Origin of the sequence: Variovorax sp. J2L1-78, assembly GCF_030317205.1 — a bacterium.
GTDB classification, from domain to species: domain Bacteria; phylum Pseudomonadota; class Gammaproteobacteria; order Burkholderiales; family Burkholderiaceae_C; genus Variovorax; species Variovorax arabinosiphilus.
Genome location: NZ_JASZYB010000001.1, coordinates 1,173,538 through 1,286,056, shown reverse-complemented (window position 1 = coordinate 1,286,056; position 112,519 = coordinate 1,173,538). Strand labels below are relative to the sequence as shown.

Here is a 112,519-nt window from a genome sequence, read left to right as displayed (position 1 = left end):
CGACGCCGGGTGCGAAGGCCCAGAAGCCGCCCACGCACAGGCCGAGCAGCAGCCGCGCGGCCAGCATCGTGCCGAAGTTCGGGGCGAAGGTGGCCAGCAGGTTCGACAGCAGCAGCAAGGTGCTGAGCGCGATCATCACGGTGCGCCGGTCGAGCCGGCCGGCGGCCACCGTGAGCGCCGGTGCGGCGATGGCGGCGAGCACGCCGGGCATGGTCATCATCAGGCCGGCCGTGCCGTCGGACACGTTCAGCCCGCGCGCGATGTCGGTGAGCAGGCCCACCGGCAGGAACTCGGTGGTCACCATCACGAAGGTGCCGACGGCGATCGAGCCGACCGCGAGCCAGGCGGCGCGCGAGGCGTCGGCCGGGGTGGTTGCGGCCCGGGCGGGCGGCGCGTCGAGCAGGTCGTCGCAGGTGGTGCAGGAAGAGGAAGAAGGCGTCATCGGGAAGGCAGGCCGCAGCGTGGCGAAAGGGCCTCGCAGTGTGGTCGCCCTGCGCGATGAGACCAAGGGGCCGTGGGCCAGCAGTGTGTTTCCCTGCGGCCAACAATGCGCTGTGCTTCAGCCGACCTCGGTCGGGTGGCCCGAGGCGAGCCAGGCGTCCAGGCCGCCGGCCAGCGGCCGTGCCTGCTTCACGCCCTGTGCCGCGAGCAGCCGCGCCCCCATGGCGGCGGTCACTTCGTTGGGGCAGTTGCAGTAGAGGATGACATGGCGGTCATGGGGCAGCTCAGGGATGCCGCGGTTCTTCTTCATGTCCTGCAGATGCAGCACCAGGGCGCCGGGAATGCGGCGTGGTTCGAGTTCGGCGCCCGCCGGCGAGCGCACGTCGATCACCACCGGTGGCGCCTCCGAGGCCATCAGCTCGTGCAGTTCGTCGACCGTGACGCGCGGGATGTCGATGGCCAGCAGCATCGCGCGCCGCCGCCAGTAGCGCAGGCCGATCCCCGCGGCCACGGCCACCAGCAGCACCAGCAGCGCCGCCGCGCCGGCATCGGCCATGGCATCGAGCACCGCCTGGATCTGCGTGCTGAAGAGCCAGCCGGGAATCAGGAAGGCGGCCGACCAGATGGCCGCGGCGAGGGTGTCGAAGCCGACGAAGCGCGCCGTCGACATGTGCAGCGCGCCGGCCATCGGCGGTGCCACCACCGACACGCCCGGCACGAACTTGGCGGCGATCAGCGAGGCTCCGCCCCAGCGCGTGATGAGCGATTCGCTCTGCCGCACGCAGGTGTCCGGCGACAGCGACACCTTGCACAGCAGCCGCATCATGCGGTGGCCGAAGCGGCGCCCGGCATAGAACCAGGCGGCATCGCCCAGTAGGTTGCCCAGCAGCGCGCCCAGCACCGTGGACCAGAGGGGGATCTGCCCCATGGCGACCAGCCCGCCCGCCACCACCAGCACCGCCGACGCGGGGATCGGCGCACCCAGCCGCGCCGCGAGCGTGGCGAGGAAGACCACCGCGACGCCGCGCTCGGTGGCCAGGGACAACAGTTCTTGCATGCGGGCAATCTAACCGTTTCGTCCCCGCGTTGCCGGCGCCCATGCGCCGACCGAAAGAAACATCAGGCGGCTTGCGCGGCCGAGTAGCGGGGAACATGCGGCGTGGGCCGCATGAAGTGCGAGGGCACGGGCAGGGTCGGGCGCCGCACCTCGCGCTCGATGGCGATCAGCCCGCGCCGCGACGCCACGGCGGCTGCTTCGGTGCGGCTGCGCGCGTCGAGCTTGCCGAGGATGGCCTTGACGTGGGTCTTCACGGTGCCCACGGCGATGTCGAGCCCGCTGGCGATGGCCTTGTTGCCGCGGCCTTCGGCGATGAGCTGCAGCACGTCGAGTTCGCGTGGCGTGAGCGCCTCGTGGATCAGGCTGTCGGCCAGGCGATGGCTGACCGCCGCGCAAAGCGCCCGCGCCCCGCGCGCCACCGACCGGATGCCGTCGGCCAGCTCCTGCAACTGGCAGCTCAGCAGCAGGTAGCCGTGCACGCCGGCCTCGAGGGCGGCGCGCACCTCGCGTTCGCGGTCGATGGTGGTGACGACCATCACCCGGCACAGCGGATGCGCGTGCTTGCGCGCCTGCAGGGCCCAGGCCACGCCGCCGTTGTAGTCGGCGATGACGATGTCGGCAGAGGCCGGGTCGGCGTCGACGCCGTGCACCGAGACATCGAAGTCGGGTTGCTGGCGCAGCGCGGTGGCAAGACCGATGGCCACCAGCGGCTCGTCGTGCATCACGAGCACCTGAAGTCGGTCGGCGAGATGTTGCATGGGCGTTCTCCGGAGCGTTGGGGGGACCGCCAGTGTCGTGACGCCATGCTGGCGTCCCGTGTCGAAGCACCCCCGGCCATATGTCAGGTGAAACAAAGTGGCAATCAATGCGTGACGCCGGCCCTCCGCACGGCGGGCCGGAGCGCTTTGTTTCGGTGGTAGCGTCAGGGGCATGTTGCCGACCGATGCGTCCGATCTTCCCTGCTGGGTCGTGCATTGCGACGGCAGTGCCCAGCCCAATCCGGGACGCATGGGGCTGGGTGCGGTGCTGGTCGCGCCGGACGGCAGCCGCCAGGCGCTGTCGGAGGCGGCCCCCGAGCGCGGCTGCAACAACGAGGCCGAGCTGCGGGCCTTGATGGCCGCGCTGCAGCGGCTGATCGCACAGGGCGCGACGGCGGCCCGCCTCTACAGCGACAACAGCATCCTGGTGGAGCAGCTTCGGGGCGAGGGCGACGGGCCGCCGGTGGCACGCCTCGCGCCGCTGTTCGACCAGGCCCGGGCCTTGCTCGCGGGCTTGGCGCGCAGCAGCGTGCACTGGGTGCCGCGACACCGCAATGCCGAGGCCGACGCGCTGGCCCGAGCGGCGCTGGGGCTGGCGCCCAAGCCGGTCCGCAAGCCGGGGGCGGGCGGGCGCAGGCGCTGAATGCCGCTGCGGCGGGACGGCCCGGCCGCATGCGCCGTCCCGTCTATCCTCGGGGCCGTGTCCCGATGCCACCGATGTCCACCGAGGTTCTGCCCGCGCGATGAAAGCCATTCCAAGAAAAAAGGGGCCCGGTGTCCTGCGCTTCAACCTGTTCGCCTGGCTGCTGCTCGTGAGCCTGCTCGCCACGCTGCCCATGCTCATCTATTCGGTCTTCACCTTCCGCAACCGGGTGGCGGAGCGGCAGGTACAGGGTCAGGAGGCGCTCGGGCGCCGGGCGGCTGCGTCCGCCATCGCCGTCCAGCAGGAACTCAAGAGCGTCGAGCTGGAGCTTCGCACGCTCGCGCAGTCGGACATCATGATCAACGGCGACCTCTCCACGCTCCACGAATTCGCCCGGCGCGTCGTGGTGGCCGACCCCCGCATCGCGGCGTTCCGTCTGGCCGACAGGAACGGCCGGCAGTTGTTGCGCACCGACGAAGCCTTCGGCCAGGACCTGCCGCCGGTGCCCGCCAGCCAGGCGACGCTGCGTGTCTTCGCGGGCGGCGAGCCCGAGGTCTCGCCGGGCTTTGTCGACGAACGCAGCCGGGAAGGGCTCGTGGCGTTGACGGTGCCGATGAAGGTAGGTGGCGACAACCTCTACGCGATCACCGCCTTCCTGAAAAGCGATGCGATCACGGGCCGGTTGAACGAGGCCGAATGGCCGCCCGGGTGGGTTGCCGTCGTCCTCGACCGGCAGCACCGGATCGTGGCCCGCTCCCAGGATTCGCAGCGTTTCGTCGGTGAGCCGAGCACGACGTCGCTGAACGACGCGCTCGATCGCGGGCTGACGTCGTTCAGGTCGCAGACCAAGGACGGCGTCGAGGTCATCACCCGCATCGCGGACGTGCCGGCCTTCGGCTGGAAGGTGGTGGTGGGCCGATCGTCGGCGGCGATCGACCGGGAGGTCCGGTCCGCGCTGGCCAGCGTGCTGCTGGGCGGGCTCGTCTGTGCGGCGCTGGGCATCGTGTGCGCGCTCTTCGTCGCGCATGTGCTGCGCAAGCGCATCCGCGCCGTCATCGGGGCGGTGCGCGAGGGGGGCGACACGGTCCACACCTCCAGCGCCGTGACGGAGATCGACCAGCTGGCGATGGCGCTGACCTCCGCCCGCAAAAGCGTGGGCCGCACGATCGCCGAGCTCGACGCGGCCCGGCGCGATGCGCTGACCGGCCTGCGCGGCCGCGCGCTCTTCATGCAGGACGCGGCGGCCGTCATCGATGCCGCGCGGATCGGCGGCCACGACGACCGCGTCGCGCTGCTCTACATCGACCTGGACGGCTTCAAGGACGTCAACGACCGGTACGGCCACGAGGCCGGCGACCGGGTGCTCAAGGGCGTGGCCGAGGTGCTGCTCACGAGTCTTCGCGGCAGCGATGTGGTCGGGCGCATCGGCGGTGATGAGTTCGCGGCCTGCCTGTGTGCGCCGGCGGACAAGATCGCCAGCGTGAGTTCCCACGCCGCCGAGCGCATCGTCACGGCGGTCGCGGCCCTGGGGAACGGGGTCGGCTGCAGCGTCGGCGTGGCGATCGGTGGCGACTCCGAGTTGGAAGTGCTGCTCGACCGTGCCGACAAGCGGATGCTGGCCGAGAAGAAGCAGCGCCGCAGTCGCAGCGTCTGAGCCGCCCGTCCGCGCTGCGCTAGGACGGCCGGTACTGGCAGAGCCAGGTCTCCGACAGCGCCTGGGTGCCGTGGCGCAGGAAGAGCCGCAGGTCCACCGGCTCGTTCTCCTCGGCCGCATGGTCGAACTGCGCGCGCCAGTGTCCCGGCACGCCGTTGGGCACCGGTTCGGCGAAGGTGTACGAGAAGCTGCCGCGTGTGGCGGTCAGCACGAGTTCGGGCCGCGTGCCGAAGGGCAACGCGGCGAGCGGCGCGCCGACAAACTCGACCATGAACTTGTGCACGCCGGCCGGCCGCGGCTTGCCCGGCTGCCCGCCGCGGCCGGTGCGGGTGGCCACGCAGCGTGCCAGCGGCGCGGGGTAGGGCTCGGCGTCGGTCCAGTGCAAACGGTAGCGCAGCCGGTAGTGCATACCGGCGGTCGCCGGCGCCTGGGGCACCCAGAAGGCGACGACGTTGTCGTGGATCTCGTCGTCCGTCGGGATTTCGATAAGCTGCACTGCGCCTTCGCCCCAGTCGCCGATCGGCTCGACCCACAGGCTGGGTCGCCGCTCGTAATGCACGCCATCCAGGTAGTGGTCGAAGGCGCGGTCGCGCTGCAGCAGGCCGAAGCCGCGCGGCTGCGCATCGGCGAAGGCGGATGCCGTGGTCTGCGCCGGGTTGTTGAGCGGACGCCAGACGCGTTCGCCGTTGCCGCGCCACAGCGCCAGGCCATCGGAATCGTGCACCTCCGGGCGCCAGTCGGCGGCGGTCGGGCGCGTTTCCGAATACCAGTACATCGAGGTCAGCGGCGCGATGCCCAGGCGCGCCACGTCGCGACGCAGGAACAGCCGGCAGTCCACCTCCATCACGACGGCTTGCCCGCGCTGCATCACGAAGCGGTAGGCGCCCGCGAGGCTGGGGCCGTCGAGCAAGGCAAAGACCGTGACGCTGTCGCCGCCGTCCGTCGGCGGTTCGAAGTAGACGTGGGTGAAGGCCGGAAACTCCTCGGCCTGGCCCGGCACCGCCACGTTCAGCGCGATGCCGCGAGCCGACAGGCCGTACTGGTAGAGCGCACCGATGGCGCGGAAGTAGGAGGCGCCGAGGAAGGCGACCCAGTCGTTCTTGCGCCAGTCCGGGGCCTTGGCGTCGCCCCGCCGGCTCTCCTGGAAGCGGAAACCGGCGAAGCCGGCCCCCGGGGGCAATTGCCGCGCGGGGCTGTCGGCCGGCATGTCGAAGTAGCCGGGGTCATAGAGGATCTCGCGCTCGAAGCCGTCGCCGGCCGCGGTCTCGATCAGGTGCATGCGGACCGGTGCCGGGAAGAAGCGCCCGAGGTGGAAGAAGGTGACCGGGAAGGTGCCGGGGCCGTCGCGAAAGAGGGCGCTGCCGGTGTCGAAGCGGATCTTCCCGTGCGCCTCGTAGTCGATGCGATCGAGCACGGCGGCTGGTGGCGTCGGCACGGCGACGAAGGGACGTCCCGCCAGCGCTTCGGCCTGCGCGGCGAGGCGGTCGAAGGAAAAGGGGCCGGGGCGGCCCAGCTTCAGGCCGGTGGCGGCGAAGGCTGTATCGGGGGTCCCCAGGGCGGTGGACGCCGCGGCGGCGCCGCCGGCCGCGAGAAAGGTGCGTCGGTCGAGCATGGCCTTCCATGCTGCCGAAGATGCCGTGCGGGCGCTGTAGGCGCAGGGCCGGCCTTGCTACGAGTCCGTCAGGATCAGGCGAATTCCGCCGAGGCCTTGCCCCACGACCGTGTCGACATGCGGCGCAGCAGGTCGAGCTGCCGGACTTCCTCGGCGTCGCGCAGGCTCTTGGCCGCCCGGGCGGCGACATAGTCGACGAACAGGGCGTCGACCCGGCTCGTCCATTCGCGCGCCGCCTCGGGGCAGGCAGGAATGTCGAGGCCACTCTTGCGGAGGATGTCGGCTTTCTGAACGGTGGTGAGCATGGCGTGGCCTGAAGGAAACGGGACGATGCCAATCTATCGGCAGCGCAAGCCCTGGGCCATTGGCTACATGGCGTATGCAGGTGTCGGACGATGCCAACTACTACCGGAATCGGCATCTGCGTGCGTCCGGGCGGCCGGCGCCGGCCGCCGATCAGCCCGCCATCAGCTTCTGAACCAGCTCGGCCGTGGTCGCCGCGGCGTACTTGCGCATCAGCCGGGCGCGGTGCAGTTCGACCGTCCGGTGGCTGATGCCCAGCACCTTGCCGATCTCCTTGGAGGTCCGCCCCTGCATCACCTGCGCGGCCACCTCGCGCTCGCGCGGCGTGAGCTGGGCCTGCCCCGAGCCTGTCGACGGGGCCTTGGCCGTCCGGCGCGACCCGAGGTCCTCGAAGGTCCAGATGCCAGCCTCGTGCGGCGCGTCGCGGTTGAGCGCATGGCCGGTCACGTGGCACCAGAAGGTCTCGCCGGCGAAGGCGCCGTGCAGGTCGCCCAGGCGCCGCATCATGCGGTTGTCGGCATAGCGGCCGCTGGCGTTGAGAATCGGCACCATGCGCTTGCCGATGCGCTCGAATTCGGCGACGCTCGGGTACAGCACGCGGAAGGACTGGCCCACCAGCATCTCGCGGGCGGCGCCGAACATCTCGCAGAGCCGTTCGTTGCAGTCGACCATCGTGCGGTTGCGCGAGAGCACCATGCCCACCGGGGCATGCTCGAAGGCCAGCCGGTAGTCGATGGCGGTGGTCGCTGGCGAGGCGCTCTCGGGTGTCTCCATTACGAAATACTACGTATGCGGGTACGTAGTATCGTCGCAGGCAGTTTCCCTCTCATTCACACGCACCTCGCGAGGATCACGACCCATGGTGAACAAGATCTATGCCTCCGCCAAGGAGGCGCTGGCCGGCGTCGTCGCCGACGACCAGATGCTCGCCGTCGGCGGCTTCGGCCTGTGCGGCATTCCCGAAGCGCTCATCGAGGCGCTCAAGGAAAGCCAGGTACAGAACCTGACGGTCGTCTCGAACAACGCAGGCGTCGATGGCTTCGGCCTCGGCAAGCTGCTCGAGACGCGGCAGATCAAGAAGATGATCGCCAGCTACGTCGGCGAGAACAAGGAGTTCGAGCGCCAGTACCTGGCCGGCGAACTTCAGCTCGAATTCACGCCGCAGGGCACGCTGGCCGAGAAGCTGCGCGCCGGCGGCGCCGGCATCCCGGCCTTCTTCACCAAGACCGGGGTCGGCACACAGGTGGCCGAGGGCAAGGAGCTGCGCGAGTTCCACGGCGAGACCTACGTCATGGAACGCTCGCTGGTGCCCGACGTGGCGCTGGTCAAGGCCGACGTGGCCGACACCTCCGGCAACCTGCGCTTCCGCCTGACGGCGCGCAACTTCAACCCGGCCGCGGCGATGGCCGGCAAGGTCTGCATCGTCGAGGTCGAGAAGATCGTCGAACTGGGTGAACTGGCGCCCGACGACATCCACCTGCCGGGCATCTACGTGCACCGCATCGTGCTCAACGCCAACCCCGAGAAGCGCATCGAGAAGCGCACGGTGAGCGCTGCCGCGCCGGTGGATGTCGAGGCCGCCAAGGTCGAGGCGCAGGCCGTGATCGCGCAGGCCGCGGTGATCGACGACGTGCCCGTCCCCCAAGTCCCCGCCAACAAGAAAGAGGGAGCCTGACATGCCTTGGACCCAAGACCAGATGGCGGCCCGTGCCGCCCAAGAACTCGAAGACGGCTTCTACGTGAACCTGGGCATCGGCATTCCGACGCTGGTGGCCAACCACACCGGCGACAAGGAAGTCTGGCTGCAGAGCGAGAACGGCATGCTGGGCATCGGCCCGTTCCCGACCGAGGACGCGGTCGACGCCGACCTGATCAACGCCGGCAAGCAGACGGTGACGACGCTGCCGGGCAGCGCCATCTTCGGCAGCCACGACAGCTTCGCGATGATCCGCGGCGGCAAGATCAACCTGTCGATCCTGGGTGCCATGCAGGTCAGCGCCAAGGGCGACCTGGCCAACTGGATGATCCCCGGCAAGATGGTCAAGGGCATGGGCGGCGCCATGGACCTGGTGGCCGGCGTCAAGCGCGTGATCGTGCTGATGGAACACGTGGCCAAGAAGAAGGACGGCACCGAGGACCTGAAGATCCTCGAGCAGTGCACCCTGCCGCTGACCGGCGTGGGCGTGGTCGACCGCATCATCACCGACCTGGCAGTGCTCGACGTGACGCCCGAGGGCCTGAAGGTGATCGAGCTGGCCGACGGCGTCAGCTTCGATGCGCTGCAGGCCAAGACCGGCGTGCCGCTGATCCGCTGATCCACGGACCTGAAAAGCCGGAGGCGCTGAACCGCCGGACCTGCACTCAGTGCAGGTTCTGCGGCAGCGCCTCTTTCGTTGGCGACTCGGCCGTGCGCATGCCCAGGCCCTGCCGCGGCAGCACCAGCGCGAGCACGACGATGCCCAGCGTCACGACCAGCATCATCAGGAAGGTGAACTGCAGCGAGCCGGCCAGCGCCGCGCGGATGGCGGTATCGCTGACGGTGGGGGCGGTGCCGCCATGCGCGCCCTGCAGCAGCTGGCGCAACTGCTCTTCCGAGATCAACGCGCCGCCGTTCGCACGGCTCAGGCCCACGTTGAAGATGGCACCGAAGAAGGTGGCGCCCAGCGCGCTGCCGAGGTTGCGCGAGAAGATGTTCGATGCGGTCGCGATGCCCCGCTGCGAGAGTTCGACCGATTCCTGGATGAGGATCAGCGAGCCCAGGCTCAGCAGGCCGAAGCCCAGGCCGATGACGAAGGAGCCCGCGCCGGCCAGCATCGGCGAGCTGCCGGGCCGCAGCAGCACGAAGGCCAGCGCGCCCAGCGGGATCAGGGCCGACCCCGCGAAGACCACGCGCCACAGACCGAAGCGATGGAAGGTGCGGGAGGCGAGGGTGGCACCCAGCGGCCAGCCGAGCATCACCATCGTGAGGGCCAGCCCGGCCACCACCGACGAACGCTCGAGCACCACCAGCACATACATCGGCAGGAAGGTCGTGATGCCGATGAGCGACATGCCCACCAGCATCGACGCGCCGTTGACGGTCGCGATCACCCGCGCCCCCCACAGGCGGAACGAGACCATCGGGTCGGGCGCGCGGCGCTCCTGCACGACGAAGAGGCCGGCCGCCACGACGAAGCAGAGCGCCCAGGCGCCTGCCGTGCCGTTGTTGCCGATGCCGAATTCGGTGAGCGCGATCATCAGGGCGGCGATGCCGACCGTGAAGAGCAGGGCGCCGATCAGATCGATGCTGCTGCGACGCACCGACGGCGCTTCACGCAGGAAGAACCAGAAGCCCGCCGCCGCCAGCAGCCCGATCGGGATGTTGATCCAGAAGATCCAGGCCCAGGACAGCTTCTGGACGATGAGCGCGCCGAGCATCGGCCCGAGCACGGCCGACACCGCCCACACGCTGGCCAGGTAGCCCTGCACCTTGCCGCGCTCGCGCACCGGGTACAGGTCGCCGACGATGGTGAGTGCCACCGGCTGGATGGCGCCCGCGCCGACGCCCTGGATCAGGCGGAAGGCGATCATCGCGGGCATCGACCAGGCGAAGCCCGCGAGCACCGAGCCCACCAGGAAGATCGCGATGCCCGCGAACATCACCGGTTTGCGCCCATACAGGTCGGAAAGCTTGCCGAAGACCACGGTCATGGCCGTCTGCGCCAGCAGGAAGGACGCGAAGACCCAGCTGTAGAGGTGCAGCCCGCCCAGCGACGAGGCGATCTGCGGCATCACGGTGGAGACGATGGTGGCCTCGATCGCCACCATTGCCATCGAGGCCATGATCGACGCGATGACCAGCGGCCGGTTCGTTGTAAGGGGGGATGAGCGCATGCGATGCCGCGAGGGCCGGTCTCTGTAAAGGCGAAATGCTACAGAGAAGCGCTCGTCCCCGTGCGGCGCTCGGCCTCTGCCGGCGCGGCGCGAGGTCCGGTACGGATCAGCGCGCCGGCGGGGCGGCCGGTGCGGTGGTCGATGGGGCCGCCGGGGTGTTGGCCGGTGTGGCGAGCGGGGGCGTCGCCGCAGGCGCGACGGCCGGTGGCGGGTTCGGCGGCAGCTGGTAGCTCCAGGTTTCGCTCAGCGCCTTGTCGCCCTGCATCAGGGCCGCGCGCATCTCCACCGGCAGGGCCGGGTTCTTCACCTTGACCCGCAGCTGCACGCGCGCGCCCTTGATGGCCGGGTTGCGCTGCACCGAGTTCTCCAGCAGCTCGGCGTTGTCGCCCACGCTCACCAACGCGCTCAGCGGCGCACCGGGCGGCAGCTTGGCCAGCACCGGCCCTTCGAAGTCGATCAGGAAGGCGCTGCTGCCGTCGAGCGCGCGGATCAGGTTGGCCTGCAACTGTTCGCCGTCGGTGTGGAAGGTCTGGCGCACCCAGGCGTTGTCCTGGCCGTGCAGCGCCGGCTCGTCGGTGGTCCAGTGCATCCGGTAGGCGAACTGCAGCATCTGGCCGCGCTGCGTCGGCGCGTCGGGCGTCCAGTAGGCGACGATGTTGTCGTTGGTCTCGTCGGGCGTCGGGATCTCCATCAGCGTGACCTTGCCCTTGCCCCAGTTGCCCTGCGGCTCGATCCAGGCGCTGGGCCGCAGGTCGTAGCGGTCGCGCAGGTCTTCGAAGCGCGAGAACTCGCGGCCGCGCTGCAGCAGGCCGAAGCCCTTCGGGTTGTCGACGCTGAAGGTGCTGATCGCCAGGTTCTTCGGGTTGTTCAGCGGGCGCCACAGCCATTCGTTGGCGCCGGTGTGGATCGCCAGGCCGTTCGAGTCGTGGATGGCCGGGCGGAAGCTGCGCTTGAGCTCCGACTGCTGGTTCGGACCGTAGAGGAACATGCTGGTCAGCGGCGCGACGCCCAACGACTTGATGTCGCCGCGCACGAACACGTTGGCCTGCACGTCGACCACCGCGTCCTTGCCGCCGGGCTGCAAGATGAACTGGTAGGCCCCCGTGGCGCGTGGCGAGTCGAGCAGCGCGTAGATGACCAACTGCTTGTCGGTGCCCGAGGGGCGCTGCACCCAGAACTCGCGGAAGTTCGGGAACTCTTCGCCGCCGGGCGGCGCGGTGTCGATCGCCAGCCCGCGGCTCGACAGCCCGTAGACCTGGCCCTTGCCGATGACGCGGAAGTAGCTCGCGCCCAGGAAGCTCATGATCTCGTCGTCCTTGCCCGGCTGGTTGATCGGGTACATCACCCGGAAGCCGGCGTAGCCGAGCGTGCTCGTGGCGCCTTTGTCGAAGCTGAGGTTGCCGAAGTCGAAACGGTCCGGGTCGTACTTGATCTCCTGCACCGCGTCGCCGTTGATTTCGTTGATGCGCACCGGGGCGTTGAACTGCATGCCCTGGTGATAGAAGTTCAGGCGGAAGGGCGTGGGCTGGTCGCGCCACTCGAAGCGGTCGGTGCGCGGCTGCATCTTCTGGTAGTCGGCGAACTGCATGCTGCTGAAGACCGGCGGCAAGTTGCTCACCGGCGCTACGTACGGCTTTTCCATGAGCGCCCGGGCCCGCGCCGTCACGTCGTCGAGCGAGAAGGCATGCGCCTGCGCGGCGCACAACAGCGACGCAAGCGCACCGGTGCAGAGCAGGGCGATCGATGGTTTCTTCTTGTGGCGTGCGGTGGGGGTCATGCGGTGGATTCCATAAGCAGAAGGCACAGGGGACGAGGGGAGATGGATCGGCGCTGCATCGCCGCGGCGTCGTGCATATCGAAACGACTGCGCGGCCATGCGGCGAATACCGACAGGGTCGGGCGCTGGGGGCCGCGACACTCTCGGCTCGCGCACCGGCGAGTCAGAAGCAATATTCCTGCCGCGCTTTGGGAGGTCTCGCAGGTCTGGCAGGGTGTGTGGAACGTCGGCTTGCCAACATGGTCTTAGCTTAGCATCGCCGAATGTGAGGCCTTGTCGGCAAAGACCGGCTTCGCACCATCCTCCGAGAAAGAGACTGAATGAAGATGTCGCATCTGCTGGCCCTCGCGGCCGGCCTGGCCAGCCCGCTGGCCTTCGCCCAGCATGATCCCTCCGCGCTGGCCAACAAGGGCACGTTCATCGCCGACATGGTCGGGAAGATGACCCTCGACGAGAAGATCGGCCAGCTGCGTCTCATCAGCATCGGCCCCGAGATGCCCATCGCGCAACTGGCCGACGAGATCACCGCGGGCCGCGTGGGCGGCACCTTCAATTCGGTGAACCGGCCGCACAACCGCCTGCTGCAGGACGCTGCCATGAAGGGCCGGCTGAAGATCCCGATGTTCTTCGCCTACGACGTGATCCACGGCCACCGCACCACCTTCCCGATCGGCCTGGGCCTGGCATCGAGCTGGGACATGGAGGCGGTCAAGCTGATGGCCAGCACGGCCGCGAAGGAAGCTGCGGGCGACTCGGTCGACATGACCTTCGCGCCGATGGTCGACATCGCGCGCGACCCGCGCTGGGGCCGCACCTCCGAAGGCTTCGGCGAAGACCCATACCTGGTCTCCGAGATCGCGAAGGCGACGGTCACGGGCTTCCAGGGCACGCGGCCGGTGCCGGCCGATCGCATCATGGCCAGCGTCAAGCACTTCGCGCTGTACGGCGCGGTCGAAGGCGGCCGCGACTACAACACCGTCGACATGAGCCCGATGCGCATGTACAACGAGTACCTGCCGCCCTACCGCGCCGCTATCGACGCCGGCGCCGGTGGCGTGATGGTCGCGCTCAACTCGATCAATGGCGTGCCGGCCACATCGAACACCTGGCTCATGCAGGACCTGCTGCGCAAGGACTGGGGCTTCAAGGGCGTGAGCGTGAGCGACCACGGGGCCATCGTCGAACTCATGCGCCACGGCGTGGCCAAGGACGAGCGCGAAGCCGCCAAGCTGGCGATCAAGAACGGCATCGACCTGAGCATGGCCGACTCGGTCTACTTGAAGGAGCTGCCGGCGCTGGTGCAGTCGGGCGACGTGGCCATGCGCGAGATCGACAACGCGGTGCGCGAGGTGCTGGGCGCCAAGTACGACATGGGCCTGTTCCACAACCCCTACCTGCGCATCGGCGTGGCCAAGGACGACCCGGCCGATCTCGATGCCGAGAGCCGCTTGCACCGGGCCGCGGCGCGCGAGGTCGCCCGCAAGTCGATGGTGCTGCTCGAGAACCGCAACCGCACGCTGCCGCTTGCGAAGTCCAAGACCATCGCATTGGTCGGCCCTCTGGCCGACGCGCCCATCGACATGCTGGGCAGCTGGTCGGCGGCCGGCAATTCGAAGAACGCCGTCACGCTGCGCACCGGCCTGAACACGGCCGTCGGCACGCAGGGCCGCGTGCTCTATGCGCGCGGTGCCAACATCACCAACGACGAAGGCATCGTCAAGTACCTCAACTTCCTGAACTGGGACACGCCCGAGGTCACGCAGGACAAGCGCACGCCCGCCGCGATGATCGACGAGGCCGTGGCCGCGGCGCGCCAGTCCGACGTGATCGTCGCCGCCGTCGGCGAGGCGCGCGGCATGTCGCACGAGTCGTCCAGCCGCACCAACCTCGACCTGCCGCAAAGCCAGCGCGACCTCATCACCGCGCTCAAGGCCACCGGCAAACCGCTGGTGCTGGTGCTCATGAACGGCCGCCCGCTCGCCTTGCAGCGCGAGCAGCAGGAAGCCGACGCGATCCTCGAGACCTGGTACACCGGCATGGAAGGCGGCCACGCCATCGCCGACGTGCTCTTCGGCGACTACAACCCGTCCGGCAAACTGCCCATCTCGTTCCCGCGCTCGGTCGGCCAGATCCCGACCTACTACAACCACGCGCGCCTGGGCCGCCCCTTCACCGAAGGCAAGCCGGGCAACTACACCTCCCAGTATTTCGAGGAAGTCACCGGGCCGCTGTACCCCTTCGGCTACGGCCTGAGCTACACCGACTTCGCGCTGTCCGACGTGGTGCTCTCGGGCGCGACGATGGGTCGCGGCGGCAAGGTCGAGGCGGCGGTCACCGTGAAGAACATGGGCCAGCGCGCCGGCGAGACGGTGGTGCAGCTCTACATCCAGGACGTGGCTGCCTCGGTGGTGCGGCCGGTGAAGGAACTCAAGGACTTCCGCAAGGTGGCGCTGCAGCCGGGCGAGGAGAAGGTGGTGCGCTTCACCATCGACGAATCGAAGCTGAAGTTCTTCAACGCGCAGCTGCAGCACGTGGCCGAGCCGGGCGCCTTCAACGTGCAAATCGGCCTCGATTCGCAGGCCGTGAAGCAGACGAGCTTCGAACTGCGCTAGGGAACAACAGGGAGTTGCGAGCGATGTCCGATACCGATGCGATGTCCTTTCTTCGGCCACTCTGGCAAGAGGCCGGCCTGCCGGCGGAAGCGCTCGCCTTCGCGCACCTGACGGGGGCCGACCCGGTGCTGCCGTCGTCCTTCGCCGTCGGCGCGGCGGCGCAGACCAGCATCGCGGCCGCGGCGCTGGCCGCCTGCGAGCTGGGCCATGCGCGCGGCACGCCGCGGCAGGCGGTGGCGGTCGACATGCGGCATGCCGCGCTGGAATGCACCGGTTGGTTCAGCCTCGACGGCCGGGTGCCCGATCTGTGGGATGCCTTCTCCGGCCTGTACCGCTGCGCCGACGGCCACGTGCGCATCCACGCCAACTTCCGCCATCACCGGGAGGGCGCCTTGCGTCTGCTCGGCCTCGACCCCGAGGGGGCGCAGCGCAGCGATGCCGAACAGGCCCTGCTGGGCTGGCGCGCGCTCGATTTCGAGCAGGCCGCGGCCGAGCGTGGGCTGGTCGTCACCGCGCTGCGCCGCTTCGACGATTGGGACGCGACGCCGCAGGGCCGCGCGGTCGCCGTGCAGCCGCTCTTCACCCTGGAGCGCATCGGTGATGCCGCGCCGCGCGCGCTGCCGCCGCTGGACGACGACGAGCCACCGCTCGCCGGCCTGCGGGTGCTCGACCTCACGCGCATCCTGGCCGGCCCCGTCGGCGGCCGTGCGCTCGCGGCCTACGGTGCCGAGGTGCTGCTGGTCAATTCGCCGGGGCTGCCCAACATCGAGGCCATCGCCGACACCAGCCGCGGGAAGCTGTCGGCCCATGTCGACCTGCGCAGCGACGAGGGGCAGGCCACGCTGCAGCGCCTGGTCGCGGATGCGCATGTCTTCGTGCAGGGCTACCGGCCCGGCGGCATCGCAGAACTGGGCTTCGGCCCCCAGGCGCTGGCGCGCCTGCGGCCGGGCATCGTCTGCGTGTCGCTGAGCGCCTACGGCACGCAGGGCCCATGGGCCGCGCGGCGCGGTTTCGATTCGCTGGTGCAGACGGCCATGGGCTTCAACCACGCCGAGGGCGAAGCCAAGGGCGACGGCCAGCCGCGTCCGATGCCGATGCAGATCCTCGACGAGGCGACGGGCTACCTGATCGCCTTCGGGGCTGCCGCCGCGCTGTGGCGCCAGCAGCGCGAGGGTGGCAGCTGGCACGTGCAGGTGTCGCTGGCGCAGACCGGCCAGTGGCTGCGCAGCCTGGGCCGCGTGCCGGGTGGGCTCGACGTGCCCAGGCCCGGTATCGCCGATCTCGCGCCCTACATCGAGAGCAGCGCGTCCGGCTTCGGCGAACTGCAGGCGCTGCGCCACAGCGCACAGCTCGCCCGCACGCCGGCGTTCTGGCGCCGGCCGTCGATGCCGCCTGGCACGCATCCTGCGCAATGGCCATGAGGGGACAGCGGACGTGTGGGGTGGCACGCTCGGGTCACCTGCTGACAGAGGAACAGATGTGAAGACGTGGTGGATCGGGGCCGTGGTGTTGGCCGGCGCGACCTGGGCTCAGGCGCAGAGCACCTGGTTCACCGTGGCCGGCAATCCCAATGACCCGACGGTCGACACCGTCGAGGTCGATCCCGTGTCCGTCTTGCGGGAACGCGAGGCGCGGGTCATGCACGTGCGCGTGAGCCGCTCGACGCAGCGCCACAACTGGGAGGGCGTGGCCTACCGTTCCTACGCATCGGAAGTGGTGTTCGACTGCCACGCACGCCGTGCCCACTACCGGCGGGCCAGCTTCTATGGCGAGCCGCTGTGGCGGGGCGACGCCCACACACGGACCGACTACACGAACGATCCCAAGCCGATGCTGTTCAAGGACATGGCGCCCAACCCGACGCAGCGCATCGTCCGGGCGGCGTGCGGTTAGACCTGCTAACGCCCGGGCACCGCGCGCGTGAGCGCATCGCGCAGCGCCGCGGCCGTGTTCGCGCCCCGCGCCAGACTCAGGGCGTTCGTGGTGGCATCGATCACGGTGCGGGTCTGGATCGCCTGGTTGTTCAGCGTGTTCTGGACGACGGTTGCTGGTGAGCTGAACGTGGTGGTCGCGCTGCCTGCGTTGGCTGAGTTCCCCGATGCCCCCGCATTGCCTGATGCGGCCGTGCTGCCCGAACTGCCCGAACTGCTGGCGACGCTCGCGCCGCCGTCTGCCGTCGGCGTCACCGTCGGCGCCGTGTTGCCGCTGCCGACCTGCACGACGCTGGTGCTGCCCAGGTAGCGCTCGAAGGCGGCGACCTGCGCCGCCGTGATGCGGCCCAGATCAGGCAACTGGAAAGAGGTGCTGCTCAGCACCACGCCGTTCACCGTGACGACGCGGCTGATGCCGAAGGACGCCATCACGCCGCCGCCCAGGTCGAAGCCGCCGCGCATCGCCGCCAGCGTGTCGTCGCCGACGGTCATCCAGGTGGTGTCGCGCGCGCCGGTGCCGGCCCCGGCGCTGGCAGCAGCGCCGAGCGAGAGGCCGATGAAGAGGCCGAAGGTGGCGAGCCGATGGCGGGCCATCAGAATTGCCCCGGGCCGTTGCGCGGCACACCATTCGCGAAGACGTCGCGGATCACACCGCTGGCCAGCGGTGCCGAAGGCGCAGCGCGCCAGTCGGCCGCCTGGTTGAAGCGCGCCAGGTCCATGCGGTTATGCACGACGAAGAGCAGCTTCTGCTGCCACTGCGCCTCGAAGGTAGCGCGCGGCACGGCCCGCGTGCCGCTGGCCGGGTCGCCGATCAGCACCCGGTCGCGGTCGAGGCCCTTCACCACGACGAAGTGGTGGTAGCCGTTCTCGGTGATCAGCGCGATGGCGGGCAGGCCTTCCTCGCGGAGTTTGTCCAGCGGCTGGCGAAAACCATCGGCTTCGAAGCCGCGCGTCTGCAAAAAGCGCTTCATGTCGAGCAGCGAGAAGCCCTCGCGGCGGATCTTGGCCTGGTCGCCATGGGCGTACATGTGCTCGAACACCTCGCGCTCGGTGGTCGGGCGGCCGTACTGGTGGGTCAGCAGCGTGGCGACGGCGGCCGAGCCGCAGCTGAAGTCGTACTGCTGGATCAGGGTGCCGGCTTGCTTGATCTGCTGCAGGGTGCGCACCGGCACGGCGTAGCTGCCGCCGGCGATTTCGGTCATCTGCGGCACGCGCCCCTGCGCCTGCGCGAGGCTGGCGCAGAGCAGGGCGGCGGGCCAGAGGAGGAGATGGCGTGGCATGGCGTGCCTCCCTCATTGCATCTTCACGTTCACGATGACGGCGTTCTGGATCAGCACGTTGGCGCCCGAATTCTGGACCACCAGCGGCAGGCCGCTCATGCCGGAGAAGGCGCCGCCGGCGATCGTGTTGGTGCCGGTCGAGACATGGTCGGCCACGTTGCCGGCGGTGATGCCGTCGAGCCGCATGTCGTTCTGTGTGACCTCGCGGCCCCCTCGCAGGGTCGAGAGCGTGTCGGGATCCACCGGCTGGGCGAAGGCGCTGCGCGTCGGCGCGCTGGGCGCGGCGTCGATCGGGCCGGTCTGGGCCAGCAAGTGCAGGGGCAGCAGCAGGGGAACCGCCGCCATCGCCAGGCGGCGTCGCAAAGGCAGATTTCGCATGATCGCTCCTCGAAAAAGGAAAGACGCCACCGCGCCGCGACGCATGCGCGAGGCACGCGTCGCGGACGGCGGGTTGCCGTTGCCGTACCTCAGCGCACGCTGAGGTTGGCCTGCACGTTCACGCTCTGCTGAACCAGGCTGCTGATGCCGCTCTGCTGGTTGGCGATCATGATGCCGGCCGCCGACTGGCCGACCGAGGTCATCGTGTTCGACATGTTGAAGGTGCCGGCGCTCACGCTGTTGACCCCGCCCGCACCGCCACTGCCGCCTTCACCCACGCCACCGGTGCCGCCCGCTGCGGTGTTGGTGCCACCGCTGCCTGCGCCACCCGCACCGCCGGTGCCGCTGCCGCCCGCACCGCCGCTGCCGGCGCTGTTGTTGCCGTTGCTGGCGCTGCCGTTGGTCGCGCTGCCATTGCTGGCCGCGCCGCCGTTGCCGCCCAGGCCGCTGCCGGCCGTGCGTGCGCCGGTGTTGCTGCTGGTGGCCGTACCGCCCATGCCGCCGGCGCCGCCTGCCGCGCCGCTGCCCGTTCCGGTGCCGGAACCGCCAGCGCCGGCCGTGCCGGTGTTGCCGCTGGTGCCGCCGTCGGAACCGCCGAGCAGGCCGCCGCCGCCGTTGGCACTGCCGCTGCCGCCGCTCACGCCGCCATTGCCGCCGCTGCCGCTGCCGCTGCCATAGCCGCCGGAGCCGCCGTTGTCACCATTGGCACGCGCCTGTCCACCGGAATTGGTGCCCGAGGCACCGCCGCCGGAGCCGTAGGCGCCGTTGCCTGCGCTGGCACTGCCGTTGGTCGCGCTGCCGTGGCTGATCGCGCCGTTCGAGGCGCTGCCGCCGGTGGCGCCTACCGCGCCGGTTCCCACGGCGCCGTTGCCGCCCTGGCCGCTGCCCGAGGCAGAGCCGCCCGCACCGCGGCCGCCATAGCCACCGTTGCCGGTACCGCCAGCCGCCGAGCCGGTGTTGTAGGCGTAGTTGCCGATCCCGCTCACGTTGTTGCCGGTGACCACCCCGCTCAAGCTGCTGCTGGCGGTGGCCGTCGTCTGGTTGAAGGCGTTGGAGAAGGTGCCGGTCGAGCCGTTGTTGATGGCCACCGAACGCGCTGCGCTGGCCCGGGCTGCGCCCGAGTCGCGGAACATGCTCTGGTCGCGGCTGTCGCTGGAGTTGGTGCTCGAGTCGGTGTTGGTGGTGGTCGTCGTACGGGTTCGGGTGCTGTTGTCGCTCAGGCTCAGTTGCAGCGCGAGCGCGTCATCCGAGGCATTCGCGCCGCCGCCCGACTGGGTGGTGGTCTGGGCCACTGCGGAGCCGGCCATGCCCAGCGCGAGCGCGATCGACGAAGCGAGAAGTGTCTTTTTCATGAGGTCTCCTGATGGTTGAGTTGAATTTCTCTGCCAATGGTTGTGCTTGCGCCCAACAAATGCCGAACTGCAAATTCAGTGCCAGCCGGCGCGCGCATTGAATTGGCCCTGTGAACGCCAACATATCGGCGCCATTGAAACCTTTGCGTTCATCTTTTTTCGGCGCCGAGTGTCACATCGGTGTGACATCAAAAACCAGAAGATCAAGAAAAAATCGTTTGCCGACAAGGCCCTGGACGGTGGGGCGGCGAGAAGCGGTGTCGCAGGCGCGTGGCGGCCAATCGACCTAGGCGCATTGGCGGAGCGAAATATATAAGCCTGTGTTCTGAAGGTGTAGGTGATTTTTCTATCAAGGAATAATGAACATGCGCTTACGAATATTTCCAATTGCAAACCATCGAATCAAATACGAAAAAGTTAGTATCCGCCGCGGACCAAAAAAGTACGAGAGACAAGAGGGTTGTATGAATAACTCGAAGGCTTTTTTGCGCGCGGCGGTTTGCGCCGGCGCGGCGAGCATCGGCGGCCTGGCCGATGCGCAGACCACCACGACGCCGCGCCCCCCGGCTCGACGGCCGCCGCCATCGCCCGTGACCGAGCTCCAGCGGCAGGTGGCGGAGCAGGGGCGCGAGATCGAGGCGCTGCGCAAGTCGATCGCCGAGCAGGCCGCGCGCCAGCAGGAGCTCCAGCAGGCCCTGGCCGAGCGCCAGAACCAGGCCCGCGAGTCGGAGCGCGCGGCGGTCGCGCCGCCGCCTGCCGAGCCGCCACCGGTGGCCATGGCACCGCGTGCGGTGCAGGTCGGGCAGGCGCCGAGCCAGGACGCACGGACCCTCAACGTGGCGCCGTTGTTCGAGCAGCCGGGCATCCTCACGCCCAAGGGCACGACCATCCTCGAGCCCTCCTTCCAGTACGCCTATTCGTCGAGCAACCAGGTGGCGCTGGTCGGCTACACCATCATCCCGTCGCTGCTGATCGGGCTGGTCGACGTGCGGCAGGTCAAGCAGAACACCTTCACCACCGCGCTGACCGGGCGCTTCGGCATCAGCAACCGGTTCGAGATCGAGGCCAAGGTGCCGTATGTGTACCGCTCCAACTCCACGGTCAGCCGCGAGATCTTCACCGGCTCGGCCATCGACAACGTGTTCAACACCAGCGGGCGCGACCTGGGCGACGTCGAGGTCACGGGGCGCTACCAGCTGAACGAGGGCAGCGCCTCCACGCCCTACATGATCGGTACCCTGCGCTTCAAGTCGCGCACGGGCAAGGACCCGTTCGAGGTCGTGACCGACTGCGTGACACGCTGCATCGGCAACACCACCGGCACCGGGCTGCCGCTGGACCTGCCCACCGGCTCGGGCTTCTACACCTTGCAGCCCGGGCTGACCTGGCTGTTCCCCTCGGACCCGGTCGTGTTCTTCGGCAGTTTCAGCTACGCCTACAACTTCAAGCGCAACAACGTGAGCCGGACGGTGCGCGACGGCGGCAGCGAATTCCTCGGCGACTTCCGCGCCGGCGACGTGCTGGGCATGAACTTCGGCATGGGCCTGGCGCTGAACGACAAGTCGGCCTTCAGCATCGGGGTCGACCTGAACTCGGTGGGCCGCGTCAAGCTGAACGGCACCCCGGTCCCGGGGTCGGTCCGCACCCAGCTCGCGACGCTGATGCTCGGCTACTCGTACCGCTACAGCCCCAAGACGAGCGTGAACATCTCCGTGGGCGCAGGCCTGACACGGGACACCCCGGACCTCACCCTCACGGCGCGCATTCCCTTCACGTTCTAGGCAGCGACATGCTGGCGCGACGACTCCTCTGCGTGGTGCCGCATACGCGGCCGGCCGGGCTCGAGCGCCATCTGCGCGCCGAAGGGTGGGAGCTGTTCTGGGTCACGGACCTGTCGGCGGTGCAGCGGCTGCGGCAACGCATGGGGATCTCCTGCTGCCTGGTGTTGCTCGACCAGGTCGACCTGGCGATCACCGCGGCACTCGACGCCGTCGTGCGGCCGACGGATGGGGCCGAGTGGGTGGTCCTGTGCCCGGGGCGCGCGATGGAGTTGCCCGCCTTCCGCGAACTGGTGGCCGACGCCTTCTTCGATTACCACACCGAGCCGGTCGACCCCAGCTGCCTGCTGCAGATCCTGGCGCATGCGCACCGCCGCGCCAGCCTGCGGGCCACCTGCCGCGAAGCCGCACCGGCCCATGGGGCCGACAGCCTCGGCATGGTCGGTCAGAGCGCCGCCATGGCGCGCTTGCGCACGCAGATCCGCAAGGTCGCCGTCACGGAGGCGCCCGTGCTGATCGGTGGCGAAAGCGGCAGCGGGAAGGAACTGGCGGCCCAGGCGATCCACCACGGCTCGGCGCGCGCCGACGGCCCCTTCGTGGCGGTGAACTGCGGCGCCATCGTGCCGGCGCTGGCGCAATCCGAACTGTTCGGCCACGAGCGCGGTTCCTTCACCGGCGCACTGACCGACCGCCGCGGGCTGATCGCCTCGGCCCAGGGCGGGACGCTGTTCCTCGACGAGATCGGCGACCTGCCGCTGGACCTGCAGACCAACCTCTTGCGCTTCTTGCAGGAGAAGACGATCCAGCGCGTCGGCGGCGCGCGCAGCCTGCCGGTGGATGTGCGCGTGGTGGCCGCGTCGCACATCGACCTGGCCGAGGCGGTGGCCTGCGGCAAGTTCCGCGAAGACCTCTACTACCGGCTGCACGTGCTGTCGATCACGGTGCCGCCGCTGCGCGAGCGCAAGGAAGACGTGCCGATGCTGGCCCAGCACTTCTACCGCCGCTGCAGTGCCGACCTTCGCACCACCAAGGTCGAAGGCTTCAGCCGCCAGGCGGTGGCCGCCATGATGGCGCACGACTGGCCGGGTAACGTGCGCGAGCTCTTCAACCGCGTGCAGCGTGCCGTGGTCATGACCGACAGCCGGCTCATCGCGCCCGACGATCTGGAACTGAGCTGCGACGAGCATGAGCACGGCGTCTGCCTCGACGCGGCGCGTACCCTGGCCGAACGGGATGCCATCCGCTTCACGCTCGACCGGACCGGTCGCAACGTCACGCACGCGGCACGTGAGCTGGGTGTCTCACGGATGACGCTGTACCGCCTGATGGAGAAGCACCGGATCGCCTCCCCGGGCTGATCGCCGGTGGACCGTGGCGCGTCAGGCCGGCCCTTGCAGCACGCTGCGCTGGGCCTCGACGGTCTCCCGCACGAAGCTCCACACCGCCTGCATGCGGCCCAGGTGCTTGGTCTCGGCCGGCATCGACATCCAGAAGGTGCGCGTGAAATGCGCCTGCTGGGGCAGCACCGCCTTCAGCGACGTGTCGCGCTCGGCGATGAAGGCCGGCAGCACCGCGATGCCGGCGCCCGCCACCACCGCCGCATGCTGCGCCAGGATACTGGTGCTGCGCAGCGCGAAGCTGTCGGGCTTGTGCAGTTCGTCCAGGTACTGCAGCTCCTTGCTGAAGAGCAGGTCGTCGACGTAGCTGATGAAGGTGTGGCCGCGCAGGTCGTCGCGCGTCTTGATGGCGGTGTGCTTGGCAAGGTAGGCCGTCGACGCGTACAGCCGAAGGGTGTAGTCGGTGAGCTTGGTCACCACCACCGGGCCGCGCGCGGGCCGCTCCAGCGAGATCACGATGTCGGCTTCGCGCCGCGACAGGTGCACCAGGCGCGGCATGGCGAGCAGGTCGATCACCAGCTTCGGGTGCCGGCCAGCGAACAGTGCGAGCTGCGGCGCCAGCACCACGGTGCCGAAGCCTTCGGTCGCGCCGATGCGCACCACGCCCGACAGGCCTTCGTGCGAGGCGGGTGCCGCGCTCTCGACGCTGCGGAACGCGTTCTCCATCGCCTCGACCTGCGGCTGCAGGCGGCGGCCGGCCTCGGTCAGCCGATGGCCACCGGCCTCGCGCGAGAACAGGGGGGAGCCGACCTGCTTTTCGAGGGCCTGGATGCGACGCGCCACCGTGGTGTGGTCGACCGCCAATCGGCGTGCCGCGCTCTGCAGCGTGCCCGATCGTGCGAGTTCGAGGAAGAAGCGCAGGTTGTCCCAGTCCATGCGTTGCGATTATGCAGATCGTGGGTGCGTATTTGTCTATTGCTATGGCAAAACTGCAAAGCTAGCATCGTCCGTTCGCCGCCATCCGGCCCCAGATCGACAAGGAGACAAATCCATGGATGCCAAAGTCAAGCCGACCACGCAGGTCGCCACCGTCAAGCTGCTCATCGGCGGCGAGTTCGTCGAGTCGAAGACGACCGAATGGCGCGATGTCGTCAACCCGGCCACGCAGGAAGTGCTGGCCCGCGTGCCGTTCGCGACGCCTGCGGAAGTCGATGCCGCGGTCGCTTCCGCCAAGGATTCCTTCAAGACGTGGAAGAAGACGCCGATCGGCGCCCGCGCCCGCATCTTCCTGAAGTACCAGCAACTCATCCGCGAGAACATGGGCGAACTCGCCGCCATCCTCACGGCCGAGCAGGGTAAGACGCTGCCGGACGCCGAGGGCGATGTGTTCCGCGGCCTCGAGGTGGTCGAGCATGCCGCGAGCATCGGCAACCTGCAGCTCGGCGAGCTGGCCAACAACGTGGCCAACGGCGTCGACACGTACACGCTGCTGCAGCCGCTGGGCGTGTGCGCCGGCATCACGCCCTTCAACTTCCCCGCGATGATCCCGCTGTGGATGTTCCCGATGGCGATCGTCACTGGCAACACCTTCGTGCTGAAGCCGTCGGAGCAGGACCCGATGGTCACCATGCGCCTGTGCGAACTGGCGCTGCAGGCGGGCATCCCGGCGGGCGTGTTGAACGTCGTCCATGGCGGCGAAGCGGTGGTCAACGCCATCTGCGATCACAAGGACATCAAGGCGATCAGCTTCGTCGGCTCGACCAAGGTCGGCACGCATGTCTACAACCGCGCCATCCCGACCGGCAAGCGCGTGCAATGCATGATGGGTGCGAAGAACCACGCCATCGTCATGCCCGATGCGAACAAGGAGCAGACGCTCAACGCGCTGGCCGGTGCCGGCTTCGGCGCGGCGGGCCAGCGCTGCATGGCGGTGTCCGTCGCGGTGCTGGTGGGCGACGCGCAGAAATGGGTGCCCGACCTGGTCGCCAAGGCCAAGACGCTGAAGATCGGTGCGGGCACGGAGAAGGGCGTCGATGTCGGGCCACTGGTGTCCTGCGCGGCCTACGAGCGGGTCAACGGCCTCATCGAACGCGGCGTGGCCGACGGTGCCACGCTGGCGCTCGACGGCCGCAAGCCCACCGTGCCCGGCTACGAGAAAGGCAACTTCGTCGGCCCGACGGTCTTCGCCGACGTGAAGCCCGGCATGGTGATCTACGAACAGGAGATCTTCGGCCCGGTGCTGTGCCTGGCCAATGCCGCGACCATCGACGAGGCGATCGAGCTGATCAACGCCAACCCGAACGGCAACGGCACCGCCATCTTCACGCAGTCGGGTGCGGCGGCGCGCAAGTTCCAGGAAGAGATCGACGTGGGGCAGGTCGGCATCAACGTGCCGATCCCGGTGCCGGTGCCGATGTTCTCCTTCACCGGCTCGCGCGCGTCGAAGCTGGGCGACCTCGGGCCGTACGGCAAGCAGGTCATCATGTTCTACACGCAGACCAAGACGGTGACCGCGCGCTGGTTCGACGACAGCACGGTGAGCCAGGGCGTCAACACCACCATCAGCCTCAAGTAACCTCGGCTGCATGGACTTCGAACTTTCCGAAGAGCAGCGCGCCTTTGCCGAGACCGCCCGCGAATTCGCCGCCGCCGAATTCGCGCCGCATGCCGCGCGCTGGGACGCCGAGGCGTTCTTCCCCAAGGACGCCATCGCGAAGGCGGGCGAGCTGGGCTTCTGCGGCCTCTACGCGCCCGAACGCATCGGCGGCCTCGCACTGCCGCGGCTCGACGCCACGCTGGTGTTCGAGGAGATGGCGGCTGTCGACCCGTCGACCACCGCCTTCATCACCATCCACAACATGGCGACCTGGATGCTCGGCACCTGGGGCACCGAGGCCGTGTGCAAGGCCTGGGGCGAGGACCTCACGAGCGGGCGCAAGCTGGCGTCGTACTGCCTGACCGAACCCGGCGCCGGGTCCGACGCCGGCTCGCTCAAGACGCGCGCCGAGTTGCAAGGCGGCGAGTACGTCATCAACGGTGGCAAGGCCTTCATCAGCGGCGCCGGTGCGACCGACGTGCTGGTGCTGATGGCGCGCACCGGCGGTGGCGGTGCGGGCGGCATCTCGGCCTTCGCCGTGCCGGCCGATGCGCCCGGCATCAGCTACGGCAAGAAGGAACACAAGATGGGCTGGAACAGCCAGCCCACGCGCACCATCGCCTTCGACAACGTGCGCGTGCCGGCCGACCACCTGCTGGGCAGCGAAGGCGAGGGCTTCCGCATCGCGATGAAGGGGCTCGATGGCGGGCGCATCAACATCGCGACCTGCTCGGTCGGCGCGGCCCAGGGTGCATTGAACGCGGCGCGTGGCTACCTGCACGACCGCCAGCAGTTCGGCAAGCCGCTCGCGAGCTTCCAGGCGCTGCAGTTCAAGCTGGCCGACATGGCGACCGAATTGGTCGCGGCGCGGCAGATGGTGCGCATGGCCGCGAGCAAGCTCGATGCGGCGCACCCCGATGCGTCCACCTACTGCGCGATGGCCAAGCGCTTCGCGACCGATGCGGGCTTCACCATCTGCAACGACGCGCTGCAGCTGCACGGCGGCTATGGCTACCTGGCCGAGTTCCCGCTGGAGCGGCTGGTGCGCGACACGCGGGTGCACCAGATCCTCGAAGGCACCAACGAAATCATGCGGGTCATCGTCGCGCGAAAATTGCTCGAAGGCGACAGCGACATCCGCTGACCTCCACCACCCCGATCACCCCGTTGCCCATGACCGAACCCGTCGTTCTCTTCCAGGAAATTCCCACCGCCAACGGCCAGCGCTTCGGCGTGGCCACGCTCAACGCGCCGGCCTCGCTCAACGCGCTGTCGGTCGACATGGTGCGCCTGCTCACGCCGCAACTGCGCGAATGGGCGGCTGACGCCGGCATCGTCGGCGTGCTGATGGACGCCGCTGGCGAGAAGGCCTTCTGTGCCGGCGGCGACCTGCGCCAGCTTTACCAGACGCTGCTGGACTGCAAGGCCGAGCGCAACGAATACGCCGAGCGTTTTTTCGGCGAGGAATACGAGCTCGATTACCTGATCCACACCTTCCCCAAGCCCTTCGTCTGCTGGGGCCACGGCATCGTGATGGGCGGCGGCGTCGGCCTGATGGCCGGCTGCTCGCACCGCGTGGTGACCGAGGGCAGCCGCGTCGCGATGCCCGAGGTCAACATCGGCCTGTACCCCGACGTCGGCGGCAGCTGGTTCCTGCGCCGCACGCCGGGCTGCACCGGCCTGTTCCTGGCCTTCACGGCGGCGCAGGTGAATGCGGCCGATGCCATCTTCATCGGCCTGGCCGACGTGCTGGTGCCGCATGCCGCCAAGGCGCAGGTGCTGGAGGCGATCACGACCGCCGGTTGGAAGGGCACGCCCGACGCCGACCGCGCGCTGATGTCCAGGCTGCTGGCGCAGGCGGGCGAGGGCGCGGCCATGCCCGCGTCGAAGCTGCGCGAGCACTTCGACCTCATCAACGCCACGCTGGCGGGCGAGGACCTGCTGGTCATCGACCAGCGCCTGCGCGCGCTGCAGAGCGACGACCCGTGGCTGCAGACGGCGGTCAAGACCTACGCCAAGGGCGCGCCGAGCTCGGTCGCGCTGTCGTGGGCGCTGTGGCAGCGCGTGCCGCGCATGTCGCTGGCCGAGGTGTTCCGGCTCGAGTACTGGGCGTCGCTGGGCTTCTGCGCCCATGCCGACTTCGCCGAAGGCATCCGTGCGGTGCTGGTCGATAAGGACCGCAACCCGAAGTGGAACCCGGCGACGCTCGCCGAGATCACGCCGGCCTTCGTCGAGGACCACCTGCGTGCGCGCGGCGAGATGGCGCCGGAACTTGTGTCGCTGGCCTGAGCCGCTACCTTTCAAAAACAACGGAGACAAGACAATGAAGATCGCATTCATCGGCCTCGGCAACATGGGCGGCCCCATGGCCATGAACCTGCACAAGGCCGGCCACACGCTCAGCGCCTTCGACCTGTCGAAGGAGGCCTGCGCGAAGTTCGCGGCCGAGGGCCTGCCGATCGCCGCGTCGGCGGCGGCCACGCTCGACGGCGCCGAGATCGTCATCAGCATGCTGCCGGCCAGCGCGCATGTCGAAGGGCTCTATCTGGGCAGCGACGGGCAGCCCGGCATCCTGGAGAAGATCGCGCCCGGCACGCTGGTGATCGACAGCAGCACCATCGCCGCCGCCACCTCGCGCAAGGTCGCCGAAGCGGCCGCCAAGAAGGGCGTGGCCGTCATCGATGCGCCAGTCTCGGGCGGCACCGGCGGCGCCATCGCCGGCACGCTGACCTTCATGGTCGGCGGCAGCGAGGCCGACCTCGAACGCGCGCGGCCCGTGCTCGAGAAGATGGGCGCCAACATCTTCCACGCCGGTGCGGCCGGCGCGGGCCAGACCGCCAAGATCTGCAACAACATGCTTCTGGGCATCCTGATGATCGGCACCTCCGAAGCCATCGCGCTGGGCGTGGCCAACGGGCTCGACCCGAAGGTGCTGTCGGAGATCATGCGGCGCAGCTCGGGCGGCAACTGGGCGCTGGAAAAGTACAACCCGCTGCCGGGCGTGATGGAGACGGCGCCCGCGTCCAAGAACTATGCGGGCGGCTTCGGCACCGACCTGATGCTCAAGGACCTGGGTCTGGCCCAGGAGAACGCCGCCGCGGTGCGCGCGTCGACCCCGCTGGGCGGCCTGGCGCGCAACCTGTATGCCGCGCACAGCCTGGCCGGCCACGGCGCGCTGGATTTCTCCAGCGTGATCAAGATGGTGCAGAAGAAAATCTGACCGGCTCGGGGCACCGCGCTACTCGGTGTCCTTCGATTCCTGGTTCGGCGGCAGGCGCCAGCCGGGAACCGAGGGCATCGCCTCGGCCACGATCTGCTCGTCGCTGGCGCCTTCCCAGGCGAAGTGCACCGTCGAATCGCCGACCGTCAAGACGTCGCCATCCGTCAGCGGCTCCTGCACCAGTTTGCGGCCATTGAGCCAGACGCCATTGGTGCTGCCCAGGTCCTCGATGGTCACGAAGGCATGCTCCACCGTGATGGCCGCATGCACGCGACTGACGCGGCGGTCGTGCACCACCACCCTGTTCGTTGGTGCGCGGCCGAGGGTCGAGCGGCCCGCGGGCAGCACATGCACCTCGAACAGGCCCGACGGCAGAAGGATGGCAAGTGTGGGTAGCTTGGCGCCGCTCATGCCTCGATGATCGCAGCAAAGTGTGTCGATTGCTGTCAGTCAGGTGCGATGTGTGGTGGCGGCACATTCAATGTCGTCGGATCCATGTTTGGCGCGCCGCCGCGCCCATTCCTCCCAGGGATTGTTCTTCGCGAGCGAATGGAACCAATCACAACCGCGCACGGCAATGGTTTCACCCAGATGAAGGAAGTGAGCGAGGAAGGGAAACAGCACGTACTCCAGCATCGAGAGTGGGCCCTGGTCGAGCCACCGGTAGCCTAGACAGAAGATCAGGGCGACGAGGGCGATGTTCACGCTAAAGAAGCCTAGTTTTCCCAGTAGGCGTTCCCGTCGGTAGCTGTTTGCACCGCTTCGTGGCGCGCCCAGCACGATCAGCGGTATCGCGAGCAGAAAGAGGGTGGCCTTGCCCATGCGGCTCTGCCACTTTCCCAACGTGATGGACTGCGGCAGCTCCGCTTCCGTGAAGTAGTGCTTCCACACTGTCAGGATGACCACGATGGCGATCACGCTGATGATGACGAACAGGCTGCCAGGGCTTAGCGGATCGTCGGCCTTGAACTCGCCCGACTGCTTGTAGCGCCCGTCGAAGGTGATGAGGTTGTCGAGCGCCATGGCGTGCGCATGAACGCCGGGCAGCACACCGTTGACCGGTGAAACGATCTTGTCGGCGGCGCCGACGATATCGGCGCCGAGGAACACGATCTTGTTGGCGATGGCATCCGTCACCTCCGCGTCGGAAAAGCCGCGTCGATTGAAAGAGCGCAGGGGAAAGACGCGCAGGAACGGGCAAGGTGCCAGTCGCGCCTCGTCCTTCTTGCCATCAAGAAGGCTTTTCATCAATCCGCTACCCGGCAAGGCCTCCCACAAGGGTATGCCGTTGCGGCAAGCTGGCTCGTACGTCGGATCAGCATTTCCTTCCGTGCCCCGCCGGATCCGGATCATCGATTCGAGATTCGTGGGAAAGGAGCGTGTCGGCCAGATCAGGGCCATCGGTTCGCTGGCGTCCGCCGGGCACCGGTGCTTCCATTCGTCGCAGAAGATGTCGAAGGCAGCAGAGCGGAGCCCGGCCGGCCGCGTCCCCTCGCTCTTGATGGCGGTCGGGTATTCCCATTGCGACTGGTCATACTTGTCCCAGCTGATCTGTGCGTTGACTTTCTTGGCACAGGGTTCGAAGGGCGGGCGCTCGGACCGGCGGAAGAGCTGCAACTCGATGGCCGAGTCCAGTGACCCATCGTTGACGGACGCGATGTAGATCGTCGTGTCTCCGCGTCGCTTACAGATCACCTCCTGCAAGGCCTGGATCTCTGAAGGCGCGGCGTCACGTCTAAGAAGCAGGTCGATGAAGATCGCCTTCGGCTTTTTCTGCAATACCGCATCCAGCCGTCGAGCCAGAAAGTCGTACTTCAGCGGCCATTTTTCCCCGAAGGTCTTCAGGTCCAGATCGTCGATGGTCAGGATCGTGATCATCCCCTTGGCCCCATCGCTGTAGGCCGGTGTGAGCGCCGGCGCCACGGAACGCATCACGGCGCGCTTGAGGATCTCTTCCTCGGGCATCTGTTGCGTCAACCATGCCAGGAACAGGCCTGTGATCACCGTGACGATGGCCACCCAGGCATCCCATTGCCAGCTTCGCCGTTTCCAGAGAGTGCCGGTGGGCGCCGTCATTTCTTCAGGGCCTTTTCGCAGGCAAGACGCATCTGCGCCTGTTTTCGGCGGCATTCGACAAAGACAGTGGCGGCTTCGTCCTTCATTCCATACCGCATGTACAGGCTCACCAGACGTGGATAGGCCGAGGGCGCGTTGCTGAACCTGCTCAGTGCATTGCGGCCGATCTCGGCAACAGCGGCCTTCTGGTTGCGGCCACCATAGTAGGCGGCTGCAGAGTCGAAGGGTTCCCAGGTCGGCTCGGGCGCCGCGAGGCTGCGCCGCAGTACCTGCTCGTTGCCCACGCCGCTGCCACCGCCGCGCTGCGCCTCGAACAACAGGTAGTTGGGCAGGGCGTGCGACGAGATCACGCCGCCGCCCGTCAAGCGGCGCAGCGTGGGCAGTGCCTGCGCGAATTTTCGATCGACGATCTGGTTGCGTGCCACGAAGGCTTCGCGGTAGCCATCGACCGTGGCCTTGACGTCGCGCTGCTGCATGAACTGCGTATAGGGCGTTACCGTGGCTCGACGCGCAACCGTTGAATCGGCGTGGACCTTGTCCAGGTAGACATTGATCTCCTCCAGCCGCTTGCTGCCGTCATCGTGCGAACGCGCCAATTCCTCGAGCACGTCCTTCATCGCACCGTCAAGTGCCATCTTGGCCGAACTGTCGATACGACCTTGGCTCGCCAGTGCTTCCATACTGGCCTGCCGCTGGGCGGCCAGTTCGGCGCGCAGCTTGGCTTGCTGTGCATCCCATTCCGCTACTTTGTCCAGCCAGGGCAAGGTGCCATCGGCCACGCTATAGCCCACCTTGATCATCAGATCAACGCCCAACCGGTCCGCCTCGGCTTCCTGCCGCCGCCCCCACGCCGGTTGCAGCGCCCGGTCGTTGAGCTTGACCAGCAGCAGCATGCGATCGAGCGTTTCCTGCTGGCCCGACGTGTAGGGTTTGGTGGGCGCGTTGTTGCCGGAGACCACGTTCTCCAAGGTGTTCTTGAGCAGCGCGCTGTCCTCGAAGAAGGACATCATTTCCTTCTGCTTTCGACCGATCCAACTGCTGTCGTGGTGGTGTAGCAGAACATGGCTGAGCTCATGCGCCAGCAGGGCGGCGAGTTGGTCCTCGTTCTGCAGATTTCGCAGGTAACCCAAGGACACGAAGATGTTGCCGTCGGGCGTGGCGCCGGCGTCGAGCTGGTCGTTGGCAACGACGAACACCTTGCCGGGCACGTTCGTCACGCCGCTGGCCGCCTTGAGCTTGTCGAGCACCTGGTTGGCGTAGGCCGTGGCGGCGGGCAGCGGCACCAGGCCGTGGCTCACGCGCTTGTCATTGATGTCGATCTCGTCGCCGATGGCTTCGTTGGACGGCTCGTAGGCGCCCGGCTTCAGGCGCGAGAGCATCGGCTTGCTGTCGAGGCCGCCCAGCACGTTCGACAGCGCTTCCCTGCCGCGGTCCAGCAGACTCGGCTCGTTTGCAGGACCAGTCCCAGAGCCGGAGGGCGCAGCGCAGCCCGCTAGGACAGCCGCAAGGGCCGCCGACACCATGAACGCAAGACGCATCTCGGGAACTCCTCGACTTCGTTGTTCTTGGCGTGGCACAGCATCCGCCCAAGGGATTCAAAAAAAAGAGATGGGACGACTCCCGCCGCGAGCGAGCGTTTGTGCGTTTTCAGCGCTTCTTGACGCAACCCTCGTTTGCGTTCAGCGTGGCGCCGGCGTGCATCGTCGGCCCCACGGTCGAGCACATCTCCTGCACGTTCAGATTCCCTTTCTGCTGCACGTCGCGCTTCGACACCCATGCGTCGGCGTTGCCGACCTTGATGCGAAACCGCTGACCATCGGGAGACTCTTCGAATACGCGGAGGGGAAAGTTCCCAGCAGGAATCTCAAGGCCCCGTTCGCTGCCCTGAGCCTGCTTGAAGGTCTGGACGGGCTTGCCGACGCTTCTCGGGACGATTTCAGTCGGAACGAACGTGGGGTCCAGCGCCGCCGCAGACCCACCCGCCATCGCGAGCACCAGGAGAAAAGTCCGCGGTCTCATGCGTGCACCCCATTTCTGGAAGAGGTCTGAAGTTGAAAACTATTGTTTCCAAGGGATGCCGGGCTGCAATCACCACTTTTGATGAAGGCGGCAGGGTGGCTCGGACCGGGCCAACCCAGTGCGAAATATTTCTTTCGGCCCCTGCATCCAAAAGCCGCTCCCGCGGGTAGTACCTGCAGCAGCAAGACGCTGCGCACCCGCAACTGCAACCACTTCGAAGGAGCTCCCATGCAAGCACTGATCTCATCCCGTACCCTGGCCGTGTCCGCCATCGCCGCCTCGGCTGCCGTCCTGGCCGCCTGCGGCTCGATGGGCCCGAGCATGCCGATGTCGACGTTCTCGCAGGCCAGCCTGCCGCCGAGCATCCAGGTGCCGACGGGCAACAAGGTCGCGCTGGAAACCGTGGGCGTGGGCGACATCACCTACGAATGCCGCGACAAGGCCAACATGCCCGGCCAGACCGAGTGGGTCTTCGTCGGCCCCAACGCCGTGCTGAACGACCGCATGGGCAAGCAGGTCGGCAAGTACTACGGCCCGCCGGCCACCTGGGAGGCGATGGACGGCTCCAAGCTGACCGCCACGCAGCTCGCCGTCGCACCCTCGGGTCCGACCAGCCTGCCGTACCAGCTGGTGAAGGCCAACCCGGCGATGGGCATGGGCGCCATGACCGGCGTGACCTACATCCAGCGCGTGGCCCTCACCGGCGGTGTCGCCCCCGCGTCGATGCCTTGCACGCCGATGACCAAGGGCCAGAAGGCGACCGTGAAGTACCAGGCCGACTACATCTTCTGGAAGGCGGCGTAAAGCGCGCCAGCGCGGGGCAGGGGCCTTGCGGGGAAACGGGGAGGGCTCGACTACCATCCGGGCTCCCACCGTTCCACCCCGGGCCTCCTGTTGCCAGCTCCCGACGATTTCGATTACGACGCTGCACTCGCCGCCTGCGCCCAGGGGCAGTCCCAGGCGCTGGCGCAGATCTACGCGCGTGAAAGCCGCTACCTGCTCGGCGTGGCGCTGCGCATCGTGCGCCAGCGCCAGCACGCCGAAGATGTGCTGCACGACGCCTTCGTCGCCATCTGGCAGCGCGCCACCACCTTCGACGCCGCGCGCGGTGCGGGCCGAGGCTGGATCTACAGCGTGGTGCGCAACACGGCGCTGAACTGGGTTCGCAACCACGCGCGCGACGTGCCGGTCGACGAAGAGTCCGGCGCGGCGCTCGAAGACGAGATGGCGGTGCAACACCATGCAAGCACACGCGATGCTGGCGAAACCCGTGTCGACCTCGGTCGGCTCGACGGCTGCCTCGAGCAGCTGGAGCCGGGGCGGCGGGAATGCATCGTGCTCGCCTACGTCGATGGCTGCTCGCACGGCGAGATTGCCGAACGCACCCACACGCCGCTGGGCACGGTCAAGGCCTGGATCCAGCGCGGCATGCGCGCCTTGCGCGATTGCATGACATGAACCCGAACACACCCACTTCATTGCCGGACGACGACGACCTGCAGTCGCTGGCGGGCGAGTACGTGCTCGGCACCCTGTCGGCCGCGAAGCGGCGCGAGGTCGAGGCGCGCATGGCCGGCGAGCCGGCGCTTCGCGACGCGGTCGATGGCTGGGAGCAGCGCCTGCACCCGCTGACCGCCTTGGCCGAGCCGGTCGAACCGTCGCCCACGCTGTGGGCACGCATCGAGCGCAGCGTGGCGCCGCAGACCTCGGCCGCGGCCGACAGCGTCAAGCGTGCGGCGACCGGCGTGCAGACCTGGTGGAACAACCTGAACCTCTGGCGCGGCCTGGCCGGCACCGGCTTCGCGGCCGCGGCGGTCCTCGCGGCCGTGCTGGTGGTGCGCATCCAGACGCCGGCCACGCCGCAGTACCTGGTCGTGCTGGTCGCGCCGCAGGACAAGGCACCCGGCTGGGTGGTGCAGACCGGCGGTCGCCAGCAGGAACAGCTGAGCCTCATCCCGCTGGGCACGGTCGCCGTGCCGGCCGACAAGTCACTGCAGTTCTGGACCAAGGCCGACGGCTGGCGCGGGCCGGTGTCGCTCGGTCTGGTGCAGCCGGGCCGCGCGCTGCGCGTGCCGATCGAGAAGCTGCCACCCTTGGAGCCCAACCAGCTCTTCGAGCTGACGCTGGAGCCGGCCAACGGCTCGCCGCTGGACCGGCCGACCGGGCCGATCCAGTTCATCGGGCGCGCCGTCAAGGTGATGTAGCCCCGTTCCACGCTGCGCCCCATGACACGCTCCAACACCCCCACACGCGTCGGCCTGATCGGCTTCGGCGCCATCGGCCGCTCGGTGGTCGACGCCTGGTCCACGACGCCCGTGCGCGGCCACACGCTCGCTGCGCTGCTCGTGCGCGACCACCAACGCGACGAGGCGCTGCGTGCAGTGCCACCCGGCGTGGCCGTGTGCACCGACATCGCCTCATTCCTGGCGGCCGACCTGCAGCTTGCGGTCGAAGTGGCCGGGCACGGCGCGGTGATCTCGCACGGCGAACGCCTCCTCGCCGCCAGCGTCGATCTCGCGCTGATTTCCGTCGGCAGCCTGGCCGACGACGGCTTCCGCGAGCGCCTCGCACAGGCGGCCACGCAGGGCGGCAGCCGGCTGCTGCTGCCCATCGGCGCGATCGCCGGGCTCGACGGCCTGCTGGCATTGCGGCGCGCCGGGCTGTCGTCGGTGAAATACACGTCGACCAAGCCGCCCGCGTCGTGGAAGGACACGCCTGCCGATGGCCCCTTCGACCTCGACGCGCTCACCGAGCGCACCGTGATCTTCTCCGGCACGGCGGCCGACGCCGCGCGGCTCTACCCGAAGAACGCCAATCTGGCCGCCGTCGTCGCGCTGGCCGGCCTGGGCTTGCAGAAGACGGTGGTCGAACTCGTCGCCGACCCGGCGGCGACTGGCAACTCGGGCCTCATCGAGGCCGCCGGGCCGTCGTCGACGCTGACGGTGAAGGTCGCCGGCGCCAGCGCCGCGTCGAACCCCAAGACCTCGCAGATCACCGGCATGAGCGTGCTGGCGGCGCTGGACAACCGCGGCAGCGCCATCGCGTTCATCTGAGGCGCTCCGGCAGTCGAAAGCGCGCGCCGCCTACAGGCCGGAAGGGCACGCCTGCGCGGATACTGGCGTGATGCGACTGCCCATCACCTGTGCTGCCACCCTGGCCAAGTTCGGCTGCGCCGTTGCGCTGGGCGCATTGCTGCTCGGTTGCAGCGCCGTCAAGCTGGCCTACAACAACCTGCCGGAATTCGGCTACTGGTGGCTCGACAGCTACGTCGATTTCAACGGCGCGCAATCGCCGCGGGTCAAGGAGCAGCTCGCGCAACTGCTCGAGCGCCACCGCCGCACCGAGCTGCCCAAGCTGCTGGCGCTGGTCGAGAGGGCCGAGCGCCTGGCGGTGGCCGACGTGACGGCGGCCCAGGTCTGCGCGGCCAGCGACGAACTGCGCGACAGCCTGCTCGCCACCGCCGTCGACGTGGCCGGCCCGGGCGCCGAACTGGCCCTGGGCCTGGGCGATGCGCAGTTGCAGCACATCGAGGTCAAGTACGCGAAGAACAACGCCGAGTACGCGAGCGACTGGCTCGAGCGCAGCGTCGAGGGGCAGCATCGCAAGCGCTACGACACCTTCCTCGAACGCAGCGAAGACTTCTACGGCACGCTGGACGACGCCCAGCGCGCGCTGCTGCGCCAGATGGCCGACCGGTCGATCTTCGATCCGCGGCGGGTCGACGCCGAGCGGCGCCAGCGCCAGCGCGAATCGCTGGCGCTGCTGCGCCGCTTCGCCAACAGCGCCGCCCGGCCGCCCGAGGTTCAGGCTGCGCTTGTGGCCTACGCCCGGCGCATCGCCGACCCGCCGCCCGGCCCCTGGCGCGACCACCAGCAGGCCTTGCTGCAGGAAAGCTGCAACAACATTGCCCGGCTGCACAACGCCACGCGCCCCGCGCAGCGGGAGCAGGCGGTGCGGCGGCTGCAGGCCTATGCGCAGGACATCCGGGATCTGATCGCGGCGCATTGAGCATGCCGTGGTGCAGGTCGTTGCGGTCGGCCAACACGCGGGTTGGTGTCATATGGGCTGGTCACAATGCCGGCCATGGCACGCCGACTTCTCTCCCTCGCCCTCACGGTGGATCAGCACGACAGCGGCGACTATGCGTGGCGGATTCTCGAATCGCCGGACCATCTCGCGGAATTCGAACCGCTGGTCGAAGGCGCACTGCCCCATGCCACCTACATCGATGCGCTGAAGGCGGGGTGCGACGCCCTTCTAGCCCTGTGCGAAGACCCGCTGGTGGGGCCGATGGAGGACGCGATGCCCGATGAGTTCCAGGGGGACGACGATCTCTGACGGGTTTGGCGAGGGGCCTGGTGCCCCTCAATCGGCGACACGCCGTACCCACAGGCCGTTCGGCGCCTGCTTGGCGGCATGCTTGGCCTGCGCCGCTTCGCTGGCGATGCCTTCGGCGTCCTGGGCGGTGCCGTGCACCACGCACACGGCACCGATGGACAGCGAGGTGAGCGGCGTGAAACGCAGCACCCCGTAGCGATCCTCCGCCTCGATGCCGCCGGCCTGTTGCGCCGAATCGTCGTAGAGGGCACGCGCGCCGAGGTTGAAGGCTTCGATCAGCCGTTCGCAACGCGCCTGCCAGTCCGAACTCTGAAAGAGGATCAGAAAATCGTCGCCCCCGATGTGCCCGACGAAATCCACATGCGGATCGGCGTGCGAGACGGCCAGCCGGGCGAGCAGACGGATCATCTCGTCGCCGCGCCAGTAGCCGAAGCGGTCGTTGAAGACCTTGAAGTTGTTGAGATCGGCGTAGCAGGCCACGAAGCCGACGCCGCCCTCCAGCAGCCGCTCGATGTGGAGGCTGATGGGAATGTTGCCCGGCAGAAAGGTCAGCGGATTCGCATGCCGCGCGGCTTCCACGCGTGCTTCCGTCACGGCGCGCACCAGCTGGTCGCCGGTGCCGAGCCCGACGTACCGGGTTCTCTCCGTGACGATGAAGCCTTCGCGAAGGTAGGCCTGGTCGTCCGACGTCAGGATGCCGACGAGACGCTCGACGCTGTCGTCGAGCTCGACGATGCGCGGCTTCGAGTTGCCGTACGACAGGCAGGGCCGCCGCCCATGCACCTCGCGAAAGTAGAGGCGGGCATAGTCGTTCATGAACGACTGCCGATTGATCAACGCGACCGGCCGCCCGTCGTCGACGACCGCGAGCGCATGCAGGTCGGGGCGGGCTTGAAAGATCACGGAGACCTCGTCGATCGGCGTTCGCGGCCCGAGCGCCGGTGCGTCGATGACGGCGAGGCCGCGCAGCACGTCGGGTTGCGCCTGGCGCCCGGCATGCGGCACCACGGCGATCCGCGGGTCGCGGATCGCCGTGCCGACCACCGCCGGAATCGCCTGCCGCAACGCCCGCTGCGGGCGGCCGAAGAGGTAGCCCTGGCCGAGCTCCACGCCGAGTTCGCGCAGGATGCCCATGTCGCGGGCGTCCTCCACACCTTCAGCCACCAGCATCGTGCCGAAGGTCTGGGCAAGACGCGCGAAGGTGCGCACCAGGTCGACGCGTTGCGGCTGGCTGGCGATCCCTTGCACGAAGAACTTGTCGATCTTCACGAATTCCGGCTGCAGGTCGGTCCATCGACGCAGGTTCGAATGCCCCTCGCCGAAGTCGTCCAGCGCGACGCGCGCACCCGCCGCGCGCAGCCTGTTGACGGCCTGCCGCACCCCCTCGGCGGGGGCATGCGCCGGGCTCTCGGTGAGTTCCACGATGATCGACCGGGCGTCGAGGGCGTGGTGCGCCATCGCGTCGTCGAACCAGGAGCGACCCGCCTCGTCGGCGGCCATCGCTTCGACCAGCGCGTCGGCGCTCATGTTGATGAAGAGCTGTCCCGGCGACGCGATGCGCTGCCACTGCGCCAGGATCGTCTGCACGCAGTGCATCTCGAACCCGGTCAGGAACGACGCGGCCGACGCCCACGCCAGGAGCGCGAGCGGTTCGTGCAGCGGCGTGTCGGCGGGGCCGCGTATCAACGCTTCATGGCCGAGGACCGTGCCTTCGCGCAGATGCACGATGGGCTGGAACACGGCATGGAGCGCCGGGACGCCCGCCTCGTGCACGGGGGCGCTTTGGGAGTTATTCATTCATCGTTGCGGCGAGCGTGCTGATCGACGCAGCTTGAACGATGTGTGTGACAGCGGACTGCATGCCTGCGCGCACAGGCCCGCTGCCACAGCAGGGCGGTAAGTAGGGCCGTCAGGCCCGGCTACAGCGCCGTGATGCGGTTCGTGGCCGGTGGCACCAGCGGGTCGTTGGCCTTGATGTAGGCCTCCAGCGCGTCGATGTCCTGGTCGCCGCCCAGCGTGTTCGTGCCCTGATTGAACACGGTGAAGTTGTCGCCGCCGGTTGCCAGGAAGCTGTTCATCGTCACGCGGTAGGCGGTGGCGTCGGCCATTGGCACGCCGCCCAGTGCCATCGCCGTGATCCGGGAGCCGGCGGCCGCCGCCAGGTTGTACGTGTACGTGAAGCCGGCCGAGGGCAGCAGCACCCGCGGCGCGGCGACGGTGTTGCTGCCGCTGTTGAACTGCTGCTCCAGCAGCGCGCGAATCTGCGCGCCGGTCATCGTCTTCACCACCAGGCTGTTGCCGAAGGGCTGCACGCTGAAGAGCTGGCCGTAGGTCACGCTGCCGTCGGCCGCGGGCACCAGGTCGGCACGCACGCCGCCCGGGTTCATGAAGGCGATCTGCGCGCCGCCCTTGCCGGCGGGCGCGGTGGCGGCCAGTTGCGCATCGGCGATCAGGTTGCCCATCACGTTCTCGCGCGAGGGTGCGTTGGTGCGCGTGGCGGGGCCGGTCAGCTTGCCCACCACGCGCTGCACCAGCGGTGCGGCGACCGCCTGGTATTGGGTGACGAGCGCGGCGATCTCGGTGTTCTTGTCGAATTTCGGGTACTGGTCGGTCAGCGCCACCGTGGTCGCGCCGCTGGTGTACGCCTCGCCCTGCACGATCACGTTGTCGGCCGTCTTGGCCGTGACCTTGCGCGTGGCGGTGTCGACGGTCAGGTCGATGTCCGTCACCAGCGTGCCGTACTGGCCGGCGCTCGTCAGCAGGAAGGGCTTGGCGGCGTTGGTCTTGGCGTAGTCGCAGACGTAGGCGCGGTGCGTGTGGCCCGAGACGACCACGTCGACGCTGGCGTCCAGCCGGTTCAGGATGGGCAGCAGGTCGCCGCTCAGCCCGGTGCAGCTCTTGTCGTTGTAGCCCACGGTCGTGGTGGCGCCTTCGTGCACCACCACCACGATCACGTCGGCGCCCTGCGCGCGCAGGCCGGGGATCAGCGCGTTGGCCGTGTCGGCCTCGTCCTTGAACGTCAGGCCCGCCACGCCCGACGGCGTGACGATGCTCGGCGTGCCCTTGAGCGTCATGCCGATGAAGCCGACCTTCACCGTCGCGCCGCCCTGCGTGAAGGTCTTCATGCCCGTGGCCGGGAACAGCGTGGCGCCGTCGGCCTTCACCGTGTTCGCCGCGAGGAAGCCGAAGTTGGCGCCGGGGAAGGCCTTGTTGACCTGGCACGGCTCCAGCGCCGTGTTCTTGGCGCAGCCGCCGTTCTTCATGCGCAGCAGCTCGGTCTGGCCCTTGTCGAACTCGTGGTTGCCGACGGCGTTGAAGTCGATCTTCATCAGGTTGACCGCCTCGATGGTCGGCTCGTCGAGGAAGAGGGCCGACACCAGCGGCGACGCGCCGATCATGTCGCCCGCCGACACCACCGCGTGGTTCGGGTTCTTCGCCCGCAACGACGCGATGGCCGACGCCAGGTAGGCCGCGCCGCCGGCCGGCACCGCCACCGTGCCGCCGGCGGAAGAGGGCGCGGTGATCGAGGTCTTCGGCGGCTCGAGGTTGCCGTGCAGGTCGTTGAAGGCGATGAGCTTGATGGCTATCGTGGCCGGCACCGTGGGTGCCGGCGTGGTGGGCGGCGGTGCCGTGGCCACGTCGTCGTCGCCCCCGCCGCAGGCGGCCACCGACAGGGTCAAAAGGATGCTGGCCAGCAGCAGTCGATTTCGGTGCATGTCCATCGCAGCCTCCTCGGGTGTTGGATGGGGCGGATGCTAGGCAGGGGGCATGACGCAACCGTGACGGATTTCACGGCCGCGTCATGCGCGCTGGCTTCAATCGTCGTTCCCCACCGGAGCCTCTGAATGACAACACGCTACATCCCGCCCGCACCGCAGCCCGATACCGCCACCGATCCGCGCGAGGTCGCCAACCGCCGCCGGCGCGACTTCCTCGACTTCCTGGTCAAGTCCTCGTCCAGCGCGGTCGCGCTCGCGGCGGTCGGCTCGCTCGCGGCCTGCGGCGGTGGCGGGAGCGACTCCACGCCCGCCCCGGCACCTGCACCGGCCCCGCCGGCTGCCACGCCCGCGGCCTTCGCCTTCGGTGTGGCCAGCGGCGACCCGCTGACCGACCGGGTGATCCTCTGGGCGCATGCCAAGGTGCCCGACAGCACGGCCGATGTCGCACTGACCTGGGACGTGGCGAACGATGCGGCCTTCAAGTCGATCGTGCGCAGCGGCACCGTCACCGCGACGGCCGACGCGTCTTTCACGGCGAAGGTCGACGTCACCGGGCTCACGGCCGGCGCCAGCTACTTCTACCGCTTCCGCGATGCGACCGGCGCCACCTCGACCGTCGGCACCACGCGCACGCTGCCGGCGGCCGATGTCGCATCGGTCAAGTTCGCCGTCTTCTCGTGCACGCTGTACTCGGAAGGCTACTTCCACGCCTACGACGCGGCCGCCCAGTCCGACGCGCAGTACGCGCTGCACCTGGGCGACTACATCTACGAGTACGGCTCCGACCCCAAGAAGTACGGCAACAGCAGCATCCCGGGCAACCGCGTCGCGAGCCCTGCCAACGACATCGTGACGATGAACGACTACCGCACGCGCCATGCGCTGTACAAGTCGGACCTGAAGCTGCAGGCCGCGCATGCCCGCATGCCGTGGATCACCGTGTGGGACGACCACGAGACCGCCAACAACGGCTACGTCAACGGCGCCGAGAACCACGACCCGGCGACGCAGGGCGACTGGGTCACACGCAAGAACATCGCGGCCAAGGTCTATCACGAATGGATGCCGATCCGCACGCCCGACCCGGCCAACCTGCTGAAGATCTACCGCCGCTTCGACTTCGGCAGCCTCTTCACGCTGCACATGATCGACACCCGCCTGGAGGGCCGCGACCGGCAGTACGACAACTTCGGCGACGCCGACGGCGGCATCGCGCGCTACCTAGCGGGCATCACGCCCAACGCCAGCGGCATCCGCCCCGACGCCTCGCGCCAGATGATGAGCGCCGAGCAGCAGAACTGGCTCACCGCCGGCATGCAGGCGTCGAGCGCGACCTGGCAACTGCTGGGCAATCAGACCATCATGGCCCGCATGTGGCTACCGGGCTCGGTGCTGTCGACCGTGCTGGCCAGCCCCGCCACCGCGCCCGCGGCCATCAGCGCTTTCCTGACTGCCAAGGCCACCCGCGCGGCCGCCGGACCGGGTGCGCTCACGCCCACGCAGACCGCGCTGCTCGACCCCGCGACCAACCCGCGCCTGCCCTACAACCTCGATTCGTGGGATGGCTACCCGGCCCAGCGCGAAGCGATCCTGCAGACCGTCAAGACGCAGGGCAAGCGCCTGGTGACGCTCTCGGGCGACTCGCACAACGCGTGGTTCACCCAGCTCACCACGCTGGCCGGCGACAAGGTCGGCGTCGAGTTCGCGGGCACCTCGGTGACCTCGACCGGCTTCGAGAGCGCCGGCCTCGGCACGCTGGCCAGTTCCATCGACGGCAGCGCGCTGGTGCCCCAACTCGGCAATGCGGCCATCGGCGCCGGGCTTGGTCTGATCGACGACGTGAGCTACTGCGACACCACGCGCCGCGGCTACCTGGTGATGACCGTCACGGCGGCGCAGGTGAAGGGCGAGTACGTGTACGTGAGCAGCGTGAAGGAGACGACGTACACCGTGACGGTGGGGCGCACCATCACCGTCGCGGCCACTGCCGGCGGCACGGCGGTGCCGGTGATTGCCTGAGCCGGCACGCTGCGGCTTCAGGCCAGCAGCTTGCCGTTGAAAGCGATGCGCAGCGTCCGCACGGTGAGGACCGCCATGGCCAGGCTCAACAGGCCCAGCAGCGCGATGGCGATCACCCACAGCGGCAGGCTGCCACGCAGCTCCGCGTACCGCAGCGCGGCGTTGGCCAGTGCGGCGATCGGGAAGCCGATCGCCCACCACGCCGGTGAAAACGCGATGCCGCGCCGGAACACCTTCGGGGCCACCACGGCGAACATGAAGAGCGCGAAATAGAACAGCAGGGCCGCGAAGCGGTCGATGCCGCCGACCACGTTGGTGTAGGCGAGGAAGCCCACGGCGAAGGGCGCCACCAGGATCATCAGCGAGGGCGTCATGGCGGCCGGCAGGCGGTCGCGATGCACCAGCCGGCTGACGATCATCGCGAACAGCACGAGCGCCAGCATCGCGCCGACGGCGCTGGCCAGCAGGTTCATTTCAGCTGCCCAGGCCATCGGCATGTGCCCGCCGGTCACGGCGATGTCGAGCGTCGCCACACCGGGAATGAGCCAGGCCGGCACCGCATGCGACGCATCGACCTCGCCCTTGAGCAGGCGCGAGACGACGATGAAGCTGAGGATGACGGTGGCCGCCGCGCCCACGGTCCAGAGGATGCGCGCAGCGGCTTCGCTGTACGGCGCGACGACCGACGACAGCAGCAGGACCGCGATCACGATGGTGCCGAAGAAGCTGCCGGCCACCGGGTGATGGAACTCGGCATGCACGACCTCGGGGTGCCGCACCAGCTTCGTCAGGTACGCCGCGGCGAGCAGCAGGAAAACGCCCAGTGCGAGCGCGCCGACGGCCTCGCCGACGACCGCGGGCAGGCCCAGGCTCGTGTGCGCAACGCGCCAGGCGAGCGTGAGCCCCGACAGGCCCATGACCGACGCAAACAGGTTGACGGGCAGGTGGCGCAGGGACGCCTCGCCGCGCGGCGGCACGGCCGAGGGGGAGGCGGAAGACGACGAGGGCAGGGTCCGGGTTTGCACAGCGGTGCCTTTGGCTGGATTTGCAGAAGCGGCTAGTTTCTGCCAAGCTCGCGAGACCGTCTTGGGCATACGGCGGCATTTGCTGCCAATCACCGGGCCTTCTCCGCCATGCGCGTCGCCATCCTCGCGTTTCCCCGTTTCCAGCTGCTCGACGTTGCCGGGCCGGCGGATGTCTTCGTCGAGGCATCGCGCCAGCTCGGCCGGCCCTCGGCCTACCAGGTGCAGCTGATCGGCACCCGGCCGGGCTTGCTCCAGAGCAGCAGCGGGTTGCGGCTGGCGGCCGACGCCACCGTGGCCACGCACCGCGGGCGCATCGACACCTTGCTGGTCGCGGGCAGCCCGAAGCTCGACGACATGGCGAGCGATGCGCCGCTGCAGGACTGGCTGCGCCGCCAGGCGCGCAGCGTGCGGCGCTACGGCTCGGTCTGCACCGGCGCCTTCGTGCTGGCGGCCACCGGGCTGCTGGAAGGCAAGCGCGTCGCGACCCACTGGAATTCCGCGGCACGGCTCGCGGCCGCTTACCCGGGCACCTGCGTGGAAGCGGACGCGATCTATGTGCAGGACGGCAAGCTCTTCACCTCCGCCGGCGTGACGGCCGGCATGGACCTGGCGCTCGCGATGGTCGAAGCCGACCATGGCCGCGACCTCGCGCTGCGCGTGGCGCGCGAGCTGGTGATGTTCCTCAAGCGGCCCGGCGGACAGAGCCAGTTCAGTGCCCACCTGGCCGCACAGACCTCGGAACGCTCCGGCGTGCGCGACGTGCAGGACTACGTGCTGGCGCACCTCAGGGACGACCTGTCGGTGCCCGCGCTGGCGGCACGCGCCGGCATGAGCGAACGCAGCTTCGCGCGCATCTTCCGCAGCGAAGCCGGCACCACGCCGGCGGAGTTCGTCGAGAAGGCGCGCATCGATGCCGCGCGCCGCATGGCCGAGGAGTCCGACCTGCCCGCGAAGCGCCTGGCCGACGCGGTGGGCTATGCGAACGTCGATGCCTTTCGTCGCGCCTTCGGCCGGCGCCTGGGCGTGAGCCTGACGCAGTACCGAAAGCGTTTCGCGGGCTGAGCCCGCCTCGATCGAAGCTGCGTCGGTGCCCCATCAAATCTCAAGCGGCTCGCACACGACGCCGGTCAGGGCCGTTTTGAATCCCTGGGCGTCACGCTTCATCTGGGTCATCGAAGCTCCCTGCAGATGCGCCTGAAACGCCTCGTCGCTCGCATATACCTCGTAGAGCATCACGGTTTTCAAGTCGTCCTTGGGAACCAGAATCCGGAATTCCAGTGTTCCAGGTTCGGTCACCTTGCAACGCAGCGCATGGGCTTGAAGTGCCTGCAGATAGTCGCCGCGGTCGCCCTCGAGGACTTGAATGGTCGCAGCAACGGCAATGGTTTTCATGGTGTGTGCGTGCAGCGGCTCTGGGACATGTCGAATGGAGGTTAAAGACGCGTCGTCAGGTGCAGCATCGGATGGTGCTCGTAGTGGCCGATGCCGTTCTGGACGATGGGGTCCGCCGACGTGAGGGCATGGATGTCCTGGTCGTCAGCGAGCTGAAACAGCGACACGCCATAGCTGCCGGCCGGGTCCATCACCGGCCCGTGGGCGACGACCAGACCCTGCCCGAGGAGTTCGTTCAAGTAGTGGCCGTGCTGCTTCATCCATGATTGCTCGTCGGCCGACAGGGTCGCCAGAAAATCTGCGCGCGGCGGAATGAATTTGCAGAGGTAGTATTTCATCTCGATCCTCGATGGGTTCAGGCGGCTGATCTGACGCTTTTCATGATGGATTTTTCAAACATCTTCGGCATGTAGCTCTGCAGGAAGAGGATCACACCGGTCAACTTTCCCACCGGATTGCTGAACCGTGGTGCCGGGTCTTCGATCAACCTGGTGATCGTCTTGACGACAGTCTCGGGCGACTGCGCCTCGTCCAGCCCTTTTTGCGTCACCGCATCGGCTTGCCTGCGGTAGGTGTCGTAATCGGCGATACGGCTAATCTTGGAGGCAACCGCGTGGTTTCCGAGATTGGTCTTGAACCAGACCGGCTCGACCATGCTGACGTCGATGTTGAACGGCTCCAGTTCGAACCGCAAGGATTTGAAGTAGCCCTGGACCGCGTGCTTCGAGGCGGTGTAATACGACAGATTGGGCGGGCCGATCAAACCGACGATCGAACTGACCGTGATGATCTTCCCTTTCTTTTGCTTCCTGAAGATGGGCAGCATGGCGTTCGTGACCTTTACCGTGCCCCAGAAGTTGGTTTCGAATTGCTGGCGCCCCAGGTCCAGGGGCGTTTCTTCCGCAAGTCCTGTCACCATGTAGCCTGCGTTGTTGACCAGCACGTCCAGCTGGGGCGCATGCCGGGTCAGCGCATCGGCGAATGACTTGACGGAGCTGTCGTCATCAATGTCGAGCTGAAGCAATGTGAAGGGGACTTTGCTCGCGTGTTTTTCCGGCTCACGGCTGGTGCCGATGACATGGAAGCCTTGGTGGTGCAGATGGCTGGCCAGCAGCAGGCCGAAGCCCGACGATGCGCCGGTGATCAGAACTGTCTTTTTCATGGGTCTTTGCTCGTTGATGGCAGGGGTTGGTCGAAACCAGGCGCCCTTTGTTTGAACAATGGCAACTTTGCCCGGATTGAGCGCTCGCCACATCAGCCAACCGCGCCAATTCAATGGCAGAACGCGCCATTTCCGAGATGGCGGTGTGGCGGCATTTGCGATTGATGTGGCGTGATCGGCTCCCTAGACTGAGGGCATGGAATTAAAAAAAAACAGCGCGTACCAGCCGGCACGCCGGCGTGGCGCATCGGAGTACGCGGTCTGGCCCGGATGGCGGGTGTTGATGCAGGATGCCGGGCTCGCGACTTCACCCGTCTTGCGCCGGGCGCAGTTGCCGGGCGACCTGTTCACGCGCCAAAGCGTTCGTCTGGACACAGCGGCCTTTTTCCGGCTCTGGCGCGCCATCGACGCCGAGGCGGCCGCTGTCGATCCGACGCTGCCGGCGCCTCTGCAGATCGCGCGGGTGATGTCGTCCGATTGGTTCGACCCGGAGTTGTTCGCTGCGCTTTGCAGCGCAAACATGCGCGGCGCTGTGGATCGAATCTCCACCTATGTGAGGTTGATCGCGCCCATGGTCATCCGCATGACGGGCGCTGCAGACGAGACCACCGTTTCCATGGACTTCGTCGATCGCACCGAACCGCCGCCGACCGTCTTCCTGGCGTTCAAGCTGGTGTTCTTCGTCCAGCTGGCCCGATTGGCAACACGCAGCGCGATTCAGCCCTTGCGCGTGAGTTGGCCATCGCCGCCCAGTTCGGGCCGGGAGGCCTCGAACTACCAGGCCTTTTTCGGCGTTCCAGTGACCGACGCGCCCGTGGCGTGTGTGGTGTTTACGTCGGCAGACATCGAACGCCCGTTCCTGACCGAGAACCACAGGATGTGGTCGTTTTTCGAGCCCTCGTTGCGTCAGCGCCTGGCCGACCTCGATCGCAGCGCTCACATGGTCGACCGCGTTCGGAGCACGCTTATGGAGGCGCTTCCGGCCGGCGAAGTCTCCATGCGGGAGATCAGCCGAAAGTTGGCGATCAGCACCCGCACGCTGCAGCGTCGGCTGCAAGAGGAGGGGACATCGTTCCAGCAGACGCTGGACACGCTGCGCAGTTCGCTGGCACACCACTACCTGCGCCACACTGAAATGTCCAGCGCCGAAATATCGTTTCTTCTGGGATTCGAAGACGCGAATTCCTTTGCCCGGGCCTTTCATGCGTGGACCGGCAGGACGCCACAGGCGGTGCGTACCGACACAGCACCGGTGTGAGGTCGGTCGGCGCCAAGGCGATGCCGGTGATCGACTGAGCCCAGGCAGGCTCAGCCGGCCTTCAGCGCTGCGGCATGTCCTTCACCGAATAGCCCAGGCTGATCGTCGCGTCGGCCGGGATCGGCGGCATCGTGGCGTTCCACGCCTCCCAGTCGGCGCGCATGCGGGCCAGGCGTTCGGGCTCTTTCTTGCCGAGGTTGGCGCGCTCGCGCTCGTCGGCGGAGAGGTCGAAGAGGTAGTCGTTGCCGTCCACGCGCAGGTACTTCCAGTCGCCGTCGCGCATCGCCTGCTGGCCGCGGTGGTTCATGCGCCAGTGCAGCGGCCGGTCGAAGCGGTGGCCGGCATCGCGCAGCACCGGCATCAGCGACACACCGTCGAGCGGGTAGGCCGCATCGGCCGACACGCCCGCCGCGTCGAGCATCGTGGCCGACCAGTCCATCGTCATGCACAGCTGCGGGCTCTCGCCGCCGGGCGCGATCACGGCGGGCCAGTGCGCGATCCACGGCACGCGGATGCCGCCTTCGGTCAGGTCCATCTTGCCGCCCACCAGCGGCCAGTTGTCGGAGAAGCGTTCGCCGCCGTTGTCGCTGGTGAAGACGACCAGCGTGTTGTCGGCCAATCCATGCGCCTCGAGCGCCGCCATCAGGCGCCCGATGCCTTCGTCCATGTGATGGATCATGCGGCGGTACACATGGATGTTGCCGCCGGCCAGGTCGAACAGGTTGTCCTTCACGGCCGGCGCCTTGGCCGCATCGTCGCGCGTCTCCCACGGCCAGTGCGGCGCGGTGTAGTGCAGGCTCAGGAAGAAAGGCTTCGCATCGTCGGCCGGCTGCTGCGCCATGCGGTCGACGTAGTCGACGGCGCGCTGCGAGAGCAGGTCGGTGAGGTAGCCCTCGGCCTGCGTTTCCTCGTCGCCGAGCCACAGGTCGTGCGTGCCGCGCGAATCGCAATGGGTGAAGTAGTCGACGCCGCCCGACAGCGGCCCGAAGAACTCTTCGTAGCCCGAACGCAGCGGCCCGAAGTGCGGCGGGTAGCCCAGGTGCCACTTGCCGATCAGCGCCGTGCGGTAGCCGCTGTCGCGCAGCAGCGAAGGCAGCGTGGGGTGCGCCGGCGGCAGGCCCAGCGCGGTGCTGCCGCGGCTGTCGCTGCGGATGGGTTCCTCGGCGGCGCCACGCAGCCGGTACTGGTAGCGGCCGGTGATCATCGCGAAGCGCGTCGGCGAGCACACGGGCGAGTTCGCATAGCCCTGCGTCAGCTTTAGCCCCTTGGCGGCCAGACCGTCGAGCACCGGCGAGACCGGCCCGAAGACCGCGTCACGCCCGCCGTAGCAGCCGAGGTCGGCAAAGCCGAGGTCGTCGGCGACGATGAAGACGATGTTGGGGCGTTTCGATGGCGTTGTCATTCGGTGTCCGTCCTCGATCAAGGCTGGTAGCCGGACTTCTGCACCACCGGCGCCCACTGCGCGCGGTAGGCCTTCAGCATCGCCACGGTCTGCGCCTGTGTGCTGACCACCGGCGTCATGAGCGAATCCTTGAAGCGGCGCGTCGTGTCCGGGTCCTGCATCACCGCGTGGATCGCGCTGGCCAGCCGCTCGACCTTGTCCTTGGGCATGCTGGCCGGCGCGAAGAAGGTGTTCCAGCCGGTGGCCGACAGGTCGAGGCCGGCTTCCTTGAAGGTCGGGATCTTCGGCGCGAAGGCCGAGCGCTGCGCGCCCGACAGCGCGAGGATGCGCAGCTTGCCGGCATCGTGCTGCGGCAGCACCACGTCGGCCGTGTCGACCGCCACCGGCACCTGCCCGCCGAGCAGGTCGTTCAGCAGCGGCGCCGAGCCGCGGTAGCCCACCACCTGCGTCGGCACCTTCGCCTTCTCGCCGACCATCAGCGCGAAGAAGTGCGGCAGGCTGCCGGTGGCCGGCACGCCGACGTTGGCCTGCGTCGGGTTGGCGCGCATCCAGGCCAGCAGGTGGCTCAGCTCGCGCACCGGCAGCGTGGGCGACACGGCCAGCGCGAAGTCGTAGTCGTTGACGTGCGACACCGGCACGAAGTCGCGCTCGGGGTCGTAGTTGTTGTCCTTGAAGACCAGCGGCGCGACGACCATCACCGCCGGGTTGGCCAGCATCAGCACGTTCTGGTTGGCGGGCGTGGCCTTGACCTGCTGGGCCGCGAGCCGGCCACCGGCACCGGGCTTGTTGTCGACCACCACCGGCACGCCTAGGCGCGTGGCGAGCTTGTCGCCCACGATGCGCGCGACCCGGTCGGTGGCGCCGCCGGGTGCGTAGCCGACCACGATGCGCAGCGGGCTGTCGAGCTGCGGCTGGGCCTGTGCGTGCGCGCCCGGCAGGGCGGCGGCGAGGACACCGGCCACCGCGGCGAGGGTGGCGATGCGGCGGGTGAGCGGCCGGCACGGTTGTGAAGGGAAGGGCGTCATGGGGTCTCCAGGGGTGATGCGATGCGGCGTGGCGGGTGCGCGGCGGCTGCCGGCGATTCTGGTGAGGCTACAGTCGATTGATCAAATCAACCATTGTCCGGACTAACCCGGAGAGCCCCGCCCCCATGACCTTGCCACCCCGCGAACCGCTGGAGGCGTTGCTGCTGTACCGGCTCTCGCGCCTGGTCGTCGTCGCCGGCCGCATGGTCACGCGGCTGTGCGAAGGCCGCTTCGGCATCACGCGGCGCGAGTGGCGGCTGCTGGTCACGCTGGCGAGCCTGGGGGAACTGAGCTCGTCGCAGCTGGCCGAGCATGCGCAGCTCGACCGCGCCCGCACCTCGAAGGCCGTGGGCTCGCTGGTCGCCAAGGCCCTGATCTCGCGCCAGACCCGCGCCGGCGACCGCCGCCAGGTGGCGCTCGCGCTGACCGAGCGGGGCCGCGCACTGTACGACGAGCTGTTTCCGCTGGTGCGCGCGATCAACGCCGAACTGGGCACGGCGCTCGATGCGGAGGAGGCCACCCGCTTCGACGCGGCCCTGCGGCGCCTGCAGGCCCAGGCCGATCGCATGCTCGACACCGCGGTGCTGCCCAAGGCCGACCGCGGCCGGCGCGGTGCGGCGCCGCCCGTTGTATCGTCGTTGTCCAACTCGTCGACGGAGCCCCGCAGCCATGTTCTCGATCCGCAAAGCCACGCCAGCCGATGAAGAGGCCCTGTGGGGCATCCTCGAGCCCGTCATCCGCGCCGGCGAGACCTACGACTTTCCACGCGACACCGACCGCGCTTCCGCGCTGCACGCCTGGCTGGCCCCCGTCAACGAGTGCTTCGTTGCGCACGAGGGCGAGCGCGTGCTGGGCACCTACGTGCTCCACGCCAACCGCAACGGCGGCGGCGCGCATGTCGCGAACTGCGGCTACATGACGGCCGCCGATGCGCAGGGCCGCGGCGTCGCGCGCGCGTTGTGCGCGCATTCGCTCGACGCGGCGCGCGCGGCCGGCTTTCGCGCCATGCAGTTCAATTTCGTGGTCGCCAGCAACCATCGCGCGGTCGCGCTCTGGCACAGCATGGGCTTCGACACCGTGGGCCGCGTCCCCGAGGCCTTTCATCACCCGGTGCTCGGGTACACCGACGCGCTGGTGATGTACCGGCGGCTGTGAGGCCGTGAAGCGGTGAATGGGCAGGGCGCCCGGCCGCCTCGCCTGGGCTCAGGCCGCGCCCTGTGCGAGGGGCAGGCTCGCAAAGCTCGCGTCGATGGTCCGGTGGGAGTCGGTGTCACTCCTGATCTGCACCCGCCCGCCATGCGCCTGCGCGATGGCCTGCAGCATCAGCGTGCGGCGGCGGGCCTCGTCTTGCGCCTGACGCGCGACATGCGCGGTGGCCGGTGGCAGCGCCGCGCTTCGCGTGCCGTCGCCGTGCACGGCGATGCGGAAGCGGTCGCTCGCCACTTCGCTGATCACGATGACCAGGGCCGACGGCGCGCTGGCCGTGATCTCGTCGATCGCCAGGGCGATGAACCGCGCAATGCGCGACGGGTCGGCGGTGCAGTCGCCTTCGCCGAGCCGGTCGTGCTCGATCGCCGCCGCCGAACCCGGCAGGGCGTCGAGCGCCTGCCGCACTGCCGCGTGCAGGCCGAAGCGACGCGGGTGCAGCACCAGGTCGAGCCCCGACGCGAGGCGGCATGCGTCGGCCAGTTCGTCCGACAGGGCGTTGGCGCGCTGCGCCGCGCTGTCGATGTGCGCCAGCACCGCCGCGGCAGGGGCCGGCACCGTGCCGTCGGTGCGGTTCATCAACTCGACACCGATGCGGATGGCCGACAGCGAATTGCGCAGGTCGTGCACGGCGCGGTCGACCAGCCATCCGAAGGCGTCGGGCGCCGCGCCGGCACGCGCGCGGCGTGCCGCCTGTCGCACCCGGATGAAGGGCATGCCCGCAGGAAACCGAGCGTCGATGGGCGATGGCTTGGGGGCGGGCATCGCGATATGCTGACTGACGACCGGCCGTTTTAGCCGTCGCCTAAAGCCACAGCCTGTGTAGGCCGGCACCCTATCGGCCAGATTGAGAGTCCCTATTCGCCGGACCGCTCTTTCGAGACAACAATCGACACGTCTCTCGCCATAGCCAAAACCTAGAAGGAGTATCCCCATGAGCACGCAGACCAACGAAGCCAAATGCCCGTTCCACCAGGCCGCCGGCGCCGGCACCACCAACCGTGACTGGTGGCCCCAGCAACTGCGCGTGGACCTGCTGCACCAGCACTCGTCGAAGTCCGACCCCATGGGCGAAGCCTTCGACTACGCCGCCGAGTTCAAGAGCCTCGACCTGGCCGCGGTCAAGAAGGACCTCGCCGCGCTCATGACCGATTCGCAGGACTGGTGGCCGGCCGACTTCGGCCACTACGGCGGCCTCTTCGTGCGCATGGCCTGGCACAGCGCCGGCACCTACCGCATCGGCGACGGCCGGGGCGGGGCAGGGCGCGGCCAACAGCGCTTCGCGCCGCTCAACAGCTGGCCCGACAACGTGAGCCTCGACAAGGCGCGCCGCCTGCTGTGGCCGATCAAGCAGAAGTACGGCCGCAAGATCTCGTGGGCCGACCTGATCATCCTCACCGGCAACGTCGCCCTCGAAACCATGGGCTTCAAGACCTTCGGCTTCGCCGGCGGCCGTGCCGACGTGTGGGAACCCGACCAGGACGTGTACTGGGGCCGCGAGACCAAGTGGCTCGGCGGTGACGAGCGCTATTCGCAAGGCTCGCCCGGCGTCGACAAGGCCGGCGGCGTGCTCGTGAAGGACGACGACAGCAAGGCGCCCCACACCCGCGACCTCGAGAACCCGCTGGCTGCCGTGCAGATGGGCCTGATCTACGTCAACCCCGAAGGCCCGGACGGCAAGCCCGACCCCATCGCCTCGGCCCGCGACATCCGCGACACCTTCGCCCGCATGGCGATGGACGACGAGGAAACCGTGGCGCTCATCGCCGGCGGCCACACCTTCGGCAAGACCCACGGTGCCGGCCCTGCCGACAACGTGGCGGAAGAACCCGAAGCGGCCGGCCTGGAAGCGCAGGGCTTCGGCTGGAAGAACAAGTTCGGCACCGGCAAGGGCGCCGACACCATCACCAGCGGCCTCGAAGTGACCTGGACCACCACGCCCACGCAGTGGAGCAACGACTACTTCAAGCACCTGTTCGGCTTCGAGTGGGAACTGACCAAGAGCCCCGCCGGCGCGCACCAGTGGGTCGCCAAGGGCGCCGAAGCGACCATCCCGCATGCGCACGATCCGTCGAAGAAGCTGGTGCCGACCATGCTCACGTCCGACCTGGCGCTGCGCATGGACCCGGCCTACGAGAAGATCTCGCGCCGCTTCTTCGAGAACCCCGACCAGTTCGCCGACGCTTTCGCCCGCGCCTGGTTCAAGCTGACCCACCGCGACATGGGCCCGCGCGTGCGCTACCTCGGCCCTGAAGTGCCGGCCGAAGAACTCATCTGGCAAGACCCGCTGCCCGCCGTCGACCATGCACTGGTCGACGCCCAGGACATCGAGTCGCTCAAGAAGAAGGTGCTGGCGTCGGGCCTGACGACCGCGCAGCTGGTGTCGACCGCCTGGGCCTCGGCATCGACCTTCCGCGGCTCCGACAAGCGCGGCGGCGCCAACGGCGCGCGCATCCGCCTCGCGCCGCAGAAGGACTGGGCCGTCAACGAGCCCGCGCAGCTGGGCAAGGTGCTGTCGGTGCTCGAAGGCATACAGGCCGAGTTCAACGCGGCGCAGACCGGTGGCAAGAAGATCTCGCTCGCCGATCTCATCGTGCTGGCCGGCGGTGCCGCCGTCGAACAGGCCGCCCGCGACGGCGGCCGCGACGTCAAGGTGCCCTTCACCCCGGGCCGCGCCGACGCATCGCAGGAACAGACCGACGTGCATTCCTTCGCGCCGCTGGAGCCGGTCGCCGATGGCTTCCGTAACTACACCAAGGCGCAGTTCGCCGTGCCCGCCGAAGCGCTGCTCATCGACAAGGCGCAACTGCTGACGCTCACCGCGCCCGAGATGACCGTGCTGGTCGGCGGCCTGCGCGTGCTGGGCGCGAACACCGCGCAGCGCCAACACGGCGTCTTCACGCAGACGCCGGGCACGCTGAGCAACGACTTCTTCGTCAACCTGCTCGACATGGGCACGGCATGGACCTCGGTCAACGGCGCCGGCGAGCAGTTCGAAGGCCGCGACCGCAAGAGCGGCGAACTGAAGTGGACCGGCACGCGCGCCGACCTCGTGTTCGGATCGAACGCGCAACTGCGTGCGATCGCCGAGGTCTACGGCAGTGCGGACAGCCAGGCGAAGTTCGTGGATGACTTCGTGGCGGCTTGGGTCAAGGTGATGGAACTGGATCGGTTCGACATCGCCTGATCGTCGATGCCTGGAGCGCGCACCGGCTGGTTGCGCGCTCCACGGGCTTATTCTTCGCGACCATGTCTCCAGCCAACCTGATCACAGCGGTCGTTCGAACCCACCGGAAGCTTGTATTGACAGCTCGAGGATTCAGGCCCTAGGCCTCGGCCTTCTCGCCGAGTGTCACCAACTCAGGAAACATGGCCTTGAGCTTGGCGATCTCGTCGTCGATAAGGTCTGCGCTTTATGCTTTTGGCGAATGTGCTTCGATTTCTGGATGATCATGCGTGCGTCTTTGGATACTTGGTTCTGTGAGGACTCAGGCGTCTTGAGGGCCGCCCATCTGGCGGTCGAATGACTGGCGTATCAAGCCCATCACGTAGGGCAGTTCATCAGCAGTGCTTAGGCCGATCTCCACATCCCCATTGCCCCATCGGCCGATGTTGGAAACGTCGCGGCACAGGCCCTTTGGGTCTTCAATGTCGTCAACGCTCAGATTGAGCACTAGGAGTAGGCGCTTGGCTTGCGGCACCACATCCACAAAATTTGTTTCGGCTTTGTAGGCGACGTACAACTTCAAGAACTCTTCGCTGACGCACGGATCAAGTGCCAGGATCGACTTGCGCAAGGCTTCGAACAGCTCGCGCATCGGCCCGGCCACCAGATGCGCATGGTCTGCTATGCAGTATTGCTGGCCGAGTTTGGCTGCGGCGGGACTGTAGGCATCCAGCACGTCGTCTGTCAGTTGAGGGGCTCCCCATACCTTGGCTGCGTCTGCGGCCAGTCGGGCGGCACGATCTTTGATGGCCTCTTCGTTCCACTGGCTGACTTTGCCAAGCCCCAGGTTCAGCTTGAGTGGGCTGTGGGCGAAGCCAACGGGGTTGCCGTCTGCGTCGGTGACTTGGTCGCGCTTGTAGGCAAAAGGGCGATCGCTGTATTCGCTGTTGTAGCCGGTCAGCGTCAGGTTGCCCAATGTGTGCAGCCAGTCTTGCTGGATGCGCTGCCAGTCGGTGCCCAGCTCGGTTTGCCATTCCTTTGACAGGGCTTCGTTTTGCGGCAGGATGTGTTCAATGGTGTAGTCCTCCACCATCACCCGCTCTTTGCGCCTATGGTTTTCAAGGCGGCGCAGCCAGTAGCTGCGGCTGCGGAAGTTATAGAGGTCGCGCATCTTCACGTCGCGCTGAAACTCATCATCGCTGGGGAAGCGTCGGTATGAGGGCAGCATAAGGAATGCTGCCTGCACGCTCTCAAGGTATCGGTCCTTCTTGAGCGTGCGGCTGATGCCAGCGAACGTTTTGTTCAGCGAGTTGGTTGGAATGGCACAGATAGCGCGGCGGAACACATAGCTCTCCACCAATCGCACGATGCGCAGCACCTCTGCACTGGTCAGGCGCCCTTGTTTATAGTCGTGATAGACGTCGAGCAAGAAAGGGTAGGCAACATCCACTTTCAGCTCGCGCAAATCATGGAAGGCCTGTTTGAGCGCGGCATCGCTTTCTGTGCCCAATGCCATGGCGCAGTAGTAAGACGCATAGGCGTGAATGTCGGCCACCAAGTCGCTCGTGTCGCCTTTGAGCCCACGTGCAAAACTTTTGAACGCAACGTAGACCTCGCGCACGTTCGGAATCTCGCCAGTCTTGGCCGTCAAGTAATGGCGCATGAAGGCATCGAAGTGCACCACATAAGCCGCTTGGCCAAATGCCCGTTCCATGGGGCGCCAGTAGGTCTTGTACAGCTCGGTCTGTAGCTTGGGCTCAAGGCCCATCAAGATGAAGTTGCGTATGAGGTCCGCCTGGCTGAGTTCCAGCCCGGTGGAGTTCATGCTTTCAAAGATCAGCTGCGGGTTGTCTTGGGCACGGTCGAGCGACACATCCACGATCACCAGCTTGGCAAGGCCTTGGCAGATCGCTTCTAGCTCAGCTTGGTTGGCGCTGATCAGCTCTTGGAATAAGGCATAGTTTTCCGTGATGCGGCTGCTAGCCTCTGCGGGCATGGGTGTGTTTTGCAGGATCGCCAGCATCGTGTCCTTGTCGGTCTCAGACAGGATCAGCTTGAAGTGGCGTTCGCCATCTTCGTCCGGGTTCAGCAGGTAGTAATTTCGGAGCTTCTTGTTCGAGAAGGCTTCCAACAGCTCGCCCAGCCCTTGTTCCTCGAAGTGCTTTGCCAGCGCCGCAATTAGCAAGGTGCTGGTGGTCAAGCGCTGCTGGCCATCAATGACCAACAGAGCTTCTTGGCTTGTGACCGACGACAGGCCACGCTCAACGTAGACGATGGAGCCGATGAAGTGCGCTTGAACCTTCTGATCGCGGCCCGCACGCATCAGGTCGGCCCACAGCTGGCGGCACTGTCCCGCAGTCCACGAGTAGTTGCGCTGGTAGATTGGAATGACGAACTGAGGAGACTTCCTGAGGAATTTGAGCAGGTTCGCTTCTGTTGCTTTCACTTTTATCCTTAAAGACTGTTTGCTGCATGCTGGCGTTCGGCCATCAGTGCCGTGATTTCGAGATTGATTGCCACTCGGCGAGCCATCTGCGTTTCTTTGCTGGGGCTACACACAAGCGGTTGCTCTGAGCCTCCAGCTCATGGCGGCGTCGCAAGTCCGCGCGGGGTATTGGGGCCTCGCGCTCGAAGCAGTCGGCCGCCCAGTAATTCATAAGTGTTAAAAAATGTAGCGCATTTTTCCGTGATGGTCTACCGAGGGACATGTTGACGAGTTCACCGCCGACATCTCGACGCCTTGACGTCACCCACCACGCGCTGATGTGATGACCCCGTGCTGTCCGACCCCTTCCACCCCGCCGTCACTACCTGGTTCTCCCGAACCTTCCCCGCCCCCACACCTGCCCAATCCGCCGCGTGGCCGACCATCCGCGCCTGCCGTGACACCCTTGTCGCCGCGCCCACCGGCTCGGGCAAGACCCTCACCGCCTTCCTCGCCGCGCTCGACGATCTGGTCGTGCGGGGCCTCGCGCCGGGTGGTCTGCCGGATGAAACGGCGGTCGTCTATGTCTCGCCGCTCAAGGCGCTCTCCAACGACATCCGCCTGAACCTCGACGCGCCGCTGGCCGGCATTCGGGCGGAGCTGGCGGCGCTGGGGCTGCCCGATGTCGACATCCGCACGGCAGTGCGCACGGGCGACACGCCGCAGCGGGAGCGGCAGCAGAGCCTGCGCCGGCCGCCGCACATCCTGGTGACGACGCCGGAATCGCTCTACGTGCTGCTGGGCTCGGCGTCGGGCCGCAAGATGCTCGCGCCGGTGCGCAGCGTGATCGTTGACGAGATCCACGCCATCGCCGCGAGCAAGCGCGGCAGCCATCTGGCGCTGTCGCTGGAGCGGCTGCAGGCGCTGTGCATGGACGCGGGCGGCGCGCGGCCGGTGCGCATCGGTCTGTCGGCCACGCAGAAGCCGATCGACGAGGTGGCGCGCTTCCTGGTCGGTACGGGCGGGGTAAAGGCCGATGGCACGGCCGATTGCGCGATCGTCGACATCGGCTACGCCAAGCAGCGCGACCTGGCGCTGGAACTGCCGCCGACGCCGCTGGCGGCGGTGATGTCCAACGAGCAGTGGACGCAGGTGTATGCGCGGGTGGCCGAACTCGTTTGGCTGCACAAGACCACGCTGGTGTTCGTCAACACGCGCCGCATGGCCGAGCGCGCGGCGCGGCACCTGGGTGACATCCTCGGCAAGGAGGCGGTGGCGGCGCACCACGGCAGCCTCTCGAAAGAGACGCGGCTCGACGCCGAGCAGCGGCTCAAGCGCGGCGAGCTCAAGGTGCTGGTCGCGACCGCCTCGCTGGAGCTGGGGCTGGACATCGGCGACGTCGACCTGGTCTGCCAGCTCGGCTCGCCGCGTTCCATCGCGACCTTCCTGCAGCGGGCCGGGCGCTCGGGCCACGCGGTGGGCGGCGTGCCCAAGGCGCGGCTCTTTCCGCAGTCGCGCGACGAGCTGGTCGAATGCGCCGCGCTGCTCGACTGCATCCGCCGCGGCGAGCTCGACGCGCTGCGCGTGCTGCCCGCGCCGCTCGACGTGCTGGCCCAGCAGATCGTGGCCGAGACGGCGTGCCGCGAATGGCACGAAGACGATCTCTTCGCGCTGGTGCGCCGCGCCTGGCCCTATGCGCAACTGACGCATGCGCGCTTCATGGAAGTGGTGCGGATGGTGTCGGAAGGCTTCACCACGCGGCAGGGCCAGCGTGCGGGCTATGTGCATCGCGACGCCGTCAACCACCTGCTGCGCGAGCGCAAGGGCGCGCGCATGACGGCGCTGACCTCCGGCGGCACCATCCCCGAGACGGGCGACTACACGGTCATGCTGGAGCCGCAGGCCGACAAGATCGGCACGGTCAACGAAGACTTCGCAGTCGAGAGCCTGGCGGGCGACGTGTTCCAGCTGGGCAACACCAGCTACCGCATCCTGAAGATCGAGCCGGGCCGCGTGCGGGTGGAAGACGCGCAGGGGGCAGCGCCCAACATTCCCTTCTGGCTCGGCGAGGCGCCGGGACGGACGGACGAACTCTCCTTCGGCGTGTCGCGCCTGCGCGAGGAGGTGGGGGCGGTGCTGGCGCTGAGCGGCCGCGATGGCGCGATGGCCTTGCTGACGACGACGATGGGCCTGGCGGAAGAAGCCGCGCGCCAGATCGTCGAGCACCTCGCGCATGCGGCGGCCGTGCTCGGCACGCTGCCGACGCAGCACACCCTCGTGCTGGAGCGCTTCTTCGACGCCTCGGGCGGCATGCAGCTCGTCATCCATTCGCCCTTTGGCAGCCGGCTGAACCGCGCCTGGGGCCTGGCGCTGCGCAAGCGCTTCTGCCGCACTTTCAACTTCGAGCTGCAGGCCGCGGCGACCGAAGACGCGATCGTGCTGTCGCTGTCGACCAGCCACAGCTTTCCGCTCGACGAGGTGGCGCGCTACCTGCACTCCAACTCGGCCCTCGACGTGCTGGTGCAGGCGCTGCTCGACGCGCCGCTCTTTGGCGTGCGCTGGCGTTGGAACGCGACCACGGCGCTGGCGCTGCCGCGCTTCACCGGCGGGCGCAAGGTGGCGCCGCAGCTGCAGCGCATGCGCGCCGAAGACCTGCTGGCCGCGGTGTTCCCCGACCAGGTGGCTTGCCTGGAGAACATCGTCGGCGAGCGCGAGGTGCCCGAGCATCCGCTGGTCGCGCAGACGATGGACGATTGCCTGCACGACGCGATGGACGCCGACGGCTGGCTCGCGCTGCTGCGCCGCATGGAGTCCGGCGAGGTGCGCGTGCTGGCGCGCGACCTGCCCGGCCCGTCGCCGCTGGCGATGGAAGCGCTCAACGCGCGGCCCTACGCCTTTCTCGACGACGCGCCGCTGGAAGAGCGCCGCACGCAGGCCGTGCAGAACCGCCGCTACACCGACCCCGAGAGCGCCGACGACGTCGGCCAGCTCGACGCCGACGCCATCGCGAGCGTGCGCGACGAAGCCTGGCCGCAGCCGCGCAGCACGGATGAGATGCATGAGGCGCTGGGGATGCTCGGCGCGGTGAGCGATGACGAGGTGGCGGCGCAGGCGGATTGGAAGAAGTGGCTGACCGCGCTGGCCAAGGCCGGGCGCGCGACGCGCCTGCTGCTCGACGGCAAGGGCCGCAGCGCGCGCGGCGTGTGGGTGGCGGCCGAGCGCCTGCCGCTGCTGCAGGCCATCGCGCCCGATGCGCCGATGCAGCCCGCCATCACCGCCCCCGCCGATGCCGAGCGACCCGACGACCGCGACGCCGCGCTGCGCGAACTGCTGCGCTCGCGCCTCGGCGGGCTCGGCCCGGTCACGGTCAAGCAACTGGCTGCGCCGTTGTTCCTACCGGTCGCCGATGTCGAAGCCGCCTTGCTCGCGCTGCAGGCCGAAGGCAGCGTGCTGCAAGGCCGGTTCACGCCGGGCACCGAACACGTCGAATGGTGCGAGCGCCATCTGCTTGCGCGCATCCACCGCTACACGCTCAAGCGCCTGCGCCGCGAGATCGAGCCGGTGGAGCCGCGCGACTTCGTGCGCTTCCTGTTCGAGTGGCAGCACGTCGGCGCCGCATCGCGCGTGAGCGGGCCGGAGGCGCTGTCGGGCGTGCTCTCGCAGCTCGAAGGCTACGAGGCGCCCGCGCCGCTGTGGGAGGCGGAGGTGCTGCCCGCGCGCGTGACCGACTACGCGGGTGCGTGGCTCGACGACCTGTGCACGGCCGGCCGCGTGCTGTGGACGCGGCTGCGGCCGAACGCCGCATCGGTGGAAGGGCGCAAGGGCGCTGGCAGCCTGTCGCTGCATGCCACGCCGGTCGTGCTGTTGCCGCGCCGCAGCGCCGCGCTGTGGACGGCGCTGGCGCCCGCGCCCGCCGATGACGACAACCTCGGCTCGCGCGCATCCCGCGTGGCCGACCACCTGAAGCAGCACGGCGCCTGCTTCTTCGACGAGATCGCGGACGGCACGCGGCTGTTGCCGGTCGAGATCGAAGAGGCGCTGACCGAGCTGGTCGCGAAAGGCCGCGTGCGCTGCGACAGTTACGCCGGCCTGCGCGCCTTGCTGGTGCCGGCGTCGAAGCGCGCGTCGGCCGACACGCGCCGCCGCCGTCGCGTGCCGCTGTTCGGCATCGAGGATGCGGGGCGCTGGACGCTGGTGCGCCCGCCGTCGGCGAGTGAATCGGCCAACCCGGGCTCGGCCGAGGCCATCGAGCAGGTCGTGCATGTGCTGCTGCGCCGCTACGGCGTGATCTGCTGGCGCCTGCTGGAGCGCGAGCCCGCCTGGCTGCCACCGTGGCGCGACCTGGTGCGCGTGTGCCGTCGGCTGGAGGCGCGCGGCGAGATCCGTGGCGGGCGCTTCATCGCCGGCGTGTCGGGTGAGCAGTTCGCGCTGCCCGAGGCGGTGGCGTCGATGCGCCGCGTCCGGCGCGAGCCGCACGACGGCGCCTTCATCGCACTGGCCGCCAGCGACCCGGCGAATTTGCTGGGCACCATCGTCAACGGGCCGAAGGTGCCGCGCGTCGCCGGTTCGCGCGTGCTGTGGCGCGATGGCGTGCCGGTCGCGACCAGCATCGCGGGAGAGGTCGCGCTGCTCGAAACGCTCGATGGGGTAGAGACGCAGGCGGCGCGGCGCGCACTGGCGCTCGACCCGTCGTCGCGCGTCTTCGACAGCGCCGTGGCGCAGGCGCTCGGGGGCTAGCTGTCGCGCCGATCACTCTTCAATGGTCGAACTTGACGAGGTCCTTGAAGATCAGCGGTCCCCAGCTTTTTCCGCGCGCCTGCACCAGCAGTCCGCCTTCCGAGAGCCCGCCGAGCTGGATCGGCGAGAAGCCGAGCTTTTCCGCGAGCGTGGCGATCTCCGCTGCTGCGCCGTCATCGTCGCTGGCCAGGAACACGGCTCTCTTGCCGCCCTGTACGGCCGGATCCCGGTCGAGGACGGCAGCGACCAGATGGTTGAAGCCCTTGACCAGTTTTCCACCCGTGAAGGCCTGCGCGACGACCTTGGACGAAGGCTGTCCTCCCAGTGCCTCGGGGGACACGCCGTAGGCATTGGTTACGTCGACGATGGTCTTTCCCTCCCAGGTCGGCAGTGCCTTCGCGACCTCTGGGTGCGACTCGAAACGGACAGCCAAGAAGACGATGTCCGCCTTCACGGCTTTCGCTAGCGTGGTGGGCGTGATCTGGGGCCCGATCGCGGCCGCAGCGGACGCGAAGCTTTCCGGGTCGCGTGTGGTTGCAACGGACACGTCGATGCCGCTTCGGGCAAACGCCTTGGCGAGTGCCTGGCCGAGTTTGCCGAAGCCGATGATGGCGTAGTTCATGGTTTTCTTTCAGATCCGCGTGCTGCACGCAGGAGTTCGATGAGGTTCACAGGAGGCGCGTGTCGGCCGGCGCATGCTTGAGGTCGTCATGACGGCCGTCGTTGAATTTCAAAGTCTTGGCGAGCTGGTCGGCGTCTTGCTCGACACCATCCAGCGCGGCAATGGACACGGCGTAGAACGTCGCTCCGTTTCCCTCGCCGACGATGCGGACGCCGCAGGTCTTGCAGAAGCGGTAGCGAAGGTGGGACTCGGATTTGCCAGGCGGAATCCAGGCGTAGTCGGACAGCTGGTCTTCGCCTCTTTCGAGCTTGAAATCCTCAGGTTGCACGATGGCAAACCAGAAGCGCGACTTGGTGCAAATCGAGCAATTGCAGCGCGTCGTTCCTTTGTCGAAGTCGATCTTCGATTCGAAGGCGACCGCACCGCAGTGACACGAGCCTTGATAGGTCTTCTTCGCCATCGTGTTTTCCTTTGTCCGCGTTGAGTAGAAGGTGGCGCGTCAGATTTGCGCCAGGCCGCCGTCGACGGCGACTTCGCTGGCCGTCATGAAGCTGCTGTCCGACGACGCGAGAAAGGCAGCCACCGCGCCGATTTCCGCCGGATCGCCCATGCGCTGGAGCGGCGTCATCGCGCCGAAGGCCTTGACGCCATCCTCGCCCAGCGCTGCCTTCGCGAGGTCGGTCGCGGTCGGTCCGGGCGACAGCACGTTGACCCGGATGCCGGTGCCCTTGAGGTCCTCCGCCCAGGTCCGCGCGAGGTTGCGCACGGCCGCCTTGCTCGCGCTGTAGACGCTGAATGCCGGAGCGCCCGTGGTGCCGGCGCTCGATCCGGTCAGGATGATCGATCCGCCCTGGCCCATCAGCGGCAGCGCCTTCTGGACCGTGAAGATCGTGCCCTTCACGTTGGTGTCGAAGGTTTCGTCGATGTGCTCGGCGGTGAGCTTGCCGAGCGGCAGCGGGCCTCCCGCACCGGCGTTGGCGAAGACGATGTCGAGGGTCCCGCGCTCGGCCTTCACCGCTGCGTAGAGCCGGTCGAGGTCGGCCTGGTCGGAGACCGAGCCCCGGACAGCACGGGCATGGGGCCCGAGCTCGGCAACGGCCGCGTCGAGCGCTTCCTGCCGACGGCCGAAGATGAAGACGAAGGCTCCCTCTTCGATGAAGCGCTTTGCAGCGGCGAGGCCGATGCCGGTCGCGCCGCCGGTGATCACGGCGGTCTTGCCATTCAGTCTGGTCATGTCATGCATCCTTGATTCAAGTGGACGGAGGCAGGGAACTGCTTCCTTGAACACGAATATGCGTTTCTGATAACCTAAAGACAAGTATGCACTTTTAGGTAAGTACCAAAGAAATGATGAAGCCCCCTGAAATCTGCGATACCGGCTGCGGGCTCAACGCCACGCTGCGCATCATCTCGGGCAAGTGGAAACCGCTGATCCTGTTCTTTCTGCGCGCCGGTCCGAAGCGCTACGGCGAGCTCAAGCGCCTGATTCCAGGCGTGAGCGACAAAGTGCTGATCCAGTCCTTGAAGGATCTGGAGGCCGATCGCGTGCTGGCGCGAAATGACTACAAGGAGGTGCCGCCCCGCGTGGATTACGCGCTGACGCCGCTCGGCCGTAGCCTGGCCGACGCGATCGTCCCGTTGTGCACATGGGGAACCGAGAACGCGGCAGAAATGGCCAGCATCTTCGCCAGGCGCGACACGTTGCCCTAGCAGGATGCCGGGCGCTCAGCGCTTCGGAATGATCCGCTCGGCCTCGAGCCGCTGGAACAGGTCGAAGAACGCGTCCGGCGTGCTCTGGAAGTCGAGGAAGCCGGCCTTGCGGCTCTTGGTCATGTCGGCCAGCACTTCCATCGGCCGGCCGAGGTCGGCGTCGGTGTGCCACCAGGAGGCGAGCCTGTCGATGTCCGGCTCGCGCAGTTGGTGCTTCGCGGCGATGGCGGCCCACTGCGCGGGCGCATCGGCCATGCGGTCGGCCAGCGGTCGCGTCGTGCCGTCGAAGGGCGCGGCCTCGATGCCGAAGTAGTCGGCCAGCCGCGGCCACAGCCACTTCCAGCGGAAGACGTCGCCGTTGACGACGTTGAAGTCCTCGTTCCTGCCGCCGTCGTTCGTCGACGCCCATTCGAGATGCCGCGCCAGCAGCCGCGCGTCGGTCATGTCGGTGAGGCTGTTCCATTGCGCGGCCGAGCCGGGGAACACGAAGGGCTGGCCGGTGGCCTTGCACAGCGTGGCGTACACGGCGAGCGTCACGCCCATGTTCATCGCGTTGCCCACCGCGAAGCCGATGATGGTGTGCGGCCGGTGCACGCTCCAGCTGAAGCCGTGGCGCTCTGCGGCCTCGAACAGGCGGTCTTCCTGCTCGTAGTAGAAGTTGTCGACCGCCTGGCGGCCCTGTTCCTCGCGGAAGGGGGTCATGGGCACCGCGCCGGTGGCGTAGGCCTCGAACGGGCCGAGGTAGTGCTTCAGGCCGGTGACCAACGCCGCATGGCCGCCCTTCAACGAAGGCCCGACGGCATCGAGCACATTGCGCACGATCGCGCCGTTGACGCGGATGTTCTCCTTCTCGTTGGCCTGGCGCGACCAGGCGGCGAAGAACACATGGCTCACGTCGAGCCCTTGCAGCACGTCGCGCAGCTGCGCCGGGTTCGTGAGGTCGGCGATGAGGGGGATGCAGCCCGAAGCGACGGCAGTACGCCCGCGCGACAAGCCATGGACGGACCAGCCCTGGCCGAGCAGCTGCTCCGACAGGGCGTTGCCGATGACGCCGCTGACGCCGACGATGAGGGCCTTGTGTGCCATCAGGTCATCACGGCGACGGGTGTCGCGGCTTTCGGAGTCTTGGGCGTCGGGTCGCAGGCGGCAAGCGCGAATGCGGCGAGGCCGATGGCGGCAGCGAGGAGAAGATGTTTCATGGGGCCTCCGTGCTCAGTGGGTAGACCGCCATGGTCGGCAGCGCGGCCGGGCGGTAGCGCACGCCCTTGTCGCGTACCGGCGTAGGAAAGCAAGCGAGTCGGTGGCTCAGTGCGCCGGCCGCGGGCTGAACCAGTACACCGCCGTGCCCAGCACCACCAGCGCCGACGCGCACAGGAAGATGCCGGTGTATGCGGCCGGGGCGCCCGCGCCGCTGCGCTGGCCGGCGTCGGCGATCAGCCCGAAGGCCGAGGACGTGAGCCCCGAGCCCAGGAAGACGAAGGTGTTGAGCACGCCCAGGCCACGCCCGCGCAGGGCCTGCGGCACCAGGCCGCGGCCGTGCGCCATGACCAGCGGGTGGCACATGCCGAAGGTGGCGAGCAGCGTCAGCAGCAGCACGCCGGGCAGCAGGCCGACGTCGGGGGCGACGCTCAACACCAGGCCGCCGACCAGCGACATCAGGCCCCAGCCGATCACCGTGGTCTTGAGCGTGTGGCGGCGCACCAGCACCGGCAGCAGCAGGGCGGTGGCAAAGCCGCCCAGGCTGACGAAGGCCAGCGCCAGGCCCCGCGCGTCGGCGCCTAGGCCGTACACCTGGGCCAGGTAGGGGCCGCCCCAGGCGTTGCGGAAGGTGGTGCCGGCCGCCAGCGCGACGCACAGGGGGATGAGCGTCCACATCGCGGGCACCGTCAGCAGCCGCGCGCTGCCGGCGAACAGGTCGCCCAGCCGCTCCTGCTGCGCGTCGGCGTGGCCTTCGTCGTGCACGTGGCGCCACACGCCGATGCAGGCCAGCAGCATGCAGACGGCCGCCACGGCCATGGCGGTGCGCCAGCCGAAGCGGTGTGCGGCCCAGCCCAGCGGGGCGGTGGCGCACAGCGCGCCGACCATCGAGATCGCATTGGCTCGGCCCACCACCGTGGCGTAGCGGTGCACCGGCAGGTGCTCCGACGCGTAGTGCATCAGGCCCATGAAGACCGGCGCACAGGCCAGGCCGAGACCGGCCTGCGCCACCATCGCCGTGGCCCCGTTGGGCGCCACCACGAAGAGCAGGGCGGCCAGCACGCCCACGCCGGTCAGCAGGCGGGTCGGGCGGCCGACGCCGTAGCGGTCGAAGGCGATGCCGATCGGGATCTGCGCGACGGCGAAGGCCAGGAAGAAGCACGATGACAGCGTGCCGAAACCGGCGGGCGAGAGCGACAGGTCGTGCTGGAGCTCTGGCGCGATGACCGCGAGGCAGGTGCGGAAGAACTGGCTGAGCGTGAAGGCGAAGATCAGCGCGCGAAGGCCGCGCGCGGTGTCGTTGGAGGGCATGGAGGGAGCGTGCGCGGCCAGTGGCCGAAGAGATGGTCGAGCATAAGCGGTGCGGTGGGAGGGGTTCGCTGGGGTGCCCGGCGTCGTGGTGCCGACCGTAAATGTATCGAATACGATAAGTAAATATAAATCGTATCGAATTCGCAACTTGTATTTGTAGCAAATACGATAAGCTACCCATCGAATACTCGGATACGCAACACCATGAGCACCTTGTTGGAACTGGCCGAACGCGTGGAAGCCGCCCGGCGGGCGAGCGGCCTGACGCGACAGGCGCTGACCGAGAAGGCCGGCGTCAGCCGCCAGGCCGTCTACCGGCTGCTCAAGGGCAACGACGTGCAGGTGTCGACCCTGCTGGCCGTGATGGACGTGCTGCAGCTGGATCTGGTCACCGTGCCCCGCGCGCTGGAGCGCGGTCTGCCCGAGCTGCGGACGCCCGCCGAGGGCAGCCCGACGCATGCGCTGTCGGCCGTCCAGCAGCGGCTGGCGCGCCTCAGGGAAGGCCGCCAATGAACGTTCCGGTGCTGGTGATCAAGCTGCATGGCCAGCGCATCGGCTGCCTGTTCAAGTACGCGCAGCCGGGCCTGCCGCCGATCCTGCGCTTCGTCGCCGACGAGGCCTATGCCCGCCTCCCCTGGGCCGAGGCCGACGTGCTGTCGGAGTCGATGCGCGCGGAAGACCCGGCGCAGCAGCAGTCCTTCTGGCTCGACGTGACCCGGCCCGAATTCAACAGCACGACCGGCAGCAAGGGCGACGCCCAGTTGCCGCCGTTCTTCCAGAACCTGCTGCCCGAAGGCATCTTCCGTCGCTTCGTGGCCGAAGAGGCGGCCATCGATCCGTTGGACCACATGGCCATGATCGCGGCCTGCGGCAAGAACATGCCGGGGGCGGTCACGGCGGAGTGGGAAGACATCTCCCGCGACACGCTGCAGCGCCTGGTCACGCAGAACCAGGACGCGCTCGAGGCCTCGGTCTGGTCGGAGCCCTTCCAGGACGCGCTGTCGATCTCCGGCGTGCAGCCCAAGATCGGCGTCAACCGCACTGCCGAAGGCCGCTTCGTCGGCCGCACCTCGCAGGGCGACGCCGCCATCATCGCCAAGCTGCCCTCGGCCGAATACCCGCGCATGCCGCAGCTCGAGCACCTGGGCATGACGCTGGCCGGCCTGGCCGGCGTCGACGTGTGCCGCTTCGAGCTGGTGCCGATGACGGCGCTGACGGCGCCGCATCGCTACGACCTAGGCGACGAGGTCGACGGCCAGTTCCTGGCGGTCACGCGCTTCGACCGCGACCACGGCGCCAAGGTCCACTTCGAGGACTTCGCGCAGGTCTTCGGCAAGCCGCCGGAGCACAAGTACACCGAGTCCTACCTCGCGATCGCGGCCGTGCTGCTGGGTCTGCCGCAGTGCGGCGAACCGGCGGTGCACGAGCTGCTGCGCCGCATCGAGGTCAACGAGCTGCTCGGCAACGCCGACATGCACCTGAAGAACCTGGGCCTGATCTACCGCGACCGGCATCACGCCGCACTGGCACCGGCCTACGACATCACGGCGACCTTCCTCTATGCCGGCGCACGCGGCCATGCGCTGCGGCTGATGCCGGATGCCGAGAAGCAGCACGTGGAGCCGATCTTCAACCCGGCCCGGCTGCAGGCCTTCTGCAATGCACTGGGCCTGCAGGTGGCCGGCGCGTCGAAGGTGGTGCGCGACGTGGCGGCCGAGGCCGGCCGGCAGTGGCTGGCGCCGATCCTGGCCAGCGGCCTCACGCCGCGGCAGAAGCAGCAGTTGCTCGCCCGCGTGGCGAACCATCCGCACCTGCGTCAGGCGCTGCAGCGGCTGCGCCGGCCGGACCTGCTCGCAGCCTGGGACGAGGCCGCGCGCGCCTAGGGCTCAAAGTAGCGCGATGCCCGGCAGGCTCACGAAGCAGCTCTCGCGCGTGATCTGCACGAAGTCCGCGAGCCATGGCCGGGCCGATGTGGCCGCCGTACAGGCCATGTGCAGCTCGCCGGTCAGCCCCTTGGCACCGACCCGCCTGGCCGTGACGTAACCGCGGTCGAGGTAGCCCTGCACCGCCCACAGCGGCAGCGTGGCGACGCCACGGCCGCTGGCCACCAGTTGCAGCATCGCGACCGTCAGCTCGGTGGTGCGCCGCTGCGCGGGCTGCACGCCGGCGGGGGCCAGCACCTGCCGCACGATGTCGAGCATGTCGTCGGGCACCGGGTAGGTGATGAGCGTCTGGTCGGCGAAGTGGCGCGCCGTGAGGTGCGTCTTCGACACCAGCGCATGGTCGTTGGCGAGCAGCGCGACGATCTCGAACTGGAACAACGGGTGGTAGTCGACCGCCTCGGCCGGGTCCTGCTCGGAGACGATGGCGACTTCGGCGCGGTTCTGCAGCAGCAGCGCGATCGGGTCGGGGTGGAAGCCCGAGACGATGTCCAGCTCGATCTCGGGCCAGCGGCTGCGAAAGGCGTCCATCGCCGGCATCAGCCAGTCGAAGCAGGTGTGGCACTCGACCACGATGCGCAGCTGCCCCGCGCCGCCGGCCGCCAGGCGCGCCACGTCGCGCTCGGCTTCTTCCACCATCGGCAGCGCCGCGTCGGCCAGCTGCAGCAGTCGCAGGCCGGTGCCGCTGAACTGCGGCGGCACCGACTTGCGCTCGAACAGCGGCGTGCCGTAGCGGTCTTCCAGCAGCTTGATCTGGTGCGACAGCGCCGACTGCGTGAGGTTGAGCAGCTGCGCAGCGCGCACCAGGCTGCCGGTGTCGCGCAGCGCGGCCAGGGTGCGCAGGTGGCGGATTTCGAGGATCGATTGCGACATGAATGAAATTCAAGTTGATGGGCAAAAGGTTTCGTTTGAATCATAGTGCCGCAAGCCCGACCATCGCGGCATGACACGCATCCCTACCCTCGTCCACACCCTCGGTTTTCCGCGCATGGGCGCACAACGTGAACTCAAGTTCGCCCTCGAACAACACTGGCGCGGCGAGATCGACCGCGCCGCCCTCGAAGCCGTCGGCGCCGACCTGCGCGCCCGCCACTGGCTGGCCCAGCGCGATGCCGGGCTCGACCTCGTGACCGTCGGCGACTTCGCCTTCTACGACCATGTCGCCAACCACATCCAGCTGCTGGGCTGCGAGCCGGAACGCTTCGGCTTCGGCGGCGACGAGCCCGCGCTGTCGCGCTACTTCACCATGGCGCGCGGCGTCGCGGCCGATGAAGCGGCACCCGGCGGGCACGAAGGCTGCGCGCATGCGCACACCGGCACCTTCGCGCTGGAGATGACCAAGTGGTTCGACACCAACTACCACTACCTGGTGCCGGAATTCACGCCGGCCACGCGCTTCGCGCTGGGCTCGGAGCGCCTGTTCGAGGAGGTGGCCGAGGCGCAGTCGCTCGGCCACCCGGTCAAGGCCGTGCTGCTCGGGCCGCTGTCCTTCCTGTGGCTGGGCAAGGAGAAGTCGGAAGGCTTCGACCGCTTCTCGCTGCTCGACGCGCTGCTACCGGTGTACGAACAGGTGCTGGCGCGGCTGAAGGCGCAGGGCGTGGAATGGGTGCAGGTGGACGAGCCGATCCTCGGGCTCGACCTGCCCGACGTCTGGCGCCATGCCTTCGAGCGCAGCTATTGGCAGCTGGCCCGCAGCGCGCCCAGGCTGATGCTCGCGACCTACTTCTCGCCGCTGGCCGAGAACCTGCGGCTGGCCTGCCAGTTGCCGGTGGCCGGCCTGCACGTCGACGCGGTGCGTGCAGCGGACGAACTGACCGGCGTGGCCGACTGGCTGCCGGCGCACAAGGTGCTGTCGGTCGGCATCGTCGATGGGCGCAACATCTGGCGCACCGACCTCGACGCGGCACTGGCGCGACTGCGGCCGGTGGCGGACAAGCACCGGGGCGCGCTGTGGCTCGCGCCGTCGTGCGCGCTGCTGCACGTGCCCTTCGGCCTCGCGGCGGAACACAAGCTCGACCCCGAGGTGAAGCCGTGGCTGGCCTTCGCCGTGGAGAAGCTCGACGAGCTGCGCGTACTGCGCGCCGCGCTCGACGGGGAGGAGGGCACGGTCGCGTCCGCGCTGCAGGCTGCGCGCACGGCCGTCGCGGCGCGGCGCAGCAGCCCACGCGTGCACCGTGCCGACGTCGCGCTACGCCTGGCACGCAGCGTCGACGGTGACGACCGCCGGGCTGCGCCCTTCGCCGAGCGCCAGGCGGTGCAGCGCGCCCGTTTCGCGCTGCCACCGCTGCCGACCACCACCATCGGCTCGTTCCCGCAGACCGCGGCCATCCGCGCCGCACGCGCCGCCTTCAAGCGCGGCGAGCTCGATGCCGCCGGCTACGCCGAGCAGATGCGCGCGGAGATCACGCTGGCCGTGCGCAAGCAGGAAGCGCTGGACATCGACGTGCTGGTGCACGGCGAGGCCGAGCGCAACGACATGGTCGAGTACTTCGGCGAGCAGCTCGACGGCTTCGCCTTCACGGCGAACGGCTGGGTGCAGTCGTACGGCTCGCGCTGCGTGAAGCCGCCGATCATCTACGGCGACGTGGCCCGGCCGGCGCCGATGACGGTCGAGTGGACCGCCTTCGCGCAGCGCCTGACGACGCGGCCGATGAAGGGCATGCTGACCGGGCCGGTCACGATCCTGCAGTGGTCCTTCGTGCGCGACGACCAGCCGCGCAGCGTGACCACCGAGCAGATCGCCTGGGCCATCCGCGACGAGGTGGTCGACCTCGAGCAGGCCGGCATCGGCATCGTGCAGATCGACGAGCCCGCTATCCGCGAGGGCCTGCCGCTGCGCCGCGCCGGCTGGAAGCCCTACCTGCAGGGCGCGACGCGCGCCTTCCGCATCAGCGCCTCGGGCGTGGCGGACCGCACGCAGATCCACACGCACATGTGCTATTCGGAATTCAACGACATCCTGCCGGAGATCGCTGCGATGGACGCCGACGTGATCACCATCGAGACCAGCCGCTCCGACATGGAACTGCTGCGCGGCTTCGGCGCGTTCGCGTACCCCAACGAGATCGGCCCCGGCGTGTACGACATCCATTCGCCGCGCGTGCCCACCACCGACGAGATGGTGCGCCTCATGCGCAAGGCCGCTGCCGTGGTGCCGCCCGCCCACCTGTGGATCAACCCCGACTGCGGCCTGAAGACGCGAGGCTGGCCGGAGACCGAGGCGGCGCTTGCCAACATGGTGGCGGCAGCAAAGCAGTTGCGGGCGGAGCTGGCTGGCTGAGTCGCAGTGCGGTGGGTGTCCCGGGATAACCCTCGTCCCGGTGCCGGCTGTTTGACAGCTTGCCTGCCTACGATGGCCGGACGCAATCAACGACCTGGAGACACCATGGCACCCACTGCTTCGATCACGCGCCCGATCACTCGTCGCTTCGCCCTCCTGGCCGGTGCCCTCGCGCTGGCCGGCTGCACCGGCCTCGGCGGCAAGCCGGTCGGCACCGACATCCACGTGATGACCTCGGGTGGTTTCACCGCCGCCTACAACGAGCTGCGACCGGACTTCGAGCAGCGATCGGGCCACACGGTGAAGACCGCCTATGGCGCGTCCATGGGCGACGCCGCCGACTCGATTCCCAGCCGCCTCGGCCGCGGCGAGCCGGCGGACGTCGTGATCCTCGCGCGCTCGGCGCTCGACGCGCTGGTGAAGGACGGCAAGGTCGTCGCCGGCAGCCAGGTCGACCTGGTGCGCTCGTCGATCGGCTTCGCCGTGAAACGCGGCGCACCCCGGCCCGACATCTCGACGGTGGAGGCACTCAAGCGCACGCTGCTGGCGGCGCCGTCCATCGCCTATTCGGCCAGCGCGAGCGGCACCTACTACGAGACCGAGCTGTTGAAGAACCTCGGCATCGAGGCGCAGGTCAAGCCCAAGAGCCGGCGCATCCTGAGCGAGCGCGTGGGCACCGTGGTAGCGCGAGGTGACGCGGCGCTGGGCCTGCAGCAGGTGAGCGAGCTGCTGCCGATCGAGGGCATCGACTACATCGGCCCGCTGCCGGCCGAGGTGCAGCGCGTGACCGTGTTCTCGGCCGGCGTGGCGACCGGGTCGAAGCAACCCGCGGCGGCCGCCGAACTCATCCGCTACCTGGCATCGCCGGCCGCCGCGCCCACCATCGCCAAGACCGGCCTGGAGCCCGTCACGGCCAAGTGAACCGTCCGCCGACGACGGATCAGACCGCCGGCTCCGGCCGCCGCCACAGCCACGCCAGCACGACCGCCATGCAGCCGATGCCGACGGCGGCGATCCAGGGGCGGTAGGCGGCCCACACCAGCACGACGGCGCCGACGGCCATGGTGGCGGTGGCGCTCCATTTGGCGCGTCGGCTCACGCAGTGGCCGTTTTCCCAGTCGCGCAGCATCGGGCCGAACAAGCGGTGCTCCAGCAGCCAGGCATGCAGACGGGGCGAGCTGCGCGCTGCGGCCCAGGCCGCCATCAGCAGGAACACGGTGGCCGGCATACCGGGCAGGATCACGCCGATGACGGCGAGCACCAGGCACAGGCCGGCGAAGGCGAGCAGCAGCCAGCGCGCCGCGCGCGGCAGCGGCCGGATGGCGGGGCGTGGGGGCGGGGGATCTCCTTGGCGGGGCATGCCGGTCCATTGTCGTGCCATCGCCGCTTGCAGAATCGTTGCGGATGTTTGCACGATGGTCCACCGAACGCGCCGGGGTAGAGACAGCCGGTGCCGCGCGGCCTAAGCTTGGGTCCATGCTGACATCCACCCCTCCATCGCTGCGCGCCGAGCGTCCCATCGACCAGATGCAGGTCACGGTGATGCGGGCCGAACTGGCCGCGACCATCGACCGCCTGACGCGGGTGGACGGTTCGCACGAAACCGCGATTCCGCGGCTCGCGCTGGCGCGGTTCTCGCAGATGCAGCACCCGGTGCATGCCATGTACGAGCCGGCCTTCTGCGTGCTGGCGCAGGGCAGCAAGCGCGTGCTGCTCGGCAACGAGGTCTACATCTACGACGGCAGCCGCTACCTCGTGGCCTCGCAGAACCTGCCAGTGTCGGGGCAGGTGATCGACGCCTCGCCCGAGTCGCCGTACCTGGGCCTGCGCCTGCTCTTCGACGTGAAGGACATCGCCGCCCTCGCACTCGAGTTCGGTCTGGGCGACACGTCGCCCCCCAGTGCGCCGGAGCGCGGCATCTTCACCGGCGAGCTGTCGACCACGCTGCTCGACCCGGTGCTGCGCCTGGTCAAGCTGCTGGACACGCCGGAGGATGTGCCCGCGCTCGCACCGTTGATCTCGCGCGAGATCCTCTATCGCGTGCTGCGCTCGCCCGACGGCTGGCGGCTCGCCCAGATGGCCGTGGTCGACAGCCACAGCCAGCGCATCGCCCAGGCCATCGGCCTGCTGTCGCAACGTTTTCGCGAGCCCCTGCGCATCGAGGACCTGGCCGACGCGATCCACATGAGCGTGTCGTCGCTGCACCAGCATTTCAAGGCGGTGACGTCGATGAGCCCGCTGCAGTTCCAGAAGCAGCTGCGGCTGCAGGAGTCACGCCGCATCATGATCAGCGAGCGCCTGGACGCCGCCACCGCCGGCCATCGCGTGGGGTATGAAAGCCAGTCGCAGTTCAACCGTGAGTACAGCCGTTTCTTCGGCCTGCCGCCGGCACGCGACGTCAAGCGATTGCGTGAGATGCAACTGGGGCAGTTGGGCCGCTGACGGCCCTGCGCTGACCCTTAAAGGCGCGCCCTTGCGGGCCTTCGCGCCGGCCCATCCGATGCCGTCCACGTGGCACCGCAATTGCGGTACCGCGGGCGGCGCCCGTCCTGCGCATCGCGCGTGGGACGCCCTGACGAGGTCCACCATGAAGATTCATCTGAAGCTCGATGGCCGGGTCATTCCCGCCACCCTGGCCGACAACGACGCGGCCCACGCCTTCGCGGCCATGCTGCCGCTCGCGATCACGCTGCACGGCCTGTTCGGCCGCGAGAAGTTCGGCCCGCTGCCGGGCGCCATGCCGGCGGCGGAACGGCATACGCAGGCCTACGAGGTGGGCGACATCGTCTGCTGGTCGGCCGGGCCGGACCTCGCGATCCTGCACGCCCAGGACGGCCAGGCGCTCAGCGGTGGCTTCCATGTGCTCGGCCGCATCGACGCGGGGGCCGAGGCTTTCGGCGCGCGCGGTCCGCTGGACGTGCGCATCGAGCTGGCGGACGACGATGACGACGTGGCACTGCCGGGCGGCAGCGCTGCCGATCCTGCCTACCGCGGCAGGAAGCCCAGCATCTGCGCGGCCAGGGCGTCGTAGTCGCCGCCCAGGTGGTGGCCGCCGGGCATCGCGACGGTGCGGGTCTGCGACGTATCGAGCAGCGGGCACAGCGCATCGGCCTTCTCGTCGGTGCCGTAGAAGCACACCGTGTTGGCGGCCTTGAGCTTGACGGCCTCCGGGAGGATCGGCTTGTCGCCGCTCTTGCCGAGCCAGTTGGCCACATGGAATTCGAAAGCCGCCTTCTGGCCGGGCGCCAAGAGCACGTTCAGCTTGATGCTGTCCTTCGTGCGCTGCGGCAGCCGGTTGTAGACGAAGGGCAGCACGTCGGCGCCCTGGCTGAAGCCGATGAAGACGACCTCGCTGCGCTGCCAGCGCGCGGCGTAGTAGCGGATCACGCGGTCCATGTCCTCGGTCAGGCCCTCGGGCGTGCGGGCCTTCCAGAAGTAGCGCAGCGAATCGATGCCGACCACCGGCACGCCGTCCTTCGCGAGCGCCGCGGCCAGCGCCTTGTCGATGGAGGCCCAGCCGCCGTCGCCCGAGATCAGCACCGCGAAGCGCTTGCCCGGCGTCTTGGCCGGCACCTCGACCACCGGCAAGTCGGACAGTTGGGTCGGCGGTGGACCGATGGCGGCGCGCTTCGACGCGAGCTGCTCGTAGGCCGCGACGAACTCGGCAGGCACCGCACCGGCCGGCGTGGCGGCCGAAGGCACGACCCAGGTCGCACCGGGCACGGCCTTGACGAAGCCGGCCGGGGAGGCGGCCTGCGACGTGGCCGGGCAGGCGGCAGGGGGCGCTGGCGGTGTTGCGCTCCAGGGTGCAACCAGGCGCGTGGCCGGCTGGAACTCGATGCCCTTGTCGGCGGCGGTGTGGAACTTGAATTCGTTGGCGGTGCACAGTGGCATCGGCAGGCTCATGCGCGGGCAGAAGCCGACCGACAGCGCGCCAGTGAAGTTGTCCGCGGGTGACTGGGCCAGTAGCACATAGGGAAAGGCCGCGGCAGCGCCCGTGCCGACCAGGATCGGCTCGATGTAGGTCTGCATCCGGTCCTGCGCCTGGACGTGGCGCGCGAAGTTGTCGACCGAGCCGCCCCCGTAGACGCACTTGGACACCTGGCTGTCGGCCATGAGCCGGCGGTAGAACGGGTCGAGCGGCACCAGCGCCACCATGGCGCCGCGCGCGACCATCGCGTCGGCCAGCTGGCGGTCGCCCGGCGCGGGCGCTTCGCCGCCCGTGAAGAGCATCACGAACTGCTGCACCGCACCGGCCGGGCGCAGCAGCAGGATGTTGTCGAACTGTCCGTGCGACACGGTGCTGGCCGAGGGCGCCGCCAGCGGCTGGGCCTGGGCACGACTGAGGGCCGGCACCAGCAGCGCGATGCTGCAGATCGCGAGCAGGCAAAGCTCGCGCACGCCGTGCTTCCTGAATGGCTTCTTCATCGAGAACTTCGAGGCGGCTTCGGGCGGCTGGCCGCCGTCGCCGATCAGCGCCGCCACGTCGGCCAGCACCAGCAGCGGCGAGATGCCGCCCGGCGCGGTGAGGTAGCGCGCTTCCCAGCTCGGCTCGAACTTGTCCTTGTAGTTGTACAGGCCGCGGAAGCTGTAGAAGCGCTCGCCGTAGGTGAAGAGCAGCCGGCCGAGCCGCTGCCAGCGCGGTGCGCGCGGGCGCGTGGCCATGCCAGCCATGGGCGACATGCCCAGGCCGAAGCTGCGAAAGCCGCGCTCCTGCATGTGCAGCAGGACCTTGGCGAAAAGGTAGTCCATGGTGCCGGGCGGTGCGTCGGGCGCGTAGCGCATCAGGTCGACACCCGCGTCCTCGGCGGCCTCGGTCATCTGCAGGCTGGCGAAGGCGATCACGCGGCCCTCGCGCCGCACCACGGCCACCGGCAGGCGGCGCAGGTAGTCCTCGTCGAAACGGCCGACCGAGAAGCCTTTCTCGCGCGTGGCCTGGCGCTCGAGCCAGGCGTCGGACACGGCGCGCAGCTCGGCCATCACGGCGTCGACCTGCGCCGGGGCGAGCACCTCGAACACCAGGCCCTCGCGCTCGCCGCGGTTCATGCCCGCGCGCAGGTTGGCGCGCTTGGCGCCCTTGAGGTTGAAGTCCTGCAGTTCGATCTGTGCGTACTCGCCGAGCTTGAAGGCGTGCAGGCCGCAGTCCAGGTAGAGCGGCAGGGTGGACGGCCGCACCTGGTAGAAGGCCGGCCGGCCGCCATTGGAGGTCGCGAGTTCGACGAAGCGCCACACCAGGTCGGCCCACTCGCGTTTGTCGCCGATGGGCCCGAAGAGCGATATCCACGAACGCCCTTGCCGGCCGAACATGAGGAAGCTGTTGCCCGAGGGCGAGAACATCAGCTGCTTGTCGCCGGTCAGCGCGTAGCAGCCTTCCGAGGACGGGTTCGCCCGCACGATCGCGGCGGCGCGGTCGAGCTCTGCGACCGTCGGACGCGCCAGGGGGCTGCTGGCCGTCGGCCGCAGCAGTTGCCAGAGGCCCAAGGCCAGCGCCGCCAGTTCGACGGCGAGCAGCGCGCGCAGCGAGCGCGGTGCCTCCGCGTCGAGCTCGAACTGCCACCACAGGCGGTTGGTGTAGCGCACCTCCTGGTAGGCGAAGACCAGCAGCCAGGTGCAGGCGATCAGCACCCCGGCCAGCGTGAGCAGCCAGCCGGGCTCCAGGCGCTGGGCGAACAGCGAGGAGGGCCGGTCGAACTGCCGCCGCGACATCAGCAGCAGCACGGCCAGCGTCGACAGCAGCGCGGCCTCGTTCAACGCGATCCCCTTGGGCAGGGCGAGCACCGCGGAGATCACCGACAGCACGAAGGCGGCCCACCAGGCGGCATCGAGCCGGTGAAACAGGCCGCGCGCCACCAGCACGAAGCCCAGCCCGGCAATGCTGCCCAGGAAGTGCGAGGCCTCGATCAACGGCAGCGGCACGTGCAGCGTGGCCAGCAGGTCCTTGGCATCTTCGGTGAGCGGCGTGACGCCCGACACCAGCAGCCAGATGCCCGCGACCAGCGCGAGGGCGGCCAGCAGCCGGGGGCTCAGGCGCACCGCGGCCCGCGCGATGGGGGCGGCCACGCCCGACCGCACTTCGTAGGCGACGACCAGGGCCGTGGCCACCACCAGCGGCAGCACGTAGTAGATCCCCCGGTTGAGCAGCAGCGCGCCGAGCATCGCGTCGGTGGCCATGTGCGACTGGGTGGCCAGCAGCATCACCGCCTCGAACACGCCGACACCGCCCGGCACGTGGCTCACGATGCCGGCGGCGATGGCGATCGCGTAGAAGATGATGAAGGTCGGCAGGCTGATCTGCCCGTCGGGCAGCAGGAACCACAACGCCGCCGCCGAGGTGCACAGCTCGACCGCCGAGATGACCAGCTGACGCACCGCCAGCCCCGCCGTCGGCAGCCGCATCGTCCAGCGCGGGCCGATGCTGAGCACCCGCCGCCGCGTGCAGAGCCACAGGAAGGCGCCCAGCGCCAGCAGTGCCGCCGCGGCGGCGGCCTGCAGCAGCACGGCCGGCAGGTGCAGCAGCGGCGCGACCTCGCGAGCGCCCCACAGCAGGCTCAGCGCGCCGAAGGCCGTGATGCCGAGGCCGAAGGCGATCAGGTTGAAGACGATGACCTGCGCGATCTGGTGCGGCGTGAGCCCGGCGGCGGTGTACATCCGCGTGCGGATGGCGCCACCGGTCAGCGGCCCCAGGCCGATGGTGTTCGACAGTGCATAGGCCACGAAGGAGGTGACGAACACCGTCGGGCGCGGCACCTTGGCGTGGGCATAGCCGAGAGCGGAAAAATCGTAGCCGGCCAGGATCAGGTAGCTCAGCGCGGTCGCCAGCACGGCCATCGCGATGTTCAGGTCCGGCGTGGCCGACACCGCCTTCATCACCTCGTCGTAACGCACCTCGTTCATGAAGCCGTGCAGCGCCTTGGCCATCAACGCACACAGCGCCAGGCCCGCGGCGGCCAGCAGCCAGGGACGCAGGCGCGGCCACCAGGCACCGAGCCAGAGGGCTGGCGTCGCAAGGGGCTTGGCGGGAGCGGATTCCATCGGGTCGGTCGGGCGTTCGCGCATCGAAGCGCAGGGGGAGCAGGCGGTTATTCGTTGAATAACGTTTGTTTCCCGCGTTTGGCGGACCGGCGCCGACGACGGTCTGCGCATTTTTTCGCGGTTACGCCGGTGGCGGCGCCGCGCCAGGCCTCAGCGCTCGCCCTTGCGGTAGGGCTTCATCAGCGCCTGGGGGTAGCTGGCCTTGCGTGCCACCAGCACCAGCGCCAGGATCGACAGCAGGTACGGCAGCATCAGGTAGAGCTGGTAGGGCAGCACGGCGTCGCCCGATTGCTGCAGGCGCAACTGCAGCGCGTCGAAGAAGGCGAAGAGCAGGGCGCCGAGCAGCGCCTTGCCCGGGCGCCACGACGCGAACACGACCAGCGCCACGCAGATCCAGCCGCGGCCGTTCACCATGTTGAAGAAAAACGCATTGAAGGCCGATAAGGTGAGGAAGGACCCCGCCACGCCCATCAGCGCCGACCCCGCGACGATGGCGCCGGTGCGCGTGGCCGCGACCGACACGCCCTGGCCTTCGGCCGCCTGCGGGTTCTCGCCGACCATGCGCACCGCCAGCCCGACCGGCGTGCGATAGAGCACCCACGCCACCGCGGGCACCAGCGCCAGCGCCAGCAGCGTGAGCGGCGTCTGCGCGCCGAGTACCGGGATGGGGAGCCATTCCATCGGCGCGAAGGGCGTGATCGTCGGCGGCGTGTTCACCTTCGGAAAGCTGACGCGGTAGCCGTAGTAGCTGAGCGCGGTCGCCAGCAGCGTGATGCCCAGCCCGGAGACGTGCTGCGACAGCGCGAGCCCGACGGTGAGAAAGGCGTGCAGCAGCCCGAATGCCATGCCGGTGAGCGCCGCCACGCCGACGCCGACCCACAGTGGGGCACCGGCGTACACCGCCAGCCAGCCGGCAAAGGCGCCCGCGACCATGATCCCCTCGATGCCGAGGTTGAGCACGCCGGCGCGCTCGCACAGCAGCACGCCCAGCGTGCCGAAGATCAGCGGCGTGGCGATGCGCAGCGTCGCGACCCAGAAGGACGCGTTGGCCAGGATGTCGAGCAGGTCGCTCATGTGCGCCGGACGCGGTATTGCGTCAGCAGCGTCGCCACCAGCACCGCGATCAGCGAGGCCGCGACGATCACGTCCGCGATGTAGGTCGGCACGCCCACCGCGCGGCTCATGGTGTCGGCGCCGACCAGCACGCCGGCCACGAACACACCGGCCGCGATCACGCCCAGCGGATGCAGCCCGGCCAGCATCGCGATGACGATGCCGGTGTAGCCGTAGCCCGGCGACATGTCGAGCGTGACGTAGCTGGTGCGCCCGGCCACTTCGATCGCGCCGGCCAGCCCGGCCAGCGCGCCCGAGAGCAGCGCGACCATGACCACCGTGCGCGTCACCGGCACGCCGGCGAAGGCGGCGGCGCGCGCGTTGGCGCCGACCGCGCGGATGTCGAAGCCCAACACCGTGTGCTTGAAGATCGCCCACACGATGACCGCGAGCGACACGGCCCAGAGCAGCCCGGTGTGCACGCGGGTCTGGGCGATCAGCTTGTTCAACTCCAGATCGGATTGCAGCGACACACTCTGCGGCCAGCCCATCGCGGTCGGGTCCTTCATCGGTCCGTCGAGCAGCGCCGACACCGCCAGCAGCACGATGAAGTTGATCAGCAGCGTGGTCACGACCTCGTCGACGCCCAGCCTGTTCTTCATCAGCGCCGGCCCGAGCAGCATCAGCGCCCCGGCCAGCGCTGCCGCCACCATCATCAATGGAAACAACAGCCAGGGCGACGCCTCGAAACCGGTGCCGCCATGCATGCCGCCCACGGCCACCGCGGCAAGCGCCCCCGCATAGAGCTGGCCCTCGGCGCCGATGTTGAAGAGCCGCGCCTTGAAGGCGACGGTCGCGGCCAGGCCGGTGAGGATCAGCGGGATGGCGCGCGTGAGCGTCTCGCTCCACGCGAACACCGAACCGAAGCCGCCCTGCAGCAGCAGCGCATAGGTGCGCCCGACCGGCGCGCCGGCCCACAGCACCAGCAGCGCGCTGATGGCGAGGGTGAAGGCGACCGCGCCGATCGGTGCGAGCACCAGCGCGGCGCGCGATGTTTCATGGCGGCGTTCGAGCCTCATGCGTGCGTTCCCGCCATCGCGAGGCCGATGGCTTCGCGTGTCCACGCGGTGGCCGGGCGTGGCTCGCCGAGCCGGCCGCCGTGCATCACGGCGACGCGGTCGCCGAGCGCCAGCACTTCGTCGAGGTCGTCGGAGATCATCAGTACCGCCGCGCCGGCATCGCGGGCGGCGATCAGTTGCTGCTGCACGTACGCGACGGCGCCGATGTCGAGCCCCCAGGTCGGCTGGTGCGCGACGATCAGCCGTGGCGGCTTGCGCGGGCCACCGGCCGATTCGGGCGCCATCAGCGCGCGCCCGAGGATCAGCTTCTGCATGTTGCCGCCGGAGAGCGAGCGGGCCGGCGATTGCAGGCCGGCACCGCGCACGTCGTAGGCCTTCTCCACGCGCAGCGCATGCGCACGCGCCGCGGCGCGCCGCACCCAGCGGCCGAGCGGACTCCAGCGCGAGAAGGCGGGGCTGCGCAGGCGTTCGGACACCGCGTTCTCCCACACCGGCAGGTCGCCGATCACGCCCACGGCATGGCGGTCTTCGGGAATGCGCGCGACGCCGCGCGGCACCAGCTGGGCGGGCGAGGGCGGCAGCGCGCGGCCCATCAGCGTGACCGTGCCGCGCGTGGCCTTGCGCGTGCCGCTGAGCAGCTCGGCGAGCGCGACCTGGCCGTTGCCCGAGACGCCGGCGATGGCGACGATCTCGCCCGCCTTCAGCGTCAGCGTGACGTCGTCGAGCCGGTCGTGGCCGCTGCCGGTGGTCGACACATGGTCGAGCACGCAAACCGCGTCTCCGACGGTGCGTGCTGGCCGGCGTGCGGTCTTCTCGACCGCATGGCCGACCATCCACAACGCCAGTTCGGCCTGCGTGGTGTCGGCCGCGCGCGCCTCGGCCACCAGCTTGCCGCCGCGCAGCACGGCGATGCGCTGCGACACGCGCAGCACCTCGCCCAGCTTGTGGCTGATGAAGATGATCGACAGGCCCTGCGCCACCATCTGCGCCAGCGTGGTGAACAGCGCCTCGCTCTCCTGCGGCGTGAGCACGGCGGTCGGTTCGTCGAGGATCAGGATGCGCGCCCCGCGGTACAGCGCCTTGACGATCTCCACGCGCTGCCGCTCGCCGACCGACAGGTCGCCGATGTGCGCGTCGGGCCGCACCGGCAGGCCGAAGCGCTGCGCCACGTCGAGCAGCCGGGCGCGCGCCGCGCTGCGGCGCGAGAAGGGCTGCCACAGCGGCTCGGTGCCCATCAGCACGTTGTCGAGCACGCTCAGGTTGTCGGCCAGCGTGAAGTGCTGGTGCACCATGCCGATGCCCGCCGCCAGCGCCGCCTTGGGGTTGCCAGGCGCCAGCGGCTGGCCGAAGACCTCGATGTCGCCTTCGTCGGCCGTGTAGTGGCCGAACAGGATCGACATCAGCGTCGACTTGCCCGCGCCGTTCTCGCCGAGCAGCGCGAGCACCTCGCCCGCGTGCAGGTCGAGCGAGATGGCGTCGTTGGCGGTGAGGGCGCCGAAGCGCTTGGTGATGCCCCGCAGCCGGAGCACCGGCGCGGCCGATGCCGTGGCGTTCACTTCCACGCCGCCAGGAAGGCCAGCAGCACCTTCGCGGCGTTGTCGGCCGCGATGTTCATGAAGGTCCGCATCTCGTTCTCGCCCTGGCCACCACCGGCCAGATCGCTGAGCGATCGGAAGGCGATGTAGGGCACGCCGTTGGCGTAGGCGACCATGCCGACCGCCGCGGTCTCCATGTCGAGCACGTTGGCTTGGAAGGTGTTGAAGGTGTATTCGCGGAAGGCCGCGTTGTCGACGAAGGCTGGGCCGGAGACGCCGTTGCCGCCGATCACCAGCTTCGGCCGCGTGTCGAGGCATTTGCGGGCGCTGTCGCACACGGCCAGCTCGACGCTGGCGATGTTGCGGGCGGTGGCCAGCATCGTCGGGTCGACCTCGAACCAGAACTTGCGCTCGGCACCGCCTGCGGCGGAGCGCACGTGGACCGTGCCCGGGTACATCATCCCGAAGTTGGGCAGGAACACCGCATCGCGCGAGGGCCGTGGGCTGTACTGGCCCGGCGCGGTTTCGCGCGCCATCAGCACCTCGAGGTACTGGCCCCACTGTGCGGGCACTGTCACGTCGCCGATGTGCAGTGCCGGGTTGACGCCGCCCGCGATGCCGCTGAAGACGATGCCGCTGACTGCGAAGCGGTCGAGCACCAGCTGCGTGTTCATGGCCGCGTTGGTCATGCTGACGCCCGAGAGGAACAGCACCACCGGCTTGCCCTCGAGCGTGCCGGTGACGAAGTCGACACCGTTGACGCTGTACGACGCAGGCTGCTGCAGCCGGGTGCGCAGCAGCGCCAATTCGGGTGCGAAGGCCGACACCACCGCCAGACGCGGCGTGCTGTCGAGCCGCACGGCACCCGCGGGCGGTGCGCTTGCGCAGCCGGCCAGCGCCAGGCCGATCAGCAGTGCGGCGCCGAGTCGGGCGACTCGACGGACAACGCCCTTCACTTGGCCGTCGACTTCGGCTGGCCGTCGTCCACCTTCACGGTGAACTTGCCGGCCAGGATGTCGGCCTGCTTGGCCTTCACCTTGCTCACGATCTCGGCCGGGACCTTCTTCTCGAAGGTGCCCAGCGGCGCGAGTTCGGAGCCCTTGTGCTTCATCATCGAATAGGGGCCGTAGTCCTCGGCGGCGAACTTGCCTTCCTTCACCAGCTTGATGGCGCGGTCGGCCGAGGGCTCGAAGTTCCACAGCGCCGAAGCAACCACGGTGTCGGGGTACTGGGCCTGCGTGTCGATCACGTTGCCGATGGCGAGCTTGCCCTTTTCCTTGGCCGCGTCGCTCACGCCGAAGCGCTCGGCGTACATCACGTCGGCCCCCTTGTCGATCATGGCGAAGGCGGCTTCCTTGGCCTTCGGCGGGTCGAACCAGCTGTTGATGAAGCTCACGCTGAACTCGACCTTCGGGTTGGTTTCCTTGGCGCCGGCCATGAAGGCGTTCATCAGGCGGTTCACTTCCGGAATGGGGAAGCCGCCGACCATGCCGATCTTGTTGGTCTTGGTCATGCCGCCGGCGACCATGCCGCTGAGGTAGGCCGGCTCCTGGATGTAGTTGTCGAACACGCTGAAGTTCGGCGCCTGCGGCTTGAGCGACGAACCCATCAGGAAGGCGACCTTCGGGAAGTCCTTGGCGACCTTGCGGGCGGCGGCCTCGACGCCGAAGACCTCGCCCAGGATCAGCTGGTTGCCGGCCGTCGCGTACTCGCGCATCACGCGTTCGTAGTCGGCGTTGGCCACGTTCTCGGTCGCCTTGTATTCGATTTCGCCGCGGGCTTCGGCGGCCTTGAGCGCCTTGTGGATGCGGCCCACCCATTGCTGCTCGAAGGGCACGGTGTACACGGCGGCGACCTTGAGCTTGGCCTGCGCCAGGGCGAGGCCGGGGGCGCCGGCCGCGAGCGCGGCGGCAACGGCGATGGAACGGACGATCAACTGGCGGCGTGCGTGCACGGTGCTTCTCCTCGGGTGATTGGATTCAACGGGATCTTGAAACGGGACTCTTCGCGTGGAACACCGCGGAACCGGCTTCGCCGGGCCGCTGGTGTTGCCCCCTTGAGGGGGGAATCGAGCTGCACGAAGTGAGCGAAGAACGGGGGTGGGTCATTTCGTTCCGAAGATGCGGTCGCCCGCATCGCCCAGGCCCGGCAGGATGTAACCGTGGCTGTTCAGCTCGCGGTCGATCGCCGCGGTGTAGATCGGCACATCGGGGTGCGAGGTCTGCAGGTTCTTCACGCCTTCGGGGCAGGCCAGCAGGCAGACGAACTTGATCGACTTGGGGTTGAGTTCCTTCATGCGTTCGACCGCGGCGATCGCCGAGTTGCCGGTGGCCAGCATCGGGTCGACCACGATGATGTCGCGGTCCTGCATCTCGCTGGGCATCTTGAAGTAGTACTCGACGGCGGTGAGTGTCTTGGGGTCGCGGTACAGGCCGATGTGGCCGACGCGCGCGCCGGGCACCACGCTCAGCATGCCTTCGAGGATGCCGTTGCCGGCCCGCAGGATCGACACCAGCACCAGCTTCTTGCCGTCGATCACCTTCGAGGTCATGGTCTCGAGCGGCGTCTCGACCTCGATGTCCTGCATCGGCATGTCGCGCGTGACCTCGTAGGCCATCAGCATGCTCAGCTCGTTGAGCAGGCGGCGGAAGCTGTTGGTGGACGCGTCCTTGCGGCGCATCAGGGTGAGCTTGTGCTGGACGAGGGGGTGGTCGATGACGTGAACGTTGCTCATGGTGTCGAAAAGCGCGGCGGTGAAGCCTTGTTGTGGTTCTGGAAAGGGTGAGAGTCTAGAAGACGGTGCCGTCGCTTTCGATCTGCAGAGGTGGTGACCCGTCTCGCAAGCGCTGTGCCAGCACGCGGCCCGCGGCCCAGGTGCCGCCTTCGAGCACGCAGGCCAGCGGCATGTCGTCGGCGCTGCGTCCCAGCAGCGTTCGCACACGCGGGGCCAGCTCGTCGAGCAGGGCGACCGTCAGCGCGCGCCATTCGACGATGAACGCGTCGCCGACTTTCCAGCGGCGTGCCGCCAGCGCCGGGTCGCGCAACAGGATCACGCCGCTGTCGATCAAGAGGCCGCCGTTGCGGTACTCGGGCAGGCCGGTGAGCGCGTCGAGCCCGTGCACCTTCACGCCGGCCCATTCGAAGGGTTCGAGCAGCGAATAGGTCAACCACTGCGAGAGCTTGTGGAAGGGCATCCAGCCGTTGCTCAGGCCTGGGCCGTGCACGCCGGGGTGGCGCCAGCAGTCGCCCAGTGCGAAGTCGGGGTTGCCCGAGCCGATGCCGCCGGGCGTGTCGCTGCCGTCGGCGGCGATGCTGTCGACGAAGTTGGCGGCCGGCCAGATGCGCGAGAGCGACGCGAGCAGCAGCGACAGCAGCTCGTGCGCCGTGACCTCCGCGGTCGGCGGGACGGCGGGGCCGACCGGCCCGACCAGCGCGTCGAACAGTCCGCCGGGGCGGCCTTCTTCACCGAAAACCTCGGGCTGCTCGGCCAGCGCTTCGCCCAGCCGGCGCAGCAGCGTCGTTCGGCCGGCGATGCCGACCAGCGGGTTCACGTCGCTGACCTGGAAGGCCTGGCCGAGGCGATCGGCGATCAGCCCGCGCAGTCCGGCAGCGTCGACCTGCAGCGGCCGGTCGGGGTTGGACGAGAAGAGGCCGCTGGTGAAGGCATGGAAGCTCGCGACGCCCAGCCCTTCGGAGCGCGTGAAGCGCTGGCCGCTGGCCGGCTCGATGTAGTGCCAGTCGGCGCCGGCCCCGGCGTCGAGCAGCACGCTGACCAGCACCAGGTCGATCTGCACCCGCGCCCGCTCGCGCGGCGTGACGCTGTCGCCCAGCAGGCGGTCGAGCGCGGCCAGCCGGTCGACGCCGCCCGCCTCGAAATGGCGCCAGCGGCTGTGGAAGGGGATGCGGCCCGACGGGTAGCGCTCGCGCGTGACCTCGGCGACGACCTGGGCCGCGTCGTCGAGCATGGCGTCGCCGCCGATGGTGAACCAGGCCGATTCGCCCTGGCGCGCGCGGGCCAGCAACTGCGCGGCGCGCTCGCGCACGGCCGCGGTGGTGCGCAGGTAGGCGGCGGCCGGGCCCGGCTGCGTGAAGTCGGTGGCCAGCTCCAGGGCGGGGTCGACGTGGCCTTGCGCGTCGACATGGCGCACGGCGGTGTTGGCGGTGGGGCGGTCGGGGTCCAGCCCGTAGTTGTCTTGGCTCATCATTCGCTCAGTCCGCGGCCCTTGGCCTTCTTGAGTTCTTCGGCATCGGGCACGGCGCCCGGCGTGAAATAGCCGGCGGCCATCTTCGCATCCATCTCGACGCGCGCATCGGCCGGGATCAGTTCGTCGGGGATGTTCACCCGCTCGCCGATCTCGATGCCCGAGCCGGTGATGGCGTCGAACTTCAGGTTGCTCATCGAGACCAGGCGGTGGATCTTGCGGATGCCCAGCCAGTGGAAGACGTCGGGCATCAGCTCTTGGAAGCGCATGTCCTGCACGCCGGCCACGCATTCGGTGCGGGCGAAGTACTGGTCGGCTGTGTCGCCGCCGACCTGGCGCTTGCGCGCGTTGTAGACCAGGAACTTGGTGACTTCGCCCAGCGCGCGGCCTTCCTTGCGCGAGTAGGCGATCAGCCCGACGCCGCCGCGCTGCGCGCCGCGGATGCATTCCTCGATGGCGTGCGTGAGGTAGGGCCGGCAGGTGCAGATGTCGGAGCCGAACACGTCGGAGCCGTTGCACTCGTCGTGGATGCGGGCGGTGAGTTCGACCTCGGGGTTGGCCAGGTCGCGCGGGTTGCCGAAGATGTAGAGGGTCTGGCCGCCGATGGGGGGCAGGAAGACCTCCAGGTCGGAGCGCGTGACCAATTCGGGATACATGCCGCCGGTCTCTTCGAACAGCACGCGGCGCAGGTCGGTCTCGGAACAGCCGAAGCGGCGAGCCACTTCAGGCAGGAACCACACCGGCTCGATGGCGGCCTTGGTCACCATCGCGGCGCCACCGGCGGTGAGGAACTTGCCGTCGGCTTTCAGGCGGCCGGTCTGCAGCGCCTCGATCACTTCCGGCAGGATGACGTGCGCCTGGGTCACGGCGATGGTCGGGCGGATGTCGTAGCCGGCCGCCAGCTCGCTCGAGAACACGTCGGCCACCGCCGCGCCCCACGGGTCGAGCGACACGATGCGCCCGGGGTCCGACCATTGCGGGTACGGGCCGATGAGGTCGGTCGGCGACGTGTTGGTGAGGTCGGCCTTGTGCTGTGGGTTGAGCGCCCCGGCCGCCACGGCCAGCGCGCGGTACACGCTGTACGAGCCGCTGTGCGTGCCGATCACGTTGCGGTGCGCACGCGTGGTGGTCGTGCCGACGATCGGACCGCGCTCGGTCGCGGTCGCCGCGCCCCAGCGGATCGGCAGCGCGCCGAAGCCGCCGGCGTGTGAGGTCAGCCGGATATGCCGCGGTGCGCCGGCATTGGGTGCATAGATCGGGGAGAGCGAAACGGAGGCGGCCGCCGCATCAGGCAGCGCGGCGGACGAGGGGGACTGCGGGTTCGGTGCGCTCGGTGAGCCTGGTGAGGAAGGGTTGGGGGAACTCGAAACGGTGTCGACAGACATTGCAGGCCCTCAAAAAATGCAATGTAGCGACCGACTCCCTGACTGGCAAGCGCGGCGGCCCGTGTGGAACGCGCCGCGCTCAGTCGATGCGCATCGCGCGGTCGAGCGACAGGCGGCCGCCCCCGCGGCCCACGAGGTACAGCAGCAGGGCGGCCCAGGACAGGTGGGTGGGCCATGCGTCCGGGTAGACGAAGACCTGGATCACCAGCGTCATGCCCAGCAGCGCCGCGGCCGAGAGCCGGGTGAACAGCCCCAGCACCAGCAGGACCGGGAACAGGTGTTCGGCGTAGGCCGCAAGGTGCGCCGCGATCTCCGGTGGCACGAGCGGCAAGCGATATTCGGTGCGGAAGAGTTCGTAGGCGCTGTCGGTGACGTGGAGCAGCCCGGCGACCTTGGTGCGGCCCGACAGGAAGAAGATGGCGGCGATGGCCACGCGCGCTGCGAGGGCGAGCAGGTCGTGCGGCACGCCGCGCTCGAGCCGCCGGGCCAGCAGGTTCCAGCGCTCGCGCAGGCCGGTGGGCGCAGGGGTGGTCAGGACAGGGGTCGACATGGCGGGCCTTTCAGGATGGAGTCAGCGGCAGGAACACCCCGGCGCGCAGGAGCTGGGCAAGCACGCGGGCCAGGTCGGTATCGGGGTGCGCGGCAGATGCGCGCTCGGCCGCCTGGCCGAGCGTTGCGCCGTCGGCGCAGGCGTCGAGCAGCGCGCAGCCGCCATGGCAGAGGGCCTGGGCCTGCACCGCATCGGCCGGCCGCGTCAGCAGGCCGCCATCGCCTTGCCAGTCCAGCGGCGCGGTGACGTCGTCACCGTCGGCGTCCCGGTTGCGTTGCCAGATGGCGAACACCGGGTGCCCATCGAAACAGGCCCAGCGCGCGGCCGGGTGGGGTTGCAGCCGCAGCGTGCCCAGCGCCTCCGGCGGGAGGCCGGACAGCGCATCCGGGGCGATCACCGGGGCGTCGGCGGCGGCATGCGCCTCGCGCCACAGGGCGTCGAGCCGCGCCACGCCGGGCAGGTAAGGCAGCGATGCAGCCGGTTCGAAGCGCGCCAGGAAGTCTGCGAAGCCGGCGCCGTAGACGAGCAGCCGGCCGTCTCGCGGCGGGTCGTCGGCGACATGCAGCGCGGCCGCCGCGCGGAACCAGTCCTCGCCGACCAGCCGCTGCACCGCGGGAAAGTTGGCGGCCAGCGCGTCGATGCAGGCCTTCATCACCGTGTTGCGGTAGACGGCGAAGGTGGGCTGGGCCACCCAGGCGTCGACGTCCGCCTGGCCACGGCCGGCCCGGCCGAACAGGGCGTCGGCGAAGGCTTGCTGGAGGGAGGGCGCGTGCGTCATGCGGCCACCGGCAGCTGCAAGGCCGTGTGCGCCCGCTGGCGCTCGGCCATCAGCGCGGCGAACGAGGGCACGTTGCCGTCGCGCTCGATCAGCGTCGGCCGCGGGCCGATGCGTTCCACCACGCGGCGGAACAGCGCCCACACGCTGTCGGCCACCGGCGCATCGTGCGAATCGATCAGCAGCGCCGGACCGAGCGCCGGGTCGATGCTGTGCCCGGCCAGATGGATCTCGACGACCGCATCGCCCGGGAAGCGGTCGAGCCAGGCGGCCGCATCGAAGCCGAGGTTGCGGGACGACACGTGCACGTTGTTGATGTCCAGCAGCAGCGCGCAGCCGGTGCGGCGCGCCAGCTCGCCGAGGAAGTCGACCTCGTCCCAGTCGTGGCCGTCGATGTGCAGGTAGTGCGACGGGTTCTCGAGCGCGATGCGGCGACCCAGGATGTCCTGCGTCTGCGCGATGTGCGCGGCGATGCGGTGCAAGGCCGCATCGTCGCGGACGATGGGCAGCAGGTCGGGGAAATGACGGCCGCCCGCGCCGGACCAGGCCAGGTGCTCCGACACCAGCGCCGGGTCGATCCGCCGCACCAGCGCGGCCAGCCGCGCGAGGTGGTGCCGGTCGAGCGGCTGCTCGCCGGCCAGCGACAGCGAGACGCCGTGCAGCGACACAGGGTGGCGGGCGCGCACGGCGTCGAGCCAGGCGAGCCGCGGGCCGCCGTCGACCAGGTGGTTCTCGGCATGCACCTCGAACCACAGGCCGGCGTCGGTGGCGGCCAACGCCTCGTCGAAATGCGCGGGCTTGAGCCCGAGCCCGGCCGACAGGCCGCCATCCTGCGTCGTCATCGCGCGCTCAGCCCTTCATCGGCGTGAGCGTGCCCATGCCGTTGGGCGTCTTGATGGTCGTGCAGGTGCCGGCCGGCACGTTCTTCCAGGCGTTGGCCTGGTAGTCGACCTTCGAGGTGCCGGCGCAGGTGGTACCGGGGCCGGCGGCGCAGTCGTTCTTGCCGGCCATGGAGACGCCGTAGCACTTTTCCATGGCGGGCTTGGCCATGTTGTCCTGCATGGGCTTGGCCTGCGCCAGCGCGGCGCCGGATGCCAGTGCACTGAGGGTGAGGGCGGTGATGGCGAGGGGACGTGCGATCATGGAAAAGCTCCTTGGTGGTGTGGAAGCCCCGCCGGTCGGCGAGGTGCCCCTGAGTTCGACAGCGCGACCGGCCCGGTTACATCGGCGGCACAATGCGCCCGAACTTTTATTTCGGCCGATGCTGTAACCGGCGCGCTGCATGAACCGAACAACCCTCGAGAGTCCCGCGCGAATGAACGATGCCGAAGCGGTGCTGCACGACCTGTTCGTCCGTGGCCTGGCCGGCGACGCCGTCGCCTACCGCACCTTCCTCCAGAAACTGGGTGTGCACCTGCGGGCCTTTCTCGGTCGTCGCCTCTTCGGCTGGCCGGATGATGTGGAAGACCTCGTCCAGGAATGCCTTCTTGCCATGCACAACCAGCGCCACACCTACCAGAGCGACCAGCCGCTGACGGCCTGGGTGCATGCGATCGCGCGCTACAAGCTGATCGACCTGCTGCGCGCCAAGGGCAGCCGCGAGGCGCTGCACCAGCCGCTCGACGACGAGCTGGCCGTGTTCGCCGACTCGGCCACCGATGCCAGCGATGCGCGGCGCGACCTCGGCGGCCTGCTCGAGGGCCTGCCCGACCGGCACCGGCTGCCGATCGTCCACGTGAAGCTGCACGGCCTGTCGATCGCCGAGGCGGCGCAGGCGACCGGCATGTCGGAGTCGGCGGTCAAGGTGGGCATCCACCGGGGGCTGAAGGCACTGGCGCTCAAGATCAAGGAAAGCCGATGAAGACCGACGAACTGATCGCGCTGCTGGCGGCGGACGCCACTCCGGTGCCCCGCCGTGCGAGCGCGCGGCGCGTGCTGCTGGCGCTGGCGCTGGCGCTGCCCGTGTCGATCGCGATCATGCTCATCGAGTACGGCCCGCGCCGGGACCTGGTCGAGGCGATGTTCTGGCCGATGTTCTGGATCAAGCTGCTCTTCCCGATCGCGGTGGCGGCCGCCGCCTTCGTGCTGGTGCAGCGTCTCGCGCGGCCCGGCGTCCGGGGCGGGCTGGCCTGGGCCGCGCTCGCGCTCCCGGTGGCGCTGATCTGGGCGATGGCTGCGATGAGCTGGGGGATGGCACCGCCCGCCGAGCGCTCGGCGATGCTGTGGGGCACCAGCTGGCGCACCTGTGTCCCCAGCATCGGCCTGATGTCGGCGCCGGTCTTCGTCGCCGCGCTGGTGGCGCTGCGGGGGCTCGCTCCCACGCGGCCCGCGGTGGCCGGTGCCGCCGCGGGGGCGCTGGCCGGCGGGGCAGGGGCCGCGGTCTATGCCGTGCACTGCGTCGAGCTGGCCGCGCCGTTCCTGGCTGTCTGGTACGTGGCCGGCATCGCCCTGCCGGTGGCGCTCGGCGCCGTGCTGGGACCGCGCCTGCTGCGCTGGTGAAGCGGATGAAGGGCGGCGCGGCGGTCGCCAGCAGAGATCGGCGGTGCGCACGACAATCGCGCGAACATTCATCCGGAGCATCCCATGGCGCTATCCCTCTACGACCTGTCCGTCTCTGTCTTCACCCGTGGCCTCGGCCAGCTGGCCCATCTGCTCGACAAGGGGCTGGCGCACGCGCAGGCCCACGACATCGACACGGCGACGCTGGTCGGCGCGCGGCTGGCGCCCGACATGTTCACGCTGGCCGGCCAGGTGCAGAGCGCGAGCGATGCGTCCAAGCTGGGTGCGGCGCGGCTCGCCGGCATCACGGCGCCGAGCTTTCCCGACACCGAGACGACCTACGAGGAACTGCAGGCGCGCGTCGCGAAGACGCTCGACTTCCTGAAGACCGTCGAGCGTTCGCAGATCGACGGTTTCGAAACGCGCGACGTCGTCGTGAAGAACCGCCGCGGCGAGATGCACTTCACCGCCGAGCGCTACCTGCTGCAGTTCGCGCTGCCGAACTTCTTCTTCCACGTCACGACCGCGTATGGCGTGCTGCGCCACAGCGGCGTGCCGGTCGGGAAGATGGATTACCTCGGCACGTTCTGAGCTGACGCCTCCCCCGGCAGGGGCTTCGTTGGCCAGCCGGCGAGGTGGCGCTCGGCGATGCCGGTCAGCGCGGTGATCCACGCCGGGCTGTCGTTGAGGCAGGGGATGTAGTGGAATTCCTTGCCGCCCGCATGCAGGAAGGCTTCGCGGCCTTCCATCGCGATCTCTTCCAGCGTCTCGAGGCAATCGGCCGGAAAGCCCGGGCACATCACGTCGACCCGTGCCGTGCCGGCGGCACCCAGTTCGCGCAGCGTCGGCTCGGTGTAGGGCTCCAGCCATTTGGCGCGGCCGAAGCGCGACTGGAAGGTCACGCGGTAGGCGCTCGGCGACAGCCCCAGGCGCGCGGTCAGCAGGCGGGCCGTCTCCAGGCACTGGCCCTGGTACGGGTCCCCGAGCCGGATGTTGCGTTCGGGAATGCCGTGGAAGCTCATCACCAGCTGGTCGGGCCGGCCGTTCTGCTTCCAGTAGGCTTCGACGCCCTGCGCCAGCGCGTCGATGTAGCGCGGGTCGTCGTGGTACTGGTTGACGAAGCGGAGTTCGGGCAGGCTGCGCTTCGTGCGCGTCCATGCTGTCACGGCGTCGATCACGCTGGCGGTGGTGGTCGCCGAATACTGCGGGTAGGCCTGCATCACCAACACGCGGGTCGCGCCCTCGGCCTGCGCGGCGTCGAGCTGCGAGGCGATCGACGGGCTCGCATAGCGCATCGCATGCCGCACCGACAGCCGGTGGCCGCGCTCCCCGAGCCAGCCGGCCAGCAGCTTGGCCTGCTTCTCGGTCCAGACCTTGAGCGGCGAGCCTGCGGGCAGCCAGATGCTCCGGTACTTGGCGGCCGACTTGGCCGGTCGCACGCGCAGGATGATGCCGTGCAGGATCAGGCACCAGAGGGCGCGCGGGATCTCGACCACGCGGTGGTCGTGCAGGAACTGCGAGAGGTAGCGGCGCACCGCGGGGGCCGTGGGCTCGTCGGGGGAGCCGAGGTTGCACCAGAGGATGGCGGTGCGGTCTTCGGCTGGGCGGGGGGGGGGTTCCCCGTTGCCGGATGTCGTTTTGGAAGGCATGCGATATTCTGGGCCATGACCTTGGAGACACCGGCCCTGGCAGGCCACGACGGACTCGACGTGAAGCGCATCGCGGCGATCTCGCTCGACCTGGACGACACCCTGTGGCCGATCTGGCCGACCATCGAGCGGGCCGAGCGCGTGCTGCACGCTTGGCTGCTGCGCGAGGCACCGAAGACCGCCGAACTGCTGGTCACGCCCGGCGTGCTGCGCGAGCTGCGGCAGGCGACCGAGCGGGAGCGTTCCGACCTGGCGCACGACCTCAGCGCGCTGCGCCGCGAATCGATCCGTGCGGCGCTTCGGCGTGCCGGCGAAGACCCGGCACTGGCCGACCCGGCCTTCGACGCCTTCTTCGAAGAGCGCCAGCGCGTCGAGCTCTACGACGATGCATTGCCAGCGCTCAAATGGCTGAGCGAACGCTATCCGCTGGTGGCCGTCTCCAACGGCAATGCGGACATCCATCGCACGGGCGTGGGCCGCTGGTTCCGCACCGCCTTCAACGCCCGCGCCTTCGGCAGCGGCAAGCCGCACGCGCCGATCTTCCGCGCGGCCGCGGCCTCCGTCGGCCTGCTGCCGCGCGACGTGCTGCACGTGGGCGACGACGCGATGCTCGATGTGGTGGGCGCGCTCGACGCCGGCATGCAGGCGGCCTGGCTGGTGCGCGACACCGACGAGGAGCGCAAGCCCTGGGCGCACGGGGCGCGGCCGCAGCTGGTCGTGCCGAACCTGCATGCGCTGTGCATGGCGCTGGACGCGCAGTAGCGTCAGTCGATGGCGAACGCCGCACGGAAGGCGGCGCAGAAGTCCGCTGAACCGACGATCGACAGGCTGACCGTGTGGCGCGGCGCGCCGGTGGTGCCGGGGCGGACGTCGAGCTGGCCGCTGTCCTGGTCGTAGGTCAGCGTTTCCGACAGGCTCCACTCCTGCAGCGACTGCAGGTCGAAGTCCCACGCACCGCCGTCGTCCAGCGGCGCGCGCTGGCCGGCGAAGGCGGCGTAGGCCCAGTCCAGCACGGCGACGATCTCGGCATGCACGGCCGGCAGCTGTTGCGGGCCGACCGAGGCCACGGCGTCGAAGCTGGCGCTGCCGTCGGCTTCTTCGCTCACGTCGAAATCCAGGTAGTCGAGTGTCGTCATGGACCGATCCAGCGTGCGGCCGCGAGGCCGCTGCGCACCGCGCCTTCGAGCGTGGCGGGGTAGGGACCGTCGAGGTAGTCCCCGCACGCCGCGAGGCCGGGGGCGATCTGCATCCAGGGGCGGCGAAGGCCGGGCGTGCAGGCGAAGGTGGCGCGCCGTTCGATCACCGTCTGCACGATGCGAAGCCGCGTGGCACCGAGCTGCGTGGCGGCCTGCGCGAGCGCCTGTTCTTCCAGCGCCTCGCGTGGCAGTTCGCTCGCGCTCACGACCAGCGCGATGAGGCCGTGCGGCCCGCCGAGCTGGCCGCGGTCGAAGGCGAACTGCGCCGGCGCGCCGGGGCCGGTGCGCAGCGCGACCATGGGCGCCGCCAGCGCGGGCGCACCGTCGGCATACAGCGTGGCGATGGCTTCGTAGCGCAGCGCGTCGGTGACGGCCAGCCAGTCGTCGGCATCGATGGTGGCGGCGCGCACCAGGCGCGCGGCGTCCCAGGGCGCGCCGGCGATCACGACGCGATCGAAATCCTCGCCGTCGACCTGCCAGTGGGTGTCGGTGCGCACCAGCGTCTGCACGCGGTAGCCGGTGCGCACCGTGGCCGCGCGCAGGCCGAGCCAGCGCACCGCGGCGTCGGGCAGCAGGGCGCCGAGGTCGACGCGCGGCAGCAGCAGGTCGGCGCCGCCGCGCTCGTCGAACAGGGCGTCGTTCAGCACCCGCAGGAAGACGGTGCCGCTCGACTCGTCGACCGGCGTGTTCAGCGCGGAGACGCACAGCGGCTCGATCAGCTCCTGCATGACGCGCCGCGTGAGCCCGCGGCACAGCGTCGCCACCGTCGCTTCGGGCGTGCAGTGGAAGCGGGCGCGTCGCCAGCGCAGGGCGGTGCGCAGCAGCGAGGCCTTGTCCGCCCAGGTCCAGCCGCGTGCGGTGGCGATGCCGACGAGCAGGTCGAGCGGCGCCGCCATCCGCGGCAGCGCCAGGCCGCCGCCGTCGGCGAAGCGCAGCGAGAGCGGGGTGCGGTGCAGCGTGTCGTCCGGCTCGACGCCGACCGTGCGCATCAGCGCCAACGTCTCGCGGTAGGCGCCGATCAGGATGTGCTGGCCGTTGTCCAGCGGGGCGCCGTTGTGGCCGGCGTCGATGCGGCGGGCGCGGCCACCGGGCATGCGGGCGGCGTCGAACAGGGTGACGAGGTGGCCGGCGCGCGTGGCCTCGATGGCGCAGGCCAGGCCGGCCCAGCCGGCGCCGATGACGGCGATCCTCAAATCCGCCCCAGGGCCTGCACGCGCCACGCCAGCCAGAACTTGCGCAGCGGCGTGAGGCTCACGCGCTGGTTCAGCACCTGGAAGTCGTCGCGCTCGATCTCGCGCAGCAATGCGCGGTAGATGCTGGCCATCATCAGGCCCGGCTTCTGGCTGCGGCGGTCGGCAGCCGGCAGCAGCGCCAGGGCTTCGTCGTAGGTGCGGTGCGCACGCTCGGCCTGGAACTTCATCATCGCTACGAAGCGGTCGGAGTGGATGCGGTTGAGCACTTCGTGCGCCTTGACGTCGAACTGCTGCAGCTCGTTCACCGGCAGGTAGATGCGCCCGCGCAGTGCGTCTTCGCCGACGTCGCGGATGATGTTCGTGAGCTGCAGCGCCAGGCCCAGCGTGTGGGCGTAGGCGGTGGTCTGCGGATCGGTCTGCCCGAAGATGCGCGCCGAGACCTCGCCGACCACGCCGGCCACCAGGTGGCAGTAGCGCTTGAGGCCGGGGAAGTCGAGGTAGCGGGTCTGTTCGAGGTCCATCTGGCAGCCGTCGATGATCTGCTGCAGCTGCGCGGCCTCGATGCCGTGCTCGGCCGTCAGCGGCATCAACGCCTGCATGACCGGGTGGTGCGGCTGGCCTGCGTAGGCCTGGGCGACTTCGGTGCGCCACCAGGCCAGCTTGGTGGCGGCGACGCCGGGGTCCCGTACCTCGTCGACCACGTCGTCGATCTCGCGGCAGAAGGCATAGAAGGCGGTGATCGCGGCGCGGCGGCGCGTGGGAAGGAACAGGAAGGCGTAATAGAAGCTGCTGCCCGAGGCGGCCGCTTTCTGCTGGACGTACTGCGCGGGCGTCATCGATCGGGGGCGTTGGGCTTCTGGGGAGTCATTGCGTCGATTGTCTCCGCATCCGCAGCGCCCGCCAGGCGAGCAGCGGGGCGTCGGCCTTGCCGACGGTGGGGCGCTGCGTGAAGGTGTCGAAGCCCAGCGCCTCGATCTTGTCGAGGATGCGCAGTCCGCCCTGGACCACCAGCCGCAGTTCCCAGCCCATGCGTCCGGGCAGGCGGTGCACGAGGGGCGTGCCCTGTTGCATGAGCCCACGCGCCCAGGCGACTTCGGCGGCGACCAGTGCCAGGGCCGCGTGCGGCGGCGGGGCATCGCCGCGTGGGCGGAAGGTGTCGAAGGCCGCGGGCGCGATCCCGTGGGCGGCGCAGTCGGCGTCCGGCAGATAGAAGCGGCCGCGCGGCAGGTCAACGCGCAGGTCCTGCCAGAAATTGATGAGCTGCAGCGCACTGCAGATCGCATCGCTCTGCACCAGCGCCGCGGGCTCGTTCACCCCATAGAGATGCAGCAGCAGACGCCCGACCGGGTTGGCGGAGCGGGCGCAGTAGTCCAGCAGTTCGGGCCGGTCGGCGTAGCGCCCGGCGTCGCGGGTCTTCTCGATGTCCTGGATGAACGCCGACAGCAGGTCGGCCAGCAAGGCCTCGGGCAGGGCGAAGGCGCGCATCGCATGCGCCAGCGGGCCGAAGACGGCGGGCCAGCGCGCCGAGGCGGCGCCGCCCTGCGCGATCGCGGCGAGGTCGGCGCGGAAGGCGTGCAGGTCGGCCAGCCGTTGCGCGGGCGATGCCTCGCCCTCGTCGGCGATGTCGTCGGCCGTCCGGGCGAAGACGTAGATGGCCGCAATGGGCGGACGCAACCGTGGCGGGCAGAGCCACGACGCCACCGGGAAGTTCTCATAGTGCGTCGGCAGTGGCGCGAGGGTTGGCGCCGTTGCGGCGGTGTCGGAAGAGGGGGACATTGGCACGCGGCGATTGTCGGTGAAGGGCGTGGCACGCCTCGGTTCGTTGACAGTCCGGGGGGCATCCCACAAAATTACTAACCCTTCGGTCATTAATGGCCCGTCAGTTCTCAAGGTGGTTCATGGCCGTATCGATCGTTTCCGTCGCCCACTCGCTTCCCGTCGCCGCCGTGCTCGTCGCCGCGGCCCTGGCGGGCTGCTCCAAGCCACCCGCCGCCGAAGATCCGGTGCGCGCCGTCAAGGTCCAGACCGTGGGCGCCAGCGCCTACGGCACCGCCCCCGAGTTCTCGGCCGAGGTGCGCGCCCGCATCGAGACGCCGATGGGCTTCCGTGTCGCCGGCAAGATCCTTCGGCGCCAGGCCGAACTCGGGCAGCGCGTGCAGGCCGGCCAGGTGCTGGCGCAGCTCGATCCGCAGGACTACCGCCTGGCCGCCGATGCCGCCCGCGCGCAGCAGGCGTCGGCCCAGACGAACCGCGACCTGGCGGCGGCGGACCTCAAGCGCTACCGCGAGCTGCGGGCGCAGAACTTCATCAGCGGCGCCGAACTGGAGCGCCGCGAAACCACCTACAAGTCGGCGCAAGCCCAGTTCGAACAGGCGCAGGCGCAGCTCGCCTCGCAGGGGAACCAGGCGAGCTACGCGACCCTGGTGGCCGATACGGCCGGCGTGGTCACGGCCATCGAGGCGCAGCCCGGCCAGGTGGTGTCGGCCGGCACGCCGGTGCTGCGCATCGCCCAGGACGGCGCCCGCGACGCGGTCTTCGCGGTGCCCGAAGACCGGGCGGCGCAGATCAAGCCGGGCTCCGACGTGGCCGTGCGCGGCTGGGCCGGCGGCCCCGAACTGCCAGGCAAGGTGCGCGAGGTGGGCGCCAGCGCCGACCCCGTGACGCGCACCTACACCGTGAAAGTGGCGATCGATGCCGCCACGGCGCCGCCACTGGGTGCCACGGTCTACGCGCGGCCGCAGGCGCTGTCGCACGTCGGCGCGCCGGTGATCAAGCTGCCGACCAGCGCGCTGCGCCAGGAAGGCAATGGCTCCGCGGTGTGGCTGGTCGACAAGGCCAGCATGACGGTGCGCTCGCAGCCGGTGCAGGTGGCCACGGCGGACGGCAACGAGGCGGTGATCGCCCAGGGTCTCGAGCCAGGCATGCAGGTGGTGGTGGCGGGCGTGCATGTGCTCGCCCCGGGGCAGAAGGTGTCGATTTACCAGGGCAAGTCCACGCCGGTCGCGGCAGGCGGCACCGTGGCGGCACCGGCTTCGGCCGCCTCGCGCTGAGGACGGCGCGATGACCACCCCGAGCCCAGCGACCGGCAAGGCCGGTTTCAATCTGTCGAAATGGGCGCTCGAGCATGCGGCGCTCACGCGCTACCTGATGATCGCGTTCATGGTGCTGGGCTTCGCCTCGTACTTCCAACTGGGCCAGGACGAGGACCCGCCCTTCACCTTCCGCATCATGGTGATGCGCACCTACTGGCCCGGCGCGACTGCGCAACAGATGGCCGAGCAGGTGACCGACAAGCTGGAGCGCACGCTGCAGGAGGCACCGTACGCCAGCAAGATCCGCAGCTATTCGAAGCCCGGCGAGTCGATGATCATCTTCGAGATCAAGGACTCGTCCAAGCCCAGCGAGGTGGCCAACGTCTGGTACACGGTGCGCAAGAAGATCGGCGACATGCGGGGCACGCTGCCCGGCGGCGTGCAGGGGCCGTTCTTCAACGACGAGTTCGGCGACGTGTACGGCGTGATCTATGCGCTGCAGACCGACGGCTATTCGCCGGCGGAAATCAAGACCTTCGCCGACGAGGTGCGCCAGGGTCTGTTGCGCGTGAAGGACGTGGCGAAGGTCGAGCAGTTCGGGCTGCAGGACGAGAAGGTCTACGTCGAGGTGTCGCAGAAGCGCGTGGCGCAGCTGGGCCTGGACATGAACGCGGTGCTGCAGCAGATCGGTGCGCAGAACGCGGTGGAGAGCGCCGGCACGATCGAGTCGCCGCTCGACATGGTGCAGGTGCGCGTCGGCGGTCAGTTCACCAGCGTCGAGCAGCTGCGCGAGATGCCGATCCGCGGTACCTCGGGCAACCAGTTGCGGTTGGGCGACATTTCCGAGATTCGCCGCGGCACGATCGACCCGCCGGCCGTCAAGGTGCATCACCAGGGCAAGGAAGTCGTCGCACTGGGCGTCTCGATGGCCAAGGGCGGCGACATCATCGCGCTGGGCCAGGCGTTGCGCGTGGCGGTGGCCGACATCGGCCAGCGCCTGCCGGCCGGCGTGACGCTGGCCCAGGTGCAGGACCAGCCGGTCTCGGTGGCGACCTCGGTCAACGAGTTCGTGCATGTGCTGATCGAGGCGGTGGTGATCGTGCTGGCCGTGAGCTTCATCGCCCTCGGCCTGCACAAGGGCGGGCGCTTCGGCTGGCACATCGACATGCGGCCGGGGCTGGTGGTGGCGATCACGATCCCGCTGGTGTTGGCGGTGACCTTCCTAGCCATGAACTACTTCGGCATCGGGCTGCACAAGGTGTCGCTCGGCTCGCTGATCATCGCCCTGGGCCTGCTGGTGGACGACGCGATCATCGCGGTGGAGATGATGGTGCGGAAGATGGAGGAGGGCTACGACAAGACCCGCGCCGCCACCTTCGCCTACGACGTGACGGCCAAGCCGATGCTGACCGGCACGCTCATCACGGCGGCGGGCTTCCTGCCCATCGGCCTGGCCAAGTCGACCACCGGCGAATACACCTTCGCGATCTTCGCGGTGACCGTCATCGCGCTGGTGCTCAGCTGGATCGTTTCGGTCTATTTCGTGCCGTACCTGGGCACGCTGCTGCTCAAGGTGAAGCCCCACGACCCGGATGCGCCGCCGCACGAGCTGTTCGATTCACGCTTCTACAACGCCTTCCGCGCTGCGGTGAACTGGTGCGTGGCGCACCGCTGGCTCACCATCGGCGCGACCGTGGCGATCTTCGCGCTCGGCATCGTGGGCATGGGGCGGGTGCAGCAGCAGTTCTTCCCCGATTCGAGCCGGCCGGAGATCCTGGTCGACCTGTGGTCGCCCGAAGGCACCGCCTTCGCCGCCAACGAGGACATCGCCAGGCGCGTGGAGCAGCGGCTGATGCAGGAGCCGGAGGTCGCGTCGGCCACGACCTGGATCGGCAGCGGCGTGCCACGCTTCTATCTGCCGCTCGACTACATCTTCCCGCAGACCAACGCGTCGCAGGTGCTGGTGCTGGCCAAGGATCTGCATCAGCGCGACGCCCTGCGCCAGCGCCTGCCCGCGTTGCTGGCCCAGGAGTTTCCCGAGGTGCGCGCCCGCGCCAAGCTCTTGCCGAACGGCCCCCCCGTGGCCTACCCGGTGCAGTTCCGTGTGATCGGCACCGACCCGTCGCAGCTGCGCCTGCATGCAGACGAAGTCAAGGCGGCGATGCGGCAGAACGCGAACACGCGTGGCGTGAACGACAACTGGAACGAGTCGGTGAAGGTGATCCGCCTGGACGTCGACCAGGACAAGGCGCGCGCGCTCGGCGTGACGAGCCAGGCCATCGCCCAGGCATCGCGCACCATGTTCAGCGGCACCACCATCGGCCAGTACCGCGAGAACGACCGGCTGATCGACATCGTGCTGCGCCAGTCGCCCGACGAGCGCGAAGCCATCTCGGACATCGGCAACGCCTACCTGCCGACGGCGTCGGGCCACTCGATCCCGCTCGCGCAGATCGCCAGGCCGGTCTTCACCTGGGAGCCGGGCGTGATGTGGCGCGAGAACCGCGACTACGCCATCACGGTGAACGCCGATATCGCCGAAGGCCTGCAGGGCGCGACCGTGACGCAGCAACTGCTGCCCGAACTGCGCGCGCTGGAAGCGAAGTGGCGCGCGGCCGGGCAGGGCGCCTACCGCATCGAGGTGGCCGGCGCGGTGGAGGAGAGCAGCAAGGGCTCGACCTCGATCGTGGCGGGCATACCGATCATGCTGTTCCTGGTCTTCACGCTGCTGATGCTGCAGCTGCACAGCTTCAGCCGGGCGCTGCTGGTGTTCATCACCGGGCCGCTGGGCATTGCGGGTGTGGCGGCGGCGTTGTTGATCCTGAACCGGCCCTTCGGCTTCGTCGCGCTGCTCGGCGTGATTGCGCTGATGGGGATGATTCAGCGCAACTCGGTGATCCTGATCGACCAGATCGAGAGCGACCGCGCCGCCGGCGTGCCGGCCTGGGATGCGATCGTCGAATCCGCCGTGCGGCGGCTGCGCCCCATCGTGCTGACGGCCGCGGCCGCGGTGCTGGCGATGATCCCGCTGTCGCGCAGCGTCTTCTGGGGGCCGATGGCCGTCGCCATCATGGGCGGCCTGATCGTGGCCACCGTGCTGACCCTGCTGGCGCTCCCGGCGATGTACGCCGCCGCCTTCCGCGTGAAGCGAGAAGAAAAGGCGGCCCCGGTTAGCGTCTAAAATGCGCGGTTGACCGATTTCGAAGCGGGTGGTCTGCATCTGGAGGCCGCCCGCTTTTGCTTGATTCACCTGACCGCGCGGGTGGCGAAATTGGTAGACGCACCAGGTTTAGGTCCTGACGTTCGCAAGAACGTGCCGGTTCGAGTCCGGCCCCGCGCACCAGCACACCTCACAAGGAAGAACGAAATGACCGTGAATGTTGAAACCCTCGAGAAACTCGAGCGCAAGATCACGCTGACGCTGCCCGTCGGCACCATCCAGTCGGAAGTCGATTCCCGCCTGAAGAAGCTGGCCCGCACCGTGAAGATGGACGGTTTCCGTCCGGGCAAGGTGCCGATGAACGTCGTGGCCCAGCGCTATGGCTACTCGGTGCATTACGAGGTCATGAACGACAAGGTCGGCGAAGCCTTCTCGCAGGCGGCCAACGAAGCCAAGCTGCGCGTGGCCGGCCAGCCGCGCATCACCGAGAAGGAAGAGGCGCCCGAGGGCGTGATGGCCTTCGACGCGGTGTTCGAGGTGTTCCCCGAGGTCAAGATCAACGACCTGGCCAACGCCGAGGTCGAGCGCGTCACGGCCGACGTGAGCGACGAAGCCATCGACAAGACGCTCGACATCCTGCGCAAGCAGCGCCGCACCTTCGCGCAGCGCCCGCAGGACGCGGCTGCCGCCGACGACGACCGCGTGACGGTCGACTTCGAAGGCAAGATCGACGGCGAGCCTTTCCAGGGCGGCAAGGCCGAGGACTTCCAGTTCATCATCGGCGAAGGCCAGATGCTCAAGGAATTCGAAGACGCCGTGCGCGGCCTGAAGTCGGGCGACAGCCGCACCTTCCCGCTGTCGTTCCCGGCCGACTACCACGGCAAGGACGTGGCCGGCAAGCAGGCCGACTTCATGGTCACCGTGAAGAAGATCGAAGCCTCGCACCTGCCGGAAGTCAACGAGCAACTGGCCAAGTCGCTCGGCATCGAGGAAGCCACGGTCGAAGGCCTGCGCGCCGACATCAAGCGCAACCTCGAGCGCGAAGTGAAGTTCCGCGTGCTCGCGCGCAACAAGAATGCCGTGATGGACGCGCTGATCGCCAACGCCGAACTCGACCTGCCCAAGTCGAGTGTGCAGTCCGAAGTCGACCGCATGGTCGAAGGCGCGCGTGCCGAACTCAAGCAGCGCGGCATCAAGGACGCCGACAAGGCCCCGATTCCCGACGAGGTCTTCCGCCCGCAGGCCGAGCGCCGCGTGCGCCTGGGCCTGGTGGTGGCCGAACTGGTGCGTGCCAACAACCTGCAGGCCAAGCCGGAGCAGATCAAGGCCCACATCGACGAACTGGCGGCCAGCTACGAGAAGCCGGCCGACGTGGTGCGCTGGTATTTCAGCGACAACCGCCGCCTGGCCGAAGTCGAAGCCGTCGTGATCGAGAACAACGTGACCGACTTCGTGCTGGGCCAGGCCAAGGTTGCCGACAAGTCGGTGTCCTTCGACGAACTGATGGCGCAGCAGGCCTGATCATGGCGCGCCCGGCGGGGCTTGCACCCGCCGGCACCATCCCCATCTGACCCTTCACCGGGGAATTCCCGGCAGGTCAAGCACTGAACGGAGCTATTCATGAGCGCACAGGACATCCAAGGTCTCGGCATGGTGCCGATGGTGATCGAGCAATCCGGCCGCGGCGAGCGGTCCTATGACATCTATTCGCGCCTGCTGAAAGAGCGCGTGATCTTCCTGGTGGGCGAGGTCAACGACCAGACGGCCAACCTGGTGGTCGCCCAGCTGCTCTTTCTCGAGAGCGAGAACCCGGACAAGGACATTTCGTTCTACATCAACTCGCCTGGCGGCAGCGTAAGCGCCGGCATGGCGATCTACGACACGATGCAGTTCATCAAGCCGGCGGTGTCGACCCTGTGCATCGGCTTCGCGGCCAGCATGGGCGCCTTCCTGCTGGCGGCCGGCGAAAAGGGCAAGCGTTTCTCGCTGCCCAATTCGAAGATCATGATCCACCAGGTGCTGGGCGGCGCCCGTGGCCAGGCGACGGACATCGAAATCCATGCACGCGACATCCTGAAGACGCGCGAGCAGATGAACCGCATCCTGGCCGAGCGCACCGGCCAGCCGCTGGAGAAGATCGCCCGCGACACCGAGCGCGACTACTTCCTGACCGCCGACGAGTCGAAGGACTACGGCCTGATCGACCAGGTGATCTCGAAGCGCGGCTGATCCCGCCCGGCGCTGCGGCGCCTGCGCAACGACGGCGTTTTCCACACGGAGAACGCCGTTTTTGTTTCGTTATCATTGATCCACCCCTGTTACGAGGCATTTGCCCATGGCCGAGAAAAAAGGCTCTTCCAGCGAGAAAACGCTTTACTGCTCCTTCTGCGGTAAGAGCCAGCACGAGGTCAAGAAGCTGATCGCCGGTCCGTCGGTGTTCATCTGCGATGAGTGCATCGATCTCTGCAACGAAATCATCCGCGACGAACTGCCCGCGGGCGACGAGGCGCGCGAGGCGCGCAGCGACCTGCCGACGCCGCTGGAGATCAAGACCAACCTCGACAGCTACGTGATCGGCCAGGAGCCGGCCAAGCGCATGCTGTCGGTGGCGGTCTACAACCACTACAAGCGCCTGCGCCACAAGGAGAAGTCCAAGGGCGAAGAGGTCGAGCTCAGCAAGAGCAACATCCTGCTGATCGGCCCCACCGGCTCGGGCAAGACACTGCTGGCGCAGACGCTCGCGCGCATGCTCGACGTGCCTTTCGTGATGGCCGACGCCACCACGCTGACCGAGGCCGGCTATGTCGGCGAGGACGTCGAGAACATCATCCAGAAGCTGCTGCAGAGCTGCAACTACGAGGTCGAGAAGGCCCAGCGCGGCATCGTCTACATCGACGAGATCGACAAGATTTCGCGCAAGTCGGACAACCCGTCGATCACCCGGGACGTGTCGGGCGAGGGCGTGCAGCAGGCGCTGCTGAAGCTCATCGAAGGCACGATGGCCAGCGTGCCGCCTCAGGGCGGGCGCAAGCACCCCAACCAGGACTTCCTGCAGATCGACACGACCAACATCCTGTTCATCTGCGGCGGCGCCTTCGCGGGCCTGGAGAAGGTCATCGAGAACCGGACCGAGGCCTCGGGCATCGGCTTCGGCGCCATGGTCAAGAGCAAGGCCCAGCGCAGCATCACCGAGGTGTTCCGCGAGGTGGAGCCCGAGGACCTGATCAAGTTCGGGCTCATCCCCGAACTGGTCGGCCGGATGCCGGTCGTGGCCTCGCTGGCCGAGCTGAGCGAGGACGCGCTGGTGCAGATCCTGACCGAGCCGAAGAACGCGGTGGTCAAGCAGTTCACCAAGCTGCTTCAGATGGAGGGCGTCGACCTGGAAATCCGCCCGACCGCGCTCAAGGCCATCGCCCGCAAGGCGTTGGCGCGCAAGACCGGCGCACGCGGCCTGCGCTCGATCCTGGAGCAGTCGCTGATCGACACGATGTTCGAGCTGCCGAATGCGACGAACGTCGCCAAGGTGGTGGTCGAGGAATCGACCATCGAGGAAAACAAGCCGCCGCTGCTCGTGTACCGCGAGGCGGCGAAAAAGGCCTAAGTGCCAGGGCCATTCCGCCCGAATCACCACGCGCCTGGCGCGTGGCCTACCATGAACGCGCCGCCGGGTCTTGAAATCCGCGCGGCGCGTGCCACTTCTGCCTGATCACTCCGAGGATTCGCATGTCCGGCCATACTCCCCTGCCTCCCGACGCGATCGACCTGCCGCTGCTGCCGCTGCGCGATGTCGTCGTGTTCCCCCACATGGTGATCCCGCTCTTCGTGGGCCGCCCCAAGAGCATCAAGGCGCTCGAACTGGCCATGGAAGCCGAACGGCGCATCATGCTGGTCGCCCAGAAAGCCGCCGCCAAGGACGAGCCCTCGGTCGAGGACATGTTCGAGGTCGGCTGCGTCTCGACCATCCTGCAGATGCTCAAGCTGCCCGACGGCACCGTGAAGGTGCTGGTCGAGGGCCAGCAGCGCGCCCGCGTGAACAGCATCCATGACGGCGAGACGCATTTCACCGCCAACGTCACGCCGGTCGAGGTGCCCGAGGGCGCCGCCCAAAAGGGCACAGAGATCGAGGCGCTGCGCCGCGCGGTGATGCAGCAGTTCGACCAGTACGTCAAGCTGAACAAGAAGATCCCGCCGGAGATCCTCACGTCGATCTCCAGCATCGATGACCCGGGCCGCCTGGCCGACACGATCGCCGCGCACCTGCCGCTCAAGCTCGACAACAAGCAGGCGGTGCTCGACCTCGACAGCATCAAGGAGCGGCTGGAGAACCTCTACGGCCAGCTCGAACGCGAGGTCGACATCCTGAACGTCGACAAGAAGATCCGCGGCCGCGTGAAGCGCCAGATGGAGAAGAACCAGCGCGACTTCTACCTGAACGAACAGGTCAAGGCGATCCAGAAGGAACTGGGCGAGGGCGAGGACGGCGCGGACATCGAGGAGATCGAGAAGAAGATCAAGCTCGCCAAGATGCCCAAGGAAGCGCTCAAGAAGGCGGAGGGCGAGCTCAAGAAGCTCAAGCTGATGTCGCCGATGTCGGCCGAAGCGACCGTGGTGCGCAATTACATCGACGTGCTGATCGGCCTGCCCTGGAGCAAGAAGACCAAGATCAAGCACGACCTGGCGCACGCCGAGGCGGTGCTCAACGAAGACCACTACGGCCTCGACAAGGTCAAGGACCGCATCCTGGAATACCTCGCGGTGCAGCAACGCGTCGACAAGGTCAAGGCGCCGATCCTGTGCCTGGTGGGTCCACCGGGCGTCGGCAAGACCTCGCTCGGGCAGTCGATCGCCAAGGCGACCGGTCGCAAGTACACCCGCATGGCGCTGGGCGGCATGCGCGACGAGGCCGAGATCCGCGGGCACCGCCGCACCTACATCGGCGCGCTGCCAGGCAAGGTGCTCCAGAGCCTGAACAAGATCGGCACGCGCAACCCGTTGTTCCTGCTCGACGAAATCGACAAGCTCGGCACCGACTTCCGTGGCGACCCGTCGAGCGCGCTGCTCGAGGTGCTGGACCCGGAACAGAACCACACCTTCGGCGACCATTACGTCGAGGTGGACTTCGACCTGTCGGACGTGATGTTCGTGGCGACCTCGAACTCGATGAACATCCCGCCGGCGCTGCTCGACCGGATGGAAGTCATCCGCCTGGCGGGCTACACCGAGGACGAAAAGACGCACATCGCGCTGAAGTACCTGCTGCCCAAGCAGATGCAGAACAACGGCGTGAAGGAAGAGGAACTGCTGATCACCGAAGAGGCGGTGCGCGACATCGTGCGCTATTACACGCGTGAAGCCGGCGTTCGCTCGCTCGAGCGTGAGCTGTCGAAGATCTGCCGCAAGGTGGTGAAGGGGCTGCTGCTCAAGAAGATGACGCCCAAGGTCACAGTCGACGGGGCCAACCTCAACGACTTCCTCGGGGTGCGCAAGTACACCTTCGGGCTGGCCGAGAAGCAGAACCAAGTGGGGCAGGTCGTGGGCTTGGCGTGGACCGAGGTCGGCGGCGATCTGCTGACCATCGAAGCCGTCGCGATGCCTGGCAAGGGCATCATCAGCCGCACCGGTTCGCTCGGCGACGTGATGAAGGAATCGGTCGAGGCTGCCCGCACGGTCGTACGCAGCCGTGCGCATCGCCTGGGCATCCGCGACGACGTCTTCGAAAAGCGCGACATCCACATCCACGTGCCGGACGGCGCCACACCCAAGGACGGCCCGAGCGCCGGCGCGGCGATGACCACGGCCTTCGTCTCGGCGCTGACCGGCATCCCGGTGCGCGGCGATGTCGCGATGACCGGCGAGATCACGCTGCGTGGCGAGGTCACGGCCATCGGCGGGTTGAAGGAAAAACTGCTGGCGGCCCTGCGTGGCGGCATCAAGACGGTGTTGATCCCCGAGGAGAACGCCAAGGACCTGCAGGACATTCCCGAGAACGTGAAGAACGGCCTCGAGATCGTGCCGGTCAAGTGGATCGACAAGGTGCTGGAGATCGCGCTCGAGAAGATGCCCACGCCGCTGTCCGACGAGGAAGTGGCGGCTTCAGCGGCGGCCGTCGCCGAGTTGTCGAAGCAGCGCGCGGCAGCGCCGGCTCCGGCAGAAGGGTCGATCAAGCATTGAGACCGTGGGCCTTGTAGAGGCTCGAAAAAGTGTTCTATAATCTGAGGCTCGAAACGCGGGATTAGCTCAGTTGGTAGAGCGATACCTTGCCAAGGTATAGGTCGAGAGTTCGAGTCTCTTATCCCGCTCCAGTTTTGAAAAAGGGAAGCTTTGGCTTCCCTTTTTTTCGCAAAAATCAAGAAAACGAAGAATTCGAAGCTTCGAGACGACCCAGAAAAAAAGCGTGGCGCGATAGCAAAGCGGTTATGCAACGGATTGCAAATCCGTCTAGCCCGGTTCGACTCCGGGTCGCGCCTCCAACTCTTTACAGGCCCCGCCAACCATCGTTGTCGGGGCTGTTTTGTTTTGGGTTATCTTCGTTGCCCAGACCGGCCCGGATGGTGAAATTGGTAGACACATCGGACTTAAAATCCGCCGCTTCCTGCATAAGGGGCATACCGGTTCGACCCCGGTTCCGGGCACCACCGCATGACAAGGGAGCAAGACATGCCACGCTATAACGCTCCATTCGAAATCCATGTGCATGGCGATGTGCCGCTGCGTTCGGACGTGACCTTCGCGCAGATCCAGGAGGCGCTCAAGCCCCTGTGGAAGTACGCCGGCGCCAAGTCACTGGCCGACGGCGCCACCAGCACCTACGAAGAGGAGCCGGGCATCCGCTTCGAGCAGAAGGAGCACATGCTGCAGATGTGCTGGACCGTGCCCGGCGACGAGGACTTCCGCCAGGAGCTCGACGAGATGTGCATGGCGCTCAACGAGCTCGCCGAGCAGGGCGCCGCCATCGAGGTCACCTTCTATGACACCGACTACGACGAGGAAGAGGGCGACCCGGAGGAGGAGTCGCGCGACGACTTCATCATGCTGTTCGTCGGCCCCAACCCCGCGGCGATCATGCAGGTCCAGCGCGACCTCTTGGTCGAAGACGTGGTGAACCTGATGGAGCGCCACTTCGATGGCGCTGAACTCGGTGGCGTGGTCGCCGAGATCGACAAGCTCTTCGGCGACCGCTTCGATGCCCTCGTGAATTCGCTCGAGATCGGCAAGCGGCCCCGCGGCGGGGGTCCGGGTGGGCCGGGCGCCGGTGGCCATGGCGGCGGTCGCCGCCCGCGCCACCTCCACTAGGCCGCCATGTCCGCGCTGCGTCAGGGCGTGCGCAAGCGCGAGGTGTTCGGCTGGGTGATGTACGACTTCGCCAATTCGGGCTACACCACCGTCGTCATCACGGCCGTATTCGCGGCATATTTCGTGGGCGGCATCGCACAAGGCGCGGCATGGGCCACGTTCGCCTGGACGGCGGCGCTGAGCGCTTCCTATGCCCTGGTGATGGTGTCCATGCCCGCCATCGGCGCCTGGGCCGACCGCCATGGCGCCAAGAAGCGCGTGCTCATGATCGCGACGGCGGCGTGCGTGGTCGCGACCGCCGCCCTGGCGGTGACACCGCGGTTCACCGGCGCGAACGCCGTGGTGCTGGCCATGGCGATGGTCATCGTCTCGAACACCTTCTATTCCTATGGCGAGTCCCTGACCGGCGCCTTCCTGCCCGAACTCGCCACGCCCGAGGGCATGGGCAAGATGAGCGGTTGGGGCTGGGGCTTCGGCTACGTGGGCGGCATGCTGACGCTGGGCGTGTGCCTGGCGTACGTGCTGTGGTCGCAGGCGCGTGGGCTGCCGGCGTCGCACTTCGTGCCGGTCACGATGCTGATCACCGCGGCCATCTACGGGTTGGCGGCCTGCGTCACCTTCGCGCTGCTGCCGGAGCGCGCCCAGCCGCAGCCCGATCGCGCGCCCGAGGGCGCCTGGGCGCAGTTGCGCCGGACCTTCCACGAGGCGCGCGGCTACCGCGATTTCATGGGGGTGCTGGCGTGCACCGTCTGCTACCAGGCCGGGGTCGCGGTCGCGATCACGCTGGCGGCGATCTACGCCGAGCAGGTGATCGGCTTCCTGCCGCAGGAGACGATGGTGCTCATCTTCGTGCTCAATCTCGCGGCCGCCGTGGGCGCCTTCGCCTTCGGCTACCTGCAGGACCGCATCGGCCATCGGTTGGCGCTGGCCATCACGCTGGTCGCGTGGATCGCCGTCTGCGTGATCGCCGCGTCGGTCACGACCAAGAGCGGCTTCTGGTGGGCCGCGACGATCGCGGGCCTGTCGATGGGGTCCAGCCAGTCGGCCGGGCGTGCCATGACGGGCTACCTCGCACCACCGGCGCGCAGTGCCGAGTTCTTCGGGCTGTGGTCCTTCGCGACCCGGCTGGCGAGCATCGTCGGCCCGCTGAGCTACGGGGCGATCACCTGGGCCGCCGGTGGCAACCAGCGCGTTGCCATCCTGGCGACGGCGGTGTTCTTCGTCGGCGGGCTCCTGCTGCTGTTGCCGATTCGCATGCAGCGCGGCCGCGACGCCGCGTTGAGCACGCCTCAGGGCGTGCGCAGCGCCTTCGGCACGCGGTAGCGCTCGCCGTCGTAGCGCAGCACCACCGTGCCGTACTGTGCCGGCTGGGCCTGCTCGGCACAGCTGCCGTCTTCCTGCATCTGCCCGCGGCTCTGGGCGACGGTGCGTGCGAGCACCAGGTCGGCGAAGGCGGCATTGCGGTTCGGCCGGATGGACAGCATGGAGCGCAGCTGCCGGAAGCGGCCGGTGCAGTCGGCGTTCCACTCGCCGCTCTCGTTGTCGAGCTCGACCTCCTGCATCACCTCGCGCAGCTTGCCGGCCTGTGCGACGTACAGGCGCAGGGTCTCGCTGGCGAAGGTGTCGCCGCGGGTCGTGCCGCGGTAGCGCACCCGCAGGCCGAAGGCACGGGCGTCGGGCGCCAGCGCATAGCGCCCGGTGTCGACCAGGATCTCCTGGATGGCAACGCCTTCCTCGTCGAGCGCCTCGGCCTGGAACAGGCGGCCGATGACGGTGTCGCGCTCGGTGTTGCCGTTGTCCGGGCGCTGGACCAACAGCACCTCGAGGTCGTAGACCTTCGTCGCACTCGGATCGGCGGACGGCCGCGGCATCGGCAGCACGACGACGATGCGGCCGAGGGCGCCCGGCCACGGCTTGCATGCGGCCAGGCGCTCGTCGAGCAGCCGGTCGGGATGCAGTCGTGCGTGCATGCGCTCGGCCAGGCCGCTTTCGCAGGCGGCGTGGCTCAGGCTGGCAGCCGAGATGCCCAGGAGGAGGGCGGCGTGGCGAAGAAAACGCATGACTCAGGCCACCGTGGAAAGCGCGAGCCACCGGGTAGCCGCGGCTTCGAGCGCGGCGACCTGGCCGCTGCTTTCCAGGCGCAGCGTGCCGTTACCGGCGTCATCGCCCGCGAGCTGGCCTGCCGCCGCGAGCAGGCGCCGCGTGTGCTGCGCCACCGGCAAGCCCGTGTCGATGAAGCGCAGCGTGGTCGGCGCATGCGTGCGCAATTCGTCGATCACCAGCGGATAGTGGGTGCAGCCGAGCACCACCGTGTCGACATCGGCAGCACCCTCGCCGAAGGGGCCGGCTTCGTCCATGTAGCGTTGGCACAGCGACGCGATGCCTGCGGTGTCGAAGCCTTCGATGGCCTTCACGAGGCCATCGCAAGGCACCGGGCGCACATCGGCGGTACCGGCCACGGCAGCGCGCAAGGCGGCGTACTTGGCGCTCGCCAGCGTGCCGCGCGTGGCCATCACCGCGATGTGCCCGGTGCGGCTCGCCGCGACCGCCGGCTTGAGCCCGGGCTCCAGGCCCACGATCGGCAGCGCCGGGTGCGCCGCGCGCAGCAGGTGGATGGCCGCGGTTGTCGCCGTGTTGCAGGCCACCACCAGCGCCTTGACGCGGTGCTCGCGCACCAGATGCTCGGCTACCGCGAGCGAACGCTCGATCACGTAGGCATCGCCGCGTTCGCCGTACGGCGCGTAGGCCGTGTCCGCGAAGTACACGAAGTCTTCATGCGGCAGTTCGGCGCGCAGCGCGGCCAGCACGCTGAGCCCGCCCATGCCGCTGTCGAAGACGCCGATCGGACGATCGCCGTTCGATGCCGCGAGGCCCGGATCGATCGCCTGCAGATTCAAGTCAGATCGCTTCCACCGCGATGGTCTTGAACTCGCCCGAGGCGATGCGCTTCTGCCACTCGGCCGGGCCGGTGATGTGCGCGCTGGTGCCGCCGGCATCGACCGCCACCGTCACCGGCATGTCGACCACGTCGAACTCGTAGATGGCTTCCATGCCCAGGTCGGCGAAGCCCACCACCTTGGCGGTCTTGATCGCCTTGCTCACCAGGTAGGCGGCGCCGCCCACGGCCATGAGGTAGGCGCTCTGGTGCTTCTTGATGGCCTCGATGGCCACCGGGCCGCGCTCGGCCTTGCCGATCATCGCGATGAGGCCGGTCTGCGCCAGCATCATCTCGGTGAAGCCGTCCATGCGGGTCGC

General features: G+C 68.6%; 100 protein-coding genes and 4 tRNA genes (2 of these 104 running past the window's edge). 49 read left to right on the top strand and 55 right to left on the bottom strand.

The genetic code is table 11. The annotated features are described in order from the left end of the window. From QTH86_RS06195 to QTH86_RS06185, 3 genes are all read right to left on the bottom strand, one after another. Positions 1-442 carry the 5' end (the start) of an MFS transporter gene (locus QTH86_RS06195; RefSeq protein WP_286645545.1) on the bottom strand. Its footprint begins 806 nt before the window's first position, so 442 of the gene's 1,248 nt are visible here — the first part of the coding sequence; its start codon is at positions 440-442; its stop codon lies off the left edge, out of view. A gap of 117 nt (positions 443-559) precedes the next feature. After that, positions 560-1,498, bottom strand: coding sequence for a DedA family protein/thiosulfate sulfurtransferase GlpE (locus QTH86_RS06190; RefSeq protein ID WP_286645546.1), 939 nt, complete (start codon positions 1,496-1,498; stop codon positions 560-562). Positions 1,499-1,560: 62 nt separating this feature from the next. Beyond that, positions 1,561-2,256: a LuxR C-terminal-related transcriptional regulator gene (locus QTH86_RS06185; RefSeq protein WP_286645547.1), complete on the bottom strand. Its 696-nt coding sequence runs from the start codon at positions 2,254-2,256 to the stop codon at positions 1,561-1,563. Between the two features lie 172 nt (positions 2,257-2,428). Between QTH86_RS06185 and QTH86_RS06180 the strand changes: the two genes are divergently transcribed. Together QTH86_RS06180 and QTH86_RS06175 are read left to right on the top strand one after the other, a co-directional pair. Next, a complete protein-coding gene (locus tag QTH86_RS06180) occupies positions 2,429-2,899 on the top strand; it encodes a ribonuclease HI family protein (RefSeq protein WP_286645548.1) in 471 nt (156 codons plus the stop codon). Positions 2,900-3,068: 169 nt separating this feature from the next. Next, positions 3,069-4,553, top strand: coding sequence for a GGDEF domain-containing protein (locus tag QTH86_RS06175; protein ID WP_286645549.1), 1,485 nt, complete (start codon positions 3,069-3,071; stop codon positions 4,551-4,553). Positions 4,554-4,572: 19 nt separating this feature from the next. Here QTH86_RS06175 and QTH86_RS06170 read toward each other — a convergent pair whose 3' ends face one another. From QTH86_RS06170 to QTH86_RS06160, 3 genes are all read right to left on the bottom strand, one after another. Further along, a complete protein-coding gene (locus QTH86_RS06170) occupies positions 4,573-6,165 on the bottom strand; it encodes an OpgD/OpgG family glucan biosynthesis protein (RefSeq protein WP_286645550.1) in 1,593 nt (530 codons plus the stop codon). 74 nt (positions 6,166-6,239) lie between these two features. Further along, positions 6,240-6,470 (bottom strand): hypothetical protein, encoded by a 231-nt coding sequence (locus tag QTH86_RS06165; RefSeq protein ID WP_286645551.1) that lies wholly within the window; start codon positions 6,468-6,470, stop codon positions 6,240-6,242. Between the two features lie 151 nt (positions 6,471-6,621). Beyond that, entirely contained in the window at positions 6,622-7,242 is a 621-nt protein-coding gene (locus tag QTH86_RS06160; protein WP_286645552.1) for a LuxR C-terminal-related transcriptional regulator, read from the bottom strand. A gap of 88 nt (positions 7,243-7,330) precedes the next feature. Between QTH86_RS06160 and QTH86_RS06155 the strand changes: the two genes are divergently transcribed. Together QTH86_RS06155 and QTH86_RS06150 are read left to right on the top strand one after the other, a co-directional pair. Then, entirely contained in the window at positions 7,331-8,143 is an 813-nt protein-coding gene (locus tag QTH86_RS06155) for a CoA transferase subunit A (protein WP_286646751.1), read from the top strand. Between the two features lies 1 nt (position 8,144). Further along, entirely contained in the window at positions 8,145-8,783 is a 639-nt protein-coding gene (locus QTH86_RS06150; protein ID WP_286645553.1) for a 3-oxoacid CoA-transferase subunit B, read from the top strand. A 46-nt stretch (positions 8,784-8,829) separates the two neighbouring features. On the opposite strand, the gene QTH86_RS06145 is transcribed toward QTH86_RS06150, so the two are convergent. Together QTH86_RS06145 and QTH86_RS06140 are read right to left on the bottom strand one after the other, a co-directional pair. Next, positions 8,830-10,341 carry an MFS transporter gene (locus QTH86_RS06145; protein WP_286645554.1) on the bottom strand — a complete coding sequence of 504 codons (1,512 nt, stop codon included), beginning with the start codon at positions 10,339-10,341 and terminating at the stop codon, positions 8,830-8,832. A gap of 106 nt (positions 10,342-10,447) precedes the next feature. Further along, complete coding sequence (locus QTH86_RS06140) at positions 10,448-12,118, bottom strand: glucan biosynthesis protein G (RefSeq protein ID WP_286645555.1); 1,671 nt, start codon at positions 12,116-12,118, stop codon at positions 10,448-10,450. Between the two features lie 326 nt (positions 12,119-12,444). Between QTH86_RS06140 and bglX the strand changes: the two genes are divergently transcribed. From bglX to QTH86_RS06125, 3 genes are read left to right on the top strand one after another with little or no spacing between them, the layout of a single operon-like run. Beyond that, on the top strand, positions 12,445-14,730 hold the full coding sequence (bglX, locus tag QTH86_RS06135; protein ID WP_286646752.1) for a beta-glucosidase BglX: 2,286 nt from the start codon (positions 12,445-12,447) through the stop codon (positions 14,728-14,730). A gap of 23 nt (positions 14,731-14,753) precedes the next feature. After that, a complete protein-coding gene (locus tag QTH86_RS06130) occupies positions 14,754-16,151 on the top strand; it encodes a CoA transferase (protein ID WP_286645556.1) in 1,398 nt (465 codons plus the stop codon). A gap of 58 nt (positions 16,152-16,209) precedes the next feature. Continuing rightward, positions 16,210-16,623: a surface-adhesin E family protein gene (locus tag QTH86_RS06125; protein WP_286645557.1), complete on the top strand. Its 414-nt coding sequence runs from the start codon at positions 16,210-16,212 to the stop codon at positions 16,621-16,623. Positions 16,624-16,628: 5 nt separating this feature from the next. On the opposite strand, the gene QTH86_RS06120 is transcribed toward QTH86_RS06125, so the two are convergent. From QTH86_RS06120 to QTH86_RS06105, 4 genes are all read right to left on the bottom strand, one after another. Continuing rightward, entirely contained in the window at positions 16,629-17,255 is a 627-nt protein-coding gene (locus QTH86_RS06120; protein WP_286645558.1) for a hypothetical protein, read from the bottom strand. Next, the gene (locus QTH86_RS06115; protein WP_286645559.1) at positions 17,255-17,941 is read right to left on the bottom strand and encodes a C39 family peptidase; all 687 of its coding nucleotides are present in this window, start codon (positions 17,939-17,941) and stop codon (positions 17,255-17,257) included. The genes QTH86_RS06120 and QTH86_RS06115 overlap by 1 nt, the downstream gene beginning before the upstream one ends. A gap of 12 nt (positions 17,942-17,953) precedes the next feature. Next, positions 17,954-18,319 carry a hypothetical protein gene (locus QTH86_RS06110; RefSeq protein WP_286645560.1) on the bottom strand — a complete coding sequence of 122 codons (366 nt, stop codon included), beginning with the start codon at positions 18,317-18,319 and terminating at the stop codon, positions 17,954-17,956. Positions 18,320-18,408: 89 nt separating this feature from the next. Continuing rightward, entirely contained in the window at positions 18,409-19,671 is a 1,263-nt protein-coding gene (locus QTH86_RS06105) for a hypothetical protein (protein ID WP_286645561.1), read from the bottom strand. 464 nt (positions 19,672-20,135) lie between these two features. On the opposite strand from QTH86_RS06105, the gene QTH86_RS06100 reads away from it, so the two are divergent. Continuing rightward, positions 20,136-21,452, top strand: coding sequence for an acetate kinase (locus QTH86_RS06100; protein ID WP_286645562.1), 1,317 nt, complete (start codon positions 20,136-20,138; stop codon positions 21,450-21,452). Positions 21,453-21,460: 8 nt separating this feature from the next. Then, the gene (locus QTH86_RS06095) at positions 21,461-22,807 is read left to right on the top strand and encodes a sigma-54 dependent transcriptional regulator (RefSeq protein ID WP_286645563.1); all 1,347 of its coding nucleotides are present in this window, start codon (positions 21,461-21,463) and stop codon (positions 22,805-22,807) included. A gap of 21 nt (positions 22,808-22,828) precedes the next feature. On the opposite strand, the gene QTH86_RS06090 is transcribed toward QTH86_RS06095, so the two are convergent. Then, a complete protein-coding gene (locus QTH86_RS06090) occupies positions 22,829-23,722 on the bottom strand; it encodes a LysR family transcriptional regulator (RefSeq protein ID WP_286645564.1) in 894 nt (297 codons plus the stop codon). Positions 23,723-23,837: 115 nt separating this feature from the next. On the opposite strand from QTH86_RS06090, the gene QTH86_RS06085 reads away from it, so the two are divergent. Genes QTH86_RS06085 through mmsB form a run of 4 tightly spaced genes read left to right on the top strand, consistent with a single transcriptional unit; the run spans position 23,838 to position 28,602 of the window. Beyond that, on the top strand, positions 23,838-25,361 hold the full coding sequence (locus tag QTH86_RS06085) for a CoA-acylating methylmalonate-semialdehyde dehydrogenase (protein ID WP_286645565.1): 1,524 nt from the start codon (positions 23,838-23,840) through the stop codon (positions 25,359-25,361). Positions 25,362-25,371: 10 nt separating this feature from the next. Next, positions 25,372-26,526 carry an acyl-CoA dehydrogenase family protein gene (locus tag QTH86_RS06080; protein ID WP_286645566.1) on the top strand — a complete coding sequence of 385 codons (1,155 nt, stop codon included), beginning with the start codon at positions 25,372-25,374 and terminating at the stop codon, positions 26,524-26,526. 29 nt (positions 26,527-26,555) lie between these two features. Continuing rightward, the gene (locus QTH86_RS06075) at positions 26,556-27,671 is read left to right on the top strand and encodes an enoyl-CoA hydratase/isomerase family protein (protein ID WP_286645567.1); all 1,116 of its coding nucleotides are present in this window, start codon (positions 26,556-26,558) and stop codon (positions 27,669-27,671) included. Positions 27,672-27,705: 34 nt separating this feature from the next. Then, complete coding sequence (mmsB, locus tag QTH86_RS06070) at positions 27,706-28,602, top strand: 3-hydroxyisobutyrate dehydrogenase (RefSeq protein WP_286645568.1); 897 nt, start codon at positions 27,706-27,708, stop codon at positions 28,600-28,602. Positions 28,603-28,620: 18 nt separating this feature from the next. On the opposite strand, the gene QTH86_RS06065 is transcribed toward mmsB, so the two are convergent. The 4 genes from QTH86_RS06065 to QTH86_RS06050 form a co-directional block, all read right to left on the bottom strand. Next, the gene (locus tag QTH86_RS06065; protein WP_286645569.1) at positions 28,621-29,013 is read right to left on the bottom strand and encodes an FHA domain-containing protein; all 393 of its coding nucleotides are present in this window, start codon (positions 29,011-29,013) and stop codon (positions 28,621-28,623) included. Between the two features lie 39 nt (positions 29,014-29,052). Continuing rightward, entirely contained in the window at positions 29,053-30,678 is a 1,626-nt protein-coding gene (locus QTH86_RS06060; RefSeq protein WP_286645570.1) for a CHASE2 domain-containing protein, read from the bottom strand. Then, positions 30,675-32,201 (bottom strand): M48 family metalloprotease, encoded by a 1,527-nt coding sequence (locus QTH86_RS06055; protein WP_286645571.1) that lies wholly within the window; start codon positions 32,199-32,201, stop codon positions 30,675-30,677. Before QTH86_RS06055 ends, QTH86_RS06060 begins: the two co-directional genes overlap by 4 nt. Before the next feature lie 124 nt (positions 32,202-32,325). Then, positions 32,326-32,673: a hypothetical protein gene (locus QTH86_RS06050; RefSeq protein WP_286645572.1), complete on the bottom strand. Its 348-nt coding sequence runs from the start codon at positions 32,671-32,673 to the stop codon at positions 32,326-32,328. Positions 32,674-32,925: 252 nt separating this feature from the next. Here QTH86_RS06050 and QTH86_RS06045 point away from each other — a divergent pair, with 252 nt between their 5' ends. The 6 genes from QTH86_RS06045 (at position 32,926) to QTH86_RS06020 (ending at position 37,035) form a co-directional block, all read left to right on the top strand. After that, on the top strand, positions 32,926-33,501 hold the full coding sequence (locus QTH86_RS06045) for a DUF3455 domain-containing protein (RefSeq protein WP_286645573.1): 576 nt from the start codon (positions 32,926-32,928) through the stop codon (positions 33,499-33,501). An 87-nt stretch (positions 33,502-33,588) separates the two neighbouring features. Next, positions 33,589-34,155 carry a sigma-70 family RNA polymerase sigma factor gene (locus QTH86_RS06040; RefSeq protein WP_286646753.1) on the top strand — a complete coding sequence of 189 codons (567 nt, stop codon included), beginning with the start codon at positions 33,589-33,591 and terminating at the stop codon, positions 34,153-34,155. Continuing rightward, on the top strand, positions 34,152-34,901 hold the full coding sequence (locus QTH86_RS06035) for an anti-sigma factor (RefSeq protein ID WP_286645574.1): 750 nt from the start codon (positions 34,152-34,154) through the stop codon (positions 34,899-34,901). The genes QTH86_RS06040 and QTH86_RS06035 overlap by 4 nt, the downstream gene beginning before the upstream one ends. A gap of 21 nt (positions 34,902-34,922) precedes the next feature. After that, positions 34,923-35,750 carry an aspartate dehydrogenase gene (locus tag QTH86_RS06030; RefSeq protein ID WP_286645575.1) on the top strand — a complete coding sequence of 276 codons (828 nt, stop codon included), beginning with the start codon at positions 34,923-34,925 and terminating at the stop codon, positions 35,748-35,750. Between the two features lie 70 nt (positions 35,751-35,820). Beyond that, positions 35,821-36,705, top strand: coding sequence for a DUF6279 family lipoprotein (locus QTH86_RS06025; RefSeq protein WP_286645576.1), 885 nt, complete (start codon positions 35,821-35,823; stop codon positions 36,703-36,705). Between the two features lie 75 nt (positions 36,706-36,780). Beyond that, positions 36,781-37,035, top strand: a complete 255-nt coding sequence (locus QTH86_RS06020) for a hypothetical protein (protein ID WP_286645577.1) — start codon at positions 36,781-36,783, stop codon at positions 37,033-37,035. Between the two features lie 27 nt (positions 37,036-37,062). Here QTH86_RS06020 and QTH86_RS06015 read toward each other — a convergent pair whose 3' ends face one another. Further along, complete coding sequence (locus QTH86_RS06015) at positions 37,063-38,832, bottom strand: EAL domain-containing protein (RefSeq protein ID WP_286645578.1); 1,770 nt, start codon at positions 38,830-38,832, stop codon at positions 37,063-37,065. Between the two features lie 122 nt (positions 38,833-38,954). Then, complete coding sequence (locus tag QTH86_RS06010; protein ID WP_286646754.1) at positions 38,955-40,751, bottom strand: bifunctional metallophosphatase/5'-nucleotidase; 1,797 nt, start codon at positions 40,749-40,751, stop codon at positions 38,955-38,957. Between the two features lie 129 nt (positions 40,752-40,880). Here QTH86_RS06010 and QTH86_RS06005 point away from each other — a divergent pair, with 129 nt between their 5' ends. Further along, complete coding sequence (locus QTH86_RS06005; RefSeq protein WP_286645579.1) at positions 40,881-42,773, top strand: alkaline phosphatase D family protein; 1,893 nt, start codon at positions 40,881-40,883, stop codon at positions 42,771-42,773. 17 nt (positions 42,774-42,790) lie between these two features. On the opposite strand, the gene QTH86_RS06000 is transcribed toward QTH86_RS06005, so the two are convergent. Then, complete coding sequence (locus QTH86_RS06000) at positions 42,791-43,783, bottom strand: SLAC1 anion channel family protein (protein WP_444813791.1); 993 nt, start codon at positions 43,781-43,783, stop codon at positions 42,791-42,793. A 123-nt stretch (positions 43,784-43,906) separates the two neighbouring features. Between QTH86_RS06000 and QTH86_RS05995 the strand changes: the two genes are divergently transcribed. Continuing rightward, complete coding sequence (locus tag QTH86_RS05995) at positions 43,907-44,860, top strand: GlxA family transcriptional regulator (protein WP_286645581.1); 954 nt, start codon at positions 43,907-43,909, stop codon at positions 44,858-44,860. 33 nt (positions 44,861-44,893) lie between these two features. On the opposite strand, the gene QTH86_RS05990 is transcribed toward QTH86_RS05995, so the two are convergent. The 3 genes from QTH86_RS05990 to QTH86_RS05980 are packed head-to-tail and all read right to left on the bottom strand — an operon-like array spanning position 44,894 to position 46,352. After that, positions 44,894-45,190: a putative quinol monooxygenase gene (locus QTH86_RS05990; protein WP_286645582.1), complete on the bottom strand. Its 297-nt coding sequence runs from the start codon at positions 45,188-45,190 to the stop codon at positions 44,894-44,896. A 41-nt stretch (positions 45,191-45,231) separates the two neighbouring features. After that, positions 45,232-45,528: a YciI family protein gene (locus tag QTH86_RS05985; RefSeq protein WP_286645583.1), complete on the bottom strand. Its 297-nt coding sequence runs from the start codon at positions 45,526-45,528 to the stop codon at positions 45,232-45,234. A gap of 17 nt (positions 45,529-45,545) precedes the next feature. Further along, the gene (locus tag QTH86_RS05980) at positions 45,546-46,352 is read right to left on the bottom strand and encodes an SDR family oxidoreductase (protein WP_286645584.1); all 807 of its coding nucleotides are present in this window, start codon (positions 46,350-46,352) and stop codon (positions 45,546-45,548) included. A gap of 196 nt (positions 46,353-46,548) precedes the next feature. Between QTH86_RS05980 and QTH86_RS05975 the strand changes: the two genes are divergently transcribed. Further along, a complete protein-coding gene (locus QTH86_RS05975) occupies positions 46,549-47,610 on the top strand; it encodes an AraC family transcriptional regulator (RefSeq protein WP_286645585.1) in 1,062 nt (353 codons plus the stop codon). Between the two features lie 61 nt (positions 47,611-47,671). Here the strand turns inward: QTH86_RS05975 and QTH86_RS05970 are convergent, their stop codons facing one another. Then, on the bottom strand, positions 47,672-49,012 hold the full coding sequence (locus QTH86_RS05970) for a sulfatase family protein (protein WP_286645586.1): 1,341 nt from the start codon (positions 49,010-49,012) through the stop codon (positions 47,672-47,674). Positions 49,013-49,029: 17 nt separating this feature from the next. After that, positions 49,030-50,037 (bottom strand): Bug family tripartite tricarboxylate transporter substrate binding protein, encoded by a 1,008-nt coding sequence (locus QTH86_RS05965; protein WP_286645587.1) that lies wholly within the window; start codon positions 50,035-50,037, stop codon positions 49,030-49,032. Positions 50,038-50,162: 125 nt separating this feature from the next. On the opposite strand from QTH86_RS05965, the gene QTH86_RS05960 reads away from it, so the two are divergent. Then, positions 50,163-50,741 (top strand): MarR family winged helix-turn-helix transcriptional regulator, encoded by a 579-nt coding sequence (locus tag QTH86_RS05960; RefSeq protein WP_286645588.1) that lies wholly within the window; start codon positions 50,163-50,165, stop codon positions 50,739-50,741. Further along, positions 50,707-51,192, top strand: a complete 486-nt coding sequence (locus QTH86_RS05955) for a GNAT family N-acetyltransferase (protein ID WP_286645589.1) — start codon at positions 50,707-50,709, stop codon at positions 51,190-51,192. Before QTH86_RS05960 ends, QTH86_RS05955 begins: the two co-directional genes overlap by 35 nt. 48 nt (positions 51,193-51,240) lie before the next feature. Here QTH86_RS05955 and QTH86_RS05950 read toward each other — a convergent pair whose 3' ends face one another. Further along, positions 51,241-52,008, bottom strand: a complete 768-nt coding sequence (locus tag QTH86_RS05950) for a histidine kinase (RefSeq protein WP_286645590.1) — start codon at positions 52,006-52,008, stop codon at positions 51,241-51,243. Positions 52,009-52,177: 169 nt separating this feature from the next. Between QTH86_RS05950 and katG the strand changes: the two genes are divergently transcribed. Continuing rightward, entirely contained in the window at positions 52,178-54,430 is a 2,253-nt protein-coding gene (gene katG / locus QTH86_RS05945) for a catalase/peroxidase HPI (protein WP_286645591.1), read from the top strand. 301 nt (positions 54,431-54,731) lie between these two features. Here katG and QTH86_RS05940 read toward each other — a convergent pair whose 3' ends face one another. Next, complete coding sequence (locus QTH86_RS05940; RefSeq protein ID WP_286645592.1) at positions 54,732-56,855, bottom strand: GmrSD restriction endonuclease domain-containing protein; 2,124 nt, start codon at positions 56,853-56,855, stop codon at positions 54,732-54,734. 330 nt (positions 56,856-57,185) lie between these two features. Between QTH86_RS05940 and QTH86_RS05935 the strand changes: the two genes are divergently transcribed. Beyond that, positions 57,186-61,571 (top strand): DEAD/DEAH box helicase, encoded by a 4,386-nt coding sequence (locus QTH86_RS05935; RefSeq protein WP_286645593.1) that lies wholly within the window; start codon positions 57,186-57,188, stop codon positions 61,569-61,571. A 19-nt stretch (positions 61,572-61,590) separates the two neighbouring features. Here the strand turns inward: QTH86_RS05935 and QTH86_RS05930 are convergent, their stop codons facing one another. The 3 genes from QTH86_RS05930 to QTH86_RS05920 are packed head-to-tail and all read right to left on the bottom strand — an operon-like array spanning position 61,591 to position 63,427. Continuing rightward, positions 61,591-62,193, bottom strand: coding sequence for an NADPH-dependent F420 reductase (locus tag QTH86_RS05930; RefSeq protein ID WP_286645594.1), 603 nt, complete (start codon positions 62,191-62,193; stop codon positions 61,591-61,593). Positions 62,194-62,239: 46 nt separating this feature from the next. Further along, on the bottom strand, positions 62,240-62,653 hold the full coding sequence (locus tag QTH86_RS05925) for a GFA family protein (protein ID WP_286645595.1): 414 nt from the start codon (positions 62,651-62,653) through the stop codon (positions 62,240-62,242). 39 nt (positions 62,654-62,692) lie between these two features. After that, on the bottom strand, positions 62,693-63,427 hold the full coding sequence (locus tag QTH86_RS05920; RefSeq protein ID WP_286645596.1) for an SDR family NAD(P)-dependent oxidoreductase: 735 nt from the start codon (positions 63,425-63,427) through the stop codon (positions 62,693-62,695). A 113-nt stretch (positions 63,428-63,540) separates the two neighbouring features. Between QTH86_RS05920 and QTH86_RS05915 the strand changes: the two genes are divergently transcribed. Then, complete coding sequence (locus tag QTH86_RS05915) at positions 63,541-63,903, top strand: winged helix-turn-helix transcriptional regulator (RefSeq protein ID WP_444813586.1); 363 nt, start codon at positions 63,541-63,543, stop codon at positions 63,901-63,903. Positions 63,904-63,918: 15 nt separating this feature from the next. Here the strand turns inward: QTH86_RS05915 and QTH86_RS05910 are convergent, their stop codons facing one another. Next, positions 63,919-64,989, bottom strand: coding sequence for an SDR family oxidoreductase (locus QTH86_RS05910; RefSeq protein ID WP_286645598.1), 1,071 nt, complete (start codon positions 64,987-64,989; stop codon positions 63,919-63,921). 219 nt (positions 64,990-65,208) lie between these two features. Further along, a complete protein-coding gene (locus tag QTH86_RS05905) occupies positions 65,209-66,411 on the bottom strand; it encodes an MFS transporter (RefSeq protein WP_286645599.1) in 1,203 nt (400 codons plus the stop codon). Between the two features lie 204 nt (positions 66,412-66,615). Between QTH86_RS05905 and QTH86_RS05900 the strand changes: the two genes are divergently transcribed. Together QTH86_RS05900 and QTH86_RS05895 are read left to right on the top strand one after the other, a co-directional pair. Continuing rightward, positions 66,616-66,924, top strand: coding sequence for a helix-turn-helix domain-containing protein (locus tag QTH86_RS05900; RefSeq protein ID WP_286645600.1), 309 nt, complete (start codon positions 66,616-66,618; stop codon positions 66,922-66,924). Beyond that, the gene (locus QTH86_RS05895) at positions 66,921-68,294 is read left to right on the top strand and encodes a type II toxin-antitoxin system HipA family toxin (protein ID WP_286645601.1); all 1,374 of its coding nucleotides are present in this window, start codon (positions 66,921-66,923) and stop codon (positions 68,292-68,294) included. Before QTH86_RS05900 ends, QTH86_RS05895 begins: the two co-directional genes overlap by 4 nt. Positions 68,295-68,297: 3 nt before the next feature. Here the strand turns inward: QTH86_RS05895 and QTH86_RS05890 are convergent, their stop codons facing one another. Beyond that, entirely contained in the window at positions 68,298-69,224 is a 927-nt protein-coding gene (locus QTH86_RS05890; RefSeq protein ID WP_286645602.1) for a LysR family transcriptional regulator, read from the bottom strand. Between the two features lie 70 nt (positions 69,225-69,294). Between QTH86_RS05890 and metE the strand changes: the two genes are divergently transcribed. Both metE and QTH86_RS05880 read left to right on the top strand, forming a co-directional pair. Continuing rightward, positions 69,295-71,631 carry a 5-methyltetrahydropteroyltriglutamate--homocysteine S-methyltransferase gene (metE, locus tag QTH86_RS05885; protein ID WP_286645603.1) on the top strand — a complete coding sequence of 779 codons (2,337 nt, stop codon included), beginning with the start codon at positions 69,295-69,297 and terminating at the stop codon, positions 71,629-71,631. Between the two features lie 105 nt (positions 71,632-71,736). Continuing rightward, positions 71,737-72,552 carry a substrate-binding domain-containing protein gene (locus QTH86_RS05880; protein WP_286645604.1) on the top strand — a complete coding sequence of 272 codons (816 nt, stop codon included), beginning with the start codon at positions 71,737-71,739 and terminating at the stop codon, positions 72,550-72,552. A 19-nt stretch (positions 72,553-72,571) separates the two neighbouring features. Here QTH86_RS05880 and QTH86_RS05875 read toward each other — a convergent pair whose 3' ends face one another. Continuing rightward, positions 72,572-72,991, bottom strand: coding sequence for a YbaN family protein (locus QTH86_RS05875; RefSeq protein ID WP_286645605.1), 420 nt, complete (start codon positions 72,989-72,991; stop codon positions 72,572-72,574). A gap of 116 nt (positions 72,992-73,107) precedes the next feature. On the opposite strand from QTH86_RS05875, the gene QTH86_RS05870 reads away from it, so the two are divergent. After that, a complete protein-coding gene (locus tag QTH86_RS05870) occupies positions 73,108-74,073 on the top strand; it encodes an AraC family transcriptional regulator (RefSeq protein ID WP_286645606.1) in 966 nt (321 codons plus the stop codon). A gap of 145 nt (positions 74,074-74,218) precedes the next feature. Then, positions 74,219-74,662, top strand: a complete 444-nt coding sequence (locus QTH86_RS05865; RefSeq protein ID WP_286645607.1) for a cyclophilin-like fold protein — start codon at positions 74,219-74,221, stop codon at positions 74,660-74,662. Here the strand turns inward: QTH86_RS05865 and mprF are convergent. From mprF to QTH86_RS05800, 13 genes are all read right to left on the bottom strand, one after another. After that, positions 74,617-78,663, bottom strand: a complete 4,047-nt coding sequence (gene mprF / locus QTH86_RS05860) for a bifunctional lysylphosphatidylglycerol flippase/synthetase MprF (protein ID WP_286645608.1) — start codon at positions 78,661-78,663, stop codon at positions 74,617-74,619. The two genes, QTH86_RS05865 and mprF, sit on opposite strands and share 46 nt — an antisense overlap. Positions 78,664-78,813: 150 nt before the next feature. Next, positions 78,814-79,737, bottom strand: coding sequence for an ABC transporter permease (locus QTH86_RS05855; RefSeq protein ID WP_286645609.1), 924 nt, complete (start codon positions 79,735-79,737; stop codon positions 78,814-78,816). Further along, positions 79,734-80,795, bottom strand: coding sequence for an ABC transporter permease (locus QTH86_RS05850; RefSeq protein WP_286645610.1), 1,062 nt, complete (start codon positions 80,793-80,795; stop codon positions 79,734-79,736). The genes QTH86_RS05855 and QTH86_RS05850 overlap by 4 nt, the downstream gene beginning before the upstream one ends. After that, positions 80,792-82,357 carry an ABC transporter ATP-binding protein gene (locus QTH86_RS05845; RefSeq protein WP_444813585.1) on the bottom strand — a complete coding sequence of 522 codons (1,566 nt, stop codon included), beginning with the start codon at positions 82,355-82,357 and terminating at the stop codon, positions 80,792-80,794. Before QTH86_RS05845 ends, QTH86_RS05850 begins: the two co-directional genes overlap by 4 nt. Further along, on the bottom strand, positions 82,348-83,286 hold the full coding sequence (locus tag QTH86_RS05840; protein ID WP_286645611.1) for a 5'-methylthioadenosine/S-adenosylhomocysteine nucleosidase: 939 nt from the start codon (positions 83,284-83,286) through the stop codon (positions 82,348-82,350). Before QTH86_RS05840 ends, QTH86_RS05845 begins: the two co-directional genes overlap by 10 nt. Further along, positions 83,283-84,284, bottom strand: a complete 1,002-nt coding sequence (locus tag QTH86_RS05835; RefSeq protein ID WP_286645612.1) for a BMP family protein — start codon at positions 84,282-84,284, stop codon at positions 83,283-83,285. Before QTH86_RS05835 ends, QTH86_RS05840 begins: the two co-directional genes overlap by 4 nt. 150 nt (positions 84,285-84,434) lie before the next feature. Continuing rightward, positions 84,435-85,064, bottom strand: a complete 630-nt coding sequence (upp, locus tag QTH86_RS05830) for a uracil phosphoribosyltransferase (protein ID WP_286645613.1) — start codon at positions 85,062-85,064, stop codon at positions 84,435-84,437. Positions 85,065-85,119: 55 nt separating this feature from the next. Next, entirely contained in the window at positions 85,120-86,532 is a 1,413-nt protein-coding gene (locus QTH86_RS05825; protein ID WP_286645614.1) for a URC4/urg3 family protein, read from the bottom strand. Continuing rightward, positions 86,532-87,917, bottom strand: coding sequence for a GTP cyclohydrolase II (locus QTH86_RS05820; protein ID WP_286645615.1), 1,386 nt, complete (start codon positions 87,915-87,917; stop codon positions 86,532-86,534). Before QTH86_RS05820 ends, QTH86_RS05825 begins: the two co-directional genes overlap by 1 nt. Positions 87,918-87,996: 79 nt before the next feature. Further along, on the bottom strand, positions 87,997-88,467 hold the full coding sequence (locus tag QTH86_RS05815; RefSeq protein ID WP_286645616.1) for a DoxX family protein: 471 nt from the start codon (positions 88,465-88,467) through the stop codon (positions 87,997-87,999). 10 nt (positions 88,468-88,477) lie between these two features. Beyond that, positions 88,478-89,245, bottom strand: a complete 768-nt coding sequence (locus tag QTH86_RS05810) for an HvfC/BufC N-terminal domain-containing protein (protein ID WP_286645617.1) — start codon at positions 89,243-89,245, stop codon at positions 88,478-88,480. After that, positions 89,242-90,084 carry an MNIO family bufferin maturase gene (bufB, locus tag QTH86_RS05805; protein ID WP_286645618.1) on the bottom strand — a complete coding sequence of 281 codons (843 nt, stop codon included), beginning with the start codon at positions 90,082-90,084 and terminating at the stop codon, positions 89,242-89,244. The genes QTH86_RS05810 and bufB overlap by 4 nt, the downstream gene beginning before the upstream one ends. 7 nt (positions 90,085-90,091) lie before the next feature. Beyond that, complete coding sequence (locus tag QTH86_RS05800; protein ID WP_286645619.1) at positions 90,092-90,385, bottom strand: BufA1 family periplasmic bufferin-type metallophore; 294 nt, start codon at positions 90,383-90,385, stop codon at positions 90,092-90,094. A 172-nt stretch (positions 90,386-90,557) separates the two neighbouring features. Here QTH86_RS05800 and QTH86_RS05795 point away from each other — a divergent pair, with 172 nt between their 5' ends. From QTH86_RS05795 to QTH86_RS05785, 3 genes are all read left to right on the top strand, one after another. After that, positions 90,558-91,103: a sigma-70 family RNA polymerase sigma factor gene (locus QTH86_RS05795; RefSeq protein WP_286646756.1), complete on the top strand. Its 546-nt coding sequence runs from the start codon at positions 90,558-90,560 to the stop codon at positions 91,101-91,103. After that, positions 91,100-91,741, top strand: a complete 642-nt coding sequence (locus QTH86_RS05790) for an NrsF family protein (protein ID WP_286645620.1) — start codon at positions 91,100-91,102, stop codon at positions 91,739-91,741. The genes QTH86_RS05795 and QTH86_RS05790 overlap by 4 nt, the downstream gene beginning before the upstream one ends. An 84-nt stretch (positions 91,742-91,825) precedes the next feature. After that, positions 91,826-92,332 carry a DUF1993 domain-containing protein gene (locus QTH86_RS05785; RefSeq protein ID WP_286645621.1) on the top strand — a complete coding sequence of 169 codons (507 nt, stop codon included), beginning with the start codon at positions 91,826-91,828 and terminating at the stop codon, positions 92,330-92,332. Here QTH86_RS05785 and hemH read toward each other — a convergent pair. Then, the gene (gene hemH, locus QTH86_RS05780) at positions 92,314-93,390 is read right to left on the bottom strand and encodes a ferrochelatase (protein ID WP_286645622.1); all 1,077 of its coding nucleotides are present in this window, start codon (positions 93,388-93,390) and stop codon (positions 92,314-92,316) included. The genes QTH86_RS05785 and hemH overlap by 19 nt on opposite strands. A 15-nt stretch (positions 93,391-93,405) precedes the next feature. Here hemH and QTH86_RS05775 point away from each other — a divergent pair, with 15 nt between their 5' ends. Further along, a complete protein-coding gene (locus tag QTH86_RS05775; RefSeq protein ID WP_286645623.1) occupies positions 93,406-94,152 on the top strand; it encodes an HAD family hydrolase in 747 nt (248 codons plus the stop codon). A gap of 2 nt (positions 94,153-94,154) precedes the next feature. Here the strand turns inward: QTH86_RS05775 and QTH86_RS05770 are convergent, their stop codons facing one another. From QTH86_RS05770 to hpnC, 4 genes are read right to left on the bottom strand one after another with little or no spacing between them, the layout of a single operon-like run. Next, a complete protein-coding gene (locus QTH86_RS05770; protein ID WP_286645624.1) occupies positions 94,155-94,526 on the bottom strand; it encodes a hypothetical protein in 372 nt (123 codons plus the stop codon). Continuing rightward, positions 94,523-95,779: a hydroxysqualene dehydroxylase HpnE gene (gene hpnE / locus QTH86_RS05765; RefSeq protein ID WP_286645625.1), complete on the bottom strand. Its 1,257-nt coding sequence runs from the start codon at positions 95,777-95,779 to the stop codon at positions 94,523-94,525. The genes QTH86_RS05770 and hpnE overlap by 4 nt, the downstream gene beginning before the upstream one ends. After that, positions 95,776-96,615, bottom strand: a complete 840-nt coding sequence (gene hpnD / locus QTH86_RS05760; protein ID WP_286645626.1) for a presqualene diphosphate synthase HpnD — start codon at positions 96,613-96,615, stop codon at positions 95,776-95,778. Before hpnD ends, hpnE begins: the two co-directional genes overlap by 4 nt. A gap of 28 nt (positions 96,616-96,643) precedes the next feature. Continuing rightward, positions 96,644-97,555, bottom strand: coding sequence for a squalene synthase HpnC (hpnC, locus tag QTH86_RS05755; RefSeq protein ID WP_286646757.1), 912 nt, complete (start codon positions 97,553-97,555; stop codon positions 96,644-96,646). A gap of 122 nt (positions 97,556-97,677) precedes the next feature. Here hpnC and QTH86_RS05750 point away from each other — a divergent pair, with 122 nt between their 5' ends. From QTH86_RS05750 to QTH86_RS05695, 12 genes are all read left to right on the top strand, one after another. Further along, entirely contained in the window at positions 97,678-98,829 is a 1,152-nt protein-coding gene (locus QTH86_RS05750; RefSeq protein ID WP_286645627.1) for an efflux RND transporter periplasmic adaptor subunit, read from the top strand. Positions 98,830-98,839: 10 nt separating this feature from the next. Then, positions 98,840-101,992, top strand: coding sequence for an efflux RND transporter permease subunit (locus QTH86_RS05745; protein ID WP_286645628.1), 3,153 nt, complete (start codon positions 98,840-98,842; stop codon positions 101,990-101,992). Positions 101,993-102,067: 75 nt separating this feature from the next. After that, positions 102,068-102,154: transfer RNA gene (locus QTH86_RS05740), tRNA-Leu, on the top strand. A 24-nt stretch (positions 102,155-102,178) separates the two neighbouring features. Further along, entirely contained in the window at positions 102,179-103,492 is a 1,314-nt protein-coding gene (gene tig / locus QTH86_RS05735) for a trigger factor (protein ID WP_286645629.1), read from the top strand. A gap of 99 nt (positions 103,493-103,591) precedes the next feature. Continuing rightward, positions 103,592-104,200: an ATP-dependent Clp endopeptidase proteolytic subunit ClpP gene (gene clpP, locus QTH86_RS05730; RefSeq protein ID WP_262074659.1), complete on the top strand. Its 609-nt coding sequence runs from the start codon at positions 103,592-103,594 to the stop codon at positions 104,198-104,200. A 106-nt stretch (positions 104,201-104,306) separates the two neighbouring features. Continuing rightward, positions 104,307-105,572, top strand: a complete 1,266-nt coding sequence (clpX, locus tag QTH86_RS05725; protein WP_286645630.1) for an ATP-dependent Clp protease ATP-binding subunit ClpX — start codon at positions 104,307-104,309, stop codon at positions 105,570-105,572. A gap of 122 nt (positions 105,573-105,694) precedes the next feature. Next, complete coding sequence (gene lon, locus QTH86_RS05720; RefSeq protein WP_286645631.1) at positions 105,695-108,142, top strand: endopeptidase La; 2,448 nt, start codon at positions 105,695-105,697, stop codon at positions 108,140-108,142. A 55-nt stretch (positions 108,143-108,197) separates the two neighbouring features. Further along, positions 108,198-108,273 (top strand) — tRNA-Gly (locus tag QTH86_RS05715). Between the two features lie 94 nt (positions 108,274-108,367). Beyond that, a tRNA-Cys gene (locus tag QTH86_RS05710) sits at positions 108,368-108,441 on the top strand. A gap of 72 nt (positions 108,442-108,513) precedes the next feature. Further along, positions 108,514-108,606 (top strand) — tRNA-Leu (locus QTH86_RS05705). A gap of 22 nt (positions 108,607-108,628) precedes the next feature. Beyond that, positions 108,629-109,264: a DUF6806 family protein gene (locus QTH86_RS05700; protein ID WP_286645632.1), complete on the top strand. Its 636-nt coding sequence runs from the start codon at positions 108,629-108,631 to the stop codon at positions 109,262-109,264. A 6-nt stretch (positions 109,265-109,270) separates the two neighbouring features. Continuing rightward, entirely contained in the window at positions 109,271-110,587 is a 1,317-nt protein-coding gene (locus QTH86_RS05695) for an MFS transporter (protein WP_286645633.1), read from the top strand. Here the strand turns inward: QTH86_RS05695 and QTH86_RS05690 are convergent. The 3 genes in view from QTH86_RS05690 to QTH86_RS05680 are tightly spaced (at most 3 nt apart) and all read right to left on the bottom strand, a layout consistent with a single transcriptional unit that may run on beyond the window. Continuing rightward, positions 110,554-111,324, bottom strand: a complete 771-nt coding sequence (locus QTH86_RS05690; RefSeq protein WP_286645634.1) for a PA3715 family protein — start codon at positions 111,322-111,324, stop codon at positions 110,554-110,556. The genes QTH86_RS05695 and QTH86_RS05690 overlap by 34 nt on opposite strands. Before the next feature lie 3 nt (positions 111,325-111,327). Beyond that, the gene (murI, locus tag QTH86_RS05685; protein WP_286645635.1) at positions 111,328-112,161 is read right to left on the bottom strand and encodes a glutamate racemase; all 834 of its coding nucleotides are present in this window, start codon (positions 112,159-112,161) and stop codon (positions 111,328-111,330) included. Position 112,162: 1 nt separating this feature from the next. After that, positions 112,163-112,519, bottom strand: the 3' portion of a protein-coding gene (locus tag QTH86_RS05680) for a fumarate hydratase (protein WP_286645636.1). Its footprint extends 1,197 nt past the window's final position; the window shows 357 of its 1,554 coding nt (coding positions 1,198-1,554); its start codon lies beyond the right edge, outside the window; it ends in the stop codon at positions 112,163-112,165.

Bases quoted from the DNA above. Each gene is read 5' to 3' on its own strand.
- QTH86_RS06080 (WP_286645566.1), top strand. From the start codon at position 25,372: ATGGACTTCGAACTTTCCGAAGAGCAGCGCGCCTTTGCCGAGACCGCC.
- mmsB (WP_286645568.1), top strand. From the start codon at position 27,706: ATGAAGATCGCATTCATCGGCCTCGGCAACATGGGCGGCCCCATGGCC.
- QTH86_RS06075 (WP_286645567.1), top strand. From the start codon at position 26,556: ATGACCGAACCCGTCGTTCTCTTCCAGGAAATTCCCACCGCCAACGGC.
- QTH86_RS05995 (WP_286645581.1), top strand. From the start codon at position 43,907: ATGCGCGTCGCCATCCTCGCGTTTCCCCGTTTCCAGCTGCTCGACGTT.
- QTH86_RS06165 (WP_286645551.1), bottom strand. From the start codon at position 6,470: ATGCTCACCACCGTTCAGAAAGCCGACATCCTCCGCAAGAGTGGCCTC.
- tig (WP_286645629.1), top strand. From the start codon at position 102,179: ATGACCGTGAATGTTGAAACCCTCGAGAAACTCGAGCGCAAGATCACG.
- QTH86_RS06020 (WP_286645577.1), top strand. From the start codon at position 36,781: ATGGCACGCCGACTTCTCTCCCTCGCCCTCACGGTGGATCAGCACGAC.
- QTH86_RS05790 (WP_286645620.1), top strand. From the start codon at position 91,100: ATGAAGACCGACGAACTGATCGCGCTGCTGGCGGCGGACGCCACTCCG.
- QTH86_RS05970 (WP_286645586.1), bottom strand. From the start codon at position 49,012: ATGACAACGCCATCGAAACGCCCCAACATCGTCTTCATCGTCGCCGAC.
- clpX (WP_286645630.1), top strand. From the start codon at position 104,307: ATGGCCGAGAAAAAAGGCTCTTCCAGCGAGAAAACGCTTTACTGCTCC.
- QTH86_RS06140 (WP_286645555.1), bottom strand. From the start codon at position 12,118: ATGACCCCCACCGCACGCCACAAGAAGAAACCATCGATCGCCCTGCTC.
- QTH86_RS05960 (WP_286645588.1), top strand. From the start codon at position 50,163: ATGACCTTGCCACCCCGCGAACCGCTGGAGGCGTTGCTGCTGTACCGG.
- QTH86_RS06180 (WP_286645548.1), top strand. From the start codon at position 2,429: ATGTTGCCGACCGATGCGTCCGATCTTCCCTGCTGGGTCGTGCATTGC.
- katG (WP_286645591.1), top strand. From the start codon at position 52,178: ATGAGCACGCAGACCAACGAAGCCAAATGCCCGTTCCACCAGGCCGCC.
- QTH86_RS06110 (WP_286645560.1), bottom strand. From the start codon at position 18,319: ATGCGAAATCTGCCTTTGCGACGCCGCCTGGCGATGGCGGCGGTTCCC.
- QTH86_RS05890 (WP_286645602.1), bottom strand. From the start codon at position 69,224: ATGTCGCAATCGATCCTCGAAATCCGCCACCTGCGCACCCTGGCCGCG.
- QTH86_RS06010 (WP_286646754.1), bottom strand. From the start codon at position 40,751: ATGCACCGAAATCGACTGCTGCTGGCCAGCATCCTTTTGACCCTGTCG.
- bglX (WP_286646752.1), top strand. From the start codon at position 12,445: ATGTCGCATCTGCTGGCCCTCGCGGCCGGCCTGGCCAGCCCGCTGGCC.
- QTH86_RS05905 (WP_286645599.1), bottom strand. From the start codon at position 66,411: ATGCCCTCCAACGACACCGCGCGCGGCCTTCGCGCGCTGATCTTCGCC.
- QTH86_RS06015 (WP_286645578.1), bottom strand. From the start codon at position 38,832: ATGAATAACTCCCAAAGCGCCCCCGTGCACGAGGCGGGCGTCCCGGCG.
- QTH86_RS05910 (WP_286645598.1), bottom strand. From the start codon at position 64,989: ATGGCACACAAGGCCCTCATCGTCGGCGTCAGCGGCGTCATCGGCAAC.
- mprF (WP_286645608.1), bottom strand. From the start codon at position 78,663: ATGGAATCCGCTCCCGCCAAGCCCCTTGCGACGCCAGCCCTCTGGCTC.
- QTH86_RS05975 (WP_286645585.1), top strand. From the start codon at position 46,549: ATGGAATTAAAAAAAAACAGCGCGTACCAGCCGGCACGCCGGCGTGGC.
- QTH86_RS05965 (WP_286645587.1), bottom strand. From the start codon at position 50,037: ATGACGCCCTTCCCTTCACAACCGTGCCGGCCGCTCACCCGCCGCATC.
- QTH86_RS06055 (WP_286645571.1), bottom strand. From the start codon at position 32,201: ATGGTGTCGGCGGCCCTTGCGGCTGTCCTAGCGGGCTGCGCTGCGCCC.
- QTH86_RS06030 (WP_286645575.1), top strand. From the start codon at position 34,923: ATGACACGCTCCAACACCCCCACACGCGTCGGCCTGATCGGCTTCGGC.
- QTH86_RS05855 (WP_286645609.1), bottom strand. From the start codon at position 79,737: ATGAGCGACCTGCTCGACATCCTGGCCAACGCGTCCTTCTGGGTCGCG.
- QTH86_RS05925 (WP_286645595.1), bottom strand. From the start codon at position 62,653: ATGGCGAAGAAGACCTATCAAGGCTCGTGTCACTGCGGTGCGGTCGCC.
- QTH86_RS05990 (WP_286645582.1), bottom strand. From the start codon at position 45,190: ATGAAAACCATTGCCGTTGCTGCGACCATTCAAGTCCTCGAGGGCGAC.
- QTH86_RS06065 (WP_286645569.1), bottom strand. From the start codon at position 29,013: ATGAGCGGCGCCAAGCTACCCACACTTGCCATCCTTCTGCCGTCGGGC.
- metE (WP_286645603.1), top strand. From the start codon at position 69,295: ATGACACGCATCCCTACCCTCGTCCACACCCTCGGTTTTCCGCGCATG.
- QTH86_RS06130 (WP_286645556.1), top strand. From the start codon at position 14,754: ATGTCCGATACCGATGCGATGTCCTTTCTTCGGCCACTCTGGCAAGAG.
- QTH86_RS05870 (WP_286645606.1), top strand. From the start codon at position 73,108: ATGCTGACATCCACCCCTCCATCGCTGCGCGCCGAGCGTCCCATCGAC.
- QTH86_RS05880 (WP_286645604.1), top strand. From the start codon at position 71,737: ATGGCACCCACTGCTTCGATCACGCGCCCGATCACTCGTCGCTTCGCC.
- QTH86_RS05980 (WP_286645584.1), bottom strand. From the start codon at position 46,352: ATGAAAAAGACAGTTCTGATCACCGGCGCATCGTCGGGCTTCGGCCTG.
- QTH86_RS05850 (WP_286645610.1), bottom strand. From the start codon at position 80,795: ATGAGGCTCGAACGCCGCCATGAAACATCGCGCGCCGCGCTGGTGCTC.
- QTH86_RS05770 (WP_286645624.1), bottom strand. From the start codon at position 94,526: ATGACGACACTCGACTACCTGGATTTCGACGTGAGCGAAGAAGCCGAC.
- QTH86_RS05750 (WP_286645627.1), top strand. From the start codon at position 97,678: ATGGCCGTATCGATCGTTTCCGTCGCCCACTCGCTTCCCGTCGCCGCC.
- QTH86_RS06120 (WP_286645558.1), bottom strand. From the start codon at position 17,255: ATGGCCCGCCATCGGCTCGCCACCTTCGGCCTCTTCATCGGCCTCTCG.
- bufB (WP_286645618.1), bottom strand. From the start codon at position 90,084: ATGACGACGCAGGATGGCGGCCTGTCGGCCGGGCTCGGGCTCAAGCCC.
- QTH86_RS05810 (WP_286645617.1), bottom strand. From the start codon at position 89,245: ATGACGCACGCGCCCTCCCTCCAGCAAGCCTTCGCCGACGCCCTGTTC.
- QTH86_RS06160 (WP_286645552.1), bottom strand. From the start codon at position 7,242: ATGGAGACACCCGAGAGCGCCTCGCCAGCGACCACCGCCATCGACTAC.
- QTH86_RS06115 (WP_286645559.1), bottom strand. From the start codon at position 17,941: ATGCCACGCCATCTCCTCCTCTGGCCCGCCGCCCTGCTCTGCGCCAGC.
- QTH86_RS05915 (WP_444813586.1), top strand. From the start codon at position 63,541: ATGATGAAGCCCCCTGAAATCTGCGATACCGGCTGCGGGCTCAACGCC.
- QTH86_RS05955 (WP_286645589.1), top strand. From the start codon at position 50,707: ATGTTCTCGATCCGCAAAGCCACGCCAGCCGATGAAGAGGCCCTGTGG.
- QTH86_RS06090 (WP_286645564.1), bottom strand. From the start codon at position 23,722: ATGGACTGGGACAACCTGCGCTTCTTCCTCGAACTCGCACGATCGGGC.
- hpnC (WP_286646757.1), bottom strand. From the start codon at position 97,555: ATGTCCCCCTCTTCCGACACCGCCGCAACGGCGCCAACCCTCGCGCCA.
- QTH86_RS06095 (WP_286645563.1), top strand. From the start codon at position 21,461: ATGCTGGCGCGACGACTCCTCTGCGTGGTGCCGCATACGCGGCCGGCC.
- QTH86_RS05695 (WP_286645633.1), top strand. From the start codon at position 109,271: ATGTCCGCGCTGCGTCAGGGCGTGCGCAAGCGCGAGGTGTTCGGCTGG.
- QTH86_RS05895 (WP_286645601.1), top strand. From the start codon at position 66,921: ATGAACGTTCCGGTGCTGGTGATCAAGCTGCATGGCCAGCGCATCGGC.
- QTH86_RS05920 (WP_286645596.1), bottom strand. From the start codon at position 63,427: ATGACCAGACTGAATGGCAAGACCGCCGTGATCACCGGCGGCGCGACC.
- upp (WP_286645613.1), bottom strand. From the start codon at position 85,064: ATGAGCAACGTTCACGTCATCGACCACCCCCTCGTCCAGCACAAGCTC.
- QTH86_RS05875 (WP_286645605.1), bottom strand. From the start codon at position 72,991: ATGCCCCGCCAAGGAGATCCCCCGCCCCCACGCCCCGCCATCCGGCCG.
- QTH86_RS05785 (WP_286645621.1), top strand. From the start codon at position 91,826: ATGGCGCTATCCCTCTACGACCTGTCCGTCTCTGTCTTCACCCGTGGC.
- QTH86_RS06170 (WP_286645550.1), bottom strand. From the start codon at position 6,165: ATGCTCGACCGACGCACCTTTCTCGCGGCCGGCGGCGCCGCCGCGGCG.
- QTH86_RS05985 (WP_286645583.1), bottom strand. From the start codon at position 45,528: ATGAAATACTACCTCTGCAAATTCATTCCGCCGCGCGCAGATTTTCTG.
- QTH86_RS05700 (WP_286645632.1), top strand. From the start codon at position 108,629: ATGCCACGCTATAACGCTCCATTCGAAATCCATGTGCATGGCGATGTG.
- QTH86_RS05900 (WP_286645600.1), top strand. From the start codon at position 66,616: ATGAGCACCTTGTTGGAACTGGCCGAACGCGTGGAAGCCGCCCGGCGG.
- QTH86_RS05745 (WP_286645628.1), top strand. From the start codon at position 98,840: ATGACCACCCCGAGCCCAGCGACCGGCAAGGCCGGTTTCAATCTGTCG.
- lon (WP_286645631.1), top strand. From the start codon at position 105,695: ATGTCCGGCCATACTCCCCTGCCTCCCGACGCGATCGACCTGCCGCTG.
- QTH86_RS05690 (WP_286645634.1), bottom strand. From the start codon at position 111,324: ATGCGTTTTCTTCGCCACGCCGCCCTCCTCCTGGGCATCTCGGCTGCC.
- clpP (WP_262074659.1), top strand. From the start codon at position 103,592: ATGAGCGCACAGGACATCCAAGGTCTCGGCATGGTGCCGATGGTGATC.
- QTH86_RS06100 (WP_286645562.1), top strand. From the start codon at position 20,136: ATGAATAACTCGAAGGCTTTTTTGCGCGCGGCGGTTTGCGCCGGCGCG.
- QTH86_RS06105 (WP_286645561.1), bottom strand. From the start codon at position 19,671: ATGAAAAAGACACTTCTCGCTTCGTCGATCGCGCTCGCGCTGGGCATG.
- QTH86_RS06085 (WP_286645565.1), top strand. From the start codon at position 23,838: ATGGATGCCAAAGTCAAGCCGACCACGCAGGTCGCCACCGTCAAGCTG.
- QTH86_RS05815 (WP_286645616.1), bottom strand. From the start codon at position 88,467: ATGTCGACCCCTGTCCTGACCACCCCTGCGCCCACCGGCCTGCGCGAG.
- QTH86_RS05930 (WP_286645594.1), bottom strand. From the start codon at position 62,193: ATGAACTACGCCATCATCGGCTTCGGCAAACTCGGCCAGGCACTCGCC.
- hpnD (WP_286645626.1), bottom strand. From the start codon at position 96,615: ATGACGCCCGCGCAGTACGTCCAGCAGAAAGCGGCCGCCTCGGGCAGC.
- QTH86_RS06005 (WP_286645579.1), top strand. From the start codon at position 40,881: ATGACAACACGCTACATCCCGCCCGCACCGCAGCCCGATACCGCCACC.
- QTH86_RS05775 (WP_286645623.1), top strand. From the start codon at position 93,406: ATGACCTTGGAGACACCGGCCCTGGCAGGCCACGACGGACTCGACGTG.
- QTH86_RS06045 (WP_286645573.1), top strand. From the start codon at position 32,926: ATGCAAGCACTGATCTCATCCCGTACCCTGGCCGTGTCCGCCATCGCC.
- QTH86_RS06145 (WP_286645554.1), bottom strand. From the start codon at position 10,341: ATGCGCTCATCCCCCCTTACAACGAACCGGCCGCTGGTCATCGCGTCG.
- QTH86_RS05795 (WP_286646756.1), top strand. From the start codon at position 90,558: ATGAACGATGCCGAAGCGGTGCTGCACGACCTGTTCGTCCGTGGCCTG.
- QTH86_RS05800 (WP_286645619.1), bottom strand. From the start codon at position 90,385: ATGATCGCACGTCCCCTCGCCATCACCGCCCTCACCCTCAGTGCACTG.
- QTH86_RS06185 (WP_286645547.1), bottom strand. From the start codon at position 2,256: ATGCAACATCTCGCCGACCGACTTCAGGTGCTCGTGATGCACGACGAG.
- QTH86_RS05950 (WP_286645590.1), bottom strand. From the start codon at position 52,008: ATGCCCGCCCCCAAGCCATCGCCCATCGACGCTCGGTTTCCTGCGGGC.
- QTH86_RS06190 (WP_286645546.1), bottom strand. From the start codon at position 1,498: ATGCAAGAACTGTTGTCCCTGGCCACCGAGCGCGGCGTCGCGGTGGTC.
- QTH86_RS05825 (WP_286645614.1), bottom strand. From the start codon at position 86,532: ATGAGCCAAGACAACTACGGGCTGGACCCCGACCGCCCCACCGCCAAC.
- hemH (WP_286645622.1), bottom strand. From the start codon at position 93,390: ATGCCTTCCAAAACGACATCCGGCAACGGGGAACCCCCCCCCCGCCCA.
- QTH86_RS05820 (WP_286645615.1), bottom strand. From the start codon at position 87,917: ATGTCTGTCGACACCGTTTCGAGTTCCCCCAACCCTTCCTCACCAGGC.
- QTH86_RS05865 (WP_286645607.1), top strand. From the start codon at position 74,219: ATGAAGATTCATCTGAAGCTCGATGGCCGGGTCATTCCCGCCACCCTG.
- QTH86_RS06150 (WP_286645553.1), top strand. From the start codon at position 8,145: ATGCCTTGGACCCAAGACCAGATGGCGGCCCGTGCCGCCCAAGAACTC.
- QTH86_RS06035 (WP_286645574.1), top strand. From the start codon at position 34,152: ATGAACCCGAACACACCCACTTCATTGCCGGACGACGACGACCTGCAG.
- QTH86_RS06060 (WP_286645570.1), bottom strand. From the start codon at position 30,678: ATGACGGCGCCCACCGGCACTCTCTGGAAACGGCGAAGCTGGCAATGG.
- QTH86_RS06025 (WP_286645576.1), top strand. From the start codon at position 35,821: ATGCGACTGCCCATCACCTGTGCTGCCACCCTGGCCAAGTTCGGCTGC.